This is a genomic window from Psychrobacillus sp. NPDC096426 (genome assembly GCF_044762745.1).
Lineage (GTDB): Bacteria > Bacillota > Bacilli > Bacillales_A > Planococcaceae > Psychrobacillus.
In genome coordinates, this window is sequence record NZ_JBIWEX010000001.1 from 1 (window position 1) to 115,343 (window position 115,343).

Consider the following 115,343-nt stretch of genomic DNA (forward strand, 5'->3'; position numbering starts at 1 on the left):
GCCTGTGGCTTTTCCAGATGGCAGTTCATGATGACATCGTTTGAGATTTTCATCGTTAAGTAAGTGCACAAGCGATGTGAACTTTATGTCCGGTCGTTCTTTAGCTAATTCTGCTATCCTTATCAGTTTCGTTTCCATTTAAAATTCTACCTCCGTGTGTAGTAAATGTTGCCCTTCTAAGGGCGATTCAAGGTGGTTGCCTTCCCTCCATCAGCATTACCCGACTTCATTGGTACTATGAAACCATCCGACTTCCTGCCGGGCATTTGGTCTTCTTGCTTTGTATCGCTTGTTAACCATACTCTCTAAAAAAAAATTTTAGAAAGACCTAGCAGGACCTCCCGAGTTGCTACAACATATCAATGTATGACGTGCCAAGGTCTACGACTCCGAAGAAGTCTCTACTCCCTTGCCATTACGATAGTAGAGATGTTGCTTTCTGTGCCCCAGAGCACATCAGCCTTCTTATCCGCGGCATTTCGAAGCTCAATCCCTTCAACCAATCGGCTTTCGGCCCATCACCTAACTGTCTACGCTTAAAGATGTGAGTTACCTCACACCCTCCAAGACTCGCTACGAGCGAATGGCTAGTTCTTACTCGGTGGGAATCCCACCCACTATATGTTGCAACCTATGCTCGGTCGCTCCTGGAGTCGCCGCCCTTCCGCTCCAATCTACGAAATTTGCTAGCTAACGACGCATTATTCCAATATTGGACTTAATAAAAAAAGCACAAGATGCCCTCGCTCAAACAGGGTCTTGTGCTTTTCTTTTAGTTATTTAACTCGTAATGCTTACCTTTTAGAAGATACAACAATCGCTCCGCTAAATTCGTTGCATGGTCTGCAGATCTTTCTAAGTAACGACAAACAAATGATAACTGCGTTACTTGACTAAGTTGTTCTGGTTTCTGTACCCCTACATTAAGTAGCGTCCGAATAGCATGGCCATACAACTCATCTACTTCATCATCTTGTTTTGCAATTTTCCTTGCCTCATCCATATTTTCATGAATAAATGCATCTAATATTTGCTTTAACATTGCAATAGTTTTCACACGCATTTCATCAAGCAGATAAATAGGTTCAATATGTTCATCTTTTCCAATGCGAATCGTTTCTTTTGCAATATTAACCGCATAATCGCCAATGCGCTCCATATCAGAAGCAATTTTTACAAGCACCATTAGTCTTCTTAAATCCTTCGCAACTGGTTGTTGTTTTGCAATTAACAAAATAACCCGATCATTAATTTCTTCTTCCATATGATTAATATGGATATCATGATTAATAACAGACAATGCACCTTCAATATTACTGCCTAATAAGTAATCCATTGATGTGTTTAACGTATCAATTGCTGTATTGCTTAGTTCTATTAATAACTTTTGTACCTTTTGTAATTCTTCATCGAACTTCTCTCTACCCACCATTTTTCATAACCCCTTTTCTTATCCGAATCGACCTGAAATATAATCTTCCGTACGTTTATCTTCCGGTGTAGAGAAAATAACATCGGTTTGATCAAACTCCACTACTTCACCAGACAAGAAAAATGCTGTTTTGTCTGAAATTCGAGCAGCTTGTTGCATATTGTGCGTTACAATAATAATTGAATAATCTTCTTTTAATTCTTGAATAAGTTCTTCTACTTTTAATGTAGAAATTGGGTCTAGTGCAGATGTAGGCTCATCCATTAAAATAACATCCGGCTCAATTGCTAAACAACGTGCGATACAAATACGTTGTTGTTGTCCTCCTGATAGACTATAAGCATTCGTGTGCAAGCGGTCCTTAACTTCATCCCAAATAGCTGCTCCGCGTAAACTTTTTTCTACAATTTGATCTAAAATCTTTTTATTTTTGATTCCGTGAATTCTTGGACCATAAGCAATATTATCATAAATGGATTTTGGAAATGGATTTGGTTTTTGGAATACCATTCCTACTTTTGTACGTAGCTCTTCCACGCCATAATCATTATCAAAAATATTACGTTCTCGATATAAAATTTTACCAGACGTTTTCACCGTAGGTACTAATTCTACCATACGATTTAATGTTTTTATATACGTTGATTTCCCACATCCAGAAGGTCCGATAATCGCTGTTACTTCATTTTCTTTAATTTGCAAATTAATATCTTTTAGCGCATGGTGATTACCATACCATAAATTTAATTGTTGCGTATTATAGACGAGACTTGATGTATTATCATTTTGTGTGTTGGACCCTTTTACTAACGATTGTACCATTATACTTCCCCCTAGTTAATTAATACCTTTTTGAGAATTTGTTACGAATAAATATAGCGATTGAGTTCATGATCAATAAAAAGATCATTAAAACAAGAATTCCAGCCGCAGCTACAAATTGGAAGTCCTTTTGTGGACGTTTTGCCCAATCATAAATTTGCATTGGTAACGCAGTAAATTGGCTTAAAAGATCCGTTGGAAGAAACTGAATAATAACAGGAATCCCAATTACGATAAGTGGTGCTGTTTCTCCCACTGCTCGTGAAAGCGCCAAAATGGCACCTGTTAATATTCCTGGAAGTGCAGACGGCAATACAATTTTTAGAACTGTTTGCCATTTTGTAGCACCCATACCATAAGATGCTTCCCTGATATCGTTTGGCACAGCGCGGATTGCTTCTTGTGATGCAACAATAATGACAGGAATTATTAACAAACTCATTGTAAGTCCTGCAGCTAAAATACTATTTCCTAGAGCCAGTGCACGAACAAAAATGGTTAAACCAAGTAACCCGAATACAATAGATGGAACTCCAGCAAGATTCGAGATATTCAACCTTATAAAATCACTCAATTTATTTTTCTTTGCATATTCTTCCAAATAAATAGCGGTTCCAACACCTAATATAATAGATACTGGTGCAACTACGCACATTAACCAAATAGAACCAACAAGTGCGGCTTTAATCCCTGCTTTTGCAGGAAAACGAGAGCCAAAGTTTTGGAAAAATTCTGGCGTTAAATAGCCAACACCTTGTGTAATAATCCGATAAAACAATATGGCTAATGTAAGTAATGCGAATAATGTCGCAAAAAAGAAAATTACTTTAAAAATCTTATTAATGGTGAGGCGATTCACCATTCTTTTTACAACAGATTCATGATTTACATATTTCATATTAATATTCCTCCCGATATTTTTTCGAAATAGCGTGAGCAATTAGATTCATTACCAGTGTAAATAAGAACAATGTAAAACCTACTGAGTAAATAGAATAGTAAATAGTTGTTCCGTAGCCCGCATCACCAGAAGAAATTTGTACAATATACGCAGTCATCGTTTGAATCGATCCAGTCACATCAAAGTCGAATTTTGGCGTAGATCCTCCGGCAAGTGAAACAATCATTGTCTCTCCAATTGCTCGTGAAATGGCAAGTACAATAGAAGCAATGATCCCAGATAGAGCGGCTGGCAATACTACTTTTAGCGCTACTTCCAATTTAGTTGACCCCATTGCGAGTGCACCTTCACGAATCGAATTAGGTACAGATGACATTGCATCTTCAGATAAAGATGCAATCATTGGTAAAATCATTATTCCAACAACAATACCTGGACTTAAAGCATTAAATATTTTTAGATCTGGAATAAATTGTTGCAATAATGGCGTTACAAATGTCAAAGCAAAGAAACCATAAACAATTGTCGGAATTCCAGCTAATACTTCTAATATTGGTTTGATAATTCTTCTTGTAGTATCTGAAGCATATTCACTTAAGAATATGGCTGAGCTTATACCAAATGGTACTGCTACAATCGCTGCTATTATTGTTACTTTTAATGTTCCAGCAATTAAAGGAAGAATACCGAATGTAGGTGCTTTACTAGAGAACGGATACCACTCGGTTCCAAATAAAAAGCTTAACACCGGAATTTCCTTGAAGAAAATAACCGTTTCAACTATCAAAGTTGCGACAATTCCAATTGTCGTTAAAACAGAAATAGAAGCAATTAAAAATAAAATGGCTGGTATTAACTTTTCCACCATTTGTTTTTGCTTCTTACTGTTTGATTTTGCAATTAGCTCTTGCACTGATGGTTGATCAGATACTTGTTTTTGAGCCATTGTGAATCCCCCTTTTACCAAAACGTAAGAAAAGAGTAGCAATTATGCTACTCATTCACTTACAATCGGTTTACCTTTTTCAAACTTATTTTAAACCTTCTAAAGTAGTTAAACCTGCTTCATAATCTGCAGCCGGAAGACTTACATATCCAACAGCTTCAGCCATATCGCCTGCATATTCAAGTGAATATTTCATGAAATCATAAAATGCTGGGTTTTCAGAAAGTGCACTGTTTTTGGCATAAACGAATAATGGACGTGATAGTGGAGAGTACTCTCCTGATTCAATTGTTTGATTGTTCGGTTCTACACCGTTCACATGAACTGCTTGTAAAGTATCTTGGTTAGCTAAGTAGTATGCAAATCCAAAGAAACCAATTGCATTTTTATCTGCTTGTACACCTTGTACTAATACGTTGTCATCTTCTGAAAGAGTTGCAGATTTAACAAGATCTTCTCCATCAAGAATTACTTCATCAAAGTAATCATATGTTCCTGAATCTGTACCAGGGGAATAGAATACTACTTCTTCAGCTGGCCATGCTGGGTTAATATCAGACCATTTTTTAGCAGTTCCATCTTCAACCCATAATTTTTTAAGATCTTCTACTGTTAAATCTTTTGCCCAGTCATTATCTTTGTTTATTACAACTGTAAGACCGTCATTAGCTATTTTGAATTCAGTGAAGTCAATACCTGCATCTGCAAGTGCTTTAGCTTCTTCTTCTTTAATAGGGCGAGATGCATTTGAGAAATCCGTTTCGCCAGCGATGAATTTTTTAAAACCGCCGCCTGTTCCAGATACTCCAACTGTTACTTGAACTTTACTTTGTACGCCACCATATTCTTCAACAAGTGCTTCTGTAATTGGAGCTACAGTACTTGAACCGTCACCAGATACAGATCCTTCAATAGCTGCTACTTCTTCAACAGGTTTTTCAGTTGAAGTGTCAGCTGGTGTTTCTGTTGGTGTTTCTTTAGCAGTATTTCCACAAGCTCCAAGCGCAAGCGCTGAACCAACCATTGTTGTCGCTAATAAGTATTTCCAGTTTTTCATCAGGTAAATCCCCCTAAAATTATGTTTTTCTTTTCTTTGTTACAAAAACTACTTTAAAGGTTACATGTTGAGTCTGTATGAATCTATTGTAAAGGTTTTGTAAACAGTAAAACATTTTGATTAAAAATAGAAAAAACCGGTCAATCTATTCATTTAATAGGATGACCAGTTTTTTCGAGTTTATTCTGCTTGTTCTTCATCAATCGAATCGTTTGTAAACGGCGGTTTAATGAGTGATGTTGCTGTAGACTCATTTTCCTTTAAAGCATTATTTTTTTGTTTTATCTCAAAATATTTGTCGACTAATTCTCGAGCGATTGGAGTTAGAAAGTTAGTTTTGTAACTAGACTCTAATGATGCCTGTGGAACGACAATTGCATATGCTATTTCTGGATTATCATATGGAGCAAATCCAATATGAGTTAAATTGACAGTATTGAAACTTTTCCTTAATTCGGGATCCGTATAAAAAGATTGTGCTGTTCCTGTTTTACCAGCTGCTGTATAAGGTGCACTTGCAAAAGCTGAACGAGCAGACCCTTTACTACCAAAATATACTCGTTGCATCCCTTGACGGACTCGCTCAATTTCTGCTCTTGTATTATCTACTGTATTTAATATATTAGGTGCCATTTCTTTCACAATTTTCCCTAGCTGTACTCCATCAGGAGACGGTTCTCTAATTTCTTTTACAACATGGGGCTGAATCCGACTTCCTCCGTTCGCAAGCGTTGCCGCGAATTGAGCAAGTTGTAAAGGAGTGTACGTATCATATTGACCGATAGCTAAGTCAAGTAGTTTCCCCATTTCTATACCGCCCTCAACTCCGGATACTTCTCCCGGTAAATCAATGCCAGTTGGAACGCCAAGCCCTAATTGCGCGTAACCATTGCGCATTTTCTGGAATGCTTCTGGTCCGAAATTTATCCCTTGATTTGGCTGATAAGTTCGACCGGCTATACCATATGCAATTTGGAACATATAAGAGTTGGAAGAACGTTCAAGTGCTTCTAAATCATTCATTGGAATTCTACCAGACCGGTTAAATACAGAACTTTTTGGATTAGAACCTTTTATGCGGATCGGCTGGTCTATTAATGTCTGACCAGGGGACAACGCATTTTCACGATAACCAGTAAGTACCGTACCAGGTTTTATTGTAGAACCAACTTCATATGCCGTTGTAAAAGCTGCAAATGCATAATCTCGAACTGTCGGTTTTCCCGTTTCTGAATCTTTGACAATTTGCTTTCCTACTAATGATAATACTTCTCCGGTATATGGATCTAGCATTATTAAAAATGCTCTGTCTAAATATTTGGTACCCGCATTATTTTTTTTCATCTCTAATAATTTTTTTTCTAATATGGTTTCCATTTCGGTTTGGAGTTCACTATTTATTGTTAATACGAGGTCCTTTCCCGGTTCTCCTTCATAAACAGTTTTAATGTCGACTACCCGGCCTTTTCCATCTGTGATATTTTTGACAACACTTTTTTGACCTTGCAGCACTTCTTCATATTGTTGCTCAATATAACTTTTTCCGACACGATCGTTTCGCGAGTAGTCTCTTGATAAGAAATAGTCTAACCGATTTTTCGGAATCCCCTCTTTTGGTAAGGTCGTTGTTCCTAAAATGGCCAGTGTGGAATTTTTAACGCGTCTCCAATCGGTTGTTGTATTAACACCTTTTAAATCTCCTAAACGCTCCGATACACGCGCGAATTCTTCTACCGTCACTTCTTCAGAAATTTGGCCTGGTTTAAGTTCTTTTTTCGCGACGTCTCCTCCTTTAATAATTTGCGGGGAAAGTGCATAACCAGAAGCCATTTCACGATAAATAGCTATTATTTCTAATTCTTGGGGTGTAAACGAATTCAATTGTTCTTCTGTAATTTTGCTTCGTATCAACCGATTAATCGCAGCATTTTTTTCTTTTTTCGACAAGTCTTCGTCGTTTTCAATTTCATTGCGTTCTTTCGTTGTTACTAAATCATTCGCTTCTTCGCTATGTTTAAATAACCAAAAATCTTGTAAGTCGCTTTTTGTTATAGCATTTATATCCTTTTCGATAAGCAAGCTTAGTGTTTCTGCTATTTCATACATATCTTTTGCGGTGGTCGTTTGCATTTTTGTATACGTAATCGCTTTTTGCGGTTTATTGTCTACTAAAATTCGACCTTCGCTATCAAAAATACGACCTCGAGGTACGCTTGTATTGACCGGGACTTCTTCTGTTCTTTCTATTTCTCTCGTATAGTCATCACCTTTTACTATTTGTAAATAGCCTAGACGTAATATTAACATCGTAAAAAGAATGAAGATGGAAAAGAAAAGTATATTCATACGAAAAGTAATATTAGCTCGTTGTTTTGCTTTCACGCTTTGTGCACGTTTATTAGTAATTTTACGCATAAGTTCACCTACTTTGTTATTAGCTTTTATTGTAACATAAAAAGCACACACTTTTAGACGTAAAAGTGTGTGCTAAGTTTCTTTTTAGTATGAAATTATTTTGAAGCCTCGAAACGTTTTGATACTTCATCCCAATTTACTACATTCCAGAACGATCCGATGTAGTCAGGACGACGGTTTTGGTAGTTTAAGTAGTAAGCATGCTCCCAAACGTCTAATCCTAATAATGGTGTTTTACCTTCCATGATTGGTGAATCTTGGTTAGCTGTAGAAGAAACTTCTAATTCTCCATTAGCAACGGATAACCAAGCCCAGCCTGAACCGAAACGAGTTGTTGCAGCTTTAGCAAACTCTTCTTTAAAAGCATCAAAGCTACCGAATTTAGCATCGATTGCTGATGCTAGTTCACCAGTTGGATTTCCACCACCGTTTGGTGAAAGGATTTGCCAGAATAGTGTGTGGTTTGCATGTCCTCCACCATTATTGCGAACTGCTGTTTTAATGTCTTCTGGAAGAGCGTCTAAGTTAGCGATTAACTCTTCTACTGACTTGCTTTCTAAATCCGCTTTACCCGCTACTGCGTTATTTAAGTTTGTTACATATGTGTTATGATGTTTCGTGTGATGAATATTCATCGTCTCTTTATCGATATGTGGTTCTAGTGCGTCGTACGCGTAAGGTAATTGTGGTAATTCGTATGCCATTTTTGTTTCCTCCTAAAGAATATTTTAGAAAATTCTTTCCGTATATTAGCGTATCAAAATAACAGAAAACCTTCAACGAAAATAACCTATTATATTCTCATACTTTTGACTGAACTAGATAAACATGATAAAAATAACAAGCATCACGGCTAGAATTATAATTTTCACAACAGTAGATGTTAGAAATCCAATTAACGAACCGACCCCAGATTTAAGTGCTTGTTTCAAGCCTTCTCTCGTAACGATCAACTCTGCAAGTACAGCAAAAAGAAATGGTCCGATTAAAATACCTGCAACCGGAATCACAAATGGCCCGAAGATCAACCCAATCGTACTTCCCCATACCCCTGCCTTCGTTCCTCCAAATTTCTTTACTCCGAAAGCATTCGCAGCCATATCAGCACTAAATAGTAAAACAATGAATAAAGCTTGAATTACCCAAAATAACCAACCTAACTCGGAAAAAGAGAAAAACAGTCCATATATAACGTATCCAAGCAGCATGAAAACAACCGACGGAATAATCGGGTAAAACGTTCCGATAAAAGCAACAACAAAACTTGCAACTATTAAAATCCAACCAAATATGGCAATCATATACGTTTTCCTAATACCGCATCCGCAATATTCACAGAGTGGTCGCCTATTCTTTCTAAATTACTTAAAATATCCACAAACATTACGCCTGCATGGCCACTACATAATCTTTCATTCAAACGAATAATATGATTTTTTCTAAATTGACGTTCCATTCTGTCAATAATTTGTTCTTGTTCTACCACTTCACGTGCTATTTGATCATTACTTAAATCTAATGCTTCTAATGCTTTTTTTACCGTATTAATAGTTAACTCAAACATCTCTGAAATATCTTCTAGGGCATCCGTCGTTAATTGAAGACGTTGTTCCCCTTGATAATCAATCAATTCGATAATATTCTCAAAATGATCGCCTATCCGTTCGATATCACGCACTGTACCTAGTAGCATGAAATGCCTAGATGAATCTTGACTTGAAAGCGGCTGAGAAGATATTTTCACTAGGTAATTGGTTATTTTCGTATCTAGATGATTAATTACATCTTCTAATCGATACGCTTCTACTGCATCATGTTGATGTCCATTCTTTAAATAATCATATGTTTTTTCTAACCCTTGAATACTAAATTCACCCATACGTAAAATTTCTTCTTTTGCTTGTCCAATAGCAATCGATGGGGATTCTAAAATGAAATCTTCCTCTAAATGTTTCGGTTTAAATTTTGTATTCATATCTTCACCGGGTATGACTTTTACTAATAAGTAAATCCAAGTACCTATTAAAGGAAACTGAAGAATAACATTCACTACATTAAACGTTCCATGCGCAAATGCAATTTGCATTTTATTTTCTAATGAAAGCACGCCCGCTATCCATTCTATATACAAAGTAAAAGGTGTTAAGAAAATCAGAAACACAATCGATCCAACTACATTAAACAGCACATGTGCAGCAGCAGTTCTTTTTGCACTTACTGATGCTCCAATAGAAGCAAGAACTGCTGTGATAGTAGTACCAATATTATCACCAAATAAAATGGGTAATGCACCATGTAGAGAAATTAACCCCTCCGAATAAAACCCTTGCAAAAATGCTACGGATGCACTCGAACTTTGAATAAGCATTGTCATAACTGTACCTGCAATAACACCAAGTAAAGGGTGTTCACTCGTCTTCAAAGTGAAATCTGTAAAAGAAGATAAATGCTGAAGTGGGCTCATCCCACTTGTCATTAATTCCAACCCTAAAAATAGGCCACCAAAACCGAAGATGATTTCACCAATATTTTGAATGGACTTCTTTTTAAATAAGAAAATTAAAAAAGCACCGATTGCCATGATAGGAAGTGCATATTCGCCAATATCAAAACCAATGACAAAAGCTTTCACCGTTGTTCCTATATTAGCTCCCATTATGACACCAATAGATTGCCTTAGCGTCATAAAACCTGCACTAACAAGTCCGATAGTAATAACAATTGTACCGCTACTTGATTGGATTAACAAAGTAAAAAGAATACCTACAGCAACCCCCATTAGCGGATTGGTGACATACCGATCCAATAAATCTCGTAATTTATTTCCAGCGGTTTTTTGTAAGCCGTCACCCATAAATTTAATGGCGAATAAGAAGATTCCTATTCCACCAAAAAATTCAAAGAGCATTTCTTGCCAATTCAGCTCCACGTCGTAATTCAACTCCCATTTCGACAATTTTCGCATGTTTACGTATAAAGTATAAAGGAAATGTAAAGCTAAAGTATACATATTAATAATTTCTTTACAATTCCCACACCTTTCTTTTGTCTCCTTCTATTGAAAGATGCTAAAATTGATAGGAAAGGGTGAAGTTTGTGAAGTTATATCAAATTTTGAAGGGTAGTTTACAAAGTCCAAAAAAAATAGCGGCATTTCGACTTATTCCGATAGGAAAAGTAATGCAATACATATTTAGTTATATTCTCATAATGACTATTATTTCATTTATCTTTTTTATGAACGGAATATCCGAACAGCAATCGAGTATGGAAGGATTGCTCGAATACTTTTCTAAAATCCAGTGGCTACTCTATCCTTTTGCATTTATATTTTTATTTGTGTTCAATACATTATTAATCTTTGTCCAAATAAGTATACTAGCTTATATCGGAAGTGGTATTCTCTATGTAAGAAAAAGAAAAGGCGAATATCGTCATATTTGGCGAACTACTCTTTTTGCTAGTACTGTTCCGATGATACTGTCCATTTTAGCAACATTACTTCAGTGGACGAGCAGTTATATTCAGGTAGCAATTTATGTAATCACACTTCTATATTTAATACTCGCTACTAAATATTATCCGATTAAGAGATAGTCATACGCCCCCTTTGTCATGCATAGAATAGGACAAGGGGGTTTTTTTATGAAAATATTCTTAGCAACTATCTTACTCTTAATCTCGTTCTATATAGTGAAAGTAGATCTATTCGAAGGTACAATCCCGCTTGCCTATTATCCGGCGGATCAGGCAAAAGAATGTATAGAAACACTCGATTATATTTCAGTCGAAATCGTTGGTGGAGACACTATTTACTCGTTATTTTCTTTGTATCCAACAGAAGAGTCCATTACTTTTACCAAGAGATTAAATGATTTTTATACATTGAATCCGCATCTGATTAATCAAAGCTTTATCCCAGGTGAACATGTACTTTTGCCAATATATACTGCATCTGGCCAATGTAAAAATTAACAACTAGAGGTTTCTTCCTTGTCAACACCTTCTAAAGACTGATAAAATGATGAATAGTGATGGCAAACAGCCTCGAGAAGGAGAGAATTACATGAGTGAAATAATTCATCGTTCCAAAACTCGTCCAGTTCGAGTTGGAAACTTAACAATAGGTGGCAGTGACGAACTATTTATCCAAAGTATGACGACGACGAAAACACATGATGTGGAAGCAACAGTTGCAGAAATTTTGCGATTAGAAGAAGCTGGTTGTCAAATCGTTCGTGTCGCTTGTCCTGATGAACGCGCTGCATATTCGATCGGAGAGATAAAAAAACGAATTAATATACCACTAGTAGTGGATATCCATTTTGACTATAAACTAGCGCTTATTGCGATTGAGCAAGGTGCAGATAAAATTCGTATTAACCCAGGTAACATCGGACGTAAAGAAAAAGTAGAAGCAGTTGTAAATGCTGCAAAAGCTAAAGGTATCCCAATTCGTATTGGTGTAAATGCCGGGTCTTTAGAAAAGAAAATTTTAGAGAAATATGGTTACCCTACTGCAGATGGTATGGTAGAAAGTGCATTACACCATATTAAAATACTTGAAGACTTAGATTTTCACGATATTATCGTGTCGATGAAAGCATCGGACGTTAACTTAGCGATTGAAGCATACCGAAAAGCTTCCCAAGCGTTTGACTACCCGTTACATTTAGGAATTACTGAATCAGGTACACTTTTCGCTGGTTCCATTAAAAGTGCGGCAGGTCTAGGCACATTACTATCTATGGGTATTGGTAACACGCTTCGTGTATCACTAAGTGCAGATCCTGTGGAAGAAATCAAAGTGGCACGTGAATTATTAAAAGTATTTGGTTTGTCATCTAATGCAGCTACTTTAATCTCTTGTCCTACATGTGGACGTATTGAAATTGACTTAATTTCCATTGCAAATGAAGTAGAAGAATATATCTCCCATATTAAAGCACCGATTAAAGTTGCTGTGTTAGGCTGCGCAGTCAACGGTCCTGGTGAAGCTCGAGAAGCAGATATCGGGATTGCAGGAGCACGTGGGGAAGGACTTTTATTCCGCAAAGGAAAAACAGTACGTAAAGTACCGGAAGAAACAATGGTCGACGAACTGAAAATAGAAATCGATAAAATTGCAGCAGAATATTTTGCTCAACAAGAACTAGAAAATCAAAAAGCATAAGGAGTCGGGAAAATGACGAATATTCGATTTGGAATCGATATAGACGGGACAGTAACATGCCCTACTTCTTTACTTCCACATATTAATGAAGCATTTAAATGTAATTTACAGTTAAGTGATATTAAAGAATATGACCTAACAAAAGCTTTTCCAGTAAGTGAAAGAGAATTCTATGAATGGTTTAAAAAATCAGAAGCTACTATTTATGCAACCTCCCCTATTCAACCAGATGCTCATGCAGTCTTGTCTGCTTGGAAAGAAAAATATGAACTATACTTCATATCTGCTCGCGGGGAAAATGTAATGGATGTTACGCTTAACTGGTTCAAAGAGCAAGAGTTGCTTTACGATCATATCGAATTAATCGGTACACATAATAAAATAGAAACAGCTAGAAAGCATGATGTCCATGTCTTCTTTGAAGACAAGCACGATAATGCGGTTGAAATACATGAAGAATTAGATATTCCGGTGCTATTATTTAACACACCATATAATCAACAGGCTGCTCCAACCGGAGTCATTCGTGTAAATAATTGGATTGAAGCAAATAACTGGATTGAAAAAGAATTTGCGCTATCGCAAAAATAATTAGAACTATATAACCTCGCCAACTCAATATTTGGCGAGGTTTTTTTTGAAATAGGGGGAATTGGAGGAAGTTCGAAGATTTCTAACAGTCATTTTGGATCAGCATCTTTCATTTTTCTAAGTTCTGACACCGTTACAAACTCATATCCTTGTTTTTTAAGTTCAGGAATAATTTTTTCCAATGCTTGAACAGTTTGTCTTCGATTACCTCCCCCATCGTGAAAAAGAATGATATTTCCTGGCTTGACACCTTTTAGTACTGTTCTTACTATTCGATGGACTCCGGGGTTTTTCCAATCCTCTGTATCTTGATGCCAAGACCACATTACCACCTTATATCCTTTTTTTACAACACTTTGAATCATTTGATCAGTGTATTGTCCTTCTACCGGCCGAAAGAGTTCTGGATAAGTACCAGTAATACTATAAATTAATTCATCCGTTTGTTTTAATTCTTTCTCCAAATTGGCTAGTGTCGTTTTTAGAGGATGAGTATAAGTATGGTTTGCTATTTCATGACCCTCGTTATATTCGCGTAAAATAAGATCGGAGTTCTTTTCTGCATTTTCACCTACTACGAAGAAGGTAGCTTTTGCATTATAATTCGATAAAATATCCAGTATCTCTGCTGTATGCTTCGGATGAGGTCCGTCATCAAATGTAAGTGCCACGACTTTTTCGTTTGTCTTAATTTCCCACATTATTTCTCCAGTTGTTTCATAATGGTATCTGTCTTTAACTGCAGAAGCTTTTAAATTTAATCCAAGTACTAACAATAGTCCCACGAAAATTAAGCATAATAAACCAGTAAGTATTTTTTTCATTACATCACATTCCAATCTTTTAAAATCACCGACTTTTGATTACTTTTTACTTTATAAGAGGATTTATGCAATCTTAAAAAGCTTTAATCGCATTGATTTAAAATTTCATATACTTTTGTTATGGATAGCACTTCATACCGCACTGTTTTTGCTTACAGTCGTTTTAAAATATATCCTAAAAACTAAACAAATGAATTAGTTTAACATTCATCGTTTTCATAATATGTATTATCTCGTTTTAGGAGGTGCACAAGATGGGTTATGGTTGTGATTTTTGCGGTCCTGGATTTGGGCCAGGCTTTGTTGGTCCGGCCAATGTAGGTCCTGGTTGCGGTCGCCCTGGATTCGGTTGGGCATTTGCATTACTTATTGTTCTGTTTATTCTTTTAATCATTATTGGAGCGAGTTTCTTCAACGGATACGGTGGAGATGGTTGCTGACAATAGGCATAAAACTAGAATCTAAAGCACATTTTGAGACAGGTCACAAGAACCTGTCTTTTTTAGTAATTCTTAAAAGTCTATTCTTCATAAACCGCTTTTTATTAGTGTGCCAATCCATTTCAATCTATTCAGTAATCTTAATAAAATAAAAAAAGCACTGCCAAACGTTGATTTGGCGATGCTTTTAAAGTCAGTCCGGGGAGTTCCAGTAAAATTCAAATTTATTCCATTGCTGTTGGTAATTTCGTCCTCTGTATCCATTCGCTCTTGCACAGTGAATTAATATTCCATAGTTAAATGCCCTAGTACTTTTTTAAAATTTGAATACGCTATTTGTAACTGAAGGTTCATTGTCCGCCCTGTCAGTACCTCCAGTGGTTTTAAAATATTTTCTTAAAGCCAAATAAATGTATTAGAACAACTTGCATTATCGATATTAAATAAACTATCTCGAATATAGGAGGTGTACTTTATGGGTGAAGCAGTTGGTGGATACGGATTCGGCTCAGGATTCGCTTTAATTATTGTTCTTTTTATTCTTTTAATTATTATTGGCGCAAGTTTCTTAGGTGGAGGTTACGGCGGCGGTTACTGTTGATGAAAAAGGGCTTTAAACCGTAAACTAGAGTACTTTCTGAGACAGGTCATAAGAACCTGTCTTTTTTCATCATTCCAGACGACTTTATTCACACTTTTTTCGGGTGGGAGCATTTATATTAATAATATAAAAAGAAGCACCGCCAAACGTTGATTTGACGATGCTTAATGACATTTCGGGCAGTTCCCGTATATTTCGAATTTATGATTTTCAATTTCATACCCTGGAATCGCATTTTGAAGCGTTTCCATCGGACAATAATGAATCTCTTTTATATTTCCACAAGACATACATATAAAATGATGGTGATGATGATCCGCCTCACATTGCATTCTAAAATGTTTTTCTCCAGTAAGCTCTGTTTCTTCTAAAATACCTAATTCCACAAATGTGCTTAAGTTTCGATAAATCGTATCGTAACTCATCCCTGGGTGTTCCGCCATCATCACATCTAAAATATCCCTGGCTGTTATATATTTTTCCGTTTGCGAAAAAATCTCTAATATTTGTTCCCGTTTATCCGTTTTTTTAAAACCTTCTTTTTTAAGAATATCCCATGCTTTTTCAATATTCATTGTGCTGGAACTCCTTTCTTCGTCCATTTTTTCGATAATATCGTCAGAAGTAAGATAATAATGGAGACGACAACGATTGTACCTCCTGGCGCTATATTCAAATAAAATGCGCTAGCTAGTCCAACAATAACCGCCAATTCACCAAAAACAATAGAGAAAATGATAGCTTGTTTAAAGCTTTTTGAAATACGCATCGCCGCTGCAACTGGCAATGTGATTAAAGAAGAAACGAGCAATATACCAACAATGCGCATCGAGCCGGCAATAACTAATGCCGTAACGATCATAAACAGCACATGTATCCATTTGGCAGGCAGTCCGGATGCTTTTGCATATTCTTCGTCGAAAGACAACACAAATAGTTCTTTAAAAAAGAAACTTAAAAATAACACAACGACTAGTGCAATAATTAATACAATCCATAAATCTTGTCTACTTACCGCTGAAACAGATCCAAATAAGTAGCTAAATAAATCCGAGCTAAATCCTTCTGCGAGAGAGATGAATATCGCCCCGAAACCAAGGCCTGCTGACATAATGATAGGAATTGCTAGTTCTTCATAATGCTTATATAATCTTCGAAGACGTTCGATAAACAAAGATCCTGTCACAGAAGCAGTAATTCCTAAATATAATGGATTTAATAACCCTAATGCACTAATGGATTGACTTAAGTATAAGCTCCCCGCGATGCCTGCAAGTGTAACATGACTTAGTGCATCAGCAATTAGTGATAGCCTACGTACAACGATAAATACTCCTAGAAGTGGTGCAATCACTCCAATGATTAAACCGGATGCAAACGCGTTTTGTAAAAACTCATAGCGAAATATCGAGTCTATCATACTTGCACCTCACTTCGATGCTCCACTTTTCGAACTGCATGCCCGTACCAAGCCTCGAGCTGCTCATCACTCATTGCATCCATGTCATTTTTAAATCCGTGGAAATGAATCGTCCGATTAAGACAGGCTACATGACTAATACTTTTCGATACAGCATCTACATCATGAGTTACTAAAACAATCGTAATCTTATGTTCCCGATTTAAATGTGATAACATAAGATAAAACGAACGAACATTTTTACTATCCACACCTACTGTCGGCTCATCGAGTATTAGAACTTTTGGATTGCTGATTAAAGCTCTAGCAATAAATACACGTTGCTGCTGACCACCCGATAGCTCTCCAATATTCCGGTGTGCAAAGTTTTCCATCCCTACCGATTTTAGCGCTTGTCGAACTTCTAATTGAACATTTTTCGGATATCCGCGAAATAAACCAATTTTTTTTACTAGCCCGCTTCGTACCACTTCTGCTACTGTTGCAGGAAAACCCGTGTTAAAAGCATTCGATTTTTGGGAAACATAGCCTATTTGCTCTTTTTCTTTAAATTGGTCAACTGGTTGACCGAGTAGTAGAACCTTCCCGTTTGTTGGCTTTAGCAATCCAAGAATTATTTTTAATAATGTGGACTTTCCAGATCCATTAGGACCAATAATCGCTAAAAAGTCCCCTTCTGCAATCGTTAAATTTATATCTGTTAACGCTTTTGTTTGTTCATATTGATACGAAATATTGTCTAATTGTATTAATGGTGTAACCATGTATTATTTCCTCTATTCTAATTCATAATCGTTACGATTTACAATATTCAAGTATAGAGGAAAATTTGTCTTATGTAAATAAATAATACTTGAAAGGATGTTTAGGTGGATATTGCGAAGTTTATTATGCAATTACAAAACTGCTCTAAAAAGGAATTTAAAACAATTTTAAAAGGATTTGATATTAAATTATCCGATAAAGAATTAGATGGAGTTCACCCTTTATTACAAGAGATATCGTTATCATGGCTTGTGTTAGGGGTACCTCACTCCATTCAACAAAAGCTTATTGGGTTACTTGGTGAACAACGCGCAACAGCTTTATATAAAGAGATAATTGAAAAAGCACCCTCTTCTTTTAGCTAAGAGAGGGTACTTTTTCGTTTTATCTTAAGGCATCGATTGCTTCTGGGTTAAATGATTTGGAACGAAGCATTTCAATTTCTATTTTGTAAGGAGCTTGTTTTGTTTTCGCATCTACTCCAACAAAAGGCGTTTCTAAAATTTTTGGTATTTCTGTTAATTGTGGATGATGCACCACATTTAATAATGCGTCAAACCCAATCTCTCCGAAACCAATATTCTCATGTCTGTCTTTTGCTGCGCCGCGAACGTTTTTACTATCATTAATATGCAATACTTTCAAACGATCTAGTCCAATCGTTTTATCGAACTCGTTTAATACACCGTCAAAATCGTTTACTACATCGTAGCCTGCATCGTGAATATGACATGTATCTAAGCAAATAGACAGGCGATGATTATTCGTAACACCATCTATGATTTGTGCTAGCTCTTCAAATGTACGGCCGCATTCAGAACCTTTTCCAGCCATCGTTTCTAATGCAATTTGTACCGAATAATCTTGTGATAGTACTTCATTTAGTCCTTCCACAATTTTAGCAATTCCGGCTTCTGCACCTGCACCGACATGCGCACCTGGGTGCAATACAATTTGCGTTGCACCAATTGCTGCAGTTCGCTCTACTTCTTTTTGTAAGAAATCTACTCCTAAAGCAAAGGTCTCTGGTTTTGTTGTATTTCCTAGGTTAATAATATACGGAGCATGTACAACAATATTTGATATTCCGTTTTCTTTCATATATTGCAATCCGGCTTCAATATTCAATTCCTCTATTGGTTTTCTACGAGTATTCTGGGGTGCGCCTGTATAAATCATAAATGTATTCGCACCATAAGAAGCTGCTTCTTTTCCTGATGTAAGAAGCATTTCTTTACCACTCATCGAAACATGTGATCCTAATAGCATTGGTATATCCCCCTTATTTCTTTCTGTTTTTAATACGACGCTCTCTTTTCTTCACTTTTTCCATTTCCCATTTCATATTGCGTTTATAGCCTGGTTTTACTTTTTTCGGCTTACGCACCAACGCTTTTGCTTTTGCATCTATTTCATTTTCCATTTTCGGACGGTTTTTACGAGCATGTCTATCTTTTAACTCGGACCACTCACCATTTATCACATCTTTATGTTCAAAGGTAATACCCATCTTCTCGATGCGATTTAATGCATCTTCATCCGATGGTTCATATAATGTAATCGCTAAACCTGTAAGCCCTGCTCGTGCAGTTCTTCCTACTCGGTGAATGAAAAATTCCAAATCGTCCGGAATTTCATAGTTAATCACATGGCTTACACCCGGAATATCGATCCCTCGTGCTGCCAAATCCGTTGCGACAATATATTGGAATTCTAAATCATGAATTTGCTTCATGACACGTGTACGTTCGCGAGGTGCGATATCTCCATGCACTACGCCTACTTTAATCCCATTTTCCTGCAAGAAACCCGCTACTTCATTTGCATTTTGCTTTGTATTGGCAAAAATAATTGCTAAATATGGATTAATCCCTTCCATAACTTCAAGCAAGCGTTTTTTACGTGATTTACTACGAACTGGCACGACAGTAAAATCAATGCCTTCTGCTACCGGACGCTTGTCTCCAATTTTAATATGAACGGGTGCATCCATATATTTTTTCAAGAAAGGTTGTAGTTTTTCTGGGATCGTTGCAGAGAACACATACATTTCTAGTTGTTCTGGCATACGGGATGCAAACTGGTCGATTTCATTAATAAACCCTAAGTCGAAAGCTAAATCTGCTTCGTCTACTACTAAAATGTTAGAGGTATGCACAAGTAATGCTTGCTCTACCGTTAAATCTCGAAGCCTTCCTGGTGTACCTACAACAATTTGTGGCTGCGTCTTTAATTTTTCAATCGATCGTGCTTTATCCGTTCCGCCGATAAATAACTTCGTTTGTATTTCTGTACCTTCTACTAGCTTGTTCAACTCATTATAAATTTGTGTTGCAAGCTCTCTTGTTGGTGATGTAATAATTGCTTGTACTTCTTGTTTACTAGCATCTATTTTTTCAACAATTGGGATCAAAAAACTATGTGTTTTTCCTGTTCCAGTATGTGCTTGACCAATCGCACTTTTCCCTTTTAACACTAAAGGAATCATTTCTTTTTGAATTGGCGTTGGTTCTTGGAAGCCTAATTTATCAATTGCATGTTGTAAAAAAGGCTGAAAATTATAATCTGTATATTTGGACATTTGAGTCCCTCCCTCACATTTATTTATTGTACCACGATTGTACATAAAACGTATAATTTGCATAGAATAGATTAGTCTTTATTTGCTCGAAAGGAGATGAAAAAAATGCGTTACGAATCTTTTTACCCGTTTTCTCAAGCTAGAAATACAGGTGGTGGTTTTTTTAATTTTGCAGGTGCTCCCCATACTCCGCCTTCCTCGCCTTTTGGAAACTTTTTTGGTAGAGGTCCAGGAAACTTTTCCACACCTACAGCTCCTACTAGCCAAGGTGGAGGATTTTTCAGTAATCTTGGAAATTTAGCTTCCAATATGGGACCAAATAGCCCTACCGGCAATATATTGGGTAATATTGGAAGTATGGCAGGTCGAATGCAATCGAATAGTCCATTAGGAGGTATGGCTGGTGGGATGCAATCAAATAATCCATTCGGAGGTATGGCTCAAGGAGCTCAGGCAGCACAAGGTCCTAGTAAAGCAATGTCCTATTTACAAACGGCAGACAAATTTTTAAATACCGCTCAACAAATTACTCCAATGGTAAGGCAATACGCTCCAATGTTTCAAAATATACCAGCACTATTTAAACTATATCGCGGGTTTCAAAGTATTCCAAATGCGGCTACCACTGCTTCCACTGCAACTACGAATGTCGCTTCGGCTGCATCCAATGTAGCAAGAACCGCCGCAGCCGTAGCTACTAATGGTGCTTCGCTACCGCGTATTTTCCAACCACCTTTCTAACATTAGAAAGGTGGGGCCTTTATGAAAAAAGTTAATCTTTTGTATTCATGTTAGAGCTCCGTTATAATAGATGTATGTTCGTACCAGAAGGGAGTTTCTGAAATGATTGTACAAAAAATTTCGCCAAGAGGATATTGTTATGGTGTGGTCGATGCAATGATTATTGCCCGCAATGCTGCACTTGATACTACTCTTCCACGGCCTATATATATATTAGGAATGATTGTCCATAACAAACATGTAACAGATGCATTTGAACAAGATGGAATTATTACGTTAGACGGTGAAAATCGTTTAGATATTCTTTCTAAAGTGGACGAAGGTACTGTGATCTTTACTGCACACGGAGTATCTCCCGAAGTAAAAGAACTTGCTCGTAAAAAAGGATTAGTATCGATTGACGCTACTTGTCCTGATGTGACAGTCACCCATGATTTGATTAGAGAAAAAACAGCAGAAGGCTTTGACATTATTTATATTGGGAAAAAAGGTCATCCAGAGCCAGAAGGTGCAATTGGCGTTGCACCAGACAAAGTACATCTCGTCCAAACATTACAAGATGTTGAAAACTTAACACTTGAAACTGATAGATTACTCGTAACAAACCAAACAACGATGTCTCAATGGGATGTTGTACATCTAATGGATAGATTAAAAGATAAATATCCACATATTGAGGTTCATAAAGAAATTTGTCTTGCAACACAAGTCCGACAAGAAGCAGTTGCGGAACAAGCCGGAGAAGCAGATCTCTTAATCGTTGTAGGAGATCCGATGAGTAATAACTCTAATAGACTAACACAAGTTTCAGAAGAAATTGCAGGAACTCCTTCTTATCGCATTGGAGACATTTCAGACCTAAAGCTAGAGTGGTTAGAAAATATAAATCATGTAGCGGTTACCGCTGGTGCATCCACTCCTACTCCAATTGTGAAAGAAGTTATTCAATTTCTAGAGAAATACGACCCGAAAGATCCTACAACACATGATACAACGAAAAAAGTAATGCCTGAAAAAATATTACCAAAAATAAAAGTACCAAAACCTGTAGATCGAATTGAACCATACCCAGTTAATAACTAAGTAAAAAGAAGCTGCTTCGATAGTGGAAGCAGCTTCTTTTTATATAAGTTGAAAGGGTTCTGTAGAAAGCTTAGATGGAATGAATGTACAAGCGATGTTTTTTCCCTTGCACTTATCATTCATATAGTTGGAAACACCTGTTTTCATAATTTGCTCAATATGATGTCCCGGATCAATGACTGCTAGACCAATCGCTTCAGCATCTTGCGCTACATGAAAATACAAATCTCCCGTGATCAACACGTCTGCACCGGCTCTTTTTGCTGTTTGAATGTATTTATTACCATCCCCACCTAATACTGCGACTTTTTGAACAGGCTTATCTAACTCTCCAACTACACGAACAAACGGCACTTGTAATTGGTTTTTCACTGTTTGGGCATACGCAGAAAGACTAATCGAATTTGGTAATGTACCTACTCTTCCTAGTCCTTTTTCGTTTACTTCTACATCCAGTTCGTATAAATCATACGCAGGCTCTTCATAAGGATGCGTTGCAAGCAATGCTTTTAGCACACGATTTTTAATCGTACTTGGCAATACTACTTCTATTTTATCTTCCTCAACGATAGAAAGCTCATTTGCTTGACCAATATAAGGATCTGCATTGTTAGAAGGTTTGAAACGTCCTTCTCCTTGTGAGATGAAACTACAATCGGTATAGTCACCAATTTGACCAGCTCCCGCGTTTGCTAAAGCTGCTCTTACTTGTTCCGTTGATTCTTTAGGCGTGAATACAGCTAGCTTTATTAACTTTTCAGCAGTTGTTCGCTCTAATATTTTTACATTTTCTAGCTGCAATGCATTTGCTAGTAAATCGTTTACTCCTCCAGTTGCTATATCGAGATTCGTATGCGCTGCGTATACTGCAATATCATTTTTGATTAATCGTTCGATTAGTTTTCCTTGTGGTAAATCTGTACGCATATTTTTCATCCCTCGATATATAGGAGGATGGTGCGCAATGATTAACTCACATCCTAGCTCTATGGCTTCTTGTACAACCTTTGGGTTTACATCAAGTGTAACAAGTACTTTAGAAACCGGCTTATTTAGTGTACCTACTTGAAGTCCAATCGAATCACCTTCGACGGCTAGTGATTTTGGTGCCCATTGTTCAAATAGAGAGATGATCTGTTGACCATTAGTTTGCTTCATTTTTTATAAGACCTCCTTCACTAAAGCGATTTTACCTTCAAGCTCTTCTTTCTTATGTTGTACTTCTTGGGACTCTGTTGTTTTATTTAATTGGTCTTTGATTCGTTGCCATTCGCGAAGTTCGTTTGTCCATTTTTTATGGAAAACAGAGGATTTTTCTTTCATCAAAAGAGGACCAACTAGTAGTTCTTGTTCGGTTAGTTCCATTTGCCCTTTTTGAAGGAGTAAAATTTCATAAATTTTGTCATGCTCTTCTAATATTGTTTCGTTTACGATTTTCCAATTTTCTTTTTGTGCCCATTCACGAATTGACTTCGCATGCACATTCGGTTGTAATATTAAATTTTCTACTGTTGAAAGTTTTTCTTTCCCAGCTTCTAGTATAGAAGCAATGAGTGGACCTCCCATACCCGCAATAGTGATTGTTTGCACATTATCTGTTAGTTGAATAACATCTAGCCCATTTCCAAACCGTACTTCTATTTGTTTTTCTAACCCTTCATTTCTTACTTGCTTTTGTGCGGATTCAAATGGGCCCTTTACTACTTCTCCCGCAATTGCTTGCGTAATAATTCCCTCATGCACTAAATAGCAAGGCAAATAAGCGTGGTCACTTCCAATATCCGCCAAAATAGTATTTTCTTCAACGAAGGAAGCAACTGTTTTTAGTCGTTCCGATAAATTTTTTGCATTCACTTGTAAACACCTCAGGCTTATTATAACAAAAAGGAATAAAAGCGCATAAAAAATTGAAAAAGACCCCGATTTTCTACAAAATCCGAGGTCTTTTTATGATTCATATTATTGTCCTAAAGATTTAACCCATGCAGCCATAGCATCGATATCTTCAGCTGGTACTAAACCACCTGGCATCATACCTTTACCATTTGCTAAAATGTCTTTGATTTCATCTTCAGATAATGTAGTTGCTACTAGAGAAGGGAAGTTACCTTGTCCTTCAAAATTGCTACCGTGACAGCTGATACATTTACCTTGAGCGAATTCCGCTGGATCAAATCCACCAGTTGATGCAGTCTCACCGCCGCCATTAGCAGCTTCTTCCGTTGCAGCAATTTCTTCTTTATTGCTTACGCCTTCCATTGATAAGAAGAAAATTAAACCAATTCCAAATGCCATAATTAGTATAAATGGAATAATTGGATTCTTTTTCATAATTTACCCTCCCTCTTGATATGTACTTTTCAAAAATAGAATTAGTCAACACTAATATTGTACTGCATTCTCACGAAAACGAAAAGTCCAAATGAGGAAGTTTTATATCTTTGTGACAATTTAGACATAATTTCGACTTAGCATCCAATATGTCTTGCGATTACCATACGCTGAACTTCAGAGGTACCTTCTCCAATTTCAAGAAGTTTTGCATCTCTCATAAAACGTTCTACTTCATATTCTTTCATGTAACCATATCCACCATGAATTTGAATTGCTTGATCTGCGACTTCCATCGCAATTTCTGACGCATACAGTTTGCACATAGAAGCTTCTTTTCCAAATGCTCGACCTTGGTCCTTCAGCCATGCCGCTTTATATACCATCGTTCGAGCCAATTCGATTTTCATCGACATATCTGCTAACTTAAATTGCGTTACTTGGAATTCAGAAAGGGTTTTTCCAAATTGTTTTCGTTCTTTTGAGTAGCGTAATGCACGGTCAAATGCAGCTTGTGCAATTCCTACCGCCATCGCGCCAATACCAATTCGACCGCCATCAAGCGTCACTAAAAATTGCCTAAACCCATTGCCACGCTTCCCAAGCAAATTTTCTTGTGGCACTCGAACATTTTCAAGTACTAATTCTGTTGTATTAGAAGCGTTCAGTCCCATTTTCTCATAGTTGTCGATGACCTTAAAACCATCTGCATCTGTCGGTACGATAATCGCTGATATTTCTTTTTTACCATCTTTTATATCTGTTATTGCCGTTAAGGCCAGATGTTTTGCATAGCTTGCATTAGTGATAAAAGATTTATTGCCATTAATCACAAAATCACTGCCATCTTCTTTTGCAGTGGTTTGAGTTCCACCCGCATCCGATCCAGCGTTAGGTTCTGTTAGACCGAATGCTCCAAAAGATTCTCCTGTACAAATTGGTACTAAATACTTTTGCTTCTGTTCTTCCGTTCCAAACAAGTTTAGAGGAGCTCCACCTAGTGAAATATGTGCAGAGTAGGTGATTCCGGTTGATGCACATGCACGACTCAGTTCCTCTGTAACAATAGCAAAACTTACTGTATCTGCCCCTGCTCCACCATATTCTTCTGCAAACGGCAAGCCCATCATCCCCATGTCGGCTAACTGTTTGAAGATTTCTTTCGGAAACTCTTTCGTTTTGTCTCTTTCCATTGCACCTGGTGCTACTACTTCATCCGCAAATTCATGTATCGTCTTGCGGATCATTTGTTGTTCTTGCGTCAAATCAAAGTTCATTTCTGCCATCCCCTTTGTTAATATTGAAACGCTTACTATTTCATTATACTGAAAATAAAAATATTTTGGAGTTTTATATAAAAAAAGAAGGCTATGTTGAAAAGTTTTCAACCGAATTTTAAAAAAACTGCCTTATATTCTTGTTCCCAAGAATTTTAAGACAGCTTCTATATACTTATATAAACAAACTTAGGATTAATACAACTCCAAGACCAACAATCGATGTCGTGAACAATAGAAGGCCCCATGTTTTGAACGTATCTTTAATCGATAAATTAAAATACTCTTTAAACAACCAGAACGATGCATCATTTACGTGAGTAATTGTATTACTTCCTGCAGCGGTTGCCAATACCATTAGTACAGGGTTTACATCAAACGTATGGATAAGTGGACCTACGATTCCAGCAGCAGTTATTGCCGAAACAACACCTGTCCCTGTTGCAATACGAATCATAGCTGTGATAACCCATGCCATAATTAAGGGAGATACACTTGTATTTGCCATCATTCCAGCGATGAAATCTCCAATACCTGTATCTAAAATAATTTGTTTAAACGCTCCTCCAGCGCCTACTATAAAAATAATCATCGCTATGCCTTCAATAGCACCAGAGAATGAAGACATAACTTCTGTCATTTTACGACCTCTACGTATTCCGAATACATAAATAGCTACTAGTACCGCAAGTAGCATACTAATTTCTGCACTACCGAGGAAGTTTACAATTTGAGAGAATTTTGTTGTTTCATCTATAAATAGTTTTAACACAGTAGCACTCGTTATAATGATTGCAGGTAATAATGGAACGATTAAACTAATTCCAAAACTAGGCATCTCATCTTCTGTAAATTCCTTCGATTTTTTCAATAGTGGTGGTACTGGACGATCTAGATTACGTAGCATTCTAGGTAATATTATTCCTGCTGCAATAACTGCTGGGATCACAACAACCAATCCCAATATGTATACCATCCCCATATCCGCACCATACGCCTGTACAAGTGCTGTTGGTCCTGGTTGTGGCGGGAAAATACTATGCGCCATTGTAGCTGCAGCAACCATCGTGATTCCTAAACGAAGGTAAGGCATTTTAGCTTCAATAGCAATACTTATAACAAGCGGAGCAAGAATAATAAAAGCTACTTCATAAAAGACCGAAACACCGAAAATAGAGCCGACAATTAAAATAGCCCATTCAACGTTTTTTACGCCAAATTTGTTCAATAATGTGGAAGCTACACGTTGTGCAGCTCCAGAATCGACCATTAATTTACCAAGTACAGCCCCCATTCCGATAATAATCGCTAAGCTTCCGAGCGTACCTCCAAATCCTGTTTTGATAGATACGATGACCGCATCTAATGTTAAACCATTTAAAATACCAACTAGTATAGCTACAATAAGAAGAGCCAATACACTATTTAGCTTTACAACTATATTTAAATATAGTAATAATGCTACCCCTAGAGCAACCCAAATTATTGGCAAATATTCCATAATCCAACCCATCTTAATTTCCTCCCAAATCATATCCCTTTATTATTGTCACTTTTCTATTTTTCTCTTTACACACCTTGTTGAAATAAATATTTAATCTATAAATTTAACAGGATTCTCTTACATTCAGCATAGCAGCTAATCGATATACCCCTGTTTCACTAGCACTCGTTCCATTTTTAATTTGATCCAATAGCAAGCTTACTGCTTGATTTGCCATTTCGATAGTAGGTTGTGAAATGGTCGTAATAGGCGGTGTAAAAAAACTTGCGAATGACACATCATCTATCCCGATAACTGCAATATCATTAGGAATGATTAAATTCTGTTTTTTAATATATTTCAATACTTCAATCAAAACCCTGTCATTTGCAGCCAGGATAGCTTGAGGAACTTGATCAAGTTTAAATAACTCGTCTAGCATCATTTCCATATTTTCTGGCTCCGAAGCTTTAATGTAAGCAGAATTAATTGGTAATTGATGCAGCGCAAGTGCTTTTTTATACCCTTCAATCCGTTCTACACGCGGACTGATATTTCTAATAATTGAAGTAGTGACTATTGCAATACGCTTGTAACCGCTTTCTACAAAAAGATCAACTGCTAACTTAGATGCTTGAAGATTATCGAGCATCACTGTCGGAATATCTATGGATTCAATTGTTCGGTCCATAAAAACAATTGGATATTTTTGATTTTTCATTTGCTTATATAAATCAAGATTTCCTCCAGTTGGAAAGATAATAATGCCATCGACTTGTTTCGCCATTAGCATCTCGATATAATTTCTTTCTTTTTCTGGTTCATCATCTGCATTACACACGATAATATGAAACCCATGTTCATGAAAGTTATTTTCAATCGCACGAATTATTTGTGTCGAAAATGAATGAAGAATATTTGCAACGATTACTCCCACTGTAAAAGTAGATTTCTGTTTTAAACTACGTGCTACAATGTTGGGACGATAATTCAACTCTTTAATCGATTCTTCGATTCTTTTACGTGTTTTTTCACTCATATATTCGTAACGTTTGTTTAAATATTGAGAAACTGTACTTTTTGACACATTTGCATGAGACGCAACATCAGCTATAGTTGTATTGTTCATCTGACATCAAACCCCCGAATAAGCCATAAATCCTCCGTCAACTGCTAATGTCGTTCCCGTAACAAATGAGGAATACGATTCATCAACTAGAAAAAGTAATGCTCCAAGTAAATCTTCAGGCTTCCCAAACTTTTTCATAGGAGTTGCTTCAATTATTTTTTGAGAACGAGCCGTATAGTTACCTTTTTCGTCTAGCAATAAATCCTTGTTTTGTGTTGTCAAGAAAAAGCCTGGAGCTATTGAATTCACTCTCAAACCAGTTTCAGCAAAATGCACAGCCATCCACATTGTAAAGTTATTAATTGATGCTTTTGCTGCGCTATAGGCTGGTATTTTCGTAAGAGGTGCATAAGAACTCATAGATGAAATATTTACAATGGCAGGAGCATCTGCTTTTAGTAATTCTTTCCCAAATATCTGACTAGGAAGAAAGGTTCCAGTAAAATTTAGTGAAAAGACATTTGAAAAACCGTTTTCGTCTAATTCAAAAAATGATTTTCCCTCTGCGCTCTCTATAAATTTTTCTGGGCCAGTAATTGCGTCAGAATGATTCCCTCCTGCGCCATTGATCAATATATCTATACGACCAAATTGCTGTAAAACTATTTCTCTTGCACGAATAAGAGATTCTCTATTTAAAACATTCGTCTCTATTGCAATGGCTGTTCCACCAGCCTGTGAAATATCAGTAGCCACTTTTTGACCTTTTTCTGCTGTTCTATTTAAAATTGCTACTTTAACCCCTTGGCGAGCAAGTTCACGTGCCATTTGGGAACATAAAACACCGCTTCCACCAGTAATAACAGCAACACGATCTTTTAAATTTTCATGAATAGGAATCATTATTCGACATCCCCTTTCTTCATTTCAAAAGCATCCCATAATCCGTTTAAATACATAATGCCTAATGCGCGGTCATACAAGCCATAACCTGGACGGCAAACCTCTCCCCAAATATGGCGACCATGGTCCGGTCTTACGTATCCATCATAATTTTGTTTTTGTAGCTCTTGTACAACCCCTTTTACATCAATCGAGCCATCGCTTGTATAGTGGGAAGTTTCTACAAAGTCTCCATTATCATAAATTTTCACATTACGAATATGGGAAAATGGCGAACGAGAAGCATATTTTCTAGCTACCTGAACCATATCATTGTCAGGATTAGCTCCCATTGATCCCGTACACATCGTGAAACCGTTTGAAGGTGAATCAGAAATTTCGATTAGCTTTTCATAGCTCGCTTCACCCGTAATAATTCTTGGTAAACCGAAAATTGAATACGGAGGATCATCCGGATGTATAGCCATTTTAATACCAACCGATTCAGCAACCGGTAATATTTCGTTTAAAAAGTAAGCTAAGTTTTCCCATAGTTTCTCTTCATCTACTTCTTTATAAGCATCGAATAATTCTGCAATACGAGCCATTTTTTCCGGTTCCCATCCTGGTAATGTTAAATCGGATGCATCGCTAACTGTCTTTACAAGTTCTTGTGGATCTAAATTTTCCACTTTCGATTTTTCAAAAAACAAAGCGGTTGAGCCATCTTCTAAAGGATGGAACATTTCTGTACGCGTCCAGTCGAAAATAGGCATGAAATTATAACAAATTACTTTAACGCCAAATTCAGCAAGGTTACGAATCGTTTTTTTATAGTTCTCGATGTATTGATCACGATCACTATTACCTAATTTAATCGCTTCATGTACATTGACGCTTTCTACTACATCTGCATGAAAACCAAATGATTCGATATAATCGACTTCGGATTTAATCTCATCTTTTTCCCATACTTCTCCTACAGGTTTTTGATGTAGTGCCCATACAATCCCTTTTGTACCTGGAATTTGTTTAACCTGCTTAAGTGTCACAGTGTCATTGTTTTTTCCATACCAACGAAACGTAATATTCATCGTACTACCTCTCCTCTCAATTGTTGCTCGCATCTATATATTTTTTGCTAGCTTCTACAACAGCTTCATGTCCACCCGCTTTAAATGCTTTATTCAAATCACTTCCTACACCAACTGCGGCTGCACCGGCATCGAGCCAATCCTTCATATTATCTGCATTTATCCCACCTGTTGGCATAATTTGTACATGTGGCAGTGGACCTTTAACTGACTTAATGAAGGAAGGACTGAAATTATTCGCTGGGAAAAGTTTCAATATATCGCATCCTGCTTCTAGCGCTTTCACCATTTCACCAATTGTCATGCAACCAGGTAAATAAGGAACCCCGTACCTGTTACATACTGTTGCAACTTCCCCACTAAAATGGGGACTAACGATGAACTTTGCGCCAAGTAAAATTGCATGTCTTGCAGTTTCGGGATCGAGCACTGTTCCAGCACCTAATAATGCATCTACATCTTGTAGTTCTTCAAATACTTTTTGTACTTGTGGCGTTGTATACGTTAACTCAATTGCACGAATACCACCTTCTATAGCTCCTCTAGTCAGTTGGATAGCTTCTTCATAACTACTGCCCCTAATTACCGCTACAACTTTTGTTTCTGATAGTTGTGCAAGAATTAAATGTTTAGACATCTAACATTCCTCCTTAATTGAATTAGTTTCATCTCTCAATAACTTTTTCATTGCGAATAAAAGAAAGTACTTCTTCGAGTTCAGGAAGTCCCTCATTATCGCCTGAAACTGTCGTAACAAGTGCCCCTACCCCATTTGCAAATTGTAAGCTTTCAAATGGAGAGTATCCATGTAGGTAGGAATAAATATAACCTGCATCAAAACCATCCCCTGCTCCAACAGTATCAATTGGCCGAACTTTAAATGCTTCTTTCTTATGCCACTCATTGTTTATGAATACTTTCGCACCATTTCCACCATCTTTAATGACAAGATGGGTAATTTGAAATAGTTTTGCGAAGTTCGCTAGAGATTGCTCAGAAGACTCTCCTAATATCAATTCAATTTCATCTCGACCAGTAAGTAAGATATCCACAAACGGAAAAATCTTCATATAAGTGGTAATTGCTTCTTCCATTGTCCAAAGCTTCAACCGAATATTTGGATCAAACGAAACAGGAATGTTCTTTTCCTTCGCAAGCTTTAATACCTGCATTGTAATAGCAAGATTTTTTGGGTCAATTGCTAAAAACACGCCTGTTAAATGAACAATATCCACTCCATCAAATATAGCTTCTGTAATATCACTTGGTTCCATCGTTAAAATGGGTGATTGATAACGATAGTAAAATGTTTTTCCAGAACCATCTTCCCGAATTTCTTTAAAGTTTAAAGAAGTAGGATAACCGTCTACCAATTTCACTTCCGAAACATCAATTCCCTCGCCACGTGCAAAATTATAAATTACTCTACCGAATTCATCGCCACCTAAACGGCTCATCCACTTTGACTTAAGTCCTAAGCGTGCACATCCGATCGCAAAATTTAATTCAGCACCTCCCACTTTTCTTGAGAAGCTTGAAACATATCTGAGAGGTCCGGTCTCTGCCGGATTAAACGTAATCAGAGCGTCTCCAAGTGTAAATACACCAAAATTAGAAGTCAAAACCACATACTCCTTTCAAATGAGTAGAGTTATTCCTATATTAGTAAACAACTAAACTATTTTATAAACCGGTTTAGTAAATCGGTTTATTTAGATTATAGCTTGAAAGGGTTTTCAATTTCAAGCTAAATTTTAAATAGTAAGTCAACTATTTAATATTCAGCTTATTTGATATTAACAATAGGGACTTTTACCAAGAATAAAAGCGCAAGCGCCTATGCTAGAGGAGTATAGTCTAAGTTCGCGACATCTTGTCGCAACGACTGTGTGACCTGCAACGGGCAGGCGCAGGAGCGGCTTTTCTCCAAAAGCATAAAAAAACGCCAACTATTATAGTAAGTTGACGTTTTTTCATTATTTTTTAAAAAAGAACAAATAATTATAGCTATTAAACATTCAATTCAACGTCCCAAAAAACGTGATTGAATATTTTACTGTAATGCTAGTCTGCATTATAAATAAAACCTAAATAAATAAAATAAAATAAGTACTATTCCAACAATGCCTGAAACACTAAAATACACTAATTTCAATAACAATCCGGAAAACAACCAAAGTAAACAGTTGCCAATGATCAAGCCAATTAACACACTTGGATAATCAAAAAAGTAAACATCCCACACTTTAAACGATATTCCTAAAAGTAATAGTGCTGATAAAACGAATAATAAGGGTGTCATCACCGATTTTGTTTTTGCTAATTTAATAGCTATGTATAAAAAAATGCAAATTGCAATTCCAGCCGCAATAATGGGGATAAATGCAGCGGTCGTAATTAGTATAAGTAATGCTATTAATAAGGCTGTAATTGCTCCAAGTATTACATATAAAAACGTTGTGTTCTTTTTTTTCTTCGCTAGTAAAGCTTGGGAATACTTCTCTTTTCCCTGATCCTCAACATCTTCACCTTGCGCGTAAAGTGCCGTTAGAAAGTCACAATAATGTTCAGGAAGTAGGTTATTTTTCTTCCAAAAAGCAATTTCGTTTAGAATAATTTGTTTACGTTGAACCGACATTACTCGTCCTCATTTCATCTGACAGTTATCCATAAGTATAAAGCAGAAAAAGACACCCTACAAGGATGTCTCTTCATACATTATTCTAAGAAATCTTTTAAACGTTTACTGCGAGAAGGATGACGAAGTTTACGAAGTGCTTTCGCCTCAATTTGACGAATACGCTCACGCGTGACACCGAATACTTTACCTACTTCCTCCAGTGTTCTCGTACGGCCATCGTCTAAGCCAAATCGAAGGCGTAGTACATTTTCTTCTCGGTCCGTTAATGTATCTAACACATCTTCTAATTGCTCTTTTAATAGTTCATACGCAGCATGATCGGAAGGGGATTGAGCATCCGCATCTTCGATAAAATCGCCTAAGTGAGAGTCGTCTTCTTCTCCAATAGGTGTTTCTAAAGAAACCGGCTCTTGTGCAATTTTTAGGATTTCACGCACTTTTTCTGGAGGTAAATCCATTTCTTCTCCTATTTCTTCCGGAGAAGGCTCACGACCTAAATCTTGCAGTAATTGTCGTTGTACTCGAATTAATTTATTGATTGTTTCGACCATATGCACTGGAATACGAATCGTACGTGCTTGGTCTGCAATGGCACGGGTAATAGCTTGTCTAATCCACCAAGTAGCATACGTACTAAATTTGAACCCTTTACGGTGATCAAATTTTTCTACTGCTTTAATGAGTCCCATATTTCCTTCTTGGATTAAATCTAAAAATAGCATTCCACGACCTACATAACGTTTTGCAATACTTACTACTAAACGAAGGTTTGCCTCTGCCAGACGTTTTCTAGCTTCTTCATCCCCTTGTTCGATTCGTTCCGCAAGTGCAATTTCTTCAGATGCTTTAAGTAAATCCACTCGTCCGATTTCTTTTAAATACATACGAACGGGATCATTAATTTTTACGCCAGGTGGCACACTTAGATCATTTAAGTCGAAAGTTTCTTCTTTCCCTTTCATCAAACGATCTAAATCTTCTTCATCACCATCTTTACGGCTAAGTTCAATTTCTTTTCCTTCCAAATGGTCGATAAATTCTTCAATTTGGTCGGATTCCAATTCAAAATGAGCTAGTTTTTCCGCAATATCGTGATACGTTAACTCCCCATTTTTTTTACCTAATTCGATTAATTGTTTTTTTGCTTCTTCTAATGATAGTTCAATATCCGTTTCTTTTGTACGTTCAGACTTGTCCGCCATAAGAAATCCTCCTTTTGCTACCGGATGTTTATTCAAAAGTTGCTAACGACTTTTTTAACTGAATAGCTTCTTGAGCAAGTTGCAAAGCTTTTGTCATATCCGTCATTTTCTCTGCTTCTTTCGCTTCATGTAACTTCCGCTCAATTTGTTGTTCTATCCGGTATTTTCGAATATGGCGCAAGCAGTCCATGACTTCCTCTGTTTCATGTTCTGGATCACGTTCTGAGAGCGCAGCTTCCATAACTATATTTCTAAGTTGTGCATCATTTAGTAATTCTAAAAATCGTTGATAATCTCCATCTGGATACTGTTCATAAAATCCGGTTAAGCGTACAAACACTGCTTCGTATGCATCCCTTATAAAACATTGTTCTCCAGCATTATTTCGTGCTATATCAATTATTTGTGCGTTGTGTAACATATGAGAAAGTAACATTCGTTCCGCTCTCTCATCTGCCGATATAGTCCTCTTCTTTTTAGTCAATTCCTGATTAACTGGGAGAGGATTGGATGGTTCACTTTTAAATTGTTTGGCTTTTTTTCCTTGAAGCTTTCGTAAATGTTGATAGATTGCTTCCTCCGAAACGTTTGTTTCTTGTGAAAGTTGTCGAATGTACAAATCGCGCTCTACAGAAGAATTTCTCTCACTCAGTATTTCCAATATTTCTTGAATATACTGTAATGTATCATTTTCATTATTAAAATTCTTATCGCGCTTGGAAACAATCATCATAAAGGATAAATAGGAATGAGGCTTTTCCATAATTTTCGTACGAAAAGCTTCTTCTCCGTAGTTTTTAATATAATCATCTGGATCCATTGCATCCGGAATAATTGCAATCTCTGTTTGAATGTTTTGAGCCTGCAAAGCGATTGCTGCTCGTTTAGCCGCTTCCATACCAGCTTTATCCCCGTCATAACATAATGTGACGTTTGATGTCAATCTATTCAGTTTGGTTATATGTTGAGACGTCAAAGCCGTCCCCATAGTTGCAATCCCATTGGAAATTCCAGCTGTAGATGCCGCAATAACATCTAAAAATCCTTCAAAGACAATTACATTTCGTTGTTTACGAATTTCTAGACGAGCTTTATCTAAATTATAAAGTACCTGGCTTTTCTGGAATATAGGTGATTCCGGGCTATTTAAATATTTTGCTTCATTTTCATTTTTTTCCAGTATTCTCCCTGAAAAAGCGATGACATGTCCTGTTTCATCAAAAACAGGAAACATTATTCTTCCTCTAAATCGGTCAAAATACTTTAATTCATTTTCTTTTCGGATAATAAGCCCAGTTTTCTCTATTTCTTGTAAATCCATACCTTTTCGTGTCAATAATGTTGTTAAAGCGTCCCAATTAGGTAATGACCAGCCGATTTTGTACTTTTCGATGATTTCAGTAGAAAACCCTCTTTCCTCTAAGTAATGTAATGCATTTTCTCCTTCCTCCGTATGAAGTAACAAATGATGAAAATAATCGCTTGCAAATTCATGCGCTTTTTTCATAGTAGATACTTCTTTTGAGACAGGTGCTTTTGCTTCTGAATGATCAGAGGAACTTTCTTCAATCGAAAGGCCTATTCGACTTCCAAGTTTACTTATCGCATCTTGGAACGAAAGATTTTCGATATCCATTAAAAATGTGATTACATTTCCGCCAGCACCACATCCGAAACAATGAAAAATCTGCTTCTCCTGCGTTACTGAAAAGGATGGTGTTTGCTCTCCATGAAAAGGGCATAAACCAAAATAATTTCTACCTCTTTTCGTTAGTTGAACATATTCGCTAACAACATCGACAATATCTGTGTTATTCCTAACTTGTTCGATAACTTCTTCTTCTATACGATTTGTCATTAATTCACCATCTTTACTTGCTACTTTATTATTTCGAGATAAACAAGAAAAATCCTGCAAGAAACGACAAAATAATTCATAAAAAAAGTTTCATATAGTTATTATTTTTTTCCACAATTAACTATTATAAAACATTTCATATTATTAATCTATACTTTATTCGATTCGCAATACAAAAAAACCTTTTCACAAACGTGAATCGGTTCATTTTTTTTATAATTATTTTTGCTGAATATAATTAATTACTAAATTGGCCGTTTCTTCTACCGCCCGATTTGTTACATCGATTACGGTACACCCGATTTTTTTTACTACTTTTTCAAAGTGAGTAATTTCTTCATTTATCCTTTCTATTTTAGCATAACTAGCATCATCATTTAAACCAATAGCTATTAATCTTTCTTTTCGAATGGAATTTAGTTTTTCTGGTGTAATTACTAATCCAAAGCATTTTGCAGGATCTACTTGAAATAGTTCTTCCGGAGGTTCTACTTCCGGTACTAATGGAACGTTTGCCACTTTATATCTTTTATGGGCCAAATATTGAGACAAAGGCGTTTTTGAAGTTCTGGAAACACCTATTAATACTATATCTGCTTGCAATAAGCCACGTGGATCTCTTCCATCATCATATTTTACTGCAAATTCAATTGCTTCAATTTTTTTAAAATAATCTTCATCTAGCTTACGAACTAGTCCGGGCTCTTCAAATGCTCTTTCGTCTAAATTTCTCTCTAATAAATTAATCACAGGACCAATTAAATCTACTGAATCTAATCCATATACTTTACAGTATTCGATTAACGCTTTTCGCATATTCTTTTGCACGAGCGTATACAAAATAATGGCATTTTGTTCTTTCGCTAGTTCTGTAATCTCTTTAATATGATCCAATGAATCAATATGGGTAAACCTTTTTAACTTCGTATGTTGAAGACCTGGTCTAAATTGACTTACCGCCGCCTTTGCCACTAGTTCGCCCGTTTCACCGATTGAATCTGAGACAATAAACAGGTTTAACATTTTCATCGTGTCACTCCTTATAAGTCATGGTCATCGGCTAAAGACAAGAAAGCACGTGTAATATTTGTTTTCGTAACTCTTCCAACTACCTCTAAACCATCTTTACGTTCTTTTATTACTGGTAATGAATCTATTTGTCGACTCATTAGTTTATTTGCCACTTCAATAAGTGTATCTTCTTTTGTACAATACGTAATATTCGGCATCCTAGTCATAATCATATGTACTGGGAGTTTATTTAAATCCTGATTTCCAATGCTTGTACGTAAGAAATCTTTTCTTGAAAGTACGCCAGACAAAAGAGATTGCTTATCCACGACAAATAAAGACCCTACATCTTCTAAAAACATATGACAAATAGCATCATATACTGTCATGCTTTCTTCTACAACAACGGGAATGGATTGGAAGTCTTTTACTACCATCTGGGCGATATTATCTGAAATAGCTTGGCTTGTTTTTTTACCAGAATAAAAATAACCAACGCGCGGTCTGGCGTCTAAAAAGCCAGCCATTGTTAAAATAGCAAGATCTGGTCGCAGGGTAGACCTAGTTAACTTAAGTCGTTCTGCAATTTGTTCACCTGTAATAGGTCCATTTCCTTTAACAATGTCCAAAATTTCGTTTTGCCGTTTGTTGAGTTCGATTGGAATCACCGCCTCAAAAAGTTATGCTTAATACTAAATTATTATATACTACTTACTCCTTTATTGCGAAGTAAACAGGCTCGTGTTACAATAACAACAAATAATAAAGCGTTGAAGAGCATTATAAGTACTGTAATCTAGCGAGTGGTGATAGTGAAAGTCCACAAGACAGGAAACGGCAGCTCTGAGCTTATGCTTTTAAAGAGGATTGTACTATACAATCAATCGGGGTGGAACCGCGGGTTATAAAAACTCGTCCCCGGGCTAATTTGGCCCGGAGACGAGTTTTTTCTTTTTGGAAGCAATCAAAAAACTGGAGGGTTTGTTATGGAATTTTCAATGGAAACAGTAGTTAGCTTAGCAAAACAAAGAGGTTTTGTATTCCCAGGATCCGAAATTTATGGCGGACTTGCAAACACTTGGGATTACGGTCCACTAGGTGTGGAATTGAAGAATAACGTTAAAAAAGCATGGTGGAAAAAATTTGTCCAAGAATCTCCGTACAATGTAGGATTGGATGCAGCCATTTTAATGAATCCCAAAACGTGGGTAGCATCTGGACATATCGGTAATTTTAATGATCCGATGATCGACTGTAAAAAATGTAAATCTCGTCATCGTGTGGACAAAATTATCGAAGATGCACTTGATAAAAAAGGTATTGAAATGGTTATTGATGGGCTTTCATTTGAAAAAATGGAAGAAATCATGAAAGAACATAATATAGTATGCCCTTCTTGTGGAGAGTTTGACTATACAGATATTCGTCAATTCAACTTAATGTTTAAAACATTCCAAGGGGTAACAGAATCTTCTACAAATGAAATTTTCTTACGTCCTGAAACAGCACAAGGTATTTTTGTAAACTACAAAAATGTGCAACGTTCTGTGCGTAAAAAAATGCCATTTGGTATTGCGCAAGTAGGGAAAAGCTTCCGTAATGAAATTACTCCTGGTAACTTTACATTCCGCACGAGAGAATTCGAACAAATGGAACTAGAGTTTTTCTGTAAACCTGGTGAAGATATGGAATGGTTTGAGTTCTGGCGTAACTATTGTAAAGATTGGCTATTAAATTTAGGCGTTGCAGAAGATAGCATTCGTTTACGCGACCATTCTGAAGATGAACTGTCTCACTATTCTAATGCGACGACAGATATCGAATTTAAATTCCCATTTGGTTGGGGAGAGCTATGGGGTATCGCTGACCGTACCGACTTTGATTTAAAACAGCATATGGAGCATTCTGGGGAAGATTTTAACTATATCGATCCTATTACGAATGAACGATATGTACCATATTGCATCGAGCCTTCTCTTGGAGCAGATCGTGTAACATTAGCCTTCCTTTGTGAAGCGTATGACGAAGAGCAATTAGAAGGTGACGATAAGCGTACGGTATTGCGTTTCCACCCTGCTTTAGCTCCAGTGAAAGCAGCAATTTTACCTTTATCTAAAAAGTTATCCGAAGGTGCAACGGCGTTGTTCTCCGATTTAAGTAAGCACTTTATGGTAGATTACGACGAATCTCAATCAATCGGTAAACGTTACCGTCGCCAAGACGAAATCGGAACACCATTCTGTATCACATACGATTTCGATTCAGAAACTGATGGTCAAGTAACTGTTCGTCATCGTGATTCAATGGAACAAACAAGAATGCCGATTGCTGATGTAAAAGCTTATATTGAAGAACAATTACAATTTTAATGGTAAAAAAACCAAATTAGACGATGTCTAATTTGGTTTTTTTAGTTGGGGTTGATAATCTAATTTTGTTCGATGATAGCCCAAATTTCGACATGCAAAAAAATCCAAGTTCGAAGAATTACTCTTCTACACTTGGATCTTTTTTTGGATTAAAAAATTCTGGTGTTTTCTCCATTTGATCTAAAAACCCTTGGGACTTCAAACGAACTCCTACTTGTTCATTATAAATGGTTCGGACGATTTTTTTGATAAAGCCCTTTGTTTCTTTTTTTAACGTAAGCTTTCCAACTTGGCTTATAGGAACGGTATAGAAAGTGCGGATTAACTTTACTTGTGCCGGTGTTAACCTTATTAAATATGGATCGACCGAAAAGCACCGGTGGCATAAAAAACCGATTTGAGCAAAAGAAAACGCAAATTCTCCGTCGGTTGCTCCGCAGTTGGCACATTGATGCAACACTGGATAAATCCCAGCAATAGGTAGCATCTTCCATTCTACAAATAAACTAATTGCTTCTGGATCATACTCCTCGGAAATAGCCTCCATTGCTTCTTGCAAAATAGTAAATATTTGGGGTTTTGGATATTCATCATCAATTAATTTATCTACTAGTTCCATGATGAAACTTGCATACGCAGTCGTAAAAATATCTTCTCGAATCGATCGCATCGAATCAATTATTTCACCTTGCTGTAGCGTCCCCATTCCTCTACCTTGCTGAATTAAAAAATAACCATAGGTAAAAGGTTGGGATATAGAAGACAGGCGGCTCGTTGGTTTTTTTGCCCCTCGAGCCATGGCTGCCCTTTTTCCTAATTCTCTTGAAAATATAGTGACAATTTTATCCGTTTCTCCGTAAGATGAGGTCCGTAAGACAATGCCTTCTACTTTTTGAAGCAAAAGCCTTCCCTTCCTTCTTAGTAACTAGGTCTAGCTCCAGCGCCTTGCTCCTGCGCAAGCTCGTCGCAAACAAAATCGCTTGTGGTGGCTGAAGAGCTGCTTCCGCGCTTTTCCCCATTTGCCTGTCGGAGGCCTGCACGAAGCAGGTCATACAGTCGTTGCGACACGATGTCGCGAACTTAGACTGTATTCCTTTAACATAGGCGCTTCCGCTTTTCAATTCTTAATACTCGTCTTCTCTAAATCCGTAATCTCGTAAATGGGTCGATTTATTGCGCCAATCTTTTTGCACTTTTACCCATAATTCTAAAAACACTTTCGTTCCAAGTAGCATTTCGATATCATGGCGTGCTCTAGTGCCTACTTCTTTTAAAAGTGCGCCTCTTTTCCCGATAACAATCCCTTTTTGGGAGTCTCTTTCCACGATAATCGTAGCCATAACACGAATCATGTCTTTTTCCGTGTCTTCTTCTTTTTTAATTTTATCAATAACTACCGCAATAGAATGAGGAATTTCTTCTCGCGTTAAATGGAGTACTTTTTCACGAATTAATTCAGAGATGATGAATCGTTCTGGGTGATCTGTTACTTGATCCGCAGGGTAATATTGAGGGCCTTCTGGCAAGTATTTTTGAATTGTTTCAAGCAAACGATCTACATTATTTCCTTGCAATGCGGATATTGGTACAATTTCCGCAAAGTTATATTTGTCTTTATATGATTCAATAATAGCAATTAAATCGTCTGGATGTACTTGATCGATTTTATTAATTACTAAAAAAACAGGCGTTTCATTCTTTTCAAGCATATCAATAATGAATTCGTCGCCTTTACCTCTTGGTTCTGTTGCATTCACCATGAATAAAATAGCATCTACTTCACGAAGTGTATTTTTTGCTACTTTTAACATGAAGTCACCAAGTTTATGCTTTGGTTTATGAATACCTGGTGTATCAATGAAAATCATTTGGCTGTCATCTAATGTTAAGACACCTTGTACTTTGTTTCGAGTTGTTTGAGGCTTGTCACTCATTATGGCAATTTTTTGGCCAATTACTCGATTTAAAAACGTGGATTTCCCTACATTTGGACGTCCAATAATCGAGATAAATCCCGATTTAAACCCTTTATTATTTTGCTCCATATTCCATATCCTCCGTCTTAAATGCGCCCGGTAATAACTCTGCAACTGTCGTTTCTAATACTTCACCATTCAAGTTCGTTAATAAAACCGGCATATCTTTATCACAAAATTCTACTAGTACTTGTCTGCATGCACCGCAAGGAGAGACAGGTCCTTCTGTATCAGCAACAATCGCAATCGCAGCAAAATCTTTTTTCCCTTCAGATACCGCTTTAAATATAGCAGTACGTTCTGCACAGTTCGTCAATCCAAAAGATGCATTTTCAATATTGCAACCATGAATCACTTCCCCATCTTTCGTTAATAGTGCTGCTCCAACTTTAAATTTTGAATAAGGCACATACGCTTTTTCTCTCGCCGTTTTAGATGCCTCTAATAACATTTCTTTGTTCATCTTGTTCACCTCTAAAATAATATTCCCGACCATTTCGGGATAAATATGATTAAACCAACGATTACTGTGCATATAGCATACACTAGACACGCCCCTGCTGCTAAATCCTTTGCTTGTTTGGCAAGCGGATGTAGTTCAGGCGATGTTAAATCAACGACACGCTCAATCGACGCGTTTACTAATTCTATCACGAACATACCACATATTAACATGATAATAATTATCCATTCCCATTTCGATAATCGAGAAAGTAAACCTGCTATTGATACAATTATCGCAGCTAATATGTGGAAACGGAAGTTTTGTTCGCTTTTAACAACATGCATAACACCTTGCGAAGCATATAAAAACGACTTAAAAAACTTACGAAAGTCCATGGCCTTCACGCTTTAAACCAAACGCTTGTAAAATCGTTTCTTGTAAGCCGAACATTTCTTTTTCTTGTTCTTCTGTCCCGTGATCGTAGCCAAGCAAATGCAAGAAACCATGGACAGCTAAAAAGCATAGCTCCCGTTCAAATGTATGTCCATAGGAAGCTGCTTGTTCTGTTGTGCGCTCAACTGAAATAATAATATCACCAAGCAATGTCGGGATATCTGCATCTTTGATCTCGATTTCACCTTCTCCCATTTCTTCCATCGCAAATGAAATGACATCAGTGGGCATATCTTTTTGGCGATATGTTTTATTGATCTCTTGAATAGCCTCATTCGTTACAAATGTAACGCTCACTTCACTCCCTTCTTTTACTGCTAATTGCGTAGCGGCAGATGTTAATACTTTTTCAACGAGCGTCATCGTTTCTTCAGATAGTGTATTTGTTTCGTCCATTAAATCTAGTTCTAGCATTCTTTTAGCCCCTAACCTCTTTATTTTGGGTATTCAATACGGGAATGGAATGTCCCATTCATCGTTGTGCAGAAACTTTCTTCCATTTTCTTTATTTCCTTTAACGATAGATCGCATTCATCAAATTGGCCATCTAATAATTTGTCTTTAATAATGGATTGAATAATTTCCCTAATTTTTTCTGCGTTTGGTTCTTTCATAGAACGGACAGCAGCCTCTACACTGTCCGCAACCGAAATAATTGCAATTTCCTTCGTTTGTGGTTTCGGTCCCGGATACCTATACTGTCCTTCAAGTATGTCTTCTTTCATTTCCTTTGCTTTATAGTAAAAGAATTTAAGCAAGCTTGTTCCGTGATGTTGTTCCGCAATATCGATTAGTTCTTTTGGCATTTTATGTTTCCGTAAAATTTCTGCACCATCCACGGCATGTGCAATAATAATATCACGGCTCGTTTCTGGCGGTAAATTATCATGTGGGTTGTAACCACCTGTTTGATTTTCGATAAAAAATCCTGACCTTTTCGTTTTTCCAATATCATGATAATAGCAACCTACACGCGCTAGTAGACCATTCGCACCAACTGCTTCACATGCTGCATCTGCTAAGTTTGCGACCATTAAACTATGATGATACGTTCCAGGAGTTTCGGTTAATATCTTTTTTAATAAAGGATGATTCGGATTGGATAATTCGATTAACCTCATCGTCGACAAAATGCCAAATACAGATTCAAAAAATGGTAATATTCCAATCGTTAGTGCCCCAGATAGTATACCTGATAATACAGCTACACCAACATAAAACAGAATATCGGAAAATTGATACGTCGTTTTTGTCATTAATAAATAAAATAAGATAAATAACAGGTTCACTGCTGAAACAATAAAGCTTCCTCTAAATATTTGAGAATTATTATGTGTTCGCTGCATCGCGAAAATACCTGCTATACTCCCAAATAATATGTATAACGATATTTCCATTTGAAATACATTCGTATAACCTTCTTGGAAAATAATGCCCGCATAAGCAGCAACAACAAAACTAGTAACAAGTGCTGCACGTTCATTTACTAATAAGTAAACAAATATGGAAACCATTGCAGTTGGGAATATAAACGCAATGACTACATCAAAATTATAAGCAACTAATTGTAACACTTTCATGATTAATACAGAAACGATTAAACTAAAAGCAACGACAACTAAGTTTTTAGCGTTCGTAATAGTTTTCTCTTTCTTACGAAATGTTTGTGCAAATAGAATCCACATCGTGAGTACAACGAACAATCCAACACCAATTGGTGGCTTATAAGATGTTTTATCCGTTAGCATCCCGAGTAATTCAATCTGCCTATAAACTTCCCGGTCTATTAATTCTCCTTTTTGAACAAGAATTTGCCCCTGTAGAATTCTCGTCGGTTCCACACTTGCCTTAGCTTGTTCAATACGCAACTCCGTTAGCTCTTCATTTTCGATTTCCGTTGCTACAATTGCACCACGCGCTATATTAATAAGGATATTCATATACTCTGCGGAAAATCCAAATGTATTTGTAACTTGGGTAGCAATTTTTTCACGCGCAGCCGGAATACTTTCCGTACGTATTGGTTCATCTAATACTTTTTCTGCAATAGTGGCCAATTTCTCCTTCGACTCACGCAAAACAGGAGCCGACTGCTTCAATAAAATAGTTAACATTTCATCGCTTAAAGGAATGATACTTGCATTTTCTGCTAATACGTCCATTTCAACTTTCAATTTCGCAAGTGATGTAGCTGCCACTTCTTCTGTTAATTCATCAGTAGGATTTTTTTTCACTTCAAGAACATTGTCAAAAATAGAGCGGATAATCGCGGCCTGGTTATCAGCAATTTCGTCTTGAAATTGATAGACTGGAAGAACTTCTGATGCAACTTTTTCTCTTTCTTCTTCCGTTTTTACGGGGTCTTCCATCGTTTTAACAGAACGTATCGTATCAGGTGAGAGTTTGAATCGTTCTATATCATATTTACTTTCTTTCACATTACCTATTAATAAAAAGAACATGCAAACCGCTGTTAAGAGAATGATAACAAAAGGGAGATACTTATTATTGCGCCATTCTCTCCATTTTAGTAAAATGGTTTTCACTTTAAACTCAGCTCCTTCACAGCTTGTCCTTATATTATACCTTAAAGTTAAAACTAGTCATTACTATTTCCTGAAAATTAACAAAAGCGCAATCGCCTATGTCTGGACGGAGAATCAATTGTAGAAAGTATTATTCATGCCTTAGATTTTTATTATTTCCTAAGTATAAACAAAAGCAACAGTAAACTAGCGCACTGTTGCTTTCCATATTATAACGTCCGCTGAAGACTATTTTCATATTTTTATTTTAGGAAATATTATTTTGCTGTAAAATCTCCTGAAGTCGATTCTACAGTTATTTTTTTATCTCCGTCACCAATGATTCCAACAATACTATGTTCATCTTTACTTTTATAAACAATACCCTCTAGATTAATGTTTGGTTTACCTGAGGTTCCTTTATAATTGAGTGTAATTGATTCTGGATTTTCCTCAAAAATCGTACTAATATCTCCACTTGTAGTTGTAATGTCAAGTGTATTATTAATCGTTTTAGATGTTACCGTTACCTTTCCTGATTTCGTTTTAATCAGTCCATCTAGAGATGTCACAGCATTTAAATCTACTCTCCCGCTACTCGTTTGAATGGAATACTGATTTATCTCGTTTTGTTCTAAAATAACTTCACCACTCGTTGATTGAATGGATACAAATCCTTCTGATTGAAATTCCTGAAGTGTTACATCTCCTGAAATTGATTCTAGTTCAAGATTTTCAGCTTTAAATTTTTCCGCTTTAATATCTCCTGAAACGGATTGTATTATCAATTCATTGTAAACTTTTTGTGGCAAAGAAACTGTTAAGCATACATCTTTTTCCATACCAGATGTTATTCCTAAACTGTCGTCTTTTCGTAAGTACCTAATATCAAGCTTGTCCTTGTTCTCAACAATATTTAATTGATATTGTTCTTCTAACTCTTTACTAATTACTCCTTTTAACGTCACGATTACTTTGTCTGTTGAAGTTGGTATAATTTTAATATCCGCTGAATTCGATTGAACAGTCACCAATGATTTATCATTCACTTCAATCTCTCGTTCTTCTGCTACAGAAACTTTTTCAAATGGGAACCTCAAAAATAAAAACGAGGACAACCCAATAACGATAATTACTATGAGCAAGCTTATAATTACCTTTTTCATTTTTTTCTCCTTTCCAAATTATAAAGAAAAAAATACTTTCATAGAAAAGTATATCAATTGAATCAATTTTATAATAGGTACATAGGACAAAATTAATAATCGAATAGACATAAACAAATAGATTGGAGATGAGGGACATGCTCTTAACAGAAGAACAAAAGCGCAAGCGCCTGTCTCTGCCCCAATATGGCAAATGGAAACGATGAATGGAATGGCGCACATATTAGAGATAATGCGTCTTAACAAGTTGAATAAAGTGTCCGCAATGATTTTCACTACAGGGCGGACGCTTTCCGTGGGGTGAGCGATGAACCCTCACCGACGCTACGCGTGCGCTGTGAAGTTTCATCTGTCTCACTTCATCCCACTGGAGTCGCCACCCTTCCGCGAAAATCAAAGGAGCTTGCTGACTAATTAGTTTCTTGCTTAATAAACCAAAAGTTTTACTTGAATCGAAGAGGAAAATCTTATTAGTAAGTATCTTGTGAAAATTTATCCAGTAAGTGGATAAGAGCAACAAACTCGTCATCGAAAGCAACTAGTTCTATAAGGGAAGCAACCAAATTAGCACGAGAGCAACCAATTTAGGAATGGAAGCAATCATTTCCCATATCAAAGAGTTTACTTAATAGGAGACGACCATATATTACTAAAATATACATTATTTATTAATTCATAATAGTGAAGCTCATGTTCACTGTTTAATAAGTAATTTTTTCATATAGTTATAGCTGCCACTTTTACCTTCGTGCAGCGGTTCTAATATTTCTTTTTGTTTTGTTTAGCTAAACGCTAATTAGCTAGCATGTTTCGTTGATTGTAGCGGAAGGCGGCGACTCCTGCCGGATGAGTGAGCAAATGAGCCATCACAACGTACGCGTAAGCGGCGGTAATGGCTCATCGCTCACCTGGAGGAAAGCGTCCGCCTGCAGCGAAAATCATAGCGGTCTCTTAACAGAGTTTTTTAAAGACGCATTATCCCTATATTACGTTCAATATAAAAAATGAAATATCTTATGTTACTTAAAAAAGTTATCCACACTTCTAAATTTTTATAGTTACCTAAGCGATAAAAAAATACCAGAGGACGCTAGCTCTGCTTAGGTCCTCTGGTAATTAATAATTTCATAATAATATTATTGCTGTTCATCATATGCTTGTATAATTTTAGCGACTAGCGGATGACGGACAACATCTCCTTGTTCTAAGTATTGAAAATGAATACCAGAAACATGGTGTAAAATTTTCTCGGCAACGATGAGCCCAGATTCAGCACCTTTCGGTAGATCTATCTGCGTTTTATCGCCCGTAATAACCATTTTAGAACCAAAACCAAGGCGTGTTAGAAACATCTTCATTTGCGCTTTCGTTGTGTTTTGTGCTTCGTCCAAAATAACAAAAGCATCATCTAATGTTCGACCCCGCATATAGGCAAGTGGTGCAATTTCAATTGTACCACGTTCCATTAGCCGATCCGTTTGTTCCGTTCCAAGCACATCGTGCAGTGCATCGTATAACGGACGTAAGTATGGATCTACCTTCTCTTTTAAGTCTCCAGGTAGGAAACCTAGACTTTCTCCTGCCTCCACAGCAGGACGTGTTAAAATGATTTTTTTCACATGTGCATTTTTCAAAGCTTGTGTTGCCATCACAACTGCAAGATACGTTTTACCTGTTCCCGCTGGACCAATTCCAAACGTTAAATCCGAGTGCCGAATTCCTTGTATATACTCTCGTTGACCAATCGTTTTCGCACGAATAGCCTTCCCTTTTGTATTCCTTGCAATTTCTTCATCATACAGACTTGAAAAATATTCAATCGTCCCATTCAAGCTCATTTCAACAGCAGAAGTAACATCCCGTAGGTTAATATTGATCCCTTTGCGAATAACAGCTAGAAGTTGTACCATTAGTTTTTTCGCTTCTTCTACATTTTTCTCTTCACCAACAATTTGAATTTGTTCGCCTCTTGTAATGAGTTGTACCTTTAGTTCCGCTTCAATAAGCTTTACGTTTTTATCTGATATTCCGAGAAGCATCACTGCTTCAGTCGGGTCCTGCAAATTTATATCGAATTGTTTTTGTTCGCTCATGCTTCGTCTCCTTGGGGTATAACTTGTGGTATTGCAATATTTTCATTTACTAATAATAAGACCTTCCCTTTTACTTTATCATTTTGTATAGATACCTGCAAAACTTTATCTTCTAATATTTGAGTACCTGCAGGCAAGTCATTGATTATTTTTTGAAAAAGTAACGGGCGTATTAACCGTTCCATTGACTTTTCGTTTAGCTCGAATGTCTCTTCTATATTTTTTTGAACATATCCAGCCTCTACATAGTTTCGCAAGAAAGAAGGAAGTGTGATTTCTTTCCAATATGGCTCGTTAGATTTCCCCTTTTTTTGAATAAGCAGTTCTCTTTCATTTGGCTTTACGATTGCTACTTTTTTGGGCAGTTCAAACTGGAGTTCAATCCAATAACTTGCATATACTTTTCCTTCAGCACTCGTAATAATTCGTTTATCTCCTTGTGTCACAAACCCATTTACGAGTGTATCTCCCTTTTTAACAGCCATATTTTTTGGTACTGCCCTTACTCCTTTTACTAGTTCAAAATCTGTAATGACTCCACTTCTCTTTGCGATTAAATGGACTGGGGGTGCGTCTTTTATTTCTCGTTCAGTTTGAATTGGTGCAAGCATCGGCGATACGATCAGCGTGGAACCTGACTGGGCAAAATGCACCCATGAATACTCCTTGTACTTCAACAATATTTTTTGTCTTATTTCTTGCTCTGTTGGCAACGAAGAAGCAAGCATTTTCTCTTTAATATTCATCGCTTTTAGTTCTTCATATAGCAAGATATTGTTCTCTGGTGAATCCGATTCAATATGAATTGTCCAAATAAACTGCGCAAATAGGATAGGTATGACGAAAAATAGGGCGACGCCAATGAGTGAGTATGAATAAGGTGAGATAATTCCTTTTTTTGTTTCATCCACTAGGGCTACTTTTATTTTCATTTCTTTTCTAACTTTTCGAAAAGCCTTTAGGTCTTTCTTTTTTATTGAGAAGTATAAATAACTTTCCCTGCTATACACGCTATATACGTGAATATTAATAGCAAACAAACGTTGAAATAATGCATATTGATCTGTTGTCATCGGTATTTGTACACGTATAAGGCTTGCCATTACGTACGATCCTTCCTAGTTATAATAAAAGAGTGAAGCTTTTCTACAGTTAAATGTAAGCGGTCAGAAGAAAGCGATTTTATCTGTACGCTATCTGCATTAATTTCCAATAAATAATGATCATACGAACATAATACGCTGGTTTCATTTAACTTAAGAAGGGTTATTTCGTAATCTAAAATAATATCGCTAAAATTATCAATCATAATACTCGCATGGAGTGGAAATAACTGTTTCATAAAAAACACCCCTTTACATGAATTTATGCATGTAAAGGGGTGTTCATGAGTTATCTTTTCGATTTTGGCGGTGCTAATATTTCAGATAAAATGATCGCTCGAACAAGATCATCCTTCGTTTCCGGTAAAACGCTCGCCATCATTGGTTTGGTAGCGTTCACGATTGCTCTATTTCCTTGGTGAACAGATAAACGTCCAGAAGACCTTGGCACACCTTGATCGCGATTCACTTCACGTTGAACATTTTCCACTGGTACAATAACCACAGGCTCTTTCTTCATAACCGGTATTCTACGTTCAAGTTCCGCTTGTTGTTCTTGTTTAAACTCTTTTGCTAATTCTCCTAAATTTTTAAACGGGTTGTCAGCAAATGGTTTTTGTGATGAAACTTTTTTGACCGGTTTTGGTACATTTTTTTGATCCTGCTTTTTTTTGCCAAACATAGCGCTAATAATACCGATGATAATGAAAATAATTAATTGTTCCAAGGAGAAAGACCTCCTTTCCGCGGTTTTAAACTAGTCTTTCAACTCTCCCGTAGAAGGTTTATCTCCTCCGACTTTACTAATGGAGTCTCTCATACTAGTGTCCGCCTGGATATTTTTATAGTTCATATAATCCATCACACCAATATTTCCTTCTCTTAATGCTTCTGCCATTGCCAGTGGTACTTCTGCTTCTGCTTCTACAACTTTCGATCGCATTTCTACTACTTTTGCTTTCATCTCTTGCTCAGAGGCTACGGCCATTGCACGACGTTCTTCTGCTTTCGCTTGTGCAATTTTCTTATCTGCTTCTGCTTGCTCCGTTTGAAGTTCTGCCCCAATATTTTTGCCTATATCAACATCCGCAATATCAATCGAGAGGATTTCAAATGCAGTACCCGAATCAAGTCCTTTAGCAAGAACTGTTTGGGATATTAGGTCCGGATTTTCTAGTACTCGTTCATGACTACTACTAGAACCAATTGTGGAAATGATACCTTCCCCAACACGTGCAACAATAGTTTCTTCCCCTGCACCACCGACTAAACGGTCAATATTGGCACGAACAGTAATACGTGCTTTTGCTTTTACTTCAATCCCATTCATCGCAACCCCTGCAATAAATGGTGTTTCAATTACCTTCGGGTTTACCGACATTTGTACCGCTTCTAATACGTCTCGACCAGCTAAATCGATTGCTGCAGCTCTTTCAAATGTTAGTTCAATATTTGCACGGTGCGCTGCAATAAGTGCGTTTACAACGCGGTCTACGTTACCACCTGCTAAATAATGGCTTTCTAATTGATTGATAGCCACTTTTATTCCGGCTTTATGTGCCTTAATAAGCGGGTTTACAATGCGTGATGGAATTACTCGACGTAACCTCATCCCTACAAGTGTAAAAATACTAATCCTTACGCCAGCCGCAAGTGCTGAAATCCATAGTGTTATTGGAAAAAACGTAAAGAACACTGATAGCACAATAAATGCTAAAACAATAATGACGATTAATCCAATTGTACCTCCTGAAAATATCATTATGTTGCCTCCTCTTCTGCGACTTCTCGTACGACAATACGAGAGCCTTCTACTTTAATAATTGTAACATGTTTATCCTTCGCTACAAAACTACCATCGGATACTGCATCGATTCGCTCATTGTCGATACGTATAGTTCCGGCTGGTCTAAGGGCTGTCATAGTAACGGCCACTTTGCCAATTAAATCAATTCGATTTTCGTTGGACACATATCCTTGCTCCGTTGTTGTAGCGTCTGACAAGATAATCTTGTTAAACGCTTTCAACCGCTTACCAAAGAATTTCATAATAATCACCATTCCCATTATAGCTACTGTTAAAGCAATTAATACAGCAATACTCATTTGCACAATATTGCCTCCTGCTAGTATTATACTAAAAATAATAGCAGCTGCACCTAATATACCACTAATTCCACCAGGCAAGAAGAATTCGGCTATGATTAAGAGAACACCAATAACAAAAATAATTATTGTTTCATAGCCTGCAAGACCAGCAACTAGATGTCCAAAAAAGAAAAGTCCAATTGAGATTAGCGCCATCGTTCCAGCAACTCCAAAACCCGGAGAATACAGTTCAACGATTAATCCTAAACTTGCAATAGATAATAAAATCGGCACGATAATTGGATGTGTAATAAATCGTGCAACTGATTCCATAAATGTCTCTTCTGTTTCAACGACATTCGCCTTGGCAAGATTCGTTTTCTCTAGCAATTCTCCTAATGATTTAACCGTCCCATTCGAGTAACCTACTTCTAGCGCTTCAGCGGAAGTAAGCGTTAATAATTGACCAGGACCAGCTCTAAACTCTGGCAAATCAACCGAATCATCTACCATCGCTTGCGCATAGACCGAATTTTTACCAGTAAGCTCGGCTGCATTGATCATTTTCGCTTTCCAGGCACTTTTTGCTTTCTCATCTGCAGCATTTCCGGCACTATCAATTACAGCTGCAGCGCCAATCGTTCCACTTGGGGTCATGTAAATCTCATCTGTATGTAGTGCTAAATATGCCCCTGCCGATAATGCTTCCGTGTTAATATAGGCAATTTTTCGAATGGAAGTAGCGTCGAGTAAATTAGTTATTTTCTCCGCTGAATCTACAAATCCACCCGGTGTATTCAATTCAAATATTATAGCATCTGCTTTTGCATCTTCCGCTTCTTCTATCGATCGTTTCAGAAAAGCGTATAAGCCTTTTTCCACTTCTTTATAGACCGGAATTTTATAAACAGTGGGAGAATTGGCAATGACAGAAGGAGCAACTAGGAAAAATGAAAATAACAATAAACAGAAAGAAATAATGTACCGTGACAATTTCATCCTTAAACCTCCCTTCATCTATATGTATATTAACGTTTACGGATGAGAACAACAAAAGTTTCATAAAATGAAAATAAACCGAGAAAATAAATTTTCTCGGTTTACATAATTGTAAATGTTAATCATACAGTACGTGTTTTGAACGTAGGGATGGTTGGGATTAATTTACCACTTACGTTTACGTGCAGCTTCTGATTTCTTTTTACGTTTCACGCTTGGTTTTTCATAAAACTCGCGCTTTCTTACCTCTTGAATTGTACCACTTTTAGATACAGTACGTTTGAAGCGGCGAAGAGCATCTTCAAGCGATTCGTTTTTACGAACGACAGTTTTTGACATCTCTTTTTCCCTCCCTCCGAACACACGTCAAGCACATAACCTTGTGTTATGTACTAAAAAATTATACCGTATACTTTAACTCTGGTCAATACTTTGATACAAAATTAATAATCAGATTTACTTTCCAACCCTTGTACAATTTCTACACCTGAGCTTGCACCAATTCTAGTTGCTCCTGCGTCTACCATTGCCTGTAAATCTGATAGGCTACGAACACCACCTGAAGCTTTTACTCCTAGTTCTGGTCCAACTGCACTTCTCATAAGCTTCACGGCACTTACCGTTGCACCACCTGTTGAAAACCCAGTAGAAGTTTTGACAAAATCCGCTCCTGCAAGTTTTGAGATTTCACTAGCTCTCAAAATTTCTTCGTCCGTTAATAAGCAAGTTTCTAAAATAACTTTCACAATTGCTTTTCCTTTTGCAGCTTGTACTACAGCCTCGATATCTTTTTGCACGTAGTCATATTCTCGATCTTTTAAAGCACCGACGTTAATAACCATATCGATTTCTTCTGCACCATTTTCGATTGCATTTGTCGTTTCAAATGCTTTTACTTCTGTTGTACTTGCACCAAGCGGGAATCCAATTACAGTACAAACTTTTACTGGTGAATCTTGTAATAGTTTCGCACTTACATTTACCCAAGTTGGATTTACACAAACTGATGCAAACGTATATGTTTTTGCTTCCTCACAAAGTTTTTCAATTTGGTTTCTAGTTGCGTCTTGTTTTAATAATGTATGGTCGATTAATGCTGCAATATTTTGAGTCATTATATAATCTCCTTCCAAGTTGTACGTACCTCTTTATCATAATAGAGAATCTAAAAAAAAGCCAGTGAGATTATTCTCACTGACTTATACGAGTTGTTCTTCTACATTTTCAAGTACACGAACAAATTGCCCTTCATTATATGGATAACCAGCCTTTGTTATTTTCACACGTACTAGTTTTCCGATTAACTCTTCAGAACCAGGAATGACCACTTTCAAATAATTATCTGTATATCCCTCATATAAATTACTTTCGTGATCTAGTTTATATTTTTCTTCCGGGATAATTTCTAATACTTCCCCTTCAAAACGGGATGCATATTCTGCAGCTAATTGGTCATTTAACGCGATTAAACGGTGAACACGTTCATTTTTTATATCTTCATCTACTTGATTGTCCATTCTTGCAGCAGGTGTACCAGTTCGTTTCGAATAAGGGAACACATGAAGTTCTGAGAATTTTTGGTCCCGAATAAAGTTAAATGTTTCCATAAATTCTTCTTCTGATTCACCTGGGAAACCAACAATTACATCTGATGTAATTGCTAAATCAGGAAGTGCTTCTCTTAGTCTATCTAATCTATTCGCAAAAAACTCCATCGTATATTTTCTACGCATTCTTTTGAGTACAGTATCTGAACCAGATTGAATCGGAATGTGTAAATGTCTTACGACAATTTTAGAATCTCGTAAAACGTCAATTACTTCATCTGTTAATTGGCTCGCCTCAATCGAACTAATACGAAGGCGTTCTAATCCTTTTACTTTCGATTCGATATCTCTTAGTAGTTGGGCTAAATTATAGTCTTTTAAGTCCTCACCATAACCACCGGTATGAATGCCAGTTAATACTATTTCTAAATAACCTGCATCTACAAGTTGCTGGGCTTGATGAACCACTTCTTCTGGATCCCTTGAACGCATTAATCCACGAGCCCACGGAATAATACAGAAAGTACAGAAGTTGTTACAGCCTTCTTGAATTTTCAATGATGCACGCGTACGATCCGTAAAAGCAGGAACGTCTAACTCTTCGTATACTCGGTTTTTCATAATATTCCCGACAGCATTTATAGGCTTACGCTCTGTTTTATACTGTTCAATATAATCAAGCATTTTCGTACGTTCTTGTGTTCCTACGACGATATCTACCCCTGGAATTGCCATAATTTCAGCAGGTGACGTTTGTGCGTAGCAGCCTGTTACACAAATAACAGCATCTGGATTTTGACGAATCGCCCGACGAATCACTTGTCGGCTTTTTTTATCTCCAGTATTTGTTACTGTGCATGTATTAATCACATATACATCTGATTGTTTTTCAAAATCAGTACGGTCATAACCGTTTTCTTTAAATAGTTGCCATATAGCCTCTGTTTCATAGTGGTTAACTTTACAGCCTAAAGTATGGAATGCAACGGATGACAAGTCCTCACACCTCTTTCATTCATATTCATAAGAAATTGCAGCTAGCGCATATAACGGTGCAGTTTCTGTTCGTAGAATCCTTGGTCCAAGCGCAATGGGTTGAAACTTATTTTCTAGCAATAGTTGTACTTCCTGTCGATCGAGCCCACCTTCTGGGCCAAAAACGATTAGTATCGATTGTTTATCATACACCTTTTTTAATTGGTCGGCAAACTTTTGTCGCTTGATCAGCTTTGCGTCTTCTTCATCTGCAACAAATTTCACGTCATACGATTTGGAAATTTCCAAAAGCTCGGTTAAAGAGATTGGTTTATGTATTAGTGGAATAAAAGAACGATGAGATTGTTCCGCGGCTTCTTTTGCGATTTTTTGTAAACGAGCAATTTTTTTCTCATTTTTTTGCTTGTCCCATTTCACGATAGAGCGTTTTGCTTCCAATGGATAAAGTGTATGCATCCCGAGCTCCGTAGCTTTTTGGGTAATCAACTCTAACTTATCGCCCTTGGGTAGCCCACAAACGATGGAAACTTTCACAGGCATTTCATTGGATTGTTCATGTGTTTCTTTTATTTGTAAAAGTACAGATTTGGAGGTTCCTTCAATAATGGTCATTGTATAGGTTTTACCACCTGCAACTACATAAACTTCATCTCCAGAAGACATGCGCATCACCTGAATCATATGATGCGCATCTTCTCCTGAAATCGTCACTGTATTATTTTCTTCTAAAGGTTCATTTGTAAAATAACGTTGCATAAGTGTCTCCTTACTTAACAAGCTTTCTAGAAATGATTGTAACCCAGTCTTCCATCATCATTACTTCTTCAATTTCGAATCCTGCTTGCTGCAAGGAATTACGAACATCTTCTTTTTTCGTTGCAATAATACCTGACGTAATAAATAGTCCACCATCTTTTACGATAGAATAGGCATCGTTTGTAAACGTCATAATAATTTCTGCTAATATATTCGCAACGACGATATCTGCTTGTTCCTTTACATTATCTAGTAAATTACCATGTGTTACTTGAACCATGTCGTTAACTTTATTTAGTGCGATGTTTTCTTTTGCAGATTGAACAGCTACTTCATCCAGATCTAGTGCATGAATGGATGTAGCTCCTAATTTTGCTGCTCCTATGGAAAGAACTCCTGATCCAGTCCCCACATCAATGACGCTGTTTCCTTTTTGCACTGTTTTTTCAAGTGCTTGTAAACACATAACAGTTGTAGGGTGTGTTCCTGTTCCAAATGCCATTCCTGGATCCAGTTCAATGATCAATTCGTCTGTATTCACACGCTCATAGTCTTCCCAAGTAGGTACGATTGTAAAACGATTCGATATTTTCACTGGATGGTAGTATTTTTTCCAAGCAGTAGCCCAATCTTCTTCATCTACTTCTTGCACGGTTACACGATTATGACCAAGATCGATATTAAAGTTTTGTAAGTTGTTAATCGCAAGTTTGATCTCTTCTACTGTTTCCAGTAGAAAACTAGTTTCCGCTAAATAAGCTTTCACTCGAACGCCATCTACAGGGAAATCGTCTGGATTTAAGCTATAGATTTCACCAAATACATCTTCTCTTTCTCTTAATAACTCTTCCGAATCTTCAATAACTACTCCACTTGCCCCAGCCTCATGCAAAATATTACTTATTGCTTCCACTGCCTCATTCGTCGTATGAATGGATAGTTCAGACCATTTCACTTGCGCCCACTCCTTTATTCGCCTTTTATCGTTCTTTTGATTTTATCAAATAATGAACTGCCTTGCTCTTCCGGAATATCCCCGCTAATTTCTGCAAACTCACGAAGTAATTGCTTTTGTTTTTCCGTTAATTTCTTCGGTGTTATTACTTTCACTACAACATGTTGATCGCCAGTGCCATAACCGTGGACATTTTTGACACCTTTTCCTTTTAGGCGGAATGTAGTTTGAGATTGCGTACCTGCAGGAATTTTTAGTTTCACTTTCCCTTGAACGGTAGGTACTTCTATTTCGTCCCCTAGTGCAGATTGAGCAAATGTTAGTGGTAGTTCATAATAAATATCGTCGCCATCTCGTTCAAACCGTGGATCGGCTTTTACACGGAATACAATATATAGGTCACCTGCCGGTCCACCATTTACGCCAGGTTCACCTTGACCACTTACACGAAGTTGTTGACCATCGTCCACACCAGCTGGAATTGTGACTTTAATTTTTTTGCGTTTATTTACAGTACCTTTTCCGTGACAAGTTGAACATTTTTCTTTAATAAGTTTCCCAGTACCTTCACAATAATGACATGCGCGTTTCGTTTGAATACGTCCAAATGGAGTGTCTTGTGTTACATTTACTTGACCATGACCATTACAATGCGAACATTTTTCAGGTTGAGTTCCTGGTTTTGCACCAGTTCCGGAACATGTATCACATGTTTCTTCTTTTGCAACATCAATTTCTGTTTCTTTTCCAAAAACAGCTTCTTCGAATTCAATTGTCATGGAATATTGAAGGTCGTTTCCTTTTCGAGGTGCATTTGGGTCGCGTCTTCTTGATCCCCCACCACCAAAAAATGAGCTAAAAATATCTTCGAAACCAAAGCCGTCTCCTCCACCGAATCCACCAAAACCTTGGTTTGGACCGGCATGACCAAATTGATCGTACTGCGCTCGTTTTTGTTCGTCACTTAATACTTCATATGCTTCTGTAATTTCTTTGAATTTCGTATCAGCATCTGCTTCTTTGTTAATATCCGGATGATATTGTTTAGAAAGCTTACGATACGCTTTTTTTATCTCATCTTGAGAAGCACTTTTGGATACTCCAAGTACTTCATAATAATCACGTTTATCCATTGTTCACTCTCCTGCTCTTTACCTACTCATAATGAATATTGTAACACGGAAAAATAATCTAGTCTAAACTGTTACAAATGCGGAAGCGCCTGTCTCTGCCCCGACGGGCAAATGGGAATGGGGTAGGTCTGCCAAGTGCGCCACATCGTGTGGCAAGGCAGACATAACCCGCGTCGTGCGGGCCAAGGAGGCAGCTCCTCAGCCACCACAGCTTTTTCACATTTGACCCCGAGGGGCAACGCTCTTCTGCGACGAGCTGTGCGCAGGAGCAAGGCGCTGGAGTCTAGACGTAGATGTTCTTGTAGAAAGTTATTCCACATGTTTTAAAAATTATTATTTCCTAAACAGTAAGAAAAGCCAAAGCCGAATACGGTCTTTGACTTTTCCTTACCGACTAACTAACTCACTAATTACTTGTTGTCTTTATCGTCGTTTACTTCTTCAAATTCAGCGTCTACAACACCGTCGTCATTTGCATCAGCTTGAGCGCCACCATTTGCTGCAGCTTCCGCTTGTGCTTGTTCATATAACTTCATTGTAAGCTGTTGAACGATTTCGTTTAATGCATCTTTTTTCGCTTTAATATCTTCTAAGTTACCAGCTTCTAAAGCAGCTTTTAATGCTTCTTTTGCGTCTTCCGCTGATTTTTTCTCTTCTTCTGACACTTTATCTTCTAAGTCTTTTAATGTTTTTTCTGTCATAAATACTAATTGATCTGCTTCGTTTTTCACTTCAGCTTCTTCTTTACGAACTTTATCCGCTTCTGCGTTAGCTTCCGCTTCTTTTACCATACGCTCGATTTCCTCATCAGATAAAGAAGAGTTCGATTGAATCGTAATGTTTTGTTCTTTTCCAGTTCCAAGATCTTTTGCTTTAACATTTACGATACCGTTTTTATCGATATCAAATGTTACTTCGATTTGTGGTACGCCACGTGGAGCTGGTGGAATATCCGCAAGTTGGAAGCGACCAAGTGTTTTGTTATCTGCTGCCATTGGACGTTCACCTTGTAGAACATGAATATCTACTGCTGGTTGGTTATCTGCTGCAGTTGAGAATGTTTGAGATTTTGAAGTTGGAATTGTCGTATTACGTTCGATTAGTTTCGTAAATACGCCGCCCATTGTTTCAATACCTAAAGAAAGTGGTGTCACGTCAAGTAATACAACGTCTTTTACATCACCAGTTAATACTCCACCTTGAACAGCAGCTCCCATTGCTACTACTTCATCTGGGTTTACACCTTTATGTGGCTCTTTACCTGTTTCTTTTTTAATCGCATCTTGTACTGCAGGAATACGAGTAGATCCACCAACAAGGATTACTTTATCGATTTGAGAAGCAGATAATCCAGCATCTTTCATCGCTTGACGAGTTGGTACCATTGTACGTTCTACTAAATGAGCTGTTAAATCATCAAATTTTGCACGAGTCATTGTAACTTCTAAGTGAAGTGGTCCAGCTTCACCAGCTGTTATGAAAGGAAGTGAGATTTGAGTTGATGTAACACCTGACAAATCTTTTTTCGCTTTTTCAGCAGCGTCTTTTAGACGTTGTACTGCCATTTTATCTTGTGATAAGTCGATACCATTTTCTTTTTTGAATTCTTGTACTAAATAATCCATTAATACTTGGTCAAAATCATCCCCACCAAGACGGTTGTCCCCAGCTGTTGCTAGAACTTCAAATACACCGTCTCCAAGTTCAAGGATAGATACGTCGAATGTACCGCCACCTAAATCATAAACAAGGATTTTTTCGTCGTGATCCATTTTATCTAAACCATATGCTAGAGCAGCTGCAGTTGGTTCGTTAATAATACGTTCTACTTCAAGACCAGCGATACGACCAGCATCTTTTGTTGCTTGACGCTCTGCATCGTTAAAGTAAGCAGGAACAGTAATAACTGCTTTTGTAACTTTTTCTCCTAAGTATTCTTCTGCGAATCCTTTCAAATATTGAAGAATCATTGCAGATACTTCTTGTGGAGTGTAATCTTTATCTTCTGCTGTTACTTTTTCTGTTGTACCCATTAAACGTTTTACAGAAGCAATTGTATTTGGGTTTGTAATCGATTGACGTTTTGCTACTTCCCCAACTTGTTTTTCGCCATTTTTGAATGCTACAACAGATGGAGTTGTACGATTACCTTCAGGATTTGGAATTACTTTTGGCTCTCCGCCTTCTAGTACAGATACACATGAGTTTGTTGTTCCTAAGTCAATACCAATAATTTTAGACATAAATAGTTCCTCCTAAATATAAAGTGCTTATAGTCATTTTGATATAAATTTTATTCGTTAACTTTAACCATAGACGGTCTTAAAATTCTATCTTTTAACTTATACCCTTTTTGTAATTCTTGAAGCACGATACCCGAATCTTTTGTATCATCTTTTTCTTGCATCACCGCTTGATGGAAGTTCGGATCGAATGGAACGCCTTCTGCTTCAATTTGCTCTAGACCTTCTTTGGAAACCGCATCAAGTAAAGATCGATACACCATTTCTACACCTTTTGCTAAAGAAGCTACTTCTTCAGTAGTCTTTTCAACAGCTAATGCGCGTTCGAAGTTATCTAATACCGGCAATATATCTGATAATACAGATTGTGCACGATATTTGTAATCCGCTTCTTTATCTAATTGGACACGACGCTTATAATTTTCAAAGTCCGCTCTTAAGCGGATCGCTTTGTTTTGTTCTTCTTCTAATTGTTGTTTTAAAAGCGTTAATTCATCGATTTCTTCGATTGCTACTTCGGTTGTTTCATCTTCGGAAATTTCCTCAGTTTGTTCTTCCGACTTCTCAGTTTCTAATTCTTCTACAATTTCATCTTTTTGTTCTGACATTACTAGCAACTCTCCTTTATCCATGAGGTCCATGTAAAATTTTCGACAATTCTCTCGATAAGTCGCCACTCATCAAATCAAGTAAGGAAACGACTCGTTTATAATCCATTCGAGTAGGTCCAATAATTGCGATGGATCCAATCTGTTCCTTCCCAATGTCGTAGGAAGCTGTAATTATGCTACAATCTTCCATCGCTAGATGGTTGTTCTCCGTACCGATACGAATTTGAATTCCTTTTTGGTCTAAATGAAATAGTCCAGGAATTTGATTTACATGATCCATCCAATACATAATACTTCGTGCTTTTTCTACATCATTAAATTCTGGTTGATTTAACAGTTGCATTTTCCCACCGTAATAAACTTTATCTTCATGTTCTATTGTTAGCGCTTTGTTTAATGAACTTAGTAAATCGTTTAGACGACCATTATTTTGTCGCAAAACAGCTAATGTAACAGCTTCTAATTTAGCAGGAAGTTCATGTAAATGAACACCTATCAAATGCTCATTAATCAAATTGACCATTCGTTCAATATCCGACGCAGTAAAGCTTTCTGGTATGGAAAATACGCGATTTTCTACATGACCACTATCTGTCACAATGATAGCAACAGCGGAATCATCCGTTAATGGAACCATAGAAAACCGTTTGACACGATGTTTTCTCACATCTAAGCCTAACATAATAGAGGTATAATTCGTTAGCTCTGACAAAATTGCCGCAGATTTACGAATTATTTGTTCCGTCTCTACCATTCGTTCTTCAAAAATAGAACGAATTTGTTTAATCTCATTTTTGGAAATTCGTTGTGGAGTTAACATATTGTCTACATAATAACGGTAGCCTTTTTGCGAAGGTACACGACCAGACGAAGTATGTGTTTTTTCTAAAAAGCCCATTTCTTCTAAATCTGCCATATCATTTCGAATAGTAGCAGGACTAAATGGAACTTCCTCCTTTTTCGAAAGCTGACGAGATCCAACTGGTTGAGCGGTTTCGATAAAATCATCTACCGTTACTTGCAATATTAATAATTGCCTGTTAGTTAGCATGATTATCACCTCTGTTAGCACTCGTTCATAGAGAGTGCTAATACTTATATAGAAAATTTATCAAATCTCATGAGAACTGTCAACGATTTAGCTTGTAAGAAAATATTGAAATACTTCATTCCCAACAAAACGCCCTCGTTTCGTTAGTTTGATAAAGTCATTCTCGATGGAGACAAACTCTTTTTTCAAAAGTTCATCTATTTCTTTCCCATACACTTCTTGTAACGTTTTATTATATCTTTGTTCAAACCTTGTTAAGGAAACACCTGCGTTTTTTCGCAAGCCTAAAAACATTTCTTCTTCCATTTTCTCAATTAGAGTTACTTCTTTTTGCATCATAATAGGTTTTTCCATTGCTTCAATTGTATGCATATACTTTTTTAAAGGTCCATGATTAGAATAGCGCATACTACTTACGTAGCCATGTGCTCCCGCTCCAAGTCCAATATATTCATCATTATTCCAATAAAGCAAATTATGTTTGGACTCTTTTCCTTTATGCGCAAAATTACTAATTTCGTATTGAACATAACCATTCCGTTGCATTTCATCCATCAAATAGCTATACATGTCCGCTTCCAGATCTTCTCCTGGAAGTGTTAGCTTCCCTTTCGATAACAGATTATAAAATATCGTTTTCGGCTCCACTAGTAAAGAATATGCAGAAATATGTGGAATGTTTAGACGGAAAGCTTCTTTTAAAGATGCTTTCCATTGGTCCATTGTCTGGTTTGGCAAGCCATACATCAAATCTATACTGATGGAAGGGAAATTCGTTTGTTTGGCATATTCGATTACTTCATATACATGATCATTAGAATGCGTTCTACCTAGCACTTTCAACAAATCTTGGTCAAATGTTTGTACACCCATACTTAAGCGGTTTACTCCAAATTTGCGCATCAATTGCATTTTTTCGAGAGTTAATTCGTCCGGATTTGCTTCTGACGTAAATTCTACAACATGTTGCATTGGTATATGTTTTTGAATCAGCGTAAATAAACGACCCAATTGCTCTACTGACAATGAAGTCGGTGTGCCTCCTCCGATGAAAATAGTTTCGATAGTTGCATTTTTTAAATCCTCTGCCCATAAAGCCATTTCTTGTCCAAGCGTTTCAATATATTCATCCACTGGCTGATTATGAAAAAAGAATTTATTGAAATCACAGTAATTACAAATTTGATGACAAAAAGGAATATGAATATACACTCCTCGTACCATAATTATTCCAACTCTCTATATAAGAAAAAGGGGGCTACGTTTCTTGTGCCCCCTTTCCTTTTTTATTTATTTGGCTCGTCCATTTTCAGCACTGCCATGAATGCTTCTTGAGGAACTTCTACAGATCCTACTTGTTTCATCCGTTTTTTACCTTCTTTTTGTTTTTCAAGAAGTTTACGTTTACGAGAAATGTCTCCCCCATAACATTTTGCTAATACATTTTTACCGATCGATTTAATCGTAGAACGCGCAACAATTTTTTGACCAATTGCCGCTTGTACCGGAACTTCGAATTGTTGTCTCGGAATTAATGCTTTTAGCTTCTCAACAATAACTTTACCACGTTCGTACGCAAAATCTTTATGCACGATAAAGCTTAAAGCATCCACTTTTTCGCTATTTAGTAGAATATCCATTTTCACTAGTTTCGATTCTTTATAACCGATCAATTCGTAGTCAAATGATGCATATCCTTTTGTACTAGATTTTAACGCATCAAAGAAATCATACACAATTTCTGAAAGCGGGATTTCATAAATTATATTCACTCGTGCAGATGATAAATAGTCCATCGTGATGAAGTTTCCGCGTTTACGTTGACATAACTCCATAACAGATCCAACATAATCCTCTGGAACCATAATTGAAGCCTTCACATATGGCTCTTCAATTTTATCTACTTTTTGTACTTCTGGCATCATAGATGGGTTATCGACTTTAATCGTTTCACCGCTTGTTAACTTCACATCGTAAATAACGCTAGGTGCAGTCGTAATTAAATCGATTTTGAATTCACGTTCAATACGTTCTTGAATGATTTCCATATGCAGTAAACCTAAGAAACCACAACGATAGCCAAATCCTAATGCTTGTGACGTTTCTGGCTCAAATTCTAGGGCAGAATCGTTTAGTTCTAGTTTTTCTAGGGCATCACGTAAATCTACATATTTCGAGTTATCAATTGGATATAAACCACAGAATACCATTGGATTCATTTTTCTATATCCTGGAAGTGCTTCTGTAGCTGGGTTCGATGCTAAAGTAATCGTATCCCCTACACTCGAGTCTCCTACATGCTTCATCGATGCAGTTAAAAATCCAACATCTCCAACTGTTAGTTCAGAACGCATTGTTGCTTTTGGTGTAAATACACCCGTTTCCACAACTTCGAATTCTTTCCCAGAAGACATCATTTTAATCTTGTCTCCAGGTTTCACTGTGCCTTCCATAATGCGAATATAGACAATTACACCGCGGTATGGGTCAAATAAGGAATCAAATATAAGTGCTTTTAGTGGCGCTGAAGGATCTCCAGTAGGCGCCGGAACTTTTTCTACTACTTGTTCCAAAATTTCTTCGATACCGATTCCTGCTTTTGCAGAAGCGTGCACTGCTTCAGAAGCATCTAAACCGATTACTTCTTCCACTTCTTTTTTTACTCGTTCCGGGTCCGCAGCAGGTAAGTCGATTTTATTGACTACTGGTAAAATTTCTAAATCATTATCTAATGCTAAATACACATTCGCTAGTGTTTGAGCTTCGATTCCTTGTGCGGCATCTACTACAAGTATCGCCCCTTCACAAGCAGCTAAACTTCTCGATACTTCATACGTGAAATCGACATGTCCAGGTGTGTCGATTAAATGGAAAATATATTCCTCTCCATCTTTTGCTGTATATGTTAATTGAACGGCATTCAATTTGATCGTAATCCCACGTTCACGTTCTAGGTCCATCGAATCTAGCAATTGGCTTTGCATTTCCCGCGATGTTACGGTTTGTGTTTTTTCTAAAATACGGTCTGCAAGTGTCGATTTTCCGTGGTCGATATGCGCGATAATCGAAAAGTTACGTATTTTTTTCTGTCGTGCTAGTCTCTCTTCATGATTCATACTTGTTCACTCCTAATTAAACTACTTGCATTATAACAGATAAAGGATTGTATAAGAAATATTACTGTTATATTTTATGTACACTTTATATAATTTCATGGATAAAAGTTAATATAAATAATTTTTTGCCAGATTTTAATCTTATCAAAAACCCGTACATAACACAATCCATACAAAAAGAGATGAGGCATCTGGGATTTGCTTCATCTCTTTTCTTTATAGTTATGATGGTAACTGCTCATTTAACATATTGGATAAAGCTTTTGCTAATATTGCAATCGAACGATTAATTTCTTGTTCGGTATTATCAACGCCTCCTAGTTCTACATTGAGTAAATTTTTGGAAAGGTCTTGATTGTAAACACCATCTACACCCTTTCCTTCTTTCAATAAAATTCCTCTTGAAATTCCAGGTACTAATTTATTTAATTGGTTAGAGAGATTTTGTGCTAGTTGCTCGTTCCATCTGAAGTTAGGATGCTCTCCTCCAATAACGAATATAAATTTAGCGTAGCTTTCTTCACCACTTTTAAGCGTGGTAATATTTGCTTTTGCGGAATCTCTGTGAATATCTAAAATAATATCATATTCATTTTGTGCGATAGCTTTCTGAACTAATGGACGTATTGAATTATAGTCATCCATCTCTTTTTTATTGTAATCTTCTAAAAAGGTAGCCTCTAGTTGATGAAAAGCAAACTGGGCATTAATTTGATCTTGAAAAGTAGTAATATTACTTATTGGATGGTAAATAGCGATTTTTTCACCTTTGGCAGCAAGAATCGGTCGATATGCTTCTTGCGAATGAGTAAAGTAAACAAATGCTTTTTTCGGCTCAATTATTTCTTGTACGACTGGTTGCTTATCTTCCAATTGCGCCGCATACACTACAGGAATGTCCTCTGTTTTCTTTTCTTCCACTTGTTGTTCCGCTTGGGTCGTAAAAAGAGGTGTTTGGACTGTAGCGATAATGATAGGTGCTAAAAATAAAAGGATTAAAATACTTATTAAATTCTTCAGGGATTTAGCCATATATTCCACTCTCCTCACACAATCGTATGTGGAAAAGTGGAATTTTAGAACATCATCACCTACTAGCTATCCATGTTTCTAGGCTGTTTGAAAGCAAATGAGCATATTGTTCCACCCATGCATCTGTTTCTTTCGGTGTAACAAATAAAGAAGGATTCCTCCCAACAAATACTTCTTCAAATAACTTTCTTTTTTCTTCAGTTGGCCAAGTAACCCATTCTCCAAAAATAGGTTCTAGAACCTTTTTATCAATTGTTGGTTTTTTACTGGAAACCATCGGAGTAACAGCTAATGCAGAAGAAGGACTTCCTTTTTCTTCAATTTTAGAAGCTATATAATGAATAACTTGCTCCATCGCATCTGCATATAAAACTGGCCCATCAACAACCATAGGTATTCCTATTGCAGTAACAGGCACTCCATATACTTCTTCCGAAACTTCTTTTCGTTGATTTCCCACGCCCGATCCCGGATGGATACCTGTATTAGTAATTTGGATTGTCTTACAAAGTCGTTCACTATTTCTAGCAGCAAGCGCATCTAATACTATGATTAAATCTGGCTTAAATGCATTGCTGATTGCTTCTATGAAATCACTTGTTTCAAATCCTGTTTGACCAGTTACGCCAGGTGCGTACATCACCACTTTTACGTGCTCTTCAGTAGTCAGTGCAGAACTTTGTAAAATCTCGATTGCTTTTGGTCCTATTGCATCCGGTGTGATCAATGCGTTGCCAAGCCCAATTATTAAAATTTTTGATGACTTTGTCAGCTTAACATTTTCATGCATTTCTCTTAGCTTATCAACAAATATTCTTTCCAAGTGTTGAAAGCTTCGGTCATCATCTGGACTAACAGTTAAATCGGTTAGGGTAATATATTTCCCTTTCTTCTTTCCTAGTTCCTTTTCTCCGATTTCATTTACTTCAATAGAGGTTACTAATACCGCTCCCTCCCTACTTTCATCAAATTTAATGCCTTCCGATTTTTTTAATGTGTTCTTTTCTTTTTTTGAACGATGTCTGACCATTTCTTCTGATTCATCTAATAAATCTGTTCTTCCCCACATATAATTCACCTCTAAAATAGTTTGGACGATGTGTCAAGTAAATATTCTTTGCATTTATATATTGCAATTTGTTTTTGCGTTTGTTAAAATAATGCTTGTTGTATTAGACAGTTTCAACAAAGAATGTATCATCTCGAGACCATTTTAGGAGGTGAAAGGTATGCCAAACATTAAATCTGCAATTAAACGTGTTAAGAAAAACGCAACTTTAAACGCTCAAAACGCAACTGCTAAATCTGCAATGCGTACTGCTGTAAAAAAAGCGGACACTGCTGCACTTAACAATGACGAAAACGCAAAAGAACTTATTAAATCTGCAATCCAACAATTGGAGAAAGCAGCTTCTAAAGGTTTAATTCATAAAAACGCAGCTACTCGTAAGAAAGCTCAATTAATGAAAAAAGCGTAATTTAAATAAGACTGACCGAATCTATTCGGTCAGTCTTTATTTATGTTTTGGGATATTATCAGTTGTATTACTTGAAACTGTTGATTTCCGCTTCAGGCGGACGCTTTCCGCTCCAATCAATGGAAATTGCTAACTAATTAGCACCTAGCTTTCCATTTCAAATCTACAGTAATAATATTACTAGCTTGTTATTTCATCAAAAACAACTCTAATATCCGGTCCCGATTAATATTTAATGTTTTTAACTGCAAATCTACTGTCGCTAAATCATTTAACGTCTGCAATAGTTTTTCTTCGTTATACAATATTGGATTATCGAAAAGCAGTTTTACTCGATAAGGATGTACTTTTAATTGGCCTGCTATTTGTTGGGCATGATACCCTTTTTTCTTTAAATGACCTACTTGTATCATTAATCTTACTTGCGTAGCGATTAATGCATTTAACTTTAACGGATCTTCTTTTTGTTTTAATAGATCGTGGTAGATGGCAATTGCTTCGCTTTTATTGCCCGCAAGATAAGCATTTCCTAGTGTAAAGACGTCTTGTTCTAATGTTCGAACGAGTAATTTCTTCACCGTGTCTGTATCAATTACTTCCGTTTCTCCTACATACGTCGTGATTTTTGCTAATTCTGTTTGCAGGTGAACTAAATCGGTTCCGCCAAATTCGATGAATCGATTAACCGTTTCTTCTGACATTATTTTGCCATGTACTTTTAATTCATGCAGCACCCAACTTTTTAGATCATTCACCTGTAAACTAGTTGCTTCGATTACATTAGCGGTATTTTTCATCGCCTTTGTAATTTTTTTCCGCTCATCTAGTTTCTCATAAGGGGCGATAAAAACGACAATGGCAGTTGGTGAAGGGCTTTGTAGCCATTTTTCTAAACTGATCGTATCATGAATTACTTTTTCCTTTCCTTTTTCTGTTGCTTTTAAAAAGAATGCGTTTTTGGCAATCACTAGCTTTTTATCAGAGAAAAAGGGAATTGTATCTGCTTCATATATTACTTCGTCCACGCTTTTTTCTTCCAAATCGAATGTTATTATTTCTACTTCGCCATGCTCATTTAATTGTTTCTTTAATCTTTTTAGCGTCTCTTCTATAAAATATGCTTCCGTTCCGTATAATAAATACACATCCGACAAATTATTATTCGTTATTTGCATCCACTTTTCTGAAATCATTCTAGATCTCCTTACTAATGTAGGTTTGTCTTTATTATAACTTAAAAGTAGTGAATAATTTGTGACATTGTCAGAAGGAAATTAGAAATGAAAGATTCCATGTAGATTTTTAATAGGCTATCCTATATAATTAGGTGGAAATAGGAGGGGTAATAATGAATGAATTTGAACAAAATGTACAGTCGAAGCGCAACGATGCAATCGACTCAGGCGTAGGTTTTGTAGTCTCCTTTGGATTTTTTACCGTTATGTTCGCTATTGCAGTAATTGTTGAGTTTGTTGCTCGATAATCACTAAAAAAGGGTTTTGTCTTTACTAGGCAGAACCCTTTTTTAGTTGAATCAATTTCAAAAAATAAAAATTTATTACTAGGGTGTTGTCACATATATCTCTCCGCTTTTCGTTATAACTACTTCAATCGTGCCATCTCTACCAGTTTGTAAAAAAGGAATTTGAAGGGCATCTAAACGCTCAACTACATCAGGATGTGGGTGACCAAATCTATTCCCAAATCCTGCCGTAATGATCGAAATATCTGGTTTTGTGAGTTCTAAAAAAGATTGTTCACTAGAAGTTTTACTTCCATGATGTCCAATTTTCAATAATGTAAGATCTTTTATAGCTTTTGGATAGCTTTTAACTAATTCTAGCTCCCCTTCTTTTTCCAAATCTCCTATAAATAGCCCATGAAAATAACGATTACGCATTGATAGGACAAGTGAGTCATTATTTCCCTCATAGATGGAATCCATCGGATAAATATAGTGAAATTGAAAATAATTTGAGTCTATTTGATCTCCCGCCCTTCTTTCTATGAGAAGAATTTGTTGCTTTCTTATTTCTTCCATCAAATCTCGCATGACTTCTTTATCCGCAGATCCAGGCGTAATATGAATTTCATCTATTTTCACTTCCCTTAAAATCTCTTCAGCAGCTTCCATATGATCGGCATCCGCGTGTGTAATTACCAATGTATCTATTTTGGTTATCCCTTTCCCTTTTAAAAACGGTACAACAATTTGACTTCCCACTTCATATACTTCATTTGTTGCCTTCCAAGCATCTTGCTCAAACCGTAATATCCCACCCGTATCAATCATGATTATTTCTTTTCGATAAGGCATTTCGATCACAATACAATCTCCTTGTCCTACATTCAAAAAAGTTACTTTTGTCGATGAATCTAGATATGGAGTAACTTGCATAATCCCAATTGGCAATAAAAGTAGAAAGCTACTTAATATAACCCGCTTGTTCTGTTCAATTGAGATAAAAAAGAACATCACCGTCACATAAGCAATAAACACGAGTAGCAGGGACGGCTTCATCGGATTCCACATTTGATAAGGTAAACTTCCTAAGTAAATGAGCAATTCATCTAACAACTTGCGCATTGGTTCATATAAATAAAATAAAAAATTACTAATAGTAGTTGAAATATATGTGAGTAACAAGAACAAAAGATTAATAGGTAAAATGATAAACGAAAACAGTGGGACAAAAACTAAATTAGCGAGGAACGAGGAAATGGAAATTTCATAAAATTGATAAAGAAGTATAGGATAGACAATCAATTGACATAATGCAGTTATTACAAAGGATTGAATAATGTAAGACGTACTATTTTTTAATAACACGGACGAATAAATAAGAGAAAACGCTGCTAAATACGATAATTGAAAACCAATTTGAAAAACAACCCATGGTGTTACTAATACAAAACCAATAATACTTAACGAAAATGCATCATCGATCGATAGTTTTTTCTTAAACAATAAACTAATTAAGACAATTTCAGTTACGGAAACAGATCTCCATACAGATGGAGCTCCTCCAGCGATAAACGCATAAAGCGGAAGAGCGATAATTAATAATAAATTTGCTGTTTCTCTTCGAATGCCGAGCCGAATAAATGACTCATATACAAGAAGGGCAAGTAAAGATACATGGAGACCAGAAATAGCAAATAAATGTGTAATTCCTAATGTTTGATATGCTTCTTGCATATCGGATGGCATCTGCTCTCTACTTCCGATTAATAGTGCTTCTGCTTCTGCTTGTAAAGATGGTGGAAATGTAGTTTGTATATGCCGCTTCATGGTGAATCGTTTTTCTGCCATATACGTTAGAAAACTTTCATTTTTCTCTGTTATTTGATATGATTCTACGGCCATTTGACCAACCGCACCATTACTTTTTATATAGGATTCCATGTCAAAAGCATAAGCATGAGATGCCGGTCGTTTCTCCACTTCTTTTGCATCCACTTGGAATGCTATACCTGCAAGAGATCTTTGCATAAGTGCAATTTTCTCATTTTCCGTACTTAATTTTAGTTGTACGTACCATTTTTCGTTATCTTGGGATATAGCAAATCCTCGGACGTACTGTCCACTTATCCGGTAAACGTCCGTCCAAGTTATTTCCGTTACGTGCATTTCACTTGCTTGCATTGGAATTACTGTCTGCACATAAAAATAAGAAGTAATACCAAAGATTATTGTTCCAGTTGTAAATAATAGATGCTTTTGCTTATACACTAGCCAGCAAAAAAGAAGGACAAATAACAATAATAGCTTGAATGATTCATACGCACTAACTGTAGCAATTACAACAGATAGGGCCACATAAACAAGATCTCCTTGAATGGTTATACGCCGAATAATTCTGCCACCTTCGTTTCATAAGGTGCCAATTCTTCTTTACTTGCTCCTTTCTCACGTAACTTTGTTAGCAATTCTGAGTAAAGTGCAATTTTTTCATCGCTTAAAAAGTCTATTTTACGCTCATCAAACGGTACTTGAATCACTACTACCCCCGCTTGTCTAAACAACTCTATTGCGTATTCGTTATTTTTATAATCCTGTGCATAATAAAGGCGAGCAATTCCTGCTTGGATAATCGACTTCGTGCAAGGTAAACATGGAAAATGGGTCACATACAAATCTGCTCCATTTACCGAAACACCATATTTCGAACATTGTAATAATGCATTCATCTCCGCGTGAATTGTTCGTACACAATGATTATCTATAACGTAACAGCCATGATCGATACAATGATCTCCACCTGAAATAGAACCATTATAGCCTCCTGCCATAATGCGTCGATCCCGAACGATAGTTGCACCAACTGCTAACCTAGTACAAGTGCTTCTTAATGCAAGTAAATGGCTTTGTGCCATGAAAAATTGGTCCCAAGTAATTCGCTCCATATAACTACCTCCAGTATATATACTTCTTATAGTGTAGTAGTTTTTATCCTGAACAGTCAATATTACTTCACAGTTATTAGCGGTTCCAATTTTTCAAACGTTTTTTGTCCGATACCGGTCACATTCATTAAATCTTGTTTTTCTTTAAAATTGCCTGTTCCTTCTCGGTAGGCAAGTATTGCTTCCGCTTTCGCAAGACCGATTCCAGGTAATGTGGAGAGCATCATTGCATCCGCTTTATTAATATTTACTAAATGGGAGCTTGTCGAATTCGTTGCTGCAATTGTTTCTATTTCCTCTATTTCTCCTTCAAGTGGAACGTAAATAACCATTTCGTCTACTACTCTTTGGGCATGGTTAATATTTATACTTTTTGCAGTATCTAAATAACCTCCAGCAAGTTCAATCGCATTCAAAACACGATCACCTTCCGTAAGTTCATATACGCCTGGGTTATTCACTGCGCCTTTTACTTCGACAAAAATAGCATTGTCTTCTACGTATTTAGTTGTACTTTCTTGATGTTCTATAAAGGAATTTTCAAATGGGATAGGTTGTACAAGATCAGCTGTGGGAGGTGCTGATTTGAAATGGGATTGTATGACGAAAAATAATACAATCGTCATCACTGTTGTTGGGAACAACAGCTTTTTCTTGTATTTCTGAACTAATAAACGAAACAGAAATATCATCCTCTCGAAAAAGAGGTAAATTATATGGAGTTATAAAAACTATACTAAATTTACCTCTCTTTGGAAAGAATTATTTTGTAGCTTGTATAAAATAACGCTCGATTTCTTCATCATCCTGCTTACTAAAAACAGCACTTGAAACAGTGACGGAAGCAAATCCAACTTGTTTTAACAAATCCGTATATGATTCTAAAGGATATGTACGTTGATAATGTGATTCTTCAAATCGTTCATAATAACCTGTCTCATCTTGAACAAAAAACGTTATATCATGATAAATTGAATGCGCTTCTTCACCTTTTTCCGTATGCCATATGTACGCAACTTGTTCATCCTCAAACGTAAATGGACCATTTGGATAAATTTCATCCATTTTGTAAAGGGAGTGAACATCGAAAAATAATTGACCACCGGATGCTAGTGCAGTAAAAATACGTTCAAATGTTTCTTCTACTTCTTCGAATGTTTCCAAATAATTGATGGAATCAATCGCAATGACAGCTACATTCACTTCGTCAATACCTTCTATTTCAGACATCGACTGACACACAAAAGAAATGTCCGTACCATGCTCTATACTACGATTTTGGGCAATCGTTAGCATCGATTCTGATAAATCTAATCCGATTACGTCATAACCCGCTTTAGCAAATAATACACTTAAAACACCCGTTCCGCAGCCTATATCGACTAATCGTTTTCCAGCAGCAATAGGTGCAGATGCCTGCACCCATTCTGCATATTTATCATATGGTATATCGGACATGAGTGAATCATATATAAAAGCAAACCGGTCGTACATCGCCATTATGCATCTTGCCCAACTTCGATCATTGGTGCATCTCCCCATAGGCGCTCTAAATTATAATATGCACGCTCATCTTTGTGGAAAACATGCGCTACAACGTCGCCCATATCCACTAGAATCCATCTTGCTTCGTCGAAACCTTCCAAACGCTTAACATGATGTCCAGCAATCGTTGCTTGCTCTTCTAGTTCTTTTGCAATCGCTTGAACTTGACGATCTGAGTTTGCGTGGCAGATTAAAAAGTAGTCCGCAAGTAAAGATACCCCTTGCATATTTAATACGACGATATCCTCTGCTCGTTTATCGTCTGCTGCTTTATAAGCAACCTCTACTAATGTTTTTGTCGTTGTCATTCGTTCACTTTTCCTTTCTTTTGTATCAAATCATTGTAGCAATGAAATGAATCCGGAAATACCGGCTGTTTTTTTTCAATCAAAAAGGTCATACTATGTTGGATACATCTGATCATCGCATCTTCTAAATCTAGTTCCGCTTTTTCCCTTAGAAACTCAACTCCCGGAAAACTACGGCTAGGCTCTATCATATCAGAGACGTAAATAATTTTTTCTAGTCGAGACATACCCGCTCGACCGGTAGTATGGTATTTTATCGCATTTAATATATCTTCATCGTTTATTTTAAATTCATTTTTAGCTACATAACTTCCAACAGGAGCATGCCAAAGTTCATGGTGGAATTCCAATAAAATTGGATTCATCTTTTCTGAAATAATCTTCTCTCTCAACCATTCCTTCTCTGCATATTTCACACTATCATGCAAAATTCCTGCAAGCTCTGCTTTTTCCGTGTCCTCTTCGTATTTTTGGGCAAGATGAACTGCCGTCAAAGCTACTCCTCTCGTGTGAATATAGCGTTTTTCAGTCATCCTATCTTTCATCTTCTCCATTACATGCTCAAATTTCATATAATTTCTCCTTTTGGATGAAATCATTCACTCGATCCGGGATAAGAAACTTCGTTGTTACCCCATTCAACAATCGATTTCGTAGAAGTGTGGAAGATATATCAATTTGAGGGATTGCAAGTGTACTAATAGAATATGCTGTTTCTATTATCGTATTTGGTCTTGGAACCCCGACAATTTGTACTTTTTGAACTAGTTCATCAATGCGATGCCATTTCGGTAAAGACTCCACTTGATCACCACCGATGATGAAATAAAACTCTGTGTCCGGCTCTCGCTGTTGTAACATTTCCATCGTATCAAACGTATAAGAAGTGCCACCACGCTCTAGCTCGATTGTTTCCACTGTCATATTCGGAATTCCGCGAATCGCAAGTTGTATCATCTTTAACCGCTGCGCCTCTGATACTTGCTTGTCCTTTTGCTTATGTGGAGGGATTGCATTTGGCATTAATCGTACTTCATCTAAACGTAGGGCGTTCAATACTTCATTTGCAATGATTAAGTGACCGATATGCGGCGGATTAAATGTGCCACCTAAAATCCCTACTTTTTTACTCATGCACGACGCTCTCTTGGAAGCTCAATTCGTTTATTGTTTTTCGATGGTTTATATAATACAACTGTTAAACCGATCAATTGGACAAGCTCAGCTCGAGTCCCTTTAGCAAGTGCCTCTGCCACTTCATGCTTCTCGTCTTCACAGTTTTGTAAAATACTAATTTTGATCAATTCACGGACTTCTAATGCTTCGCCAATTTGTTTTATCATCGCATCGTTTACGCCACCTTTACCAACTTGAAAAATTGGCGATAAGTGATGTGCCTGACTGCGTAAAAATCTTTTTTGTTTACCTGTTAACATAATTTCCTCCTAATTGCTCGGTTAAACGTTCCACCATTTGTTCCGTATTTGGTTTGATTCCATTCCAATACTTAAAGGCTATTGCCCCTTGATGTACGAGCATTCCTAATCCATTTACCGTGCGAACATTGTATTTTTTCGCTTCCTCTAAAAAAGGGGTAACTAAAGGATTATATACAATATCCGCGATAATTGCATGTTCTTTTATTTGGCTAAGCTGAATTGGTAGCGTAGCCGAGCTACTTTTCATTCCTTGTGGTGTTGTTTGAACGACAATATCGAACTGTCCAAGCGTCGCTTCTGCTTCTTCTAATGTGATTGCTTGGCCAAGTTGTAGTTCTTCCACAAGACGTTTTGCATTCGCATATGTGCGATTAGCAATAACAATATGAGAAAAGCCTACTTGTTTAAAGGCATGTCCAATGCCCCTTGCCGCTCCCCCAGCGCCTAAAATAAGTATTCGATTTGTTTGATCAAGCGGTCCTAGTGACTCGATAAATCCTAAGCCATCCGTATTATATCCAACAAACCGATCGTCATCAGTTTTTACAACTGTATTTACAGCGCCGATTCCTTTTGCCGAATCGTCGATTTCATCCAAGTAAGGAATAATCGCTTCTTTATACGGTACAGTCACATTCCAACCACTACAACCTAGTAATTTTAGTGATTGGATAGCATCTGCTAGCTTGCCTTCTTCGACGTGAATAGGAATATAACTAGCATTTATATGTTGCTCCGAAAGCCAAATATCATGCATATACGGAGAAAGAGAATGTGCGATAGGATTTCCTATAACAGCAAACCATTTTTTCAACGAAAAAACCTCCTATATAAGCGATGGTCGAATAGACACTTCTACTCCAGCTGGTGCGTGCGCAGCTACCACTACGCCTCCTTGCTGAACAGTAATCCAACCTAATCCAGAGAATACAATATCTGTCTTGGACTCTTTAATCTTGAATTCATGGCGAACTAAAGGTGGCAATAAATCTGCAAACTGCTCGGATGGCGGCGATAATAACTTTCCTTTGTGTTCTTTATATAAGTTGTCCGCATTTTCAAGCTTCGTTCGATGAATTGGAATATCATTTGCGATATGACAAGTAAATGCCGAACGATCTCCTTTGATAAAATCGAAACGAGATAAGCCACCTAAAAATAATGTTTGCTCGCTGTTCAATTGGAACACTTTCGGCTTAATTTCTTTTTTCGGAGTAATAAATTTAAGCTCAGTTGGATCTAAATAATGCGCCATTTGATGATGATTAATAATTCCTGGTGTATCATACAATGCTTTTTTATCATCTAATGGAATTTCAATCATATCTAGTGTTGTTCCCGGAAAATGAGACGTTGTAATAACTGCATCTTGTCCAGTTGCTTGTTTAATAATACGATTGATAAATGTTGATTTACCAACGTTTGTACAACCAACGACATACACATCTTCGCCTTTGCGGTAATGTTCGATTGCTTCCATCGCTTCACTCATACCTGTCCCTTTATGTGCACTTACAAACAATACATCTATAGGAGACAAGCCTAATTTTTTTGCTTCTTGTTTCATCCAGTTAATCACTTTGTTTTTCTTCACGGATTTTGGTAATAAGTCCGCTTTATTAGCAATCAATAAAATCGGGTTATTTCCTACAAAACGATGTAATCCAGGTAGCCAACTTCCGTTAAAATCAAAAATATCGACGATTTTAACGATTAATCCTTTTTGCTTTCCTAAACCATTTAAAATGCGTAAAAAATCATCATCCGTTAAAGAAACTGCTTGTAATTCATTATAATTTTTCAAACGAAAACAGCGTTGACAAATAATATCTTCTTTTTCTAAAGAAGATACTGGGGCATACCCTGGTTCTCCTACTTTTTCGGTTTGAATAATAGTTCCACAACCGATACATTTTGGTGCTTCTGTCACTCTTCTTCCTCCCATGTTACTTGACCTTTTTTATCAAGATAACTAAAAATTCTTCGTTCTATCATTCGGTTAAACTTAGTTACAAATCCATCTGATTTCGCTACCGGAATAACTAAAATCGTATGGAGCTTTTGTCGGTTTCCACCGAACACATCTGTTAAGAGCTGGTCTCCAATAACAACCACTTCTTCACGATTTACATCCATTTTTCTGACCGCTTGTTTGAAAGCTTTCCCTAACGGTTTACGTGCTTTTGATATGAATGGAATTTCAAGTGGGTCTGCAAATAATTTAACCCGTAGTTGGTTGTTATTCGAAACAATCGTCACCTGAATCCCTGCTTCTTTCATCGTGGCAAACCATTCAATTAACTTTGGTGTTGCATTAGGTCGGTCCCACTCCACTAATGTGTTATCTAAATCTGTAATAATCGCTTTCACACCTTTTTCTTTTAAAAATTCGGGTGTTATATGAAAGATACTTCTTACAAATTCACTTGGTATAAAATATGAATACAAAAACGAACACTCCAATTCGGCGCTTTTTCTTTAACGATTATAGCATATTTGCCACAATCTCACCCATTCGCACAAATTTCCCGGGTTTCATTGTGGATGCAAACTCCATACTACCTTCTTCAAATAGCATGACAACGGTTGATCCAAACGAGAAATAACCTACTTCCTCGCCCTTTTTCCATACTGAAGTAGTATTGGTCAGTTCAATCGAATTGACAAACATTGCTCCTACTTTAATATGAACACAATGCTTCTTGTTTGGCATACATAGTTCTGTTACCAAACGGTAATTTCCACTTATTGCTTCTTTTCCATATTGAAGACCCCATTTATTCACAGGATACGATTTCTTTCCAAGTCTATATTGGCGAATTACGTCTCCACTTACTGGCGCATGAATACGATGATACTCAGCAGGGCTTAAATACAAAATAATATACTTTCCATTTACAAATTGGTTTGCAACCTTTTGCGAGCCTAGTAAATTTTCTAATGTATATGGTTTATCTTTCACCCAAAAAATACCATCTTTCGTAATAGAACCGAATGTTTCTACCGTTGCATCGACAGGACTAATAATACTACTTGTCCCAATATGTATTGGTCGACTCTCTTGTGACACTTCACGTATAAAAAAATCATGCAAATTAGCAAAATCATGTATTGGACGAGTGACATCTTGTAAAGTTATATTAAAGTATTTAATATAAGAAGGTATAATTGTTTTACTAAGCTTTGATCTTGCAAATGATTGAAGAATAGAGGAAGACCATCTACCATTCGTTAATTCAATCATCGATTGATATAATTTTTCTCTCATTTCTATCTCCCTATAAACAATTGCTTACATTTTTTACTTATTCAAAGTATAATATACAAAATAGTTGGTTTGTAAAGGAGCAAATTACAATGTATTTACAAAGTATTATGTCCAATACCCTAAAAAAATTGAGATCACATGCAGCAAATATGATTACGATTGCAAATCTTGCTTGTGGTGGCGCTGCCATAATGGCTACGATGAATGAGTCTCCCGCTTATAGTGTGTTGTTTATATTTATTGCAGGCTTATTAGACCGATTTGATGGAATGGTTGCAAGAAAGTTTCATCTTGAATCGGAACTCGGAAAACAACTCGACTCGATGAGTGATATTATTTCATTTGGTGTCGCTCCAGCATTATTACTGTATTCACTAGTATTACATGACTATAGTACAGTTGGAATGGCAATAACCATCATTTATATCGCATGTGGTGCGTTTAGACTTGCTCGATTTAATATTTCAGAATCGAACGGTTTTTTTACAGGACTCCCGATCACAGTAGCAGGGGTTATTTTAACATTATCTTATTTCGCTATTGATGTGATTCCTTCTGTTGCATACATGTTTTTATTTATCATTCTTGCTTTTTTAATGATTAGTACATTTACGTTAAAAAAAGTATAAAGACGTTTCCAAGAATTTAGGACGATTGCTACGTGCAGTCGTTTTTTTCATATTCCTATGTTTTTCGACATATACTAAAAGCGTATAACTTGATGGAGGTGAATAGTATCTCTGGTCTTTTGACTGCATTTATAAGTGTTGTCTCCGATCTTCCTCTTGTTCTCGGTTACTTAAAGGGTCAGGCGTTTCATCAACCATTCACGCCAGAAGAAGAAAAAGTAATGATCGATCGTTTTTTGGAAGGCGACTTGTCCGCAAGAGATGAACTCATTGAACGTAATATGCGGCTTGTTGCACATGTTGTAAAAAAATTTCATCCAAAACACGAGCTATTAGACGATTATATCTCCATTGGTACGATTGGTTTGATGAAGGCAGTAAATAGTTATACACCTACTAAAAAAACAAAACTAGCTACCTATGCAGCAAGATGCATAGAAAATGAAATCCTTATGTATTTACGATCTTTGAAAAAAGTACAAAAAGACGTTTCTTTGCATGAACCTATCGGAATGGATAAAGACGGCCATTCTTTAGAGATAACAGATTTACTTCAAAATATGGATAAAAGTACCGATGAGCAACTTGTCGATGAAGAAGATACAAACAGATTGTATACACACTTGTCTCATTTAGAAAAACGAGAACTTGATATTGTAATTAGGCGATATGGCTTACTTGGGTATGAGCCAATGACCCAAAAAGAAATATCGAAGCAATTGAAGATATCAAGAAGTTATGTTTCGCGAATTGAAAAACGGGCGCTCGTCAAACTATATCAATCATATATTCATGAAAAAAACTCTTTTGATGTATCAAACACCAAAAGAGCTTAGAAGAACTTAATCTTCGCTTGTCTCTGCTATCATAATAAATGCTAAAACTGCTGTAATTAAAATAGACATTCCCATCAAAAAGATCATTCCATTTACCCCCTCTAACATAATGAAAGCGTTTGTTGCCTCTATCATAGCATAAAATGGATAAATTATTAATAAGAAAGTTGCCGTTCTACTTTGTCAAATTCATGACAAATTATAATCTCTCTACTACACGCAATACGATTTCAGTCGAATGCTTAGCTGCAATCGGTAAAAATTCATCGAAACTAATAGAAGATTCTTTTCCAGCAATATCCGATAATGCTCGGATAACAACGAAGGGAACTTCGAACTGATGACAAACTTGGGCTACAGCTGCCGCTTCCATTTCGCACGCTTTCATCTGCGGAAAATGATTTCTTACTTCTTCCACTTTTTCAGGATTATGCATAAAAATATCCCCAGTTGCAATTAACCCAGTAGCCGCTTCATGTTCTCCTATTTCTTTTACTGCTTCTTCCGCTAGTTTCATCAAATGTTCATCTGATTTAAAGGCTGCAGGAAGTTGTGGCACTTGTCCTATCTCATATCCAAAAGCAGTCACATCTACATCATGATGTCGTACCTCATCTGATATAACAATTGCTCCTACTGAGAGTGTCGGATCGTATCCACCAGCTGAACCAGTATTTATAACATAGTCTGGTTTATATTCGTTTAATAGAATAGTTGTCGTCATTGCGGCATTTACTTTACCTATACCGCTTTTCAAAAGAATTACTTCATGATTTTTGTATGTACCGATTGTAAACTCGCTATTTGCAATAAGTTTAGTTTCAGCATTTTCTATTTCATTTCTTAATAATTCCACTTCTTGCTCCATTGCACCAATAACTGCAATTTTCATCTAATTTTGCCCCTCTCTATCAATTACGCCTCGGCGTAATTACGTCCAGATTTTGAAATCGAGCAAGAGGCCTACAGGAGGTAGGTCATGCTCCTGCGCAAGCTCGTCGCAGAAAAGATTTTGCAGTCGTTGCGACAGGATGTAGCGAACTTAGACCGCCTTCTTTGACTCCTTTCAAAATCTGTGGCTCCGCCGGAGGCTTTATCTTCGTTCAGCGGGCATCATTTGCTGGATGAAGATAAAGCACTTCTTTTAAAATAAGTCAAAGACGCCCTTGAAGTCAAGAGGCGTCTTTTAATGTTGTCAACTTTTCTCTTTTCGTCGGTTTCCATCCTTGCCCATCTACCCATTCTAAATGAATACGGTAAATTTCTTTTCCATCTTTCGATGTGACAGTTCCAATCGATTTTTGCGGGCTTCCACCATTACCTAAAAACTTTACATACATATTAGAAGAATCTAATCCAGCCCCATAAGCAAGTGCTTCTACCTTCTCTGCCCAATCAACTGAGGACTTGTCATAACTGGAGACATGTTCACCTGTTTGTGTTGTGCCAATCGGCTCCCATGAAGGGTCGACGGTCGCATTTACATCGTTTGAATTGCTACTAGATTGCTCAGTTGTAGTAGCTCCGCTAGTATTTTCAGTTGTATCTGTTGTCGCATCTTCTTGCTCTGAAGATGAAGTAGTATTAGATTCGTTTTGTGTAGTAGATTCGTTTGTAGAAGATTCTTCTTGTTGTTCTTCCGGTTTTACTACTGTAGTGTCTTCTTCTAGTTCCGTAATATCTGATACCGTTTGTTCTCCGGCTGTTTCTTCGGTTTTATCGTCTGTTACGATATTTACGACTACTACGATGATTAACAGCAGTACTATCCCAATTAAAATATTGAGTATTTTATTTAATTTTTTCTTTCTATTTTGTCTAAAGTTCATACGTCTATTATTATCTTGCATACAATTCCTCCTCCATTTATAAGAGAATATAATAAAATAAGACGATTAGAAAGCATATTTAGTTTCATCTTTTATCAAAAAAGAAGCCACTGCTAAAGTCCTTCGTAGTTAAATTCAGTACTTGAATGCTTTTGATTTCCGCTTCAGGCGGATGATTTCGGCCGGCATGGCTTCAGCCGCTTCGCTTTCGGTGCAGAAAACATCTGCTATTCCGGCTGGAGTCTCCTCCTTACGCTCCAATCAATAGAAATTGCTTATAACATACAGAAGTAATATATAATATAGCGGAACATCTAACAGTGTGGTTCAAATATAAGGCACCTTCTATGCGATACCGCTAGCCGATCGGACGCTTTTCCAAACAACAATAAATTGCATCTAAACAGCAAGCAAATGCCACTGCCATCTTTTTAGGTGCAATTCTCGTTTACCAAGTTTATTTATTTCATTTAAAAAAGAGGCAAACATAATCGTTTACCTCTTCTTTGTTAAAAGATAAGAATGTATATACTTTTTTACTCGGTATCGATTTAGCCAGCGCCTTGCTCCTGCGCACAGCTCGTCGCAGAAGAACGTTGCCCCTCGGGGTCAAATGTGAAAAAGCTGCTCCTGCGCAAGCTCGTCGCAAACAAAATCGCTTGTGGTGGCTGAGGAGCTGCCTACTAGGCCCGCACGATGCGGGTCATGCATCCGTTGACATAGGATGTGACGTACTTAGGATGCCTTCCCGCCCCATTTGCCTGTCGGAGGCCTGCAGGATGCAGGTCATACAGTCGTTGCGACACAATCGCGAACTTAGACTGTATTCCTTTAACATAGGCGCTTGCGCTTTTCTTATGAAATCGATTTTATTTCTACGTCCATTTCTCCACCTGGAGTTACAATTTTTACCTTTTCTCCTATTGTTTTACCAAGTAAACCTTTTGCAATAGGTGAATCGTTGGATATTAAACCTTCCAGTGGATCGGCTTCTGCTGAACCAACGATTGTATATGTTTCTTCATCTCCATCAGGAATTTCGATAAATGTTACCGTTTTCCCTAGTGATACCGTATCATTATTGCCTTCTTCTTCAATAATTACTGCATTTCGAATCATCGACTCAAGTGTAGAAATTCTACCTTCTACAAATGCTTGGTCTTCTTTTGCAGAATCATACTCCGAGTTTTCGGATAAGTCTCCAAAGCTTCTCGCAATTTTAATACGTTCTACTACTTCTTTACGTTTAACCGTTTTCAATAATTCTAATTCTTCTTCTAATTTTTGTTTACCAGCAACGGTCATTGGATATTGTTTCTCTGTTGACACTTCCCATACACTCCTTTAAATACACACTTAAAACATGCTTCATGTACCATTCATATGCTGAACTATTAAATGATATGAATTTCATGAAATTATTGTCAATCACCAATCATCATATTATACAATAACGTTAGTTTCAAGAATAGTTTTTATTTTTGTAACCATTAAATCTATTGCCACTTCATTTTGTCCGCCTTCTGGAATAATGATATCTGCATATTTTTTAGTCGGCTCTATAAATTGGTTATGCATTGGGCGAACGACCGTGAGATATTGTTCCACTACTGACTCAACTGTACGACCTCTTTCGTGGATATCTCTCATAATTCGGCGAATAATTCGTAAATCCGAATCTGTATCGACAAATAATTTAATATCCATTAAATTACGTAGGCGCTCATCTTCTAGCACTAGTATTCCTTCTAATATGATCACATCTTTTGGCTCTATCGTAATCGTTTCATTAGAACGCGTATGTTGTGCATAGTCATACACCGGTTTTTCTATTGCTTTATTATTCAATAAGTCACGAATATGTTCGATAAGTAAATCATTATCAAAAGCAAATGGATGATCATAGTTTGTGTTTAAACGTTCTTCAAATTTTAAATGGCTTTGGTCTTTATAATAATAATCTTGTTCGATCACGACTACGGAATGGTCTTTGAATACCTCACTGATCGCATTTGTTACACTCGTTTTCCCAGAACCAGAACCGCCAGTGATTCCTATGATAAGAGGAGTTCGACTTGACATTATTTTAGCCCCTTTCTCATCATGTTATTTGGGTACAATTTAACAGGACATTTAAACTGTACTATTTCTAAAGGATGTCTTGCTGCATCTAATACTTGTCCTTTTTTATTCGTTATTTCACTTATCGTTATTCGGACATTTTCAATCTCTGGTCCGAAAAACTCTACTTCGTCACCCGGTTTAAAATAATTTCGTTGTTGAAGTGTTACTAGTTGCGTATCCTCGTTATAGTCTAACACGAGTCCTACAAAATCGTAACCAAGTTTTTTATCGTGTATACCGTACATTTGTTGTTCAAAGCTTGGTTCTCCTTCAAAAAATGCCGTATCCGTTTCACGGTTTGCGCATTTTTCAAGCTCTGTAAGCCACGCTTGTTCCATAACAAAGTTTTCTGGATCTGCACAATATGCATCGATTACTTTTCGATAAACACTAACGACCGTTGCGATGTAATGAATCGATTTCATACGCCCTTCGACTTTTAAAGAATCAATCCCCATTTCAATCATTCTCGGAATGGATTCTAGCAGTTTTAAATCTTTTGGACTCATTGCAAATGGAACATCTACCTCGTCAAATAACGCACGTTCTTCCCCATTGTTTTGCTCATATAAATCATAATCCCACCGACAGGATTGGCAGCAGCCACCACGGTTAGAGTCGCGAGCTGTCATATGATTAGAAAGTGTACATCTACCGCTATAAGCTATGCACATAGCACCGTGTACAAATGTTTCAATTTCTATATCTACTTTTTCTTTCATTAATTGAATTTCATCGCCAGTCGTTTCACGTGCGAGGACAACCCGATGCAGCCCTTCTTCTTTCCAATATTGAACGGCTTTCCAGTTGGATAATGATTGTTGTGTGCTTAGATGCAACTCTAGCTTAGGAGCAAAAGTACGACAAGTTTCAATAATCAGCGGATCCGCTACTATGATTCCAGTTACACCGGCATCTTCAATCGCTTGTAAATAATCTTCTAGTCCATACATGTTTTCGTTATGTGCGAAAATATTCGTCGTTACATAAATTTTTGCCCCATATCGATTCGCAAATTCGACACCTTCACGCATTTCCTCAATCGAGAAGTTTCCTGCATTTGAACGTAATCCGAATTCTTGTCCACCGATAAATACAGCGTCAGCTCCATAATGAACGGCAATTTTCAGTTTTTCTAAACTTCCAGCTGGTGCTAATAACTCAGGCTTTTTTGTAATCACTCGCTTACCGCCCATTATTTCACTTATGTTGTCTATTTTAGTGATTGTCACTTGTAACCTTCCTTTCTTAGTTGTCCAGCTTAAGCGCTTTGCTCCTGCCCTCAGCTCGTCGCAGAAGAACGTTGCCCCTCGGGATCAAATGTGTAAGTAAGAACTGCCCCTGCGCAAGCACGTTGCAATTAAAGCGTTTGTGGTGGCTTAGGAGCTGCCTCCTGGGCCCGTACGATGCGAGTGGTCATGTCTGCTTTGCCACAGGATGTGGTGCACCTTGCAGACCTACTCTATCCCCATTTGCCTGTCGGAGGCCTGCACGAAACAGGTCATACAGTCGTTGCGACACGATGTCGCGAACTTAGACTGTATTCCTTTACATAAGCGCTTCCGCTTTTCTTAGTAAACTGTTTCCTTAAAGAAGAATCCAGTGTCTAATGGTCTGAGTGGAGGTTGTATTTCTTTAATTTTGTTGAATAATTCTTTTTTAATTTCTTTATAGCTGGATTTGGAATTATAGTATGCGTCAATTGCTTGTCTATAACAGCTTGTGACAGTTGTTACATAGAATGGGTCATGTAAAACTCCATCTATTTTCAAACTATCTATCCCCGCCTCTAATAGTTCATCTAGCTCATCAATCATGCACATATCATTTGGGCTGAAAATATGTGTACCATTCTTATCTTCATAAATTGGGTATTTATTTTCACGTTCTTTATCATGTAAAAACATGTTTTTATTGTTGGATCGGTTTTCTACTTCCATCGCTTTATCTTGGAACAAGAAATAATTTCCGAGTAACGAACGTTTCGATTGGAACATACACGTCATTCCATGCACTTGCACTTCGATTTTTACATTTGCATTTTCTTTAATCTCCACTATTTCATCTAAACTTAGTTCTCGTGCTAAAATGGCACGGTTTGCACCGCGCTTCCCCCAATAATTAGCTGTAAAATAGTTGGTTGCCGTTTGTTCAGTACTCCAATGTAATGGAATATCTACTCCTGCTTCCCGTCTAGCAATAATTACAGCAGGGTCTCCAAATGTTATGCCGTCAACACCGATCTCTTGCAGTTTTTGCATATAAGGAGCAAGTGCATCAACTTTGTCATTATGAAAAAGTCCATTCATCGCAACATATAATTTCGTATTATGTTCTTTTGTTAGTTTTCTTGCAACTTTAATATCTTCGGGGCAAAATTCCCCCGCTAAACGCAATCCAAAAAATTGCTCTCCTACTAAAAACGCATTCGCTCCAGCTGTGATTAGCTCAGTCAAATGTTCTAAATTTGCTGGAGTAACTAATAGCTCTGTCTTATTCATCCTATCACCTCTTAATACTTACTAACATGCCATCTCCGACTGGTAGGAATGCGGTGTCATAATCGGGATGATTCATCAGCCACTCCATAAATTGATGTTGGTTACGTACCATCGTTCTTTTTCGTCTTGGTACTTCACTAATTGGCAATTCGGACAAGCCATTTAACAATAGATTATCACAATAAATAACGCCACCATCATTAAGCAATGGAGCGTATTTCTCAAAAAAGTTTTTATATTGTCCTTTTGCCGCATCGATGAAGATTGCGTCAAATGTTTGATCGCCTAATTGCTTTTGTGAAATTTCTAAAGCATCTCCAATTATAACTTGTATACGATTTTGCAAGTTCGCTCGCTCAATATAACTTTTTGCAAGGTCTGCTTTTTGTTCATCACGTTCTACGGTTACGATTGTTGCTTCCGTTAGCTTTGTGGCCATTCTCATTGATGAATAGCCTATTGCTGTTCCAAGTTCTAAAATCGATGTTGGCTTTTGCAAGGAAAGAAGTTGAAGTAAGGACTCCATCCCAACTAACTGCATAATTGGCACATGGTTTTCTTTTGCATATTGCTCCATTTCCATAAAAATAGCGGAGCGAGGTTTTATTAAGTCTTTTAAAAATTCATCACTTACATTCATTACTAGCTAACCCCTTTTGAATAGATAAGAAAGTGTATACTTTTTACCTAGTGACTGTCTAGCTGCAGCGCCTTGATCCTGCGCACAGCTCGTCGCAGAAGAACGTTGCCCCTCGGGGTCAAATGTGAAAAAGCTGCTCCTGCGCAAGCTCGTCGCAAACAAAATCGCTTGTGGTGGCTGAGAAGCTGCCTCCTCGCTTTTCCCCATTTGCCTGTCGGAGGCCTCTGCAGGAAGCAGGTCATACAGTCGTTAATACACGATATCGCGAACTTAGACTGTATTCCTTTAACATTGGCGCTTCCGCATTTCTTCTGTAAAAAACATATCTTATAATAGCATAGCAGGAGAAGGAATGCGACATCATTCCTTCTCCTGCAGTATATTATTTTAAATATTCGTCTATTTTTTGAAGATGTTGTTTATATGTTTCGGAAAAGTGATTTCTTCCTTCTTTGTCAGCAAGGAAATAGAAATAATCAGTATTCGTTGGATTTAATACTGCTTCAATAGACGATTTTCCAGCGTTCGCAATTGGGCCAGGTGGCAATCCTAAATTCTGATATGTATTATATGGATTATCCACTTCTAAATCTTCAAATAGTACCCGGTCTTTATGGCTACCTAATGCATATAAAACAGTTGGATCTGTTTGCAATGGCATATCGGTATTCAACCGATTATAAAAAACACTAGCAATTGTTTCTCGATCGGTTTGTGCAGTAGCTTCTTCTTCCAGTAGGGATGCAAATGTCAGCAACCAGTGAACTGTTTTTTCCTCTGATTGTAAAAGATCATAGTAGGCTGATACTGTTTTTTCCGTATTTGCAATCATCGTGTCCGCTATTACTTCTAATGATGGATTTTCTTCGAAAAACGGGTAGGTTGCGGGATATAAATAACCTTCTAATGCATAACGAACATTTTCCGCTTTAATTTCTGCTGATAGCAAATTAGGATACTTGGCCATCATTTGGTCAACAAATTCTTCACTTGTTACTAGAGCAAAAAAATCATCGGCGGACTGGCCTGTTTTCTTTTCGATAACTTGTCCAATTTGCTCCAAAGTTAGACCTTCTGGAATTGTCAATGTAAACAACGGTTCCCTGTATACTTTACCAGTTTTTAAACTTTCGATAATTTCATCTAAAGTCATCGCTTTTGTTAAGTTATAGTTTCCAGCTTGAAAATTAGATTCATTATTAAATTTGGCATAGTATTTAAATATTTTTGCGTTTTTGATAATCCCGTTCGCTTCTAGTGTTGCGGAAATGGTATCCAAGCCTGAACCAATTGGTATGTCGATATCCACTTGCTCTTCAGAAGTTGGATCCATTGGTTCTAATGCACTTTTCACATAACTATAAGCAATATATCCGCCTACACCCCCAACAATGAGGAGAAAAAGGACGATAGCTAACACAATTCTTCTGACAAGCTTCACTTCTTTTTTCTTTTTTTTCATTCGATCAAACATTATCTCTTTTTTTGATTCGTTTTCCACGGGTTTCCCCCCTTATTCCAATTCATTATACTAGATAATGACCAAAAAGAAAAAGGAGGAATGAGGTGAACCCCTTTCCTTCCTTTTATCGAATGATTAATCTTCGTCTTCTTCATCTAAAAATGTATTTAACATTTCTTCGATCATATCCCATTCAGCATCCGATTCGATTGGAAGTAAATCTCCATCTTCGCCTTCTTCGTTTGGTGTGAATGAAGATGCGTGAATTTCTATTTCTTCGTCTTCATCCTCTTCTGCACCTACTGGATAATAAAGTACATATGATTTTCCAAATTCTTCTGATTCAAATGTAAATAGTACATTGCAAAGTTGCTCATTTCCGTTTTCATCTACTACTGTAATATTTTCTTGACCATGGTCCATTGCAGTCACCTCATCTATTTTTTCTGTCCAGATAACCTTGTAATATCATTACGGCAGCCATCTTGTCAATTACTTGTTTCCGTTTTTTACGGCTAACATCTGCATCTATTAACATACGTTCTGCAGCCATTGTTGTCAATCTTTCATCCCACATTGTAACTGGAAAATTGTATTTCTCAGTTAGTAAACTCGCATAGCGTTCGGATGCCTCTGCTCGAGGACCAATGGTGTTATTCATGTTTTTAGGATAACCAACGACGAATTCGGTTACTTCGTGCTGCTTTACCAATTCATCAATACGATTCAAACCAAAATTTAGTTCGTCTTCGTTAATTTTGATGGTTTCAATACCTTGTGCTGTCCACCCCATTGCGTCACTTATCGCAACGCCAACTGTTCTGGAACCGACGTCTAAACCCATAATTCGCATGTTTAAGCCTCATTGTTTCTTTTAATATAAAATTTTACTAATTCCTCTAAAATCTCGTCACGTTCTAGTTTTCGAATCATATTACGCGCATCTTGATGGCGAGGAATATAAGCTGGATCACCAGATAGTAGATAGCCTACAATTTGATTGATAGAATTATACCCTTTTTCTTCTAGTGCAGAGTGTACTTGTAGCATCACATGTTTGACTTCCTGTTCCATCGATTCTTCAGGAAAATTAAATTTCATCGTCTTATCAAATGAACTCATGATCAGCACCTCGCTTTCGATTTTAGTAGGCAACTTTACATATCTAATGTTCAGTATAACCGAAATTGGAAATAGTATCAAATATACCAACATATCAAATACGCCTTAGCAGAAATCACTTCTGTTTCTCTTTGTTCAGTTCCGTAGTAAACACGTTGCTTCCGCGCATGCCTGTCGCCGAAAATAATGTGCCGAAATTTTTTATCTAGCTTTGCTCAATAACAATTTATAACATCCGCCGGAGGCTAGATACATTCAACAGGGGCTTTTGACCCCTGTTGAATATAGTTAGATAGATTTTATATATTCGTAAACAGAATTTAATGCCGTCTCAAGTTTGCTACCGTCTCTTGCTCCAGCCATTGCGAAGTCAGGGCGTCCTCCACCTTTACCACCACATTGTTCTGCTACTAGTTTGACGATGTTACCTGCATGATAGTTCCCGCCAACTAAATCTTTTGTCACTCCTGCAGAAATCATTACCTTTTCCCCATCAATTGCTCCAAGTACGATGACCGCTTTATCGAGTTTTTGCTTTAAATCATCCATCATTTGACGTAGTTGGTTATTGTCTTTTGCTTCAACTTTTACGGATAATACAGTAATACCGTTTATCGTTTGCGCAGAAGATAATACGGATGCTGCTTGACTATTTGCGATTTTTGCAGAAAGCGATTCATTTTCTTTTTGTGCATTTTTTAATTCTACTAATGTCTGCGCAACTTTAGAAACAAAATCCTTTGGTTGAGCTTTCAATAAGTTTGCTGCTTCTGATAGTACATGTTCTTCCTCTTTGACAACCTCAAAAGCACCTTTACCCGTAACTGCTTCTATACGTCGTGTACCTGCTCCAATTCCACTTTCTGATAGAATTTTAAAGAATCCGATTTCAGAAGTATTTCGTACATGAACACCTCCACAAAGCTCTAAGGAGAATGAACCCATTTGTACAACGCGGACGATATCACCGTATTTTTCACCAAATAATGCCATTGCACCCATTTTTTTCGCTTCATCTATATTATGGTATCCAGTAACTACCGGGATATTATCCCACACTTTTTCATTCACTATACGCTCAATTTTCTCAAGCTCTTCTTTGGTTACTTGTCCAAAATGAGAAAAGTCAAAACGCAGACGATCCGGACCAACATAAGATCCTGCTTGGTTTACATGGGTTCCTAAAACGTCTTTTAGTGCTTGATGTAATAAATGTGTTGCAGAGTGATTTTTAATCGTATGACCACGTAAGGATGTATCTACACTCGCAGTAACCGTAGTATCCGTGCCAAGTTCACCTGATTCAATTACTACCGTATGCAAGTTTTGACCATTTGGTGCTTTTTGTACGTCTTTTACATATCCTCTAAAAGACTCATTTTCAATTGTTCCATGATCGGCAATTTGACCACCACTTTCTGCATAGAAAGGAGTTTGCGTTAAGATAACTTTTACTTCATCACCTTCACTAGCGGAGTTCACTAATGCTTGTCCAAGAATAATGGATGTTATTTTGGTTGTTACCGTTAATGTGTCATAACCGACAAATTCACTTTCATCATGGAGATTGCTATATACTTCCGATTGGACTTGCATCGAATCGACATTTTGACGAGCTGCTCGAGCACGAGAACGTTGTGCCTCCATCTCTGTTTGGAAGCCTGAGTGATCTACTGTCATATTTGCTTCTTCTGCGTATTCTTCCGTTAATTCAATTGGGAAGCCATACGTGTCATATAAAGTAAACGTAGTCGTTCCCGGGATGAATGATTCCCCTTTTGTACGTTGCTCTTCGATTACTTTTTCTAAAATGGCTAAGCCGTCATGAAGTGTCTCATGAAATCGTTCTTCTTCTGTTTTAATCACACGCATGATAAAGTCTTGTTTTGCCGTAACTTCTGGGTAAAAGTCTTGCATAATTTCTCCTACAACCGGAACAAGTTCATGTAAAAATGGTTTGTCAATGCCAAGTTGTTTTGCAAAACGTACCGCGCGTCGAAGTAATCTTCTAAGTACGTATCCTCTGCCCTCATTGGATGGAAGTGCTCCATCGCCAATTGCGAAAGCGACTGTACGAACATGGTCTGCAATTACTTTAAATGCAGTATCATCTTCATCATTTGCACGATACGTTTTCCCCGAAATGTTTTCCGTTTGGCGAATAATTGGGATGAACAAATCTGTATCAAAGTTTGTTGGAACATCTTGGACCACACTTGTCATACGCTCTAGTCCCATACCAGTATCAATATTTTGTTTTGGTAGCGGAGTGTATGTGTGGTCTGGATTATGATTGAATTCCGAGAATACCAAGTTCCAAATTTCTAGATAACGTTCGTTTTCTCCACCTGGATATAACTCCGGATCATTTTCATCATTTCCGTAGCTTTCCCCTCTGTCATAAAAAATCTCGGAGTTCGGACCACTTGGACCTTCTCCTATATCCCAGAAGTTACCTTCCAAACGAATAATTCTTTCTTCTGGAATACCGATTTCGTTTCTCCAAATACTATATGCTTCTTCATCTTCTGGGTGAATCGTAATGGATAATTTTTCTGGCTCAAATGCCATCCATTTTTCATCCGTCAAGAATTCCCAAGCCCACTCAATTGCTTCTTTTTTGAAGTATTCACCGATAGAGAAGTTCCCTAACATTTCAAAGAATGTATGATGTCTAGCTGTTTTCCCTACATTTTCAATATCATTTGTTCGAATCGATTTTTGTGCGTTCGTAATTCTTGGATTTTCAGGCACGACACGACCATCAAAATATTTTTTCAATGTTGCAACTCCACTATTAATCCAAAGCAAAGATGGATCATTAATCGGCACTAGTGGGGCAGATGGTTCTTGCGTATGTCCTTTTTCGATAAAGAAGTCTAAATACATTTGTCTAATTTGAGCACCTGTTAATTGTTTCATCCTAATTCCTCCTCATTTTGTAGAAATAACAAAAGCGCAAGCGCCTATGTTTGCCCCGACAGGCATTGGGGAAAAGCGAGGAGGCAGCTCCACAGCCACCACAGCTTTTTCACATTTGACCCCGAGGGGCAAGGCGCTGGAGTCTGGACGGGGATCACTTGTAGAAGATTATCCCATTCCATAGCTTCTATAATTTCCTTAAGCATAAAAAAAGCCCTCATCCCAAAAAGGGACGAAAGCTATTATTTCGCGGTACCACCCTAGTTACATATTAGCTTTTTGCCAAATATGTCTCTCAAGAAGCCTTAACGCGGCTAACGGCAGGTTTTAACTGCACTCAAGAGTAGCTTTCCTAATTGTTAGATTCTGAGGATTCTTCCAGCCGTGGAATCCCTCTCTAGTCAGGTAACAATAGTACTGTCTCCGTCAACATTTTGTTATATGCAATTGATTATAGAAAACAATTGTCCCAATGTCAATTGTCAACATCCAAAAATTGATAAGGTGTAATTCCTTTCATGCCGATTAATGGATCAATCGAATGATAGTTATCCGCTGTTAGAAAAGTAGTGTCTACTACGATTTCTTCAGAAGGAGCATCTTCCTTAATCGGTTGATCTTCACTTCCAGCCAATCGATCTTTTAGCGTAGTTAGACGCTGTAAGTCATCCGTCCGCTCAACTCCATACTTAAATACTTCCGGATCCCCACATAATATCAAGAAATTTTTAGCTCTCGTAATTCCTGTATACAATAGGTTTCGACGTAGCATTTTCATATAACTTCTCGTCACTGGCATAATAACCGTTTGAAATTCACTTCCTTGCGATTTATGTACGGAACAGCAATATGCTAATGTTATTTGGTTTAAATCATTTTTTTCGTATGTCACTTCCGTACCATCAAATGAAACGACGAGCATTTCTTTCTTTTCTACTGTTTCAGCAGCTTTAAAAATACTCACTACTTCTCCCATGTCACCATTGAACACATTGCTTTCTGGCTGGTTGACGAGTTGGAGCACTTTATCTCCGATCCGATAAATTGTTTCTCCAAAAATCATTTCTTTACGTTTCCCATCTGGATTTGGATTGACCATTTCTTGGATCATTTTATTTAACGCATCAATCCCAGCTGGTCCTCTATACATCGGAGCTAACACTTGTATATCACGAATGGAATGTCCTTTGGATAAAGCACTTTTCAATACTTTTTCCACTACAATTGGTATTTGATCTGTCGAAGCTTTAATAAACGAACGATCCCTTGTTTTGTCCAACAAAGTTTGCGGAACTGTTCCGCCTTTCATATCATGGGCTAATTCAATGATAGAAGATCCTTCTGATTGGCGATAAATATCTTTAAGCTCTACTGTCGGAATTCGTTTAGAGGCAAGCAAATCTTTTAATACTTGACCTGGCCCAACTGGAGGCAACTGATCTTGGTCACCTACGAAAATAACTTGCGCATCTTTAGGAATTGCTTTTAATAACTGATGTCCTAGCCAAGTATCTAGCATGGAAGTTTCGTCAATAATGACTAATTTCCCTTCAATCTCTTTTCCTTCCACATCGTCGTCTTCTTGACCTGTAAATCCTAGAAGCCGGTGAATAGTCATGGCAGGTAATCCCGTTGACTCACTTAACCGTTTTGCTGCCCTACCGGTTGGAGCAGCTAAAACAACAGGGAATGGCTTTTTGTCTTTTGCCCATTCTTTTGGATCGAGCGAAATCCCATGAAGCTCCGCATATAGTTCTACTATTCCTCGAACTACCGTCGTCTTCCCTGTACCAGGTCCACCTGTAAGTAAGGTCATACTAGCGTTCAATGCCGTTTCAATCGCCTTTACTTGGGTAGTGGCATATTGCACACCTAACCGTTCTTCAATGCCACCTAAATGTTTTTTCATCTCTGCTAGTGGAAATTTATGATGCGAATCATTTTCACCAAGCAATGTTTCAATTTTACTGCCTATTCCTACTTCTGAGTAATAGAGCGATGGAATATAAAAACGATTGACTTCCCCAACAATTCGGCTTTCTTCCGCGAGTTCAATACAACATTTCGTAATGGAGTCAAACGGTATATCATCTCTTTGGGCGGTTTCCAATAGTTTTTTAACCGATTCTAGCAACTGCTCCGCATATAAAAAGACATGTCCTTCACTTAAAGAAGCAGTTTGTAATAAATGATAAATTGCCGCTTTAATACGATCTGGATGATTTCCTTTAATACCTAATTTATAACCAAGTTCATCTGCACGTACAAATCCGACCCCTTCCACTTCTTCGATTAATCGAAATGGATTTTTCGTTAATACGGTAATCGTTTCTTCTCGGTATGCTTGATATATTTTCATCGCAATTTGAGGTCCAAAACCCCATTCATTGAGTTGGATCATTACTTTTTCTAAACCTAAATTTTGTTCTAAAACGGCTCGTAGCGTTTGTTTTTTCTCTTCTGCGAGTCTTGGAATGGCATCTAATGCTTCTGGGTCGTCCAATATTTTATTGATTGCATTAGGTCCAAGCTTTTTCACAATTGTTTCGGCGGTTTTGCGTCCAATACCTGGGAACATATCACTCGACAAATAATGGACAATTCCTTGCTCCGTTGCAGGCACTTCTTTTTGAAAAGTTTCCACTTGGAACTGTACACCGTATTTCGGATGATTTTTAATAAATCCAGTAAATTTATATGCTTCTTCTAACACGAGTGAAGGGAAATAGCCAGTCACAATTATTTCTTTATCGGTATATGTAGTATTCGTAGATTTTATTTTTAATTTGATGATGGAAAATAAGTTTTGGGGATTATGAAAAATAGAGACGATAGGACGACCCGATATAAACTGTTTTTCCTTGTTCATTTCGTTTGTCATACTATCGCCTCCGTGGTTTACTCTGTTCCATTAATTGCGTAACGAAATCATGTCGTACACATAACGTGCTTGATCATAAGTTGGTTGGATTGTAAATGCTTCTTTCAAATGATGTAGAGCAGTCTCTGTATCCGTTGTAGAAACCGCATATAATACACCTAAATTATAATGTGCATCTGCATTTTCTGCATCTAGTGCTAAAATTTCTTTGAAAATAGGTTCCGCTTGTTCAAACATTTCCATACTTGCTAACGCAATACCATAGGATAGTACAATTTGCATATCTGTGGATGCTAGTTCATAAGCACGTTGTAAATATGGCAATGAAAGCTTTGTATGTCCTTCTTTTTCAAAGCTTTTCCCTAGCATAAAAAATGCATCTGCCCCTTCAATTCCATTAGCAATCGCTTTTTCATAAAGCTTTGCAGCTTCCTCGAAACGGTCAGCATTATAGTATAAATTTGCTAGACTATAATATGCAGTTGCCGCGTGTCCATCTAGTGTAATTGCTTTTAGAAAAAATCGTTCCGCACGGTCATTTTCATTCATGGAAGCGAGCAGATTCCCAAAGTTAATATAGCCAATGGCTTCATCCGGATTTTCTTCAATCGCCTTCGTAAATAATTCTACTGCTCTTTCATAATTTTCTTCTTGTATCGCTTGAATGCCTAATTCATTGTAATTCATTATAATACCTCCCATTACCCGACGTAGTCCAATTTCAATCCATCTTTGAACACTTCATCGATCGTTGCTCCACCAAGACATTCGTCACCTTGATAAAAAACAACTGCTTGTCCCGGTGTAATTGCACGGACTGGTTTTTCAAATGTTACCAGTACTTTGTCTTCTGAAAGAAGCTCTACATGAACGCCTACATCTTCTTGACGGTAACGGAATTTTGCTGTGCAAGCAAATGATTTTGGTTTTTCGGACGTCGTTGTGAAAGATAGATTAGTCGCTGTTAAACTAGTAGAAAATAATGCATCATTATTAATATTTTGACCTACTAATAAAACATTTCGTTCTAGATCTTTTCCAATAACGAACCAAGGGTCTCCCGAACCACCAATGCCAAGACCATGACGCTGTCCAATAGTATAGTACATCAACCCGTCATGATGACCCATTTGTTTGCCATCCATCGTTTCCATTACACCTTTTTGAGCAGGTAAATATTGACCTAAAAATTCTTTAAAGTTTCTTTCTCCGATAAAACAGATACCGGTAGAATCTTTTTTCGTAGCAGTTGCTAAACCTTGCTCTAATGCAATTTCTCGGACTTTTTTCTTTTCTAAATGCCCTATTGGAAACATGACTTTTTCTAATTGCTCTTGGTTTAATTGGTTTAAGAAATACGTTTGATCTTTGTTGTTATCTTTCCCACGCAACATGCGAGATTGTCCATCTCTTACTTCAACTTGTGCATAGTGCCCAGTTGCTAAATAGTCGGCACCTAATGCTAATGCATGCTCTAAAAATGCTTTGAATTTGATTTCTTTATTACACATAACATCTGGATTTGGTGTTCTTCCAGCTTTATATTCTTCTAAGAAATACGTAAACACTTTATCCCAATATTGTTTTTCAAAATTCACTGCATAGTACGGAATACCAATTTGGTTGCACACTTTTATAACATCTTCATAGTCGTCTGTCGCGGTACATACACCAAATTCATCTGTATCATCCCAATTTTTCATAAAAATACCGATGACATCATATCCTTGTTCTTTCAATAGGTAAGCTGCAACGGATGAATCCACGCCGCCTGACATTCCGATCACTACACGTGTATCTTCTATTTTTTTCACTTTAATTCACTCATTTCAATTATCCTAGAATAATTTTACTTATTTTATTTGCAGCTTCTATCACTTGCTGCTCTGTATTATTTATCCCAAAACTAAAGCGTACAGAATTTCGAAGTTCCGGTGTATTTTCCCCATACATAGCAACTAGTACATGAGAAGGATCGATTGAACCAGCAGTACATGCAGAACCACTCGACGCATCGATTCCAGCTAAATCCAGTTGCACTAAAAACGTTTCTACGTCTGTTTTGGGAATGCTAATATTTAACACATGTGGCAGTACATTTTCTTTTGGTCCGTTAACCGTGAACGGAACGCCATTACTTTCTAACTGGTGCGAGAAAGCTTGTTTCAATTGAACATAATCAGTAGAGCTTTCTTGGATGTTAGCTTGTTTAAGTTCGACTGCTTTCGCAAAAGCAACTACTGCCGGAATATTTTCGGTTCCTGCACGTCTTTTGCGCTCTTGTTGTCCACCATAAAATAGTGGCTTCAACTTAAGACCTTTTCGCCCATATAAAAATCCGATCCCCTTTGGTCCGTTGATCTTATGACTTGACACACTTAACAAATCAACATGTAAAACATTCACATCTATTTCAATACTACCGTATGCTTGTACTGCATCTGTATGGAAATAAGCAGGATGATCTTTTAATAATTCTCCAATTGCTTGAATTGGTTGAATTGCACCGACTTCATTATTCGCATACATAACAGAAACTAAAATAGTATCGTCTCGTAGAGAATTTTTCAAGTCATTGATATCGATAATCCCTTCTTTATTTACCGGTAAATACGTCACGTCAAATCCTTCACGTTCTAATTGCTCACAAGCATGCAATACTGCGTGATGTTCAATTTGCGACGTTATAATATGCTTTCCTTCATTTTTTCTAGCATTAGCAGTACCAAAAATAGCGTAATTATCCGCTTCCGTTCCACCACTTGTTATCGTAATTTCCGTTTCATGAGCACCAATACTTTCTGCAAAAATGATTCGTGATTGGTCTAGTTTTTTCCTTGCATTTCTTCCTGTTTGATGAATGCTAGATGCATTTCCAAATTCTTCGTTTATTTCGGCTGTAAATGTTTTGATCACTTCTTCTGCCATTGGTGTAGTTGCGGCATGATCTAAATAGATTCTAGTCATGTATAGGACTCCTTAAATATAAAACATATATCCAGCATCGTCTGGATTATCTTCTGTATATTTTGCTAAATCTTCAATTGTAGTTGTATCTAGCACATTTTTTACTGCGTCTCGTATACGCATCCATAATTCGCGTTGTGGTGGTTCTTCCTCTTCAATACCTTCTACTATTTGAATTGGTCCTTCCAAAACGCGAATGACATCTCCTGCAGTGATCTCGCTCGGCTTACTCGATAGCATATATCCTCCGTATGCACCTCGAACACTTTTAACAAGCCCAGCATTTCGCAGGGGAGAAACGATTTGTTCTAAATACGCCTCTGATAAATTATGTTCCGCTGCTATTTGTCTAAGCGCAATTGGTCCCTCACCGTACTGTTTTCCTAAAGCGACGATAATCGTTAAACCATAGCGTCCTTTTGTTGAAAATTTCAATATATTCCACCTCATTAAATTTAAAAAATACTTTTATTAGTATAGCATATCGAAGGGCTGGAACGAATTCAAAATGACTTTTCCTCGAAACTTCGCTATAATTAAAGAACAGATGTTTGAATAAGGAGAGATTGTTTTGAGCAACGAACCTTTAGCATATCGAATGAGACCTCAAACGATAGATGAAATTGCAGGGCAGAAGCATGTTATAGGAAAAGATACTGCCTTATATAAAATGATTAAAAACGGGCACGTCCCTTCTATGCTTTTGTATGGAGATCCTGGTGTCGGCAAAACTTCACTTGCTTTTGCTGTTGCAGGAACGACAAAATTACCGTTTATCGCATTGAATGCAACAAAAGCAGGTAAAAAGGATGTAGAAGAAGTTGTAGCAGATGCACGGATTAGTGGGAAAGTTATTTTATTTTTAGATGAAATCCATCGTTTTAATAAATTACAACAAGACACACTGCTTCCCCATGTAGAAAATGGGGCAATCATATTAATCGGTGCTACAACCGAAAATCCATTTCACGATGTGAATCCGGCAATTCGATCACGTTGTGGAGAAATAAAACAATTAAAACGACTTACAACCGAAGATGTGGATATGCTTTTAGAAAGAGCATTGCTTGATAAAGAAAAAGGCCTAGGGAAAATGTCCATTGCCATTACCGAAGACCAACGAAAAAAAATAGCAGATGCCGCAAATGGAGATGCAAGAAAAGCATTAACTTTATTGGAATCGACTGTATTTGCAAGCTTTGAAGAAGATGGTGTGACAAAAGTCGAAGATTCGATTTTACAAAGTCTAGTAGACCGAGTCGGTGTTTTTGGTGATAAAAAAGGATCACACTTTTATAATTTACTATCCGCTTTGCAAAAATCGGTTCGTGGAAGCGATACAGATGCCGCGCTATATTATTTAGCCCATTTACTTGAAAATGGAGATTTAGTAGCGGTTTCAAGACGATTACTCGTTATGAGTTATGAAGATATTGGTCTAGCAAATCCTTCTGTAGGCCCACAAGTACTCGCTGCAATACAGTCAGCAGAAAGACTTGGACTACCGGAAGCTCGTATCCCTCTAGCGAATGCAGTTGTACTTATGTGTTTATCAGAGAAATCAAATTCGGCATATTCAGCTCTAGATTCTGCAATTGCGAGCATTCATGCAGGTAAAACTGGAGATATACCAAACCATTTGAAGGATACGCATTACGCAGGTGCAGCGGAGCTTGGGCACGGAGGATATATCTATCCACATGATCATAAAATTGGCACTTTCGGCGGTTGGGTCAACCAAACATATTTACCAGATAATTTAGTCGGAACAAGATTTTATGAGCCGGTTGAAGCCGGCGACGAAAAAAGGCTTGCTGCGATATATAACCGTTTGGAAAAGTTTAAAAAAGAAAAATAATACCAACACCCCGATTAGCTCGAATAGCTAATCGGGGTTTTTATAATTAGATTTTGTCTCTGTGCAGAAAGTAAGTTTCGACCAAATGCCTCTAATACTTATGGGAGTACGCCTATGTAACGTGCGGAGTACTAAAACAAAAAATCTAATCTAAGAGCACTGATTTTTGTTTGAACTTGTAGTTTTTTTCCATAAAACTGGAGATTACAACTAAGTTTGTACTTTTTACAACTAAATCATTACTTTTTACAACTAAACACTTCCACTTTACAACTAAAGCAGAGATTAATACAACTAACCTAACTTCCCATCAAAAAAGCTCCGCATGAGTTGTTTCTCATGCGGAGCTTTTTTGTAGTAAACGATTACACACCCATTTTACGACGTGTATTACTTACTTTCTTCGTCATTTGGCTTTTTGCCTTTTGGTTAGCAACTGGCCCATTTGCTTGTGCTTTGCCACCATTCGCTTGGTTTTTCTTTTCTTCTAGCTTTTGTTTCACAGCTTCTTGCAGTGTCATTTTCTTTTTAGGTGCTTCTTGATTGGTCGATTCTGTCATTATCTATCCCTCGCATTCCTCATTGTTTTAATTTTAGTATAAGGGATAAGGAAAAAACTGCAACTAATTACTTCACTCGATTAATATGAATTTCTCTTGTAATATCATTAATCACCCAACTGGCGCATATCAACCCTACCGTAGACGGAACGAAAGCATTGGAAGATGGCGGCATTTTTGCCTTACGAATAGCGGCATCTGGTTTCCCCACCGTTCCTACAACATCCTCACGTACAACAATTGGACTTTCATCCGAAAATACAACAGGAATTCCTCTTGTAATATGATCTTCTTTACGTAATTTCGTACGAATAACTCGCGCAATTGGATCTGTATGTGTTTTGGAAATATCGGCAATTTGAAAACGAGTAGGATCTGTTTTATTCGCTGCTCCCATGCTCGAAATAATTTTAATGCCACGTTTTAAACATTCTTTCATCAAATGAACTTTATAAATAATTGTATCGGACGCATCAATTACATAATCTATATCCATTGCAAAAAATTGCTCATACGTTTCTTCTGTATAAAACATATGCATATCAATTACTTCACAGTCTGGATTAATATCAGCAATTCGTTCTTTCATCACTTCTGATTTCGAACGACCGATTGTTGACATGTACGCTACTAATTGGCGGTTAATATTCGTAATATCTACATTATCTTTGTCCACTAAAATAATTCGACCTACGCCGCTTCTTGCACAAGCTTCCGCTGCAAAGGAGCCAACCCCGCCTACACCTAAAATAGCGACTGTTGTATTTTTAATTAAATCTACGCCTTCTTTTCCTACTGATAATTCATTTCTTGAAAATTGATGTAACATATAAACACTCCATCTGTATCAAATTAGTACGAATCAATTACGCCTCGGCGTAATTGCGTCCAAATTTTGAATTGCGCTTAGGCCTGCGTGATGCAGGTCAGTTAGCCGTTGTCGCATGGATGCGACGATTTTAGGCTAACATCATCTAATACTCCTCACAAAATTTGTGACATCCTCCGGAGGCTTAACTTGACTCAGCAGTTATTATTTGCTCCTGTACAAGCTCGTCGCAAAAAAACATCTGTGAGTCAAGTTAATCCCAACAAAAACCCTCCAGCAACAATTGCTAGAGGGACATTAGTAATCTAGGACGAATCCCAATCGTGCCGACAATATAAAAGCTTATCGTTTTGAACCCGCACTCAGCAGGTGGGTGTCCTCTTTATTAATTTTGACGTCCCTTATGAAAGGGCATGTCATTCATAATAAAAGTTAGACTCCCGACGATAGAAATTGTTCGGTCAAAACTGATTGCATGTTGCGAACACATCAGGATTCGTATTACTTGTATAATAGCATACGATTTCTGAAACATCAATCATTTTATCGTGATATTTACCGACTATTCTGAACGTTCCACTTTATGACTTTTTACTTATTTCTACATGAACTCATTGTTTGTTACTTAGTTTTAAACTTAACTCTTCTAGTTGCGCTTGTGCTACCGGACTTGGTGCTTGCGTTAATAAATCACTAGCACTTGCTGTTTTCGGGAAAGCAATAGTATCTCGTAAGTTTGTACTACCAGATAGTAACATAACGATACGGTCTAAACCAAATGCCACGCCGCCATGTGGAGGAGTTCCATATTCAAAAGCTTCCATTAAGAAACCAAATTGTTCTGTAGCCTCTTCCTCTGAGAATCCAAGCACTTTAAACATTTTCTCCTGGACTTCTCTTGAATAAATACGTAAAGATCCTCCACCAAGCTCATATCCATTTAACACTAAGTCATATGCTTGTGCACGCACTTTACTCGGATCAGTATCCATTAGTGGTAGATCTTCATCAAATGGTCGTGTGAACGGATGATGTGCTGCTTTGTAACGACCATCTTTTTCATCGTATTCAAATAATGGCCAGTTCACAACCCATAAAAATTCAAAATGATTTTCATCGATTAAGTCTAGATCTTTTCCTAATTTTAAACGTAGAGCTCCTAAAGCATCCGCTACAACTGATTTTTTATCGGCAACAAATAATAATAAATCTCCTGCTTCTGCTGCTAATGTTTGGATTAAGCTAGTTGCTGCTTCCCCTTCGAAAAACTTGGCGATCGGTCCTTTTAGCCCCTCTTCGTCCACTTTTAACCACGCAAGACCTTTAGCACCGTATACCCCTGCAAATTCACCTAACGCATCGATATCTTTGCGGGAATAATTAGCTGCTGCTCCTTTGACGTTAATCGCTTTTACTTGACCACCTGATTCTACTGCTGCAGTAAACACTTTAAATGCGCTATCTTTTACAATTTCCGATAAATCTACTAACTCTAAACCAAATCGTACATCTGGTTTATCCGATCCATAACGTGCCATCGCTTCATCATAATCCATGCGTGCAAAAGGAATTGTCACATCAATACCTTTTACATCTTTCATGACTTTTTTCATCAAACGCTCATTCATCTCTAAAATTTCATCCATCGATAAGAAACTCATCTCCATATCGATTTGTGTAAATTCAGGCTGACGGTCTGCACGTAAATCTTCATCACGGAAACATCTTGCAATTTGATAATAACGTTCAAATCCACCTACCATTAACAATTGCTTAAACAATTGAGGTGATTGTGGTAATGCATAAAACTCTCCACTATGCACACGACTTGGTACTAAATAGTCACGCGCTCCTTCTGGTGTAGATTTTGTTAAAATTGGTGTTTCTACTTCTAAAAAACCTTCATCATCTAAGAAGCGTCTAACCGTTTTTGTAATATCTGAACGCATTTTGAATGTGTCATACATAACCGGTCTTCTTAAATCTAAATAACGATATTTTAATCGAACATCTTCCCCAGCATCTGTTTGGTTTTCAATCGTAAATGGTGGCGTTTTTGCCTCATTAATAATTGCTACTTCTGTTGCATGCACTTCAATTGCACCAGAAGCAATATTTGGATTTACTTGGTTTTCTGCACGTGCAATTACTGTCCCATTTACTTGAATAATGTATTCATTGCGAAGTTTTTCTGCAACTTGGATTGCTGTTTCCGAAACTTCTGGATTAAAGACAACTTGCACAAGTCCCGAACGATCGCGAACATCTACAAATATTAATCCACCTAAGTCTCTTCGTTTTTGTACCCATCCGATTAGCTGAATGGATTCTCCAATATGCTGTTCATTTAACTGTCCACTTGTATGTGTTCTGTTCATTGTTCTTTTGCCTCCACTTGTGTTGTCATACTCTTTTTTATTTGTTCGATCAATGTGCTAAAAGGGACAAGCTGTTGCTCACCTGTTGCTAAGTCTTTTAACATCGCACTTTGTTTTTCAAGTTCATCATCCCCGATGACGAGCACAAATTTTGCTTTTAGACGATCTGCGGATTTCATTTGTGTTTTTATTTTACGATCTAAATAATCCATTTCCGCCGTAATCTCGTTGTTGCGTAGTTCATACGTAAGCTCTACTGCTTTTTTCTTTGCCGCTTCCCCCATACCAATTACATATACATCTAATGAAGAAAGATCTGCCCATTGATTGTTCTCTGCTTCCACTGCAAGAAGTAACCGTTCAATACTCATCGCAAATCCAATACCAGGTGAAGCAGGTCCACCAAGCTCTTCTACTAGCCCGTTATATCTACCACCACCTGCAAGTGTCGTAATTGCGCCAAAACCTTCCGCCGCACTCATAATTTCAAAAGCAGTGTGATTATAATAATCAAGTCCACGAACTAAATTAGGATCTACTTCGTAAGGAATATTCAGTAAGCTGAGATATTCTTTTACCTTTTCAAAATAGGCAGCAGATTCTTCATTTAAATAATCGGTTAAAGAAGGAGCAGTTGCCATTAACGGATTATTTCGATCTACTTTGCAATCTAAAATACGAAGTGGATTTTTTTGCAATCTATTTTGACAATCCGAACAAAATTCTGCAATATGCGGTTCAAAATGATTTACTAACGCTTCTTTATGTGCCACGCGACTTTCCGTATCACCAAGCGAATTAATAACGAGCTTCAGTTTTTTCAACCCTGCTTTTTGATACACAGACATCGCAAGCGAAATTACTTCTGCGTCAATCGCCGGATCTGCACTACCAATTGCTTCAATTCCAAATTGGACAAATTGACGATAGCGTCCTGCTTGTTGACGTTCATAGCGGAACATTGGTCCCATATAATACAATTTCACCGGTTGGTCTGGATATCCAAACATTTTATGTTCTACAAATGCACGCACTGCAGATGCTGTACCTTCAGGACGAAGGGTAAGCGAACGTTCTCCACGATCTTGGAACGTATACATTTCTTTTTGTACAATATCCGTAGTATCTCCAACACTTCTTGTAAATAGCTCCGTGTGCTCGAAAATTGGTGTTCTTATTTCTTTATATTGATACATTCGACAAGTTTCTCTTATTAACTCTTCTACAACTTGCCACTTCCCTGTTTCCGATGGTAATATGTCTTGCGTTCCTCTTGGTACTTTAATATCCATGGCTATGGCCTCCTTCTATTACATATAAAAAAGCTCTCATCCCTTGCATATAGCAAGGGACGAGAGCTAATATAAGCTTCCGCGGTTCCACCCTAGTTGGTCAAAAAAACTGACCCTCTCAACTCTGGATAACGGCCAGCTCCGTTTTTGCCTACTAAGAAATCCTTTTCGACAAAAATCCTCTCGAATGTTGTTCGCTGGGTTCGTCTGTAGGAAAGATTTCAGCCACGTCTTTCCTTCTCTTGCCATCCGTTTGAAACAGCTACTTTTTCGGTCATCGGTTTGTTTTAGTTTTTTATTATACTTTATCTTAATGACGTAATGGAAATAAGTCAACCCTTTTGAAGAAAAGGTAGAAATTTTATATCAGAATATTTACAATGGTAGTGGGAGTGATTCAATGAAAGATAAAATAATGCAAAAAACAACAATTCTCTTCCTTGCCGTCATTCTACTAATTCCAACATTTCCAGTAGACGCACAGGAAAACGAGGTAACTGTAAATGTTTCTTCGTTAAAAGTTCGATCAGGCCCAGGACTTACATACGATACAATTGGGGCAGTCACACGAAATGACCAACTAGTTGTGATCGACAAAGAAAATGATTGGCTCCAGATTAAATATGGAACCACAACTGGTTGGGTTGCCAGTTGGTATACATCAAGTGAAGCGATCGAAATGACAAATAAACAAATCGTTTCCAAAGCAAACCGGTTAAATGTTCGAACAGAACCATCTACTTCCTCTGCCGTTATCGGTCAGCTTAACAAAGGAGATCAAACACCTGCGTACAAATCAGAAGGTGAATGGATAGAAATTGATTTTCAAGGTAGAAAAGGATGGGTAAATACAGCATATATTACAATTGCCGAGCAAACTGAGAACAAAAAGACGAGCTCCGACACTCATTCTTCGGAGAAATTATTTGTTGTATCCGTCGATGTATTAAATGTTCGTGCAAAATCGGATCTTTCCTCCAAACAAATTGGACAAGTCACAAAAGGTACACAATTTGAAGTACTTGAAACCGATCATAATTGGGTAAAAGTACAATTGGATAACGGAAAAAACGGTTGGTTATACAGCTTTTATGGTACATTTTCAAATGAATCGCAATCAACGTCATCTTCCAATTCGACCGACAGGATCACTATTTTATACAATGGAACTAATTTACGTTCAGACAGTACGACAAATAGTGCTGTTGTCAAGCGAGTAGACGCCGGGGAATCATTTGAAGTAACCGACAAAGTGAATGACTGGTATAAAGTTGTTTTAGAAAACAAATCAATAGCATATGTGGCAAGCTGGGTTGTGTCGTCATCCAATTCTATTGTGAATACAGAATTACCAATACAAGAAAAAAAGCAATCTAGAAAAAAAGGAACGTTGAAAGGCTTATCCATTGTGATTGATGCTGGTCATGGTGGTAATGATCGTGGCACTACCGGAGCTCATGGAACCGATGAAAAAGATATTACATTGTTAACTGCAGAGTTGCTTTCTTCTAAGTTACAAGCAGCTGGTGCAAATGTTATTATGACGAGAGAATCAGATATCTACGTTGATCTACGGAAACGTGTTTCCATTGGGCATCAAGCAGCTGCAGATGCATTTATTAGCTTACATTACGATGCGGTGGAAAATAGTACTGTTAGAGGGTATACAACTTATTACATGCACGGGTATCAAAAGAAACTAGCAGAGTATGTACATGCTGGACTTGGTAATATGATTTCGCTTAAAGATCGTGGGACACAACCAGGAAATTATTTAGTTCTACGCGAAAATAAACAAAATGCGATTTTAATAGAGTTGGGATATTTAAGTAACCCAACAGAAGAACGGAATGTCACAACTAGACAATTTAGAGAACAAGCAACACACGGTATTTATAATGGAATTATTAACTATTTTGATAACCAGTTAGATTAAAATAAATGCAATACCAGAAACACTAGGTTCATCGCACACAAAATTTCTTATACCTAAATAAAAAGGGCACTTCCTGTTTAAAATAAAACAAGAAGTGCCCTATATTTATTTAAGCTTCTAACATAATCGTAACAGGGCCATCGTTTGTGAATGTTACATCCATCATTGCTCCAAAAACGCCTGTTTCCACGGTGAATCCCTTATCGCGAAGCTTCGTATTAAATAATTCCCATAATGGTTTCGCTATTTCCGGACGAGCTGCTTCTATAAAACTCGGTCTTCTACCTTTTCGCGTATCCGCATATAATGTAAACTGGGAAACGGAAAGAATGGAACCCTCTACTTCTTGGATGGAATGATTCATCTTTCCTTCATCGTCTTCGAATAATCGCAAGCCCGCAATTTTATCTACTAAATAATTTATTTCTTTATCACTATCTGTTGATGTAATGCCAACTAATAATACATACCCATGATCAATTTTTCCAGTCACTTGTCCATCTACTGTGACACTGGCATTTCGACAACGTTGAAGCAATACTTTCATAATACGGTAACTCCTTTAGTTAATAATCCGTTGAACGGAATAGACATCTGGTAACTGTTTAATCCGTTCCGCTACTTTGTGTAAATGTGAAATATTGGAGATTAAAATAGTTAAATGGATATTGGCAATGTCATTGTCTATTTTGCCGTTTACAGCTGCAATTATCGTTTTCGATTCATTGACAACTTGTAATACTTCATTTAAAAACCCTGGGCGATCAAACCCGGAAACTTCGATATCTACTTGATAATCTTTTTTCATCGGTATGTCTGATTGTTCCCACTCGACTTCAATGATTCTAGCGTGCGCATCGTCATTTTGTACGTTTGGACAATCTGCACGGTGAACAGACACACCTCTACCTTTTGTGATGAACCCTACAATTTCATCTCCTGGGACAGGACTGCAACAACGAGAAAGACGAATAAGTAGATTCTCGATCCCTTTTACGATAACACCAGATTCTGTCGTTTTTTTAATAGTAGGTGCTTTCATTTCGGTAATTTTTTCGAGCGCTTCTTCTTGATCCCGAATTTTGCGCATTTTTTCAGCTAAACGGTTTACAACCTGTTGTGCGGTTATACCATTGAAGCCTACTGCCGCGTATAGATCTTCTTCCCCTGCAAAAGCATATTTCTCGCAAACACGTTTAATATTTTCGGAGGTTAATACTTCTTTTACTTCGAATTCTTGCGCTTTTATTTCTTTTTCTACTTGTTCTTTCCCTTTCAAAATATTTTCATCTCGCAGTTGTTTTTTAAAGAACTGTTTGATTTTATTTTTTGCTTGGGAGGATTGCGCAATTTTCAGCCAATCTTTGCTAGGTCCAAATGATTGCTTGGAAGTTAACACTTCGATAATATCGCCTGTTTTTAACTTTGTATCGAGCGGCACCATTTTACCATTTACTTTCGTACCAATTGTTTTATTTCCAACTTCGGAATGCACTCGATATGCAAAATCAATCGGTACGGAACCAGCGGGAAGCTCGACAACGTCCCCTTTTGGTGTAAATACATATACCATATCGGAAAATAGATCGAATTTTAATGACTCCATAAATTCTTCTGCGTTCGACGATTCTTGTTGAAATTCAAGAATTTCTCTAAACCACGTCAATTTAGAATCAACAGTCTGTTTATTTGCTTCTACTTTTCGTCCTTCTTTATATGCCCAGTGAGCTGCAACTCCGTATTCTGCAATATTATGCATTTCTTCTGTACGAATCTGTACTTCTAGTGGATCTCCATTAGGTCCAATGACGGTAGTATGGAGAGATTGGTACATATTTTGCTTCGGCATTGCAATATAATCTTTAAATCGTCCAGGCATCGGTTTCCACAATGTATGAATAACACCTAAAACGGCATAACAATCTTTAATACTTTTAACAATAATTCGCATTGCGAGTAAATCGTAAATTTCATTGAACTGTTTGTTTTGGACAACCATTTTACGATAAATACTATAGATATGTTTTGGTCTGCCTGATACATCTGCAACTACTTCCATCTCATCCAGTTGCTTACGAATATCGTTCATTACATCTTTTAAGTAGGATTCACGCTCCGTACGTTTTTTCTTCATGAAGTTTACGATACGATAATATTGTTGTGGATTTAAGTAACGTAATGCCGTATCTTCTAACTCCCACTTCACTGCAGAAATCCCTAGTCGATGCGCTAATGGTGCAAAAATTTCTAATGTTTCATTGGAAATACGACGCTGTTTTGCTTCTGGCAAATGTTTTAACGTGCGCATATTATGTAAACGGTCCGCAAGCTTTATAAGGATTATTCGAATATCTTGAGCCATGGCGATGAACATTTTACGATGATTCTCTGCTTGTTGTTCTTCTTTAGACATATATTTTATCTTACCAAGTTTTGTGACGCCATCTACTAGAAGCGCAACTTCTTCATTGAACTCTCCAACAATATCTTCTCGTGTATATTCGGTATCTTCTACCACATCATGTAAAAAACCAGCTGCAACGGTTTCTGGATCCATCTGAAGATCAGCTAAGATCCCGGCTACTTGGATTGGATGTAAAATATACGGTTCACCAGAATTACGGAACTGTTCTCGATGTGCATGCTCTGCAAGTTCGTATGCTTTTTTTACAAAATTCACATGCTCTTCGTTCATATAAGTGGAAAGTGTATCAAAAACATCTTCTGCTGTCTTCACTTGATCTTTTGCCATGCTGAGCTCACCTGATTTCGTTTATATTTCTAAAATTTCTTTTTCTAAAATTGTATATAGGTTATATTTTATAAAAAAAAAGAGGGACTTGTAAAGTCCGCCCCTTATTTAGTACTGCATTAATGTACAAATATCGTAATCTTTTAGCTTTTTTCGCCCTTCCAAATACGTAAGTTCGATTAAGAAAGCACAACCTACTACGACTCCGCCCAATTCTTCTACTAACTGAATCGTCGCATCTATAGTACCACCAGTTGCTAGTAAGTCATCGACAATTAGTACACGTTGTCCGGGTTTAACTGCATCTTTATGCATTGTAAGAATATCTTTTCCATACTCTAGCCCATATTCAGCACGAATTACTTCTCGCGGGAGCTTCCCTTCTTTACGTACTGGAGCAAAGCCTATTCCAAGTGAATAAGCAACGGGACATCCGATGATAAATCCACGTGCTTCCGGTCCAACTATAATATCAGCATTTACTTTCTTCGCATATTCTACAATTTGGTCCGTAGCATACTTATACGCTTCCCCATTGTCCATAATTGTCGTAATATCCTTAAAACTAATACCAGGTTTTGGCCAATCTTCAACCGTTGTTACATATTGCTTTAAATCCATTTTTGCTCCTCCTCAGGAACGGTTTGCACTGCTCTTCGCTCTTCAAACCATTGTTTCAGTTCAATGTATGGCGCATATAATAGCTTCTGTTCAAGCTCAATTTCATTTGCACGCTGTTGATACGTTGGTGCTTTTGATAAATCTTGTTTAGCAAGATCATCATTCATAACCAACGACCCACCCTCTATTCTAACAAAATTAAGCTCAAAAAACACCTTTGACATAAAATTAATTGTTTTTTGGCTCCAACCTGTGTGTTTCGATAATTCATGTATATGCTGTTTTAATGCAAATGTTTTGCGCTTTGCTAAAAAGGAGAAGTACCACTTAAACTGATCTCTCGTCGGTAATCCTTCAAAATACGTAGATTCATCTGCATAGAAATGAGCATAAACCCTTTGCCACTGTTGGTAATCTAATAATTGAATGAGCTCTTTTTCATCAGAAGGCAAATCTAATATAGTCACAAAATCAGCGTGCACTTGTTGCTCCATCAATTCTGCGACTTGCCATATATCTTTCGGAATTATCGATCTAAAATGTGCAATTGTCTGTTCATGGAACGCTACAAAAACAGTTTGTTCAACTGGAATCATCGGTAGCCAGCGGTTCACTTGACGGATTCCACGAATATCAAAAAGCTGCCATTCATTTGTTTTTGCGTCTTGAATCATCAGTTGCGGCTTTTTCCGTCCGTTCCATTCATTAATTTGTAAATCGCCAATAAATGAAAGTTTTGTAGCTGGTGCAATTTCATCTGCTAGCTCTCCTTTACCAAATCCAATCGCATCTAATAACGTTGCTCCCTGTTTCAGTTCCATTTTCACATGATTTTGCGCAGATCCAATTTTACGTACAGCTGACACCTCTACATTTTCTATGCAATAGACAGGTTTTGCAAAATCCATTCCAAATGGAGCAAGTTGTTGAAGCGATTCAATAGATTCCGTTGAAATTTCATCCATTTCGAGTGGGACATCAATTGAAATGATCGGAACTAATTGCTCTTCCGTTAAAGCTATTTTAGCTTGTTCATTTAATCGGTTTCGGAACGTTTCTACATGTTCTAACGGCAATGTCATACCAGCAGCCATTGGATGCCCTCCGAAATGTGGTACGATGTCGTTATTTTTCGCAATTTCTTTATACATATGGAATCCTTCAATGCTACGAGCAGACCCTTTTGCGATTTGCTTTTCTTCATCAAAACCAAGAACAATCGCAGGTCGGTAATATTTTTCCACTAGTTTAGAAGCAACAATTCCTAGTACGCCTGGATTCCAATCTTTTTTACCAACGACGATTACACTAGGACCCTGTACAGTAGCTGTTTGCTCGATCATTTCAATCGCTTCATCTGTAATTTGCTTAACGATTGCTTGTCGTTCTTTATTTTTTTCATTTAACATATTGGCAATCGATAATGCATAATTCGGCTCTTCTGTTAAAAATAGTTCAACACCGGGTGCCGCCTCGCCTAGTCGTCCTATCGCATTGATGCGTGGACCAAACATAAATCCAACTGTTTCTTCATTGATCGCGGACAGTTCTACTCCACTTATATTTGCGAGCGCTTCTATCGCTATAGAATTAGTTCTTTGCATTTGTTTTATACCTTGTTGGACAAAATAGCGATTTTCTCCTGTCAATGAAACCAAATCCGCAATTGTTCCTATTGCTGCTAAGTAGTAGTACTCTTTCGGTATTTCTCCAATTAGCGCATGTGCAACTTTAAAAGCAACCCCAACACCAGCCAAATGAGGAAACGGATACGTAGTGTCAGGTAATCCAGGGTGAATAATGATATCTGCTTCAGGTAATGTCTCCCCTGGTTCGTGGTGATCGGTTACGATAACATCCATTCCTAAATCTTTTGCAAATTGAATGGCTGCATGTCCGGAAATGCCATTATCTACTGTAATTATTAAAGTGACCCCTTCATCAAATGCTTCTTGAAATAATCGTTCACTAGGACCATAACCATCGATAAATCGATTTGGAATTTTAAACAATACATTTGCGCCCAGTGACTCCAATGTTTTCATCATGATTGACGTACTCGTAATGCCGTCCGCGTCATAATCGCCATATATCATAATGCGCTCACCTGCATCTATTGCTTGATGAACACGGTCTACTAGTACATCCATTCCATTTAGTAGGAATGGATTATGTATTTGTTCTTCCGTTATATATAAAAACTCTTTTGCATCTTCCACACTTTCAAAACCTCTGGATACTAACACTTTCGCACATACACTCGGGATTGAAAGTTCCTGTTCTAGTCTAGATACTAGCTGCTCATCTGGTCTAGAAATACTCCACTTTTTTTGAGATTGAATCATGTACTCACTTCCTTATATTCTATTATAACGTAAAAAAGAGTTGTATCCAAAAGAACATTTTGGTACAACTCCTTTGCTGATTCAAGTTAAATCGTTGTATTTTCATTTTTTACTTCTTTTGGCTTTTCTACTTGTAATGATTTTTTTTGATGTACAACGATTTCATTTTGCAAATCACTAATGGAAGCCTCTTTCTTTTCTAGCTCTTTTTCAAGATGCTTTACTTTTCTTGAAAGTACAAACGAACGATAAATTGCAACAGCACCACTTAAAAGCGCTCCTAATAAAGCAGAACCGAGTATTACTAAAATAAGTGGCCAATCAGCTGTACCAAAAATATAATTAACAGGTACGGAGTCAACGTTGTAAACCGCAAATAGCGCAATAATAACTGCAAATAATAATCCGAATAATAGCGACCACTGAAATTTCATCTTAGCACCCCATTTACTTTTTATTTTTACTTTACCATAAAAAAGCATAAGCGCCTATCTCTACCCCGACAGGCAAATGGGGTATGGGTAGGTCGGCAAAGTGCGCCACATCCTGCGGCAAAGCAGACATGACCCGCATCGTGCGGGCCCAGGAGGCAGCTCCGCAGCCACCATAAGCGATTTTGTTTGCTACGAGCTTTGCGCAGGAGCAGCTTTTTCCCATTTTCCCCCGAGGGGGAAGGCGCTGAAGCTGGACTATAATAAAAAAAGGGAACAGAATATAATCTCTGTTCCCAAGATGGATAATGCTTAAACTACAGGCTCATCAGAACCCCATTTTTTCTCTTCTTTCTTCACATCAAGTCCGCCGGTTTTACGCAATTCTTTCACTTTCAAATCGAACCATAACTGAGCTGCGATAAAAATAGAAGAATACGTACCTGCGATTAAACCAATTAACAATGCAATCGAGAAGTTTCGAATACCTTCTGCACCAAATAGTAGAAGTGCAACGACTACTAAAATAACGGTTAATACCGTATTCACAGAACGTGTAAGTGTTTGTCTTAAAGACTTATTGACAATAATTGAAAGTTCCTCTTCAGTTGTAATCTTTTTGCTACGATGTAAATTTTCACGTATACGGTCAAACGTAACAATGGTGTCGTTAATCGAATAACCGACAATTGTTAAGACGGCGGCAATAAATGTAATATCTACTTCTAAACGTAAAATACTAAAAACCGTGACGATTAAAAATGCATCGTGCAACAACGATACAATCGAAGCAAGTCCCATTCTCCATTCAAAACGGAATGCTACGTAAATAACAATACCTAAAGCTGCAACAAGGAGTGCTTTTATCGCATTTTTTGCAAGCTCTTTACCAACAGTTGGAGAAACGCTACTTACATTTGGATCTATACCAAATTGCTCCATCATTTCCGTTTTCAGTGTTTTTATTTCTTCTTGTGAAAAGTCTTGTTTATAACGAATGACTGCTATATCACTATTTTCTCCGGAAAGAACAATGTCTTCAGAAGGCAAGCCAATTTCAGCAATCTTTTCGGCTACAAACTCTCTCGTTAAAGATTCTGTCGATTGAAGTTCTACTCGAGTACCATTAGTGAAATCGATTCCTAAGTTTAATTTTAACGTACTTAAAAGAATAATTCCCGCAACCGTTAAAGCAATTGAAAAAATATAGAAAATTTTACGAGTGTGTACAAAATCCAAACGGTCAAATTTAGTAGTTAAATCTAATGTGTCTACTTCCTCTTCAGGAGCATGAATTCGTTTCTTAGGAATACCCAACCAGCCTGGCTTGTTATCCAAGTACCCACTGTGTACAAGTAATCCTAATAATAATCTAGATGCCCAAACTGCAGTGATGAAAACTACAATAATACTAATAATCAATAAAGTGGCAAATCCTTTTACAGAGCTTGTCCCAAAGTAGAACAATACTGCCGCTGCTAAAAGAGTAGTGATATTCGCATCAAAAATAGCCGTGAAGGCTTCTTTTGCACCGGTATCAAATGCTTTTTTAACTGATTTACCTACCCGCAGTTCTTCCCTTATACGTTCATACGTGAGGATATTCGCATCAACTGCCATCCCTACCCCGAGAACAATCGCCGCGATACCTGGTAGTGTCAATACACCATTAATCCAATCAAATACTACAAGGATTAAGAAGATGTAAACAACTAATGAAATAACTGCTATTAAACCTGGTAATCGGTAGTATAAAAGCATGAAAATAAAGATTGCAGCAACCCCGATAATTCCAGCTAATATTGTACTACTTAAAGCTTGTGAACCAAATTGTGCACCCACTGATGTCGAATATATTTCATCCAAATGAACAGGTAATGCACCTGCATTTAAAATACCGGATAGGTCTTTTGTTTCTTGTACAGAGAATGCTCCGGAAATTTCAACACGATCGGAATTAATTCGTTGAGAAACTCTTGGTGCAGAAGTAAATTTAGGTTCTGGTTTTAAAACTTCTGTTTTGTAAGAATCCACTCCCTCTTCAAAATCGAGCCAAATAACCAAGACATTATCTGGAGCAGGTTTAGCTGCGATTTCCGAAGTAACTTCTGCAAATTTGTTTGCATCCTTTAATTCTAGTGTAACAATTGGCTGCCCTTGTTGATTATAAGCGGACTTTGCTCCACCTTGTTTTAAATCGTTTCCGTCTAACATAATATTATCATCTGAATCACGGAAAGTCAGATTCGCTTGTGTAGAAAGCAACTCCCTTGCTGAGTTTTGATCTTCTACTCCTGCAAGCTGCACACGAATACGGTTACCACTTTCAATTTGAATACTAGGTTCACTTACACCTAATACGTCAATTCGACTAGTAAGAGCCGCAGCCGTGTCTTTTACGACTTCTTCTGTAATTTTTTGATCTTCTTTTCCTTTTAAAGGCTCCACTTGATAAAGAACCTCAAATCCACCTTGCAAGTCTAAACCAAGTTTAATATTGTTTAAGACTCCACTTACAGTAGGACTGATTGTCCCTGCAAAAATAACGATAAGCAATAAAAACGCAACTATGCGTCCCCTAGTTTTCATATATATGTATCCTCCTCAAAAAAACGCAACATATTTATTATGAAACACGATGCGCTGACTGTCAAATAACGGTTACTTTAAGCATCTACATTTTTTG

Annotated in this window: 113 protein-coding genes, 1 other RNA gene and 2 other annotated features (1 of these 116 running past the window's edge); of the genes, 16 read left to right on the plus strand and 98 right to left on the minus strand. The window is 37.2% G+C overall.

The window, feature by feature from the left end; translation table 11 throughout:
* Window positions 1–772: 772 nt before the first annotated feature.
* From phoU to ACIQYS_RS00045, 9 genes are all read right to left on the minus strand, one after another.
* Window positions 773–1,432: a phosphate signaling complex protein PhoU gene (gene phoU / locus ACIQYS_RS00005; protein WP_402972969.1), complete on the minus strand. Its 660-nt coding sequence runs from the start codon at window positions 1,430–1,432 to the stop codon at window positions 773–775.
* Window positions 1,433–1,450: 18 nt separating this feature from the next.
* Entirely contained in the window at window positions 1,451–2,254 is an 804-nt protein-coding gene (gene pstB / locus ACIQYS_RS00010; RefSeq protein ID WP_402972972.1) for a phosphate ABC transporter ATP-binding protein PstB, read from the minus strand.
* Between the two features lie 19 nt (window positions 2,255–2,273).
* Window positions 2,274–3,152, minus strand: a complete 879-nt coding sequence (pstA, locus tag ACIQYS_RS00015; RefSeq protein ID WP_402972975.1) for a phosphate ABC transporter permease PstA — start codon at window positions 3,150–3,152, stop codon at window positions 2,274–2,276.
* 1 nt (window position 3,153) lies between these two features.
* Entirely contained in the window at window positions 3,154–4,101 is a 948-nt protein-coding gene (pstC, locus tag ACIQYS_RS00020; RefSeq protein ID WP_402972978.1) for a phosphate ABC transporter permease subunit PstC, read from the minus strand.
* An 85-nt stretch (window positions 4,102–4,186) separates the two neighbouring features.
* Window positions 4,187–5,158 (minus strand): PstS family phosphate ABC transporter substrate-binding protein, encoded by a 972-nt coding sequence (locus tag ACIQYS_RS00025; RefSeq protein WP_402972981.1) that lies wholly within the window; start codon window positions 5,156–5,158, stop codon window positions 4,187–4,189.
* A gap of 180 nt (window positions 5,159–5,338) precedes the next feature.
* Window positions 5,339–7,573 (minus strand): peptidoglycan D,D-transpeptidase FtsI family protein, encoded by a 2,235-nt coding sequence (locus ACIQYS_RS00030; RefSeq protein WP_402972984.1) that lies wholly within the window; start codon window positions 7,571–7,573, stop codon window positions 5,339–5,341.
* Window positions 7,574–7,668: 95 nt separating this feature from the next.
* Window positions 7,669–8,277 (minus strand): superoxide dismutase, encoded by a 609-nt coding sequence (locus ACIQYS_RS00035; RefSeq protein WP_402972987.1) that lies wholly within the window; start codon window positions 8,275–8,277, stop codon window positions 7,669–7,671.
* A gap of 114 nt (window positions 8,278–8,391) precedes the next feature.
* Window positions 8,392–8,871 (minus strand): DUF456 domain-containing protein, encoded by a 480-nt coding sequence (locus ACIQYS_RS00040; protein WP_402974049.1) that lies wholly within the window; start codon window positions 8,869–8,871, stop codon window positions 8,392–8,394.
* Window positions 8,871–10,502 carry a Na/Pi cotransporter family protein gene (locus tag ACIQYS_RS00045; protein ID WP_402972991.1) on the minus strand — a complete coding sequence of 544 codons (1,632 nt, stop codon included), beginning with the start codon at window positions 10,500–10,502 and terminating at the stop codon, window positions 8,871–8,873. The genes ACIQYS_RS00040 and ACIQYS_RS00045 overlap by 1 nt, the downstream gene beginning before the upstream one ends.
* A 167-nt stretch (window positions 10,503–10,669) precedes the next feature.
* Here ACIQYS_RS00045 and ACIQYS_RS00050 point away from each other — a divergent pair, with 167 nt between their 5' ends.
* The 4 genes from ACIQYS_RS00050 to ACIQYS_RS00065 all read left to right on the plus strand — a co-directional run bounded on the left by ACIQYS_RS00050 (window position 10,670) and on the right by ACIQYS_RS00065 (window position 13,337).
* Window positions 10,670–11,170 (plus strand): DUF1189 family protein, encoded by a 501-nt coding sequence (locus tag ACIQYS_RS00050; RefSeq protein WP_402972996.1) that lies wholly within the window; start codon window positions 10,670–10,672, stop codon window positions 11,168–11,170.
* A 48-nt stretch (window positions 11,171–11,218) separates the two neighbouring features.
* A complete protein-coding gene (locus ACIQYS_RS00055; protein WP_402972999.1) occupies window positions 11,219–11,548 on the plus strand; it encodes a hypothetical protein in 330 nt (109 codons plus the stop codon).
* A gap of 91 nt (window positions 11,549–11,639) precedes the next feature.
* Window positions 11,640–12,746 carry a flavodoxin-dependent (E)-4-hydroxy-3-methylbut-2-enyl-diphosphate synthase gene (ispG, locus tag ACIQYS_RS00060; protein ID WP_402973004.1) on the plus strand — a complete coding sequence of 369 codons (1,107 nt, stop codon included), beginning with the start codon at window positions 11,640–11,642 and terminating at the stop codon, window positions 12,744–12,746.
* 12 nt (window positions 12,747–12,758) lie between these two features.
* Complete coding sequence (locus ACIQYS_RS00065; protein ID WP_402973010.1) at window positions 12,759–13,337, plus strand: hypothetical protein; 579 nt, start codon at window positions 12,759–12,761, stop codon at window positions 13,335–13,337.
* Between the two features lie 89 nt (window positions 13,338–13,426).
* On the opposite strand, the gene ACIQYS_RS00070 is transcribed toward ACIQYS_RS00065, so the two are convergent.
* Window positions 13,427–14,161, minus strand: coding sequence for a polysaccharide deacetylase family protein (locus ACIQYS_RS00070; RefSeq protein WP_402973013.1), 735 nt, complete (start codon window positions 14,159–14,161; stop codon window positions 13,427–13,429).
* Between the two features lie 254 nt (window positions 14,162–14,415).
* Between ACIQYS_RS00070 and ACIQYS_RS00075 the strand changes: the two genes are divergently transcribed.
* Entirely contained in the window at window positions 14,416–14,601 is a 186-nt protein-coding gene (locus ACIQYS_RS00075; protein ID WP_402973016.1) for a YjcZ family sporulation protein, read from the plus strand.
* Between the two features lie 475 nt (window positions 14,602–15,076).
* Window positions 15,077–15,202, plus strand: coding sequence for a YjcZ family sporulation protein (locus ACIQYS_RS00080; RefSeq protein WP_402973019.1), 126 nt, complete (start codon window positions 15,077–15,079; stop codon window positions 15,200–15,202).
* Window positions 15,203–15,366: 164 nt separating this feature from the next.
* Here the strand turns inward: ACIQYS_RS00080 and ACIQYS_RS00085 are convergent, their stop codons facing one another.
* Genes ACIQYS_RS00085 through ACIQYS_RS00095 form a run of 3 tightly spaced genes read right to left on the minus strand, consistent with a single transcriptional unit; the run spans window position 15,367 to window position 17,386 of the window.
* Complete coding sequence (locus ACIQYS_RS00085; protein WP_402973022.1) at window positions 15,367–15,777, minus strand: Fur family transcriptional regulator; 411 nt, start codon at window positions 15,775–15,777, stop codon at window positions 15,367–15,369.
* Window positions 15,774–16,622: a metal ABC transporter permease gene (locus tag ACIQYS_RS00090; protein WP_402973025.1), complete on the minus strand. Its 849-nt coding sequence runs from the start codon at window positions 16,620–16,622 to the stop codon at window positions 15,774–15,776. Before ACIQYS_RS00090 ends, ACIQYS_RS00085 begins: the two co-directional genes overlap by 4 nt.
* Complete coding sequence (locus ACIQYS_RS00095) at window positions 16,619–17,386, minus strand: metal ABC transporter ATP-binding protein (RefSeq protein ID WP_402973028.1); 768 nt, start codon at window positions 17,384–17,386, stop codon at window positions 16,619–16,621. Before ACIQYS_RS00095 ends, ACIQYS_RS00090 begins: the two co-directional genes overlap by 4 nt.
* A gap of 105 nt (window positions 17,387–17,491) precedes the next feature.
* Between ACIQYS_RS00095 and ACIQYS_RS00100 the strand changes: the two genes are divergently transcribed.
* The gene (locus ACIQYS_RS00100) at window positions 17,492–17,752 is read left to right on the plus strand and encodes a hypothetical protein (protein WP_402973031.1); all 261 of its coding nucleotides are present in this window, start codon (window positions 17,492–17,494) and stop codon (window positions 17,750–17,752) included.
* A 19-nt stretch (window positions 17,753–17,771) separates the two neighbouring features.
* Here the strand turns inward: ACIQYS_RS00100 and ACIQYS_RS00105 are convergent, their stop codons facing one another.
* Entirely contained in the window at window positions 17,772–18,656 is an 885-nt protein-coding gene (locus tag ACIQYS_RS00105) for a deoxyribonuclease IV (protein WP_402973034.1), read from the minus strand.
* A gap of 13 nt (window positions 18,657–18,669) precedes the next feature.
* On the minus strand, window positions 18,670–19,968 hold the full coding sequence (locus ACIQYS_RS00110) for a DEAD/DEAH box helicase (RefSeq protein WP_402973037.1): 1,299 nt from the start codon (window positions 19,966–19,968) through the stop codon (window positions 18,670–18,672).
* A 105-nt stretch (window positions 19,969–20,073) separates the two neighbouring features.
* Here ACIQYS_RS00110 and vrrA point away from each other — a divergent pair, with 105 nt between their 5' ends.
* Both vrrA and ACIQYS_RS00120 read left to right on the plus strand, forming a co-directional pair.
* The gene (gene vrrA / locus ACIQYS_RS00115) at window positions 20,074–20,709 is read left to right on the plus strand and encodes a VrrA/YqfQ family protein (RefSeq protein ID WP_402973039.1); all 636 of its coding nucleotides are present in this window, start codon (window positions 20,074–20,076) and stop codon (window positions 20,707–20,709) included.
* A gap of 102 nt (window positions 20,710–20,811) precedes the next feature.
* Complete coding sequence (locus tag ACIQYS_RS00120; RefSeq protein WP_402973042.1) at window positions 20,812–21,792, plus strand: 4-hydroxy-3-methylbut-2-enyl diphosphate reductase; 981 nt, start codon at window positions 20,812–20,814, stop codon at window positions 21,790–21,792.
* A gap of 39 nt (window positions 21,793–21,831) precedes the next feature.
* On the opposite strand, the gene ACIQYS_RS00125 is transcribed toward ACIQYS_RS00120, so the two are convergent.
* The 15 genes from ACIQYS_RS00125 to ccpN all read right to left on the minus strand — a co-directional run bounded on the left by ACIQYS_RS00125 (window position 21,832) and on the right by ccpN (window position 37,308).
* Window positions 21,832–22,950: a Nif3-like dinuclear metal center hexameric protein gene (locus ACIQYS_RS00125; protein ID WP_402973045.1), complete on the minus strand. Its 1,119-nt coding sequence runs from the start codon at window positions 22,948–22,950 to the stop codon at window positions 21,832–21,834.
* Between the two features lie 3 nt (window positions 22,951–22,953).
* A complete protein-coding gene (locus ACIQYS_RS00130; RefSeq protein WP_402973048.1) occupies window positions 22,954–23,646 on the minus strand; it encodes a tRNA (adenine(22)-N(1))-methyltransferase in 693 nt (230 codons plus the stop codon).
* Window positions 23,647–23,751: 105 nt separating this feature from the next.
* Window positions 23,752–24,123, minus strand: a complete 372-nt coding sequence (cccA, locus tag ACIQYS_RS00135; RefSeq protein ID WP_402973051.1) for a cytochrome c550 — start codon at window positions 24,121–24,123, stop codon at window positions 23,752–23,754.
* A 137-nt stretch (window positions 24,124–24,260) separates the two neighbouring features.
* On the minus strand, window positions 24,261–25,400 hold the full coding sequence (locus ACIQYS_RS00140) for an acyl-CoA dehydrogenase family protein (RefSeq protein WP_402973054.1): 1,140 nt from the start codon (window positions 25,398–25,400) through the stop codon (window positions 24,261–24,263).
* 175 nt (window positions 25,401–25,575) lie between these two features.
* Entirely contained in the window at window positions 25,576–26,913 is a 1,338-nt protein-coding gene (locus tag ACIQYS_RS00145) for a gluconate:H+ symporter (RefSeq protein WP_402973057.1), read from the minus strand.
* A 94-nt stretch (window positions 26,914–27,007) separates the two neighbouring features.
* Entirely contained in the window at window positions 27,008–28,012 is a 1,005-nt protein-coding gene (locus ACIQYS_RS00150) for a LacI family DNA-binding transcriptional regulator (protein ID WP_402973060.1), read from the minus strand.
* Window positions 28,013–28,018: 6 nt separating this feature from the next.
* Window positions 28,019–28,855: an SDR family oxidoreductase gene (locus tag ACIQYS_RS00155; RefSeq protein ID WP_402973063.1), complete on the minus strand. Its 837-nt coding sequence runs from the start codon at window positions 28,853–28,855 to the stop codon at window positions 28,019–28,021.
* Window positions 28,855–29,928 carry a mannonate dehydratase gene (gene uxuA, locus ACIQYS_RS00160; RefSeq protein WP_402973066.1) on the minus strand — a complete coding sequence of 358 codons (1,074 nt, stop codon included), beginning with the start codon at window positions 29,926–29,928 and terminating at the stop codon, window positions 28,855–28,857. Before uxuA ends, ACIQYS_RS00155 begins: the two co-directional genes overlap by 1 nt.
* Before the next feature lie 16 nt (window positions 29,929–29,944).
* Window positions 29,945–30,565, minus strand: a complete 621-nt coding sequence (locus ACIQYS_RS00165; protein WP_402973069.1) for a bifunctional 2-keto-4-hydroxyglutarate aldolase/2-keto-3-deoxy-6-phosphogluconate aldolase — start codon at window positions 30,563–30,565, stop codon at window positions 29,945–29,947.
* 28 nt (window positions 30,566–30,593) lie between these two features.
* On the minus strand, window positions 30,594–31,550 hold the full coding sequence (locus ACIQYS_RS00170) for a sugar kinase (protein WP_402973071.1): 957 nt from the start codon (window positions 31,548–31,550) through the stop codon (window positions 30,594–30,596).
* A 452-nt stretch (window positions 31,551–32,002) separates the two neighbouring features.
* A complete protein-coding gene (locus ACIQYS_RS00175) occupies window positions 32,003–32,566 on the minus strand; it encodes a hypothetical protein (RefSeq protein WP_402973074.1) in 564 nt (187 codons plus the stop codon).
* Between the two features lie 80 nt (window positions 32,567–32,646).
* Window positions 32,647–33,771 carry an RNA polymerase sigma factor RpoD gene (rpoD, locus tag ACIQYS_RS00180; RefSeq protein WP_142538295.1) on the minus strand — a complete coding sequence of 375 codons (1,125 nt, stop codon included), beginning with the start codon at window positions 33,769–33,771 and terminating at the stop codon, window positions 32,647–32,649.
* 28 nt (window positions 33,772–33,799) lie between these two features.
* Window positions 33,800–35,629, minus strand: coding sequence for a DNA primase (dnaG, locus tag ACIQYS_RS00185; protein ID WP_402973077.1), 1,830 nt, complete (start codon window positions 35,627–35,629; stop codon window positions 33,800–33,802).
* A gap of 219 nt (window positions 35,630–35,848) precedes the next feature.
* Window positions 35,849–36,658, minus strand: coding sequence for a pyruvate, water dikinase regulatory protein (locus ACIQYS_RS00190; RefSeq protein ID WP_402973080.1), 810 nt, complete (start codon window positions 36,656–36,658; stop codon window positions 35,849–35,851).
* Between the two features lie 11 nt (window positions 36,659–36,669).
* A complete protein-coding gene (ccpN, locus tag ACIQYS_RS00195; RefSeq protein ID WP_402973082.1) occupies window positions 36,670–37,308 on the minus strand; it encodes a transcriptional regulator CcpN in 639 nt (212 codons plus the stop codon).
* Between the two features lie 318 nt (window positions 37,309–37,626).
* On the opposite strand from ccpN, the gene ACIQYS_RS00200 reads away from it, so the two are divergent.
* Complete coding sequence (locus ACIQYS_RS00200) at window positions 37,627–39,009, plus strand: glycine--tRNA ligase (protein ID WP_402973084.1); 1,383 nt, start codon at window positions 37,627–37,629, stop codon at window positions 39,007–39,009.
* 118 nt (window positions 39,010–39,127) lie between these two features.
* Here the strand turns inward: ACIQYS_RS00200 and recO are convergent, their stop codons facing one another.
* The 26 genes from recO to gpr form a co-directional block, all read right to left on the minus strand.
* Window positions 39,128–39,910: a DNA repair protein RecO gene (recO, locus tag ACIQYS_RS00205; protein WP_402973086.1), complete on the minus strand. Its 783-nt coding sequence runs from the start codon at window positions 39,908–39,910 to the stop codon at window positions 39,128–39,130.
* A 223-nt stretch (window positions 39,911–40,133) separates the two neighbouring features.
* Window positions 40,134–41,054, minus strand: a complete 921-nt coding sequence (era, locus tag ACIQYS_RS00210) for a GTPase Era (RefSeq protein ID WP_402973088.1) — start codon at window positions 41,052–41,054, stop codon at window positions 40,134–40,136.
* A complete protein-coding gene (locus tag ACIQYS_RS00215) occupies window positions 41,041–41,448 on the minus strand; it encodes a cytidine deaminase (RefSeq protein ID WP_402973090.1) in 408 nt (135 codons plus the stop codon). The genes era and ACIQYS_RS00215 overlap by 14 nt, the downstream gene beginning before the upstream one ends.
* 11 nt (window positions 41,449–41,459) lie before the next feature.
* A complete protein-coding gene (locus tag ACIQYS_RS00220) occupies window positions 41,460–41,825 on the minus strand; it encodes a diacylglycerol kinase family protein (protein WP_402973092.1) in 366 nt (121 codons plus the stop codon).
* On the minus strand, window positions 41,812–42,297 hold the full coding sequence (gene ybeY / locus ACIQYS_RS00225; RefSeq protein ID WP_402973094.1) for an rRNA maturation RNase YbeY: 486 nt from the start codon (window positions 42,295–42,297) through the stop codon (window positions 41,812–41,814). The genes ACIQYS_RS00220 and ybeY overlap by 14 nt, the downstream gene beginning before the upstream one ends.
* A 20-nt stretch (window positions 42,298–42,317) precedes the next feature.
* Complete coding sequence (locus ACIQYS_RS00230) at window positions 42,318–44,429, minus strand: HD family phosphohydrolase (protein ID WP_402973096.1); 2,112 nt, start codon at window positions 44,427–44,429, stop codon at window positions 42,318–42,320.
* Between the two features lie 257 nt (window positions 44,430–44,686).
* Window positions 44,687–45,574: a DUF4097 family beta strand repeat-containing protein gene (locus tag ACIQYS_RS00235; protein ID WP_402973098.1), complete on the minus strand. Its 888-nt coding sequence runs from the start codon at window positions 45,572–45,574 to the stop codon at window positions 44,687–44,689.
* Window positions 45,575–46,710: 1,136 nt separating this feature from the next.
* Window positions 46,711–47,667 carry a PhoH family protein gene (locus tag ACIQYS_RS00240; RefSeq protein ID WP_402973100.1) on the minus strand — a complete coding sequence of 319 codons (957 nt, stop codon included), beginning with the start codon at window positions 47,665–47,667 and terminating at the stop codon, window positions 46,711–46,713.
* Window positions 47,664–48,770, minus strand: coding sequence for a sporulation protein YqfD (locus ACIQYS_RS00245; protein WP_402973102.1), 1,107 nt, complete (start codon window positions 48,768–48,770; stop codon window positions 47,664–47,666). The genes ACIQYS_RS00240 and ACIQYS_RS00245 overlap by 4 nt, the downstream gene beginning before the upstream one ends.
* Window positions 48,770–49,009: a hypothetical protein gene (locus ACIQYS_RS00250; protein WP_402973104.1), complete on the minus strand. Its 240-nt coding sequence runs from the start codon at window positions 49,007–49,009 to the stop codon at window positions 48,770–48,772. Before ACIQYS_RS00250 ends, ACIQYS_RS00245 begins: the two co-directional genes overlap by 1 nt.
* A gap of 50 nt (window positions 49,010–49,059) precedes the next feature.
* Window positions 49,060–49,497, minus strand: a complete 438-nt coding sequence (locus tag ACIQYS_RS00255) for a hypothetical protein (RefSeq protein ID WP_402973106.1) — start codon at window positions 49,495–49,497, stop codon at window positions 49,060–49,062.
* A gap of 30 nt (window positions 49,498–49,527) precedes the next feature.
* Window positions 49,528–50,532, minus strand: coding sequence for a flotillin-like protein FloA (gene floA, locus ACIQYS_RS00260; RefSeq protein ID WP_402973109.1), 1,005 nt, complete (start codon window positions 50,530–50,532; stop codon window positions 49,528–49,530).
* Window positions 50,532–51,857 (minus strand): NfeD family protein, encoded by a 1,326-nt coding sequence (locus ACIQYS_RS00265; protein ID WP_402973112.1) that lies wholly within the window; start codon window positions 51,855–51,857, stop codon window positions 50,532–50,534. The genes floA and ACIQYS_RS00265 overlap by 1 nt, the downstream gene beginning before the upstream one ends.
* 165 nt (window positions 51,858–52,022) lie before the next feature.
* On the minus strand, window positions 52,023–52,196 hold the full coding sequence (gene rpsU / locus ACIQYS_RS00270; protein ID WP_004227078.1) for a 30S ribosomal protein S21: 174 nt from the start codon (window positions 52,194–52,196) through the stop codon (window positions 52,023–52,025).
* 104 nt (window positions 52,197–52,300) lie between these two features.
* Window positions 52,301–52,972 (minus strand): deoxyribose-phosphate aldolase, encoded by a 672-nt coding sequence (gene deoC, locus ACIQYS_RS00275; protein ID WP_402973116.1) that lies wholly within the window; start codon window positions 52,970–52,972, stop codon window positions 52,301–52,303.
* A gap of 84 nt (window positions 52,973–53,056) precedes the next feature.
* On the minus strand, window positions 53,057–54,400 hold the full coding sequence (mtaB, locus tag ACIQYS_RS00280) for a tRNA (N(6)-L-threonylcarbamoyladenosine(37)-C(2))-methylthiotransferase MtaB (RefSeq protein ID WP_402973119.1): 1,344 nt from the start codon (window positions 54,398–54,400) through the stop codon (window positions 53,057–53,059).
* Window positions 54,401–54,415: 15 nt separating this feature from the next.
* Complete coding sequence (locus ACIQYS_RS00285; RefSeq protein WP_402973122.1) at window positions 54,416–55,156, minus strand: 16S rRNA (uracil(1498)-N(3))-methyltransferase; 741 nt, start codon at window positions 55,154–55,156, stop codon at window positions 54,416–54,418.
* Window positions 55,157–55,166: 10 nt separating this feature from the next.
* Complete coding sequence (gene prmA / locus ACIQYS_RS00290; protein ID WP_402973125.1) at window positions 55,167–56,111, minus strand: 50S ribosomal protein L11 methyltransferase; 945 nt, start codon at window positions 56,109–56,111, stop codon at window positions 55,167–55,169.
* Window positions 56,112–56,125: 14 nt separating this feature from the next.
* Window positions 56,126–57,244 carry a molecular chaperone DnaJ gene (gene dnaJ / locus ACIQYS_RS00295; RefSeq protein ID WP_402973128.1) on the minus strand — a complete coding sequence of 373 codons (1,119 nt, stop codon included), beginning with the start codon at window positions 57,242–57,244 and terminating at the stop codon, window positions 56,126–56,128.
* Between the two features lie 410 nt (window positions 57,245–57,654).
* The gene (gene dnaK / locus ACIQYS_RS00300) at window positions 57,655–59,487 is read right to left on the minus strand and encodes a molecular chaperone DnaK (protein ID WP_402973131.1); all 1,833 of its coding nucleotides are present in this window, start codon (window positions 59,485–59,487) and stop codon (window positions 57,655–57,657) included.
* Window positions 59,488–59,537: 50 nt separating this feature from the next.
* Window positions 59,538–60,095 (minus strand): nucleotide exchange factor GrpE, encoded by a 558-nt coding sequence (grpE, locus tag ACIQYS_RS00305; RefSeq protein WP_402973134.1) that lies wholly within the window; start codon window positions 60,093–60,095, stop codon window positions 59,538–59,540.
* Between the two features lie 16 nt (window positions 60,096–60,111).
* The gene (gene hrcA, locus ACIQYS_RS00310) at window positions 60,112–61,149 is read right to left on the minus strand and encodes a heat-inducible transcriptional repressor HrcA (RefSeq protein ID WP_402973137.1); all 1,038 of its coding nucleotides are present in this window, start codon (window positions 61,147–61,149) and stop codon (window positions 60,112–60,114) included.
* Window positions 61,150–61,236: 87 nt separating this feature from the next.
* Window positions 61,237–62,373, minus strand: coding sequence for a radical SAM family heme chaperone HemW (hemW, locus tag ACIQYS_RS00315; RefSeq protein WP_402973140.1), 1,137 nt, complete (start codon window positions 62,371–62,373; stop codon window positions 61,237–61,239).
* Between the two features lie 62 nt (window positions 62,374–62,435).
* Window positions 62,436–64,265 carry a translation elongation factor 4 gene (gene lepA, locus ACIQYS_RS00320; RefSeq protein WP_402973143.1) on the minus strand — a complete coding sequence of 610 codons (1,830 nt, stop codon included), beginning with the start codon at window positions 64,263–64,265 and terminating at the stop codon, window positions 62,436–62,438.
* A gap of 222 nt (window positions 64,266–64,487) precedes the next feature.
* Entirely contained in the window at window positions 64,488–65,297 is an 810-nt protein-coding gene (gene spoIIP / locus ACIQYS_RS00325) for a stage II sporulation protein P (protein ID WP_402973146.1), read from the minus strand.
* A gap of 55 nt (window positions 65,298–65,352) precedes the next feature.
* Complete coding sequence (gene gpr, locus ACIQYS_RS00330) at window positions 65,353–66,366, minus strand: GPR endopeptidase (protein ID WP_402973149.1); 1,014 nt, start codon at window positions 66,364–66,366, stop codon at window positions 65,353–65,355.
* 160 nt (window positions 66,367–66,526) lie between these two features.
* Here gpr and rpsT point away from each other — a divergent pair, with 160 nt between their 5' ends.
* Window positions 66,527–66,775 carry a 30S ribosomal protein S20 gene (gene rpsT, locus ACIQYS_RS00335; protein ID WP_144511145.1) on the plus strand — a complete coding sequence of 83 codons (249 nt, stop codon included), beginning with the start codon at window positions 66,527–66,529 and terminating at the stop codon, window positions 66,773–66,775.
* Between the two features lie 188 nt (window positions 66,776–66,963).
* On the opposite strand, the gene holA is transcribed toward rpsT, so the two are convergent.
* Window positions 66,964–67,968 carry a DNA polymerase III subunit delta gene (holA, locus tag ACIQYS_RS00340; protein ID WP_402973153.1) on the minus strand — a complete coding sequence of 335 codons (1,005 nt, stop codon included), beginning with the start codon at window positions 67,966–67,968 and terminating at the stop codon, window positions 66,964–66,966.
* 155 nt (window positions 67,969–68,123) lie between these two features.
* On the opposite strand from holA, the gene ACIQYS_RS00345 reads away from it, so the two are divergent.
* Entirely contained in the window at window positions 68,124–68,258 is a 135-nt protein-coding gene (locus ACIQYS_RS00345) for a YqzM family protein (protein WP_402973156.1), read from the plus strand.
* Between the two features lie 78 nt (window positions 68,259–68,336).
* On the opposite strand, the gene ACIQYS_RS00350 is transcribed toward ACIQYS_RS00345, so the two are convergent.
* From ACIQYS_RS00350 to ACIQYS_RS00405, 12 genes are all read right to left on the minus strand, one after another.
* Complete coding sequence (locus tag ACIQYS_RS00350; RefSeq protein ID WP_402973159.1) at window positions 68,337–70,595, minus strand: DNA internalization-related competence protein ComEC/Rec2; 2,259 nt, start codon at window positions 70,593–70,595, stop codon at window positions 68,337–68,339.
* A 23-nt stretch (window positions 70,596–70,618) separates the two neighbouring features.
* Window positions 70,619–71,182, minus strand: coding sequence for a ComE operon protein 2 (locus ACIQYS_RS00355; protein ID WP_402973162.1), 564 nt, complete (start codon window positions 71,180–71,182; stop codon window positions 70,619–70,621).
* A 62-nt stretch (window positions 71,183–71,244) separates the two neighbouring features.
* A complete protein-coding gene (locus ACIQYS_RS00360; RefSeq protein WP_402973165.1) occupies window positions 71,245–71,874 on the minus strand; it encodes a helix-hairpin-helix domain-containing protein in 630 nt (209 codons plus the stop codon).
* Window positions 71,875–71,944: 70 nt separating this feature from the next.
* The gene (locus ACIQYS_RS00365) at window positions 71,945–72,682 is read right to left on the minus strand and encodes a class I SAM-dependent DNA methyltransferase (protein WP_402973167.1); all 738 of its coding nucleotides are present in this window, start codon (window positions 72,680–72,682) and stop codon (window positions 71,945–71,947) included.
* Window positions 72,682–73,035 (minus strand): ribosome silencing factor, encoded by a 354-nt coding sequence (rsfS, locus tag ACIQYS_RS00370; RefSeq protein ID WP_402973170.1) that lies wholly within the window; start codon window positions 73,033–73,035, stop codon window positions 72,682–72,684. The genes ACIQYS_RS00365 and rsfS overlap by 1 nt, the downstream gene beginning before the upstream one ends.
* Window positions 73,032–73,607, minus strand: a complete 576-nt coding sequence (gene yqeK, locus ACIQYS_RS00375) for a bis(5'-nucleosyl)-tetraphosphatase (symmetrical) YqeK (protein ID WP_402973172.1) — start codon at window positions 73,605–73,607, stop codon at window positions 73,032–73,034. The genes rsfS and yqeK overlap by 4 nt, the downstream gene beginning before the upstream one ends.
* Window positions 73,597–74,169, minus strand: a complete 573-nt coding sequence (locus tag ACIQYS_RS00380) for a nicotinate-nucleotide adenylyltransferase (RefSeq protein ID WP_402973175.1) — start codon at window positions 74,167–74,169, stop codon at window positions 73,597–73,599. The genes yqeK and ACIQYS_RS00380 overlap by 11 nt, the downstream gene beginning before the upstream one ends.
* A complete protein-coding gene (yhbY, locus tag ACIQYS_RS00385) occupies window positions 74,166–74,471 on the minus strand; it encodes a ribosome assembly RNA-binding protein YhbY (protein WP_402973178.1) in 306 nt (101 codons plus the stop codon). The genes ACIQYS_RS00380 and yhbY overlap by 4 nt, the downstream gene beginning before the upstream one ends.
* Window positions 74,458–75,288, minus strand: a complete 831-nt coding sequence (gene aroE / locus ACIQYS_RS00390) for a shikimate dehydrogenase (protein WP_402973181.1) — start codon at window positions 75,286–75,288, stop codon at window positions 74,458–74,460. The genes yhbY and aroE overlap by 14 nt, the downstream gene beginning before the upstream one ends.
* Window positions 75,289–75,300: 12 nt before the next feature.
* A complete protein-coding gene (gene yqeH, locus ACIQYS_RS00395) occupies window positions 75,301–76,404 on the minus strand; it encodes a ribosome biogenesis GTPase YqeH (protein ID WP_402973183.1) in 1,104 nt (367 codons plus the stop codon).
* Window positions 76,401–76,922: a YqeG family HAD IIIA-type phosphatase gene (locus ACIQYS_RS00400; RefSeq protein WP_402973186.1), complete on the minus strand. Its 522-nt coding sequence runs from the start codon at window positions 76,920–76,922 to the stop codon at window positions 76,401–76,403. Before ACIQYS_RS00400 ends, yqeH begins: the two co-directional genes overlap by 4 nt.
* Window positions 76,923–76,959: 37 nt before the next feature.
* A complete protein-coding gene (locus ACIQYS_RS00405) occupies window positions 76,960–77,742 on the minus strand; it encodes a phosphatidylserine decarboxylase (RefSeq protein WP_402973189.1) in 783 nt (260 codons plus the stop codon).
* A gap of 89 nt (window positions 77,743–77,831) precedes the next feature.
* Here ACIQYS_RS00405 and pssA point away from each other — a divergent pair, with 89 nt between their 5' ends.
* Together pssA and sigK are read left to right on the plus strand one after the other, a co-directional pair.
* The gene (gene pssA / locus ACIQYS_RS00410) at window positions 77,832–78,371 is read left to right on the plus strand and encodes a CDP-diacylglycerol--serine O-phosphatidyltransferase (protein ID WP_402973192.1); all 540 of its coding nucleotides are present in this window, start codon (window positions 77,832–77,834) and stop codon (window positions 78,369–78,371) included.
* Between the two features lie 107 nt (window positions 78,372–78,478).
* Window positions 78,479–79,207: an RNA polymerase sporulation sigma factor SigK gene (gene sigK, locus ACIQYS_RS00415; protein ID WP_402974052.1), complete on the plus strand. Its 729-nt coding sequence runs from the start codon at window positions 78,479–78,481 to the stop codon at window positions 79,205–79,207.
* A 199-nt stretch (window positions 79,208–79,406) separates the two neighbouring features.
* Here the strand turns inward: sigK and mtnN are convergent, their stop codons facing one another.
* The 17 genes from mtnN to cymR form a co-directional block, all read right to left on the minus strand.
* Complete coding sequence (gene mtnN, locus ACIQYS_RS00420) at window positions 79,407–80,099, minus strand: 5'-methylthioadenosine/S-adenosylhomocysteine nucleosidase (RefSeq protein WP_402973194.1); 693 nt, start codon at window positions 80,097–80,099, stop codon at window positions 79,407–79,409.
* A gap of 280 nt (window positions 80,100–80,379) precedes the next feature.
* Window positions 80,380–81,057, minus strand: coding sequence for a YrrS family protein (locus ACIQYS_RS00425; protein WP_402973197.1), 678 nt, complete (start codon window positions 81,055–81,057; stop codon window positions 80,380–80,382).
* 834 nt (window positions 81,058–81,891) lie between these two features.
* On the minus strand, window positions 81,892–82,365 hold the full coding sequence (greA, locus tag ACIQYS_RS00430) for a transcription elongation factor GreA (protein WP_142538254.1): 474 nt from the start codon (window positions 82,363–82,365) through the stop codon (window positions 81,892–81,894).
* A 114-nt stretch (window positions 82,366–82,479) separates the two neighbouring features.
* The gene (udk, locus tag ACIQYS_RS00435) at window positions 82,480–83,118 is read right to left on the minus strand and encodes a uridine kinase (RefSeq protein WP_402973202.1); all 639 of its coding nucleotides are present in this window, start codon (window positions 83,116–83,118) and stop codon (window positions 82,480–82,482) included.
* Window positions 83,118–84,356 (minus strand): peptidase U32 family protein, encoded by a 1,239-nt coding sequence (locus ACIQYS_RS00440; protein ID WP_402974058.1) that lies wholly within the window; start codon window positions 84,354–84,356, stop codon window positions 83,118–83,120. The genes udk and ACIQYS_RS00440 overlap by 1 nt, the downstream gene beginning before the upstream one ends.
* A 375-nt stretch (window positions 84,357–84,731) precedes the next feature.
* On the minus strand, window positions 84,732–85,661 hold the full coding sequence (locus ACIQYS_RS00445) for a peptidase U32 family protein (RefSeq protein WP_402973207.1): 930 nt from the start codon (window positions 85,659–85,661) through the stop codon (window positions 84,732–84,734).
* A 4-nt stretch (window positions 85,662–85,665) separates the two neighbouring features.
* A complete protein-coding gene (locus ACIQYS_RS00450) occupies window positions 85,666–86,301 on the minus strand; it encodes an O-methyltransferase (RefSeq protein WP_402973212.1) in 636 nt (211 codons plus the stop codon).
* A gap of 382 nt (window positions 86,302–86,683) precedes the next feature.
* Window positions 86,684–87,802 (minus strand): endolytic transglycosylase MltG, encoded by a 1,119-nt coding sequence (gene mltG, locus ACIQYS_RS00455; RefSeq protein ID WP_402973216.1) that lies wholly within the window; start codon window positions 87,800–87,802, stop codon window positions 86,684–86,686.
* Window positions 87,803–87,898: 96 nt separating this feature from the next.
* Window positions 87,899–88,186 carry a DUF1292 domain-containing protein gene (locus ACIQYS_RS00460; RefSeq protein ID WP_402973219.1) on the minus strand — a complete coding sequence of 96 codons (288 nt, stop codon included), beginning with the start codon at window positions 88,184–88,186 and terminating at the stop codon, window positions 87,899–87,901.
* A gap of 10 nt (window positions 88,187–88,196) precedes the next feature.
* A complete protein-coding gene (gene ruvX, locus ACIQYS_RS00465) occupies window positions 88,197–88,616 on the minus strand; it encodes a Holliday junction resolvase RuvX (RefSeq protein WP_402973222.1) in 420 nt (139 codons plus the stop codon).
* A 2-nt stretch (window positions 88,617–88,618) separates the two neighbouring features.
* On the minus strand, window positions 88,619–88,885 hold the full coding sequence (locus ACIQYS_RS00470; RefSeq protein WP_093266172.1) for an IreB family regulatory phosphoprotein: 267 nt from the start codon (window positions 88,883–88,885) through the stop codon (window positions 88,619–88,621).
* Window positions 88,886–89,173: 288 nt separating this feature from the next.
* Window positions 89,174–91,807: an alanine--tRNA ligase gene (alaS, locus tag ACIQYS_RS00475; protein WP_402973225.1), complete on the minus strand. Its 2,634-nt coding sequence runs from the start codon at window positions 91,805–91,807 to the stop codon at window positions 89,174–89,176.
* Between the two features lie 225 nt (window positions 91,808–92,032).
* Window positions 92,033–92,246: a binding site (T-box leader), on the minus strand.
* 36 nt (window positions 92,247–92,282) lie between these two features.
* A complete protein-coding gene (gene recD2, locus ACIQYS_RS00480; protein WP_402973228.1) occupies window positions 92,283–94,688 on the minus strand; it encodes an SF1B family DNA helicase RecD2 in 2,406 nt (801 codons plus the stop codon).
* Between the two features lie 30 nt (window positions 94,689–94,718).
* Window positions 94,719–95,375 carry a tetratricopeptide repeat protein gene (locus ACIQYS_RS00485; protein WP_402973231.1) on the minus strand — a complete coding sequence of 219 codons (657 nt, stop codon included), beginning with the start codon at window positions 95,373–95,375 and terminating at the stop codon, window positions 94,719–94,721.
* 14 nt (window positions 95,376–95,389) lie between these two features.
* Complete coding sequence (mnmA, locus tag ACIQYS_RS00490; protein WP_402973234.1) at window positions 95,390–96,502, minus strand: tRNA 2-thiouridine(34) synthase MnmA; 1,113 nt, start codon at window positions 96,500–96,502, stop codon at window positions 95,390–95,392.
* 19 nt (window positions 96,503–96,521) lie between these two features.
* The gene (locus tag ACIQYS_RS00495; protein ID WP_402973237.1) at window positions 96,522–97,655 is read right to left on the minus strand and encodes a cysteine desulfurase family protein; all 1,134 of its coding nucleotides are present in this window, start codon (window positions 97,653–97,655) and stop codon (window positions 96,522–96,524) included.
* 12 nt (window positions 97,656–97,667) lie between these two features.
* A complete protein-coding gene (cymR, locus tag ACIQYS_RS00500; protein WP_402973240.1) occupies window positions 97,668–98,090 on the minus strand; it encodes a cysteine metabolism transcriptional regulator CymR in 423 nt (140 codons plus the stop codon).
* Between the two features lie 136 nt (window positions 98,091–98,226).
* On the opposite strand from cymR, the gene ACIQYS_RS00505 reads away from it, so the two are divergent.
* Window positions 98,227–99,513, plus strand: coding sequence for a replication-associated recombination protein A (locus ACIQYS_RS00505; protein WP_402973243.1), 1,287 nt, complete (start codon window positions 98,227–98,229; stop codon window positions 99,511–99,513).
* Window positions 99,514–99,878: 365 nt separating this feature from the next.
* On the opposite strand, the gene ACIQYS_RS00510 is transcribed toward ACIQYS_RS00505, so the two are convergent.
* The 5 genes from ACIQYS_RS00510 to hisS form a co-directional block, all read right to left on the minus strand.
* Window positions 99,879–100,073: a hypothetical protein gene (locus tag ACIQYS_RS00510; RefSeq protein ID WP_402973246.1), complete on the minus strand. Its 195-nt coding sequence runs from the start codon at window positions 100,071–100,073 to the stop codon at window positions 99,879–99,881.
* A gap of 67 nt (window positions 100,074–100,140) precedes the next feature.
* On the minus strand, window positions 100,141–100,902 hold the full coding sequence (locus ACIQYS_RS00515) for a tRNA threonylcarbamoyladenosine dehydratase (protein WP_402973249.1): 762 nt from the start codon (window positions 100,900–100,902) through the stop codon (window positions 100,141–100,143).
* Between the two features lie 310 nt (window positions 100,903–101,212).
* A non-coding RNA gene (ssrS, locus tag ACIQYS_RS00520) (6S RNA) lies at window positions 101,213–101,401 on the minus strand.
* 112 nt (window positions 101,402–101,513) lie between these two features.
* The gene (gene aspS, locus ACIQYS_RS00525; RefSeq protein WP_402973252.1) at window positions 101,514–103,280 is read right to left on the minus strand and encodes an aspartate--tRNA ligase; all 1,767 of its coding nucleotides are present in this window, start codon (window positions 103,278–103,280) and stop codon (window positions 101,514–101,516) included.
* On the minus strand, window positions 103,277–104,572 hold the full coding sequence (hisS, locus tag ACIQYS_RS00530; protein WP_402973255.1) for a histidine--tRNA ligase: 1,296 nt from the start codon (window positions 104,570–104,572) through the stop codon (window positions 103,277–103,279). The genes aspS and hisS overlap by 4 nt, the downstream gene beginning before the upstream one ends.
* A gap of 52 nt (window positions 104,573–104,624) precedes the next feature.
* Window positions 104,625–104,859 (minus strand) — a binding site (T-box leader).
* 113 nt (window positions 104,860–104,972) lie between these two features.
* Between hisS and ACIQYS_RS00535 the strand changes: the two genes are divergently transcribed.
* The gene (locus ACIQYS_RS00535; RefSeq protein ID WP_402973257.1) at window positions 104,973–106,508 is read left to right on the plus strand and encodes an N-acetylmuramoyl-L-alanine amidase family protein; all 1,536 of its coding nucleotides are present in this window, start codon (window positions 104,973–104,975) and stop codon (window positions 106,506–106,508) included.
* A 109-nt stretch (window positions 106,509–106,617) separates the two neighbouring features.
* Here the strand turns inward: ACIQYS_RS00535 and dtd are convergent, their stop codons facing one another.
* The 7 genes from dtd to ACIQYS_RS00570 form a co-directional block, all read right to left on the minus strand.
* Complete coding sequence (dtd, locus tag ACIQYS_RS00540) at window positions 106,618–107,055, minus strand: D-aminoacyl-tRNA deacylase (RefSeq protein WP_402973260.1); 438 nt, start codon at window positions 107,053–107,055, stop codon at window positions 106,618–106,620.
* A 15-nt stretch (window positions 107,056–107,070) separates the two neighbouring features.
* Window positions 107,071–109,260: a RelA/SpoT family protein gene (locus ACIQYS_RS00545; RefSeq protein WP_402973263.1), complete on the minus strand. Its 2,190-nt coding sequence runs from the start codon at window positions 109,258–109,260 to the stop codon at window positions 107,071–107,073.
* A gap of 108 nt (window positions 109,261–109,368) precedes the next feature.
* Entirely contained in the window at window positions 109,369–109,881 is a 513-nt protein-coding gene (locus ACIQYS_RS00550) for an adenine phosphoribosyltransferase (protein ID WP_402973266.1), read from the minus strand.
* Window positions 109,872–112,226, minus strand: a complete 2,355-nt coding sequence (recJ, locus tag ACIQYS_RS00555; RefSeq protein WP_402973269.1) for a single-stranded-DNA-specific exonuclease RecJ — start codon at window positions 112,224–112,226, stop codon at window positions 109,872–109,874. Before recJ ends, ACIQYS_RS00550 begins: the two co-directional genes overlap by 10 nt.
* Before the next feature lie 86 nt (window positions 112,227–112,312).
* Complete coding sequence (locus ACIQYS_RS00560; RefSeq protein WP_402973272.1) at window positions 112,313–112,660, minus strand: LapA family protein; 348 nt, start codon at window positions 112,658–112,660, stop codon at window positions 112,313–112,315.
* Between the two features lie 309 nt (window positions 112,661–112,969).
* Complete coding sequence (gene secDF / locus ACIQYS_RS00565) at window positions 112,970–115,246, minus strand: protein translocase subunit SecDF (protein ID WP_402973275.1); 2,277 nt, start codon at window positions 115,244–115,246, stop codon at window positions 112,970–112,972.
* 77 nt (window positions 115,247–115,323) lie between these two features.
* Window positions 115,324–115,343, minus strand: the 3' end of a protein-coding gene (locus ACIQYS_RS00570) for a post-transcriptional regulator (RefSeq protein ID WP_402973278.1). The gene runs 295 nt beyond the window's last position; only the last 20 of its 315 coding nucleotides appear in the window; its start codon lies off the right edge, out of view; it ends in the stop codon at window positions 115,324–115,326.

What these genes read in the sequence shown, in the direction of transcription:
- phoU (WP_402972969.1), bottom strand. Translation starts at nt 1,432, where the DNA reads ATGGTGGGTAGAGAGAAGTTCGATGAAGAATTACAAAAGGTACAAAAG.
- pstB (WP_402972972.1), bottom strand. Translation starts at nt 2,254, where the DNA reads ATGGTACAATCGTTAGTAAAAGGGTCCAACACACAAAATGATAATACA.
- pstA (WP_402972975.1), bottom strand. Translation starts at nt 3,152, where the DNA reads ATGAAATATGTAAATCATGAATCTGTTGTAAAAAGAATGGTGAATCGC.
- pstC (WP_402972978.1), bottom strand. Translation starts at nt 4,101, where the DNA reads ATGGCTCAAAAACAAGTATCTGATCAACCATCAGTGCAAGAGCTAATT.
- ACIQYS_RS00025 (WP_402972981.1), bottom strand. Translation starts at nt 5,158, where the DNA reads ATGAAAAACTGGAAATACTTATTAGCGACAACAATGGTTGGTTCAGCG.
- ACIQYS_RS00030 (WP_402972984.1), bottom strand. Translation starts at nt 7,573, where the DNA reads ATGCGTAAAATTACTAATAAACGTGCACAAAGCGTGAAAGCAAAACAA.
- ACIQYS_RS00035 (WP_402972987.1), bottom strand. Translation starts at nt 8,277, where the DNA reads ATGGCATACGAATTACCACAATTACCTTACGCGTACGACGCACTAGAA.
- ACIQYS_RS00055 (WP_402972999.1), top strand. Translation starts at nt 11,219, where the DNA reads ATGAAAATATTCTTAGCAACTATCTTACTCTTAATCTCGTTCTATATA.
- ispG (WP_402973004.1), top strand. Translation starts at nt 11,640, where the DNA reads ATGAGTGAAATAATTCATCGTTCCAAAACTCGTCCAGTTCGAGTTGGA.
- ACIQYS_RS00065 (WP_402973010.1), top strand. Translation starts at nt 12,759, where the DNA reads ATGACGAATATTCGATTTGGAATCGATATAGACGGGACAGTAACATGC.
- ACIQYS_RS00070 (WP_402973013.1), bottom strand. Translation starts at nt 14,161, where the DNA reads ATGAAAAAAATACTTACTGGTTTATTATGCTTAATTTTCGTGGGACTA.
- ACIQYS_RS00075 (WP_402973016.1), top strand. Translation starts at nt 14,416, where the DNA reads ATGGGTTATGGTTGTGATTTTTGCGGTCCTGGATTTGGGCCAGGCTTT.
- ACIQYS_RS00080 (WP_402973019.1), top strand. Translation starts at nt 15,077, where the DNA reads ATGGGTGAAGCAGTTGGTGGATACGGATTCGGCTCAGGATTCGCTTTA.
- ACIQYS_RS00085 (WP_402973022.1), bottom strand. Translation starts at nt 15,777, where the DNA reads ATGAATATTGAAAAAGCATGGGATATTCTTAAAAAAGAAGGTTTTAAA.
- ACIQYS_RS00090 (WP_402973025.1), bottom strand. Translation starts at nt 16,622, where the DNA reads ATGATAGACTCGATATTTCGCTATGAGTTTTTACAAAACGCGTTTGCA.
- ACIQYS_RS00095 (WP_402973028.1), bottom strand. Translation starts at nt 17,386, where the DNA reads ATGGTTACACCATTAATACAATTAGACAATATTTCGTATCAATATGAA.
- ACIQYS_RS00105 (WP_402973034.1), bottom strand. Translation starts at nt 18,656, where the DNA reads ATGCTATTAGGATCACATGTTTCGATGAGTGGTAAAGAAATGCTTCTT.
- ACIQYS_RS00110 (WP_402973037.1), bottom strand. Translation starts at nt 19,968, where the DNA reads ATGTCCAAATATACAGATTATAATTTTCAGCCTTTTTTACAACATGCA.
- vrrA (WP_402973039.1), top strand. Translation starts at nt 20,074, where the DNA reads ATGCGTTACGAATCTTTTTACCCGTTTTCTCAAGCTAGAAATACAGGT.
- ACIQYS_RS00120 (WP_402973042.1), top strand. Translation starts at nt 20,812, where the DNA reads ATGATTGTACAAAAAATTTCGCCAAGAGGATATTGTTATGGTGTGGTC.
- ACIQYS_RS00125 (WP_402973045.1), bottom strand. Translation starts at nt 22,950, where the DNA reads ATGAAGCAAACTAATGGTCAACAGATCATCTCTCTATTTGAACAATGG.
- cccA (WP_402973051.1), bottom strand. Translation starts at nt 24,123, where the DNA reads ATGAAAAAGAATCCAATTATTCCATTTATACTAATTATGGCATTTGGA.
- ACIQYS_RS00140 (WP_402973054.1), bottom strand. Translation starts at nt 25,400, where the DNA reads ATGAACTTTGATTTGACGCAAGAACAACAAATGATCCGCAAGACGATA.
- ACIQYS_RS00145 (WP_402973057.1), bottom strand. Translation starts at nt 26,913, where the DNA reads ATGGGTTGGATTATGGAATATTTGCCAATAATTTGGGTTGCTCTAGGG.
- ACIQYS_RS00150 (WP_402973060.1), bottom strand. Translation starts at nt 28,012, where the DNA reads ATGAACAATACAACTATAGCTGATGTTGCGTCTCATGCAAATGTGTCA.
- ACIQYS_RS00155 (WP_402973063.1), bottom strand. Translation starts at nt 28,855, where the DNA reads ATGATTCCTATTCATGAAAATTTAAAAGATCGTGTTGCTGTTATTACT.
- uxuA (WP_402973066.1), bottom strand. Translation starts at nt 29,928, where the DNA reads ATGAATATTACGTTTCGTTGGTATGGAAAAAACAATGACACTGTGACA.
- ACIQYS_RS00165 (WP_402973069.1), bottom strand. Translation starts at nt 30,565, where the DNA reads ATGTCTAAACATTTAATTCTTGCACAACTATCAGAAACAAAAGTTGTA.
- ACIQYS_RS00175 (WP_402973074.1), bottom strand. Translation starts at nt 32,566, where the DNA reads ATGTCGGTTCAACGTAAACAAATTATTCTAAACGAAATTGCTTTTTGG.
- rpoD (WP_142538295.1), bottom strand. Translation starts at nt 33,771, where the DNA reads ATGGCGGACAAGTCTGAACGTACAAAAGAAACGGATATTGAACTATCA.
- dnaG (WP_402973077.1), bottom strand. Translation starts at nt 35,629, where the DNA reads ATGACAAATCGTATAGAAGAAGAAGTTATCGAACAAGTTAGGAATAAC.
- ACIQYS_RS00190 (WP_402973080.1), bottom strand. Translation starts at nt 36,658, where the DNA reads ATGAAAATGTTAAACCTGTTTATTGTCTCAGATTCAATCGGTGAAACG.
- ACIQYS_RS00200 (WP_402973084.1), top strand. Translation starts at nt 37,627, where the DNA reads ATGGAATTTTCAATGGAAACAGTAGTTAGCTTAGCAAAACAAAGAGGT.
- era (WP_402973088.1), bottom strand. Translation starts at nt 41,054, where the DNA reads ATGGAGCAAAATAATAAAGGGTTTAAATCGGGATTTATCTCGATTATT.
- ACIQYS_RS00215 (WP_402973090.1), bottom strand. Translation starts at nt 41,448, where the DNA reads ATGAACAAAGAAATGTTATTAGAGGCATCTAAAACGGCGAGAGAAAAA.
- ACIQYS_RS00220 (WP_402973092.1), bottom strand. Translation starts at nt 41,825, where the DNA reads ATGGACTTTCGTAAGTTTTTTAAGTCGTTTTTATATGCTTCGCAAGGT.
- ybeY (WP_402973094.1), bottom strand. Translation starts at nt 42,297, where the DNA reads ATGCTAGAACTAGATTTAATGGACGAAACAAATACACTATCTGAAGAA.
- ACIQYS_RS00235 (WP_402973098.1), bottom strand. Translation starts at nt 45,574, where the DNA reads ATGAAAAAGGTAATTATAAGCTTGCTCATAGTAATTATCGTTATTGGG.
- ACIQYS_RS00240 (WP_402973100.1), bottom strand. Translation starts at nt 47,667, where the DNA reads ATGAGCGAACAAAAACAATTCGATATAAATTTGCAGGACCCGACTGAA.
- ACIQYS_RS00245 (WP_402973102.1), bottom strand. Translation starts at nt 48,770, where the DNA reads ATGGCAAGCCTTATACGTGTACAAATACCGATGACAACAGATCAATAT.
- ACIQYS_RS00250 (WP_402973104.1), bottom strand. Translation starts at nt 49,009, where the DNA reads ATGAAACAGTTATTTCCACTCCATGCGAGTATTATGATTGATAATTTT.
- floA (WP_402973109.1), bottom strand. Translation starts at nt 50,532, where the DNA reads ATGATATTTTCAGGAGGTACAATTGGATTAATCGTCATTATTGTTTTA.
- ACIQYS_RS00265 (WP_402973112.1), bottom strand. Translation starts at nt 51,857, where the DNA reads ATGAAATTGTCACGGTACATTATTTCTTTCTGTTTATTGTTATTTTCA.
- rpsU (WP_004227078.1), bottom strand. Translation starts at nt 52,196, where the DNA reads ATGTCAAAAACTGTCGTTCGTAAAAACGAATCGCTTGAAGATGCTCTT.
- deoC (WP_402973116.1), bottom strand. Translation starts at nt 52,972, where the DNA reads ATGACTCAAAATATTGCAGCATTAATCGACCATACATTATTAAAACAA.
- ACIQYS_RS00285 (WP_402973122.1), bottom strand. Translation starts at nt 55,156, where the DNA reads ATGCAACGTTATTTTACAAATGAACCTTTAGAAGAAAATAATACAGTG.
- dnaJ (WP_402973128.1), bottom strand. Translation starts at nt 57,244, where the DNA reads ATGGATAAACGTGATTATTATGAAGTACTTGGAGTATCCAAAAGTGCT.
- dnaK (WP_402973131.1), bottom strand. Translation starts at nt 59,487, where the DNA reads ATGTCTAAAATTATTGGTATTGACTTAGGAACAACAAACTCATGTGTA.
- grpE (WP_402973134.1), bottom strand. Translation starts at nt 60,095, where the DNA reads ATGTCAGAACAAAAAGATGAAATTGTAGAAGAATTAGAAACTGAGAAG.
- hrcA (WP_402973137.1), bottom strand. Translation starts at nt 61,149, where the DNA reads ATGCTAACTAACAGGCAATTATTAATATTGCAAGTAACGGTAGATGAT.
- hemW (WP_402973140.1), bottom strand. Translation starts at nt 62,373, where the DNA reads ATGGTACGAGGAGTGTATATTCATATTCCTTTTTGTCATCAAATTTGT.
- lepA (WP_402973143.1), bottom strand. Translation starts at nt 64,265, where the DNA reads ATGAATCATGAAGAGAGACTAGCACGACAGAAAAAAATACGTAACTTT.
- spoIIP (WP_402973146.1), bottom strand. Translation starts at nt 65,297, where the DNA reads ATGGCTAAATCCCTGAAGAATTTAATAAGTATTTTAATCCTTTTATTT.
- gpr (WP_402973149.1), bottom strand. Translation starts at nt 66,366, where the DNA reads ATGTGGGGAAGAACAGATTTATTAGATGAATCAGAAGAAATGGTCAGA.
- rpsT (WP_144511145.1), top strand. Translation starts at nt 66,527, where the DNA reads ATGCCAAACATTAAATCTGCAATTAAACGTGTTAAGAAAAACGCAACT.
- holA (WP_402973153.1), bottom strand. Translation starts at nt 67,968, where the DNA reads ATGATTTCAGAAAAGTGGATGCAAATAACGAATAATAATTTGTCGGAT.
- ACIQYS_RS00345 (WP_402973156.1), top strand. Translation starts at nt 68,124, where the DNA reads ATGAATGAATTTGAACAAAATGTACAGTCGAAGCGCAACGATGCAATC.
- ACIQYS_RS00355 (WP_402973162.1), bottom strand. Translation starts at nt 71,182, where the DNA reads ATGGAGCGAATTACTTGGGACCAATTTTTCATGGCACAAAGCCATTTA.
- ACIQYS_RS00360 (WP_402973165.1), bottom strand. Translation starts at nt 71,874, where the DNA reads ATGATATTTCTGTTTCGTTTATTAGTTCAGAAATACAAGAAAAAGCTG.
- ACIQYS_RS00365 (WP_402973167.1), bottom strand. Translation starts at nt 72,682, where the DNA reads ATGGCGATGTACGACCGGTTTGCTTTTATATATGATTCACTCATGTCC.
- rsfS (WP_402973170.1), bottom strand. Translation starts at nt 73,035, where the DNA reads ATGACAACGACAAAAACATTAGTAGAGGTTGCTTATAAAGCAGCAGAC.
- yqeK (WP_402973172.1), bottom strand. Translation starts at nt 73,607, where the DNA reads ATGAAATTTGAGCATGTAATGGAGAAGATGAAAGATAGGATGACTGAA.
- ACIQYS_RS00380 (WP_402973175.1), bottom strand. Translation starts at nt 74,169, where the DNA reads ATGAGTAAAAAAGTAGGGATTTTAGGTGGCACATTTAATCCGCCGCAT.
- yhbY (WP_402973178.1), bottom strand. Translation starts at nt 74,471, where the DNA reads ATGTTAACAGGTAAACAAAAAAGATTTTTACGCAGTCAGGCACATCAC.
- ACIQYS_RS00405 (WP_402973189.1), bottom strand. Translation starts at nt 77,742, where the DNA reads ATGAGAGAAAAATTATATCAATCGATGATTGAATTAACGAATGGTAGA.
- pssA (WP_402973192.1), top strand. Translation starts at nt 77,832, where the DNA reads ATGTATTTACAAAGTATTATGTCCAATACCCTAAAAAAATTGAGATCA.
- mtnN (WP_402973194.1), bottom strand. Translation starts at nt 80,099, where the DNA reads ATGAAAATTGCAGTTATTGGTGCAATGGAGCAAGAAGTGGAATTATTA.
- ACIQYS_RS00425 (WP_402973197.1), bottom strand. Translation starts at nt 81,057, where the DNA reads ATGCAAGATAATAATAGACGTATGAACTTTAGACAAAATAGAAAGAAA.
- udk (WP_402973202.1), bottom strand. Translation starts at nt 83,118, where the DNA reads ATGTCAAGTCGAACTCCTCTTATCATAGGAATCACTGGCGGTTCTGGT.
- ACIQYS_RS00440 (WP_402974058.1), bottom strand. Translation starts at nt 84,356, where the DNA reads ATGGGCGGTAAGCGAGTGATTACAAAAAAGCCTGAGTTATTAGCACCA.
- ACIQYS_RS00445 (WP_402973207.1), bottom strand. Translation starts at nt 85,661, where the DNA reads ATGAATAAGACAGAGCTATTAGTTACTCCAGCAAATTTAGAACATTTG.
- ACIQYS_RS00450 (WP_402973212.1), bottom strand. Translation starts at nt 86,301, where the DNA reads ATGAATGTAAGTGATGAATTTTTAAAAGACTTAATAAAACCTCGCTCC.
- ACIQYS_RS00460 (WP_402973219.1), bottom strand. Translation starts at nt 88,186, where the DNA reads ATGGACCATGGTCAAGAAAATATTACAGTAGTAGATGAAAACGGAAAT.
- ruvX (WP_402973222.1), bottom strand. Translation starts at nt 88,616, where the DNA reads ATGCGAATTATGGGTTTAGACGTCGGTTCCAGAACAGTTGGCGTTGCG.
- ACIQYS_RS00470 (WP_093266172.1), bottom strand. Translation starts at nt 88,885, where the DNA reads ATGAGTTCATTTGATAAGACGATGAAATTTAATTTTCCTGAAGAATCG.
- alaS (WP_402973225.1), bottom strand. Translation starts at nt 91,807, where the DNA reads ATGAAACAATTAACAGGTGCTCAAATTAGACAAATGTATTTAGACTTC.
- recD2 (WP_402973228.1), bottom strand. Translation starts at nt 94,688, where the DNA reads ATGACAAACGAAATGAACAAGGAAAAACAGTTTATATCGGGTCGTCCT.
- ACIQYS_RS00485 (WP_402973231.1), bottom strand. Translation starts at nt 95,375, where the DNA reads ATGAATTACAATGAATTAGGCATTCAAGCGATACAAGAAGAAAATTAT.
- ACIQYS_RS00495 (WP_402973237.1), bottom strand. Translation starts at nt 97,655, where the DNA reads ATGACTAGAATCTATTTAGATCATGCCGCAACTACACCAATGGCAGAA.
- ACIQYS_RS00510 (WP_402973246.1), bottom strand. Translation starts at nt 100,073, where the DNA reads ATGACAGAATCGACCAATCAAGAAGCACCTAAAAAGAAAATGACACTG.
- ACIQYS_RS00515 (WP_402973249.1), bottom strand. Translation starts at nt 100,902, where the DNA reads ATGTTACATCAATTTTCAAGAAATGAATTATCAGTAGGAAAAGAAGGC.
- aspS (WP_402973252.1), bottom strand. Translation starts at nt 103,280, where the DNA reads ATGAACAGAACACATACAAGTGGACAGTTAAATGAACAGCATATTGGA.
- hisS (WP_402973255.1), bottom strand. Translation starts at nt 104,572, where the DNA reads ATGGATATTAAAGTACCAAGAGGAACGCAAGACATATTACCATCGGAA.
- ACIQYS_RS00535 (WP_402973257.1), top strand. Translation starts at nt 104,973, where the DNA reads ATGAAAGATAAAATAATGCAAAAAACAACAATTCTCTTCCTTGCCGTC.
- dtd (WP_402973260.1), bottom strand. Translation starts at nt 107,055, where the DNA reads ATGAAAGTATTGCTTCAACGTTGTCGAAATGCCAGTGTCACAGTAGAT.
- ACIQYS_RS00545 (WP_402973263.1), bottom strand. Translation starts at nt 109,260, where the DNA reads ATGGCAAAAGATCAAGTGAAGACAGCAGAAGATGTTTTTGATACACTT.
- ACIQYS_RS00550 (WP_402973266.1), bottom strand. Translation starts at nt 109,881, where the DNA reads ATGGATTTAAAGCAATATGTAACAACGGTTGAAGATTGGCCAAAACCT.
- recJ (WP_402973269.1), bottom strand. Translation starts at nt 112,226, where the DNA reads ATGATTCAATCTCAAAAAAAGTGGAGTATTTCTAGACCAGATGAGCAG.
- ACIQYS_RS00560 (WP_402973272.1), bottom strand. Translation starts at nt 112,660, where the DNA reads ATGAAATTTCAGTGGTCGCTATTATTCGGATTATTATTTGCAGTTATT.
- secDF (WP_402973275.1), bottom strand. Translation starts at nt 115,246, where the DNA reads ATGAAAACTAGGGGACGCATAGTTGCGTTTTTATTGCTTATCGTTATT.